This is a genomic window from Burkholderia sp. MSh2 (assembly GCF_000731655.1).
In the GTDB taxonomy this organism is placed as follows: domain Bacteria; phylum Pseudomonadota; class Gammaproteobacteria; order Burkholderiales; family Burkholderiaceae; genus Burkholderia; species Burkholderia paludis.
The window spans coordinates 1-85,528 of the sequence record NZ_JPGM01000044.1 but is presented as its reverse complement, the minus strand read 5'-3'; the positions used below and the strand labels follow the sequence as shown (position 1 = coordinate 85,528).

General features: G+C 67.0%; 75 protein-coding genes and 2 other RNA genes. 38 read left to right on the top strand and 39 right to left on the bottom strand.

Features of this window, described 5'->3' with window-relative positions; translation table 11 throughout:
- From GQ57_RS44165 to GQ57_RS26305, 3 genes are all read right to left on the bottom strand, one after another.
- Window positions 1-93: helix-turn-helix domain-containing protein (locus GQ57_RS44165; protein WP_152603355.1), on the bottom strand; the 93-nt coding region annotated here is incomplete at its 3' end.
- Window positions 94-317: 224 nt separating this feature from the next.
- On the bottom strand, window positions 318-1,157 hold the full coding sequence (gene pgeF / locus GQ57_RS26310) for a peptidoglycan editing factor PgeF (RefSeq protein ID WP_034199442.1): 840 nt from the start codon (window positions 1,155-1,157) through the stop codon (window positions 318-320).
- A 6-nt stretch (window positions 1,158-1,163) separates the two neighbouring features.
- Window positions 1,164-2,375, bottom strand: a complete 1,212-nt coding sequence (locus tag GQ57_RS26305; RefSeq protein ID WP_034199430.1) for an RluA family pseudouridine synthase — start codon at window positions 2,373-2,375, stop codon at window positions 1,164-1,166.
- Between the two features lie 41 nt (window positions 2,376-2,416).
- Here GQ57_RS26305 and GQ57_RS26300 point away from each other — a divergent pair, with 41 nt between their 5' ends.
- Window positions 2,417-3,241, top strand: coding sequence for an outer membrane protein assembly factor BamD (locus tag GQ57_RS26300; RefSeq protein ID WP_031402950.1), 825 nt, complete (start codon window positions 2,417-2,419; stop codon window positions 3,239-3,241).
- Window positions 3,242-3,359: 118 nt separating this feature from the next.
- On the opposite strand, the gene GQ57_RS26295 is transcribed toward GQ57_RS26300, so the two are convergent.
- From GQ57_RS26295 to GQ57_RS26285, 3 genes are all read right to left on the bottom strand, one after another.
- The gene (locus tag GQ57_RS26295; protein ID WP_034199431.1) at window positions 3,360-5,606 is read right to left on the bottom strand and encodes an ATP-dependent DNA helicase; all 2,247 of its coding nucleotides are present in this window, start codon (window positions 5,604-5,606) and stop codon (window positions 3,360-3,362) included.
- A gap of 55 nt (window positions 5,607-5,661) precedes the next feature.
- Window positions 5,662-5,877, bottom strand: a complete 216-nt coding sequence (locus tag GQ57_RS26290) for a YdcH family protein (RefSeq protein ID WP_006478692.1) — start codon at window positions 5,875-5,877, stop codon at window positions 5,662-5,664.
- Window positions 5,878-5,953: 76 nt separating this feature from the next.
- Window positions 5,954-6,706: a hypothetical protein gene (locus GQ57_RS26285; RefSeq protein WP_034199432.1), complete on the bottom strand. Its 753-nt coding sequence runs from the start codon at window positions 6,704-6,706 to the stop codon at window positions 5,954-5,956.
- A gap of 160 nt (window positions 6,707-6,866) precedes the next feature.
- Here GQ57_RS26285 and GQ57_RS26280 point away from each other — a divergent pair, with 160 nt between their 5' ends.
- Window positions 6,867-9,191, top strand: a complete 2,325-nt coding sequence (locus GQ57_RS26280; RefSeq protein ID WP_034199433.1) for a Tex family protein — start codon at window positions 6,867-6,869, stop codon at window positions 9,189-9,191.
- A 423-nt stretch (window positions 9,192-9,614) separates the two neighbouring features.
- The gene (locus tag GQ57_RS26275) at window positions 9,615-10,637 is read left to right on the top strand and encodes a terpene synthase family protein (RefSeq protein ID WP_034199434.1); all 1,023 of its coding nucleotides are present in this window, start codon (window positions 9,615-9,617) and stop codon (window positions 10,635-10,637) included.
- A 24-nt stretch (window positions 10,638-10,661) separates the two neighbouring features.
- Here the strand turns inward: GQ57_RS26275 and GQ57_RS26270 are convergent, their stop codons facing one another.
- The 17 genes from GQ57_RS26270 to ndk (GQ57_RS26190) form a co-directional block, all read right to left on the bottom strand.
- The gene (locus GQ57_RS26270) at window positions 10,662-12,578 is read right to left on the bottom strand and encodes a potassium transporter Kup (RefSeq protein WP_031402955.1); all 1,917 of its coding nucleotides are present in this window, start codon (window positions 12,576-12,578) and stop codon (window positions 10,662-10,664) included.
- A 252-nt stretch (window positions 12,579-12,830) separates the two neighbouring features.
- Window positions 12,831-13,427, bottom strand: coding sequence for a phosphoribosyltransferase (locus tag GQ57_RS26265; protein WP_031402956.1), 597 nt, complete (start codon window positions 13,425-13,427; stop codon window positions 12,831-12,833).
- Window positions 13,428-13,433: 6 nt separating this feature from the next.
- Window positions 13,434-14,780, bottom strand: coding sequence for an adenylosuccinate synthase (locus GQ57_RS26260; protein ID WP_031402957.1), 1,347 nt, complete (start codon window positions 14,778-14,780; stop codon window positions 13,434-13,436).
- 113 nt (window positions 14,781-14,893) lie between these two features.
- Entirely contained in the window at window positions 14,894-16,042 is a 1,149-nt protein-coding gene (locus tag GQ57_RS26255; protein WP_031402958.1) for an ATP phosphoribosyltransferase regulatory subunit, read from the bottom strand.
- A gap of 112 nt (window positions 16,043-16,154) precedes the next feature.
- Window positions 16,155-16,346: a DUF2065 domain-containing protein gene (locus GQ57_RS26250; RefSeq protein WP_006478685.1), complete on the bottom strand. Its 192-nt coding sequence runs from the start codon at window positions 16,344-16,346 to the stop codon at window positions 16,155-16,157.
- Window positions 16,347-16,382: 36 nt separating this feature from the next.
- Window positions 16,383-17,282, bottom strand: a complete 900-nt coding sequence (gene hflC / locus GQ57_RS26245; protein ID WP_031402959.1) for a protease modulator HflC — start codon at window positions 17,280-17,282, stop codon at window positions 16,383-16,385.
- A 15-nt stretch (window positions 17,283-17,297) separates the two neighbouring features.
- Complete coding sequence (hflK, locus tag GQ57_RS26240; protein WP_031402960.1) at window positions 17,298-18,638, bottom strand: FtsH protease activity modulator HflK; 1,341 nt, start codon at window positions 18,636-18,638, stop codon at window positions 17,298-17,300.
- Between the two features lie 47 nt (window positions 18,639-18,685).
- Window positions 18,686-19,864 carry a GTPase HflX gene (gene hflX, locus GQ57_RS26235; protein WP_031402961.1) on the bottom strand — a complete coding sequence of 393 codons (1,179 nt, stop codon included), beginning with the start codon at window positions 19,862-19,864 and terminating at the stop codon, window positions 18,686-18,688.
- Window positions 19,865-19,936: 72 nt separating this feature from the next.
- Window positions 19,937-20,176, bottom strand: coding sequence for an RNA chaperone Hfq (hfq, locus tag GQ57_RS26230; protein WP_006399927.1), 240 nt, complete (start codon window positions 20,174-20,176; stop codon window positions 19,937-19,939).
- A gap of 153 nt (window positions 20,177-20,329) precedes the next feature.
- Window positions 20,330-21,667, bottom strand: coding sequence for a ribosome biogenesis GTPase Der (gene der / locus GQ57_RS26225; protein ID WP_031402962.1), 1,338 nt, complete (start codon window positions 21,665-21,667; stop codon window positions 20,330-20,332).
- Window positions 21,668-21,914: 247 nt separating this feature from the next.
- Window positions 21,915-23,060 (bottom strand): outer membrane protein assembly factor BamB, encoded by a 1,146-nt coding sequence (gene bamB, locus GQ57_RS26220; protein ID WP_034199436.1) that lies wholly within the window; start codon window positions 23,058-23,060, stop codon window positions 21,915-21,917.
- 41 nt (window positions 23,061-23,101) lie between these two features.
- Complete coding sequence (locus GQ57_RS26215; RefSeq protein WP_031402964.1) at window positions 23,102-23,731, bottom strand: tetratricopeptide repeat protein; 630 nt, start codon at window positions 23,729-23,731, stop codon at window positions 23,102-23,104.
- Between the two features lie 55 nt (window positions 23,732-23,786).
- On the bottom strand, window positions 23,787-25,127 hold the full coding sequence (hisS, locus tag GQ57_RS26210) for a histidine--tRNA ligase (protein WP_031402965.1): 1,341 nt from the start codon (window positions 25,125-25,127) through the stop codon (window positions 23,787-23,789).
- 16 nt (window positions 25,128-25,143) lie between these two features.
- The gene (gene ispG / locus GQ57_RS26205) at window positions 25,144-26,451 is read right to left on the bottom strand and encodes a flavodoxin-dependent (E)-4-hydroxy-3-methylbut-2-enyl-diphosphate synthase (protein WP_031402966.1); all 1,308 of its coding nucleotides are present in this window, start codon (window positions 26,449-26,451) and stop codon (window positions 25,144-25,146) included.
- Between the two features lie 112 nt (window positions 26,452-26,563).
- Complete coding sequence (locus GQ57_RS26200; protein WP_034199437.1) at window positions 26,564-27,589, bottom strand: helix-turn-helix domain-containing protein; 1,026 nt, start codon at window positions 27,587-27,589, stop codon at window positions 26,564-26,566.
- Window positions 27,590-27,775: 186 nt separating this feature from the next.
- Window positions 27,776-28,915, bottom strand: a complete 1,140-nt coding sequence (rlmN, locus tag GQ57_RS26195; protein WP_034199438.1) for a 23S rRNA (adenine(2503)-C(2))-methyltransferase RlmN — start codon at window positions 28,913-28,915, stop codon at window positions 27,776-27,778.
- A 55-nt stretch (window positions 28,916-28,970) separates the two neighbouring features.
- A complete protein-coding gene (gene ndk / locus GQ57_RS26190) occupies window positions 28,971-29,396 on the bottom strand; it encodes a nucleoside-diphosphate kinase (RefSeq protein WP_017332230.1) in 426 nt (141 codons plus the stop codon).
- Between the two features lie 250 nt (window positions 29,397-29,646).
- Here ndk (GQ57_RS26190) and GQ57_RS26185 point away from each other — a divergent pair, with 250 nt between their 5' ends.
- A complete protein-coding gene (locus GQ57_RS26185; protein ID WP_006761414.1) occupies window positions 29,647-30,345 on the top strand; it encodes a Bax inhibitor-1/YccA family protein in 699 nt (232 codons plus the stop codon).
- Between the two features lie 63 nt (window positions 30,346-30,408).
- Here GQ57_RS26185 and rlmD (GQ57_RS26180) read toward each other — a convergent pair whose 3' ends face one another.
- A complete protein-coding gene (gene rlmD, locus GQ57_RS26180) occupies window positions 30,409-31,806 on the bottom strand; it encodes a 23S rRNA (uracil(1939)-C(5))-methyltransferase RlmD (RefSeq protein ID WP_081895013.1) in 1,398 nt (465 codons plus the stop codon).
- A gap of 205 nt (window positions 31,807-32,011) precedes the next feature.
- Between rlmD (GQ57_RS26180) and GQ57_RS26175 the strand changes: the two genes are divergently transcribed.
- On the top strand, window positions 32,012-32,866 hold the full coding sequence (locus GQ57_RS26175) for an endonuclease/exonuclease/phosphatase family protein (RefSeq protein ID WP_034199439.1): 855 nt from the start codon (window positions 32,012-32,014) through the stop codon (window positions 32,864-32,866).
- 30 nt (window positions 32,867-32,896) lie between these two features.
- Here GQ57_RS26175 and GQ57_RS26170 read toward each other — a convergent pair whose 3' ends face one another.
- The 10 genes from GQ57_RS26170 to ffs (GQ57_RS38535) all read right to left on the bottom strand — a co-directional run bounded on the left by GQ57_RS26170 (window position 32,897) and on the right by ffs (GQ57_RS38535) (window position 42,480).
- On the bottom strand, window positions 32,897-33,673 hold the full coding sequence (locus GQ57_RS26170) for a 3'-5' exonuclease (protein ID WP_034199440.1): 777 nt from the start codon (window positions 33,671-33,673) through the stop codon (window positions 32,897-32,899).
- Window positions 33,674-33,676: 3 nt separating this feature from the next.
- A complete protein-coding gene (gene rpoS / locus GQ57_RS26165; RefSeq protein WP_031402973.1) occupies window positions 33,677-34,765 on the bottom strand; it encodes an RNA polymerase sigma factor RpoS in 1,089 nt (362 codons plus the stop codon).
- A gap of 11 nt (window positions 34,766-34,776) precedes the next feature.
- Window positions 34,777-35,664, bottom strand: coding sequence for a peptidoglycan DD-metalloendopeptidase family protein (locus tag GQ57_RS26160; protein WP_031402974.1), 888 nt, complete (start codon window positions 35,662-35,664; stop codon window positions 34,777-34,779).
- A gap of 5 nt (window positions 35,665-35,669) precedes the next feature.
- Entirely contained in the window at window positions 35,670-36,602 is a 933-nt protein-coding gene (locus tag GQ57_RS26155; RefSeq protein ID WP_034199443.1) for a protein-L-isoaspartate(D-aspartate) O-methyltransferase, read from the bottom strand.
- Window positions 36,599-37,360, bottom strand: coding sequence for a 5'/3'-nucleotidase SurE (surE, locus tag GQ57_RS26150; protein WP_031402976.1), 762 nt, complete (start codon window positions 37,358-37,360; stop codon window positions 36,599-36,601). Before surE (GQ57_RS26150) ends, GQ57_RS26155 begins: the two co-directional genes overlap by 4 nt.
- Window positions 37,361-37,581: 221 nt before the next feature.
- Window positions 37,582-38,787 carry a CaiB/BaiF CoA transferase family protein gene (locus GQ57_RS26145; RefSeq protein WP_031402977.1) on the bottom strand — a complete coding sequence of 402 codons (1,206 nt, stop codon included), beginning with the start codon at window positions 38,785-38,787 and terminating at the stop codon, window positions 37,582-37,584.
- 48 nt (window positions 38,788-38,835) lie between these two features.
- A complete protein-coding gene (gene recR / locus GQ57_RS26140; protein WP_031402978.1) occupies window positions 38,836-39,432 on the bottom strand; it encodes a recombination mediator RecR in 597 nt (198 codons plus the stop codon).
- Between the two features lie 31 nt (window positions 39,433-39,463).
- The gene (locus GQ57_RS26135; RefSeq protein ID WP_006482124.1) at window positions 39,464-39,790 is read right to left on the bottom strand and encodes a YbaB/EbfC family nucleoid-associated protein; all 327 of its coding nucleotides are present in this window, start codon (window positions 39,788-39,790) and stop codon (window positions 39,464-39,466) included.
- A 94-nt stretch (window positions 39,791-39,884) separates the two neighbouring features.
- Window positions 39,885-42,254: a DNA polymerase III subunit gamma/tau gene (locus GQ57_RS26130; RefSeq protein WP_034199441.1), complete on the bottom strand. Its 2,370-nt coding sequence runs from the start codon at window positions 42,252-42,254 to the stop codon at window positions 39,885-39,887.
- Between the two features lie 127 nt (window positions 42,255-42,381).
- An RNA gene (ffs, locus tag GQ57_RS38535) (signal recognition particle sRNA small type) lies at window positions 42,382-42,480 on the bottom strand.
- A gap of 634 nt (window positions 42,481-43,114) precedes the next feature.
- Between ffs (GQ57_RS38535) and ffs (GQ57_RS38530) the strand changes: the two genes are divergently transcribed.
- The 10 genes from ffs (GQ57_RS38530) to GQ57_RS26085 all read left to right on the top strand — a co-directional run bounded on the left by ffs (GQ57_RS38530) (window position 43,115) and on the right by GQ57_RS26085 (window position 52,698).
- Window positions 43,115-43,213, top strand: an RNA gene (gene ffs / locus GQ57_RS38530) — signal recognition particle sRNA small type.
- Window positions 43,214-43,340: 127 nt separating this feature from the next.
- Window positions 43,341-45,710 (top strand): DNA polymerase III subunit gamma/tau, encoded by a 2,370-nt coding sequence (locus GQ57_RS26125; protein WP_034199441.1) that lies wholly within the window; start codon window positions 43,341-43,343, stop codon window positions 45,708-45,710.
- A gap of 94 nt (window positions 45,711-45,804) precedes the next feature.
- Window positions 45,805-46,131, top strand: coding sequence for a YbaB/EbfC family nucleoid-associated protein (locus tag GQ57_RS26120; RefSeq protein ID WP_006482124.1), 327 nt, complete (start codon window positions 45,805-45,807; stop codon window positions 46,129-46,131).
- A 31-nt stretch (window positions 46,132-46,162) separates the two neighbouring features.
- Window positions 46,163-46,759, top strand: a complete 597-nt coding sequence (gene recR / locus GQ57_RS26115; RefSeq protein WP_031402978.1) for a recombination mediator RecR — start codon at window positions 46,163-46,165, stop codon at window positions 46,757-46,759.
- A gap of 48 nt (window positions 46,760-46,807) precedes the next feature.
- Window positions 46,808-48,013 carry a CaiB/BaiF CoA transferase family protein gene (locus GQ57_RS26110; RefSeq protein ID WP_031402977.1) on the top strand — a complete coding sequence of 402 codons (1,206 nt, stop codon included), beginning with the start codon at window positions 46,808-46,810 and terminating at the stop codon, window positions 48,011-48,013.
- A gap of 221 nt (window positions 48,014-48,234) precedes the next feature.
- Window positions 48,235-48,996 (top strand): 5'/3'-nucleotidase SurE, encoded by a 762-nt coding sequence (gene surE, locus GQ57_RS26105; protein ID WP_031402976.1) that lies wholly within the window; start codon window positions 48,235-48,237, stop codon window positions 48,994-48,996.
- The gene (locus tag GQ57_RS26100) at window positions 48,993-49,925 is read left to right on the top strand and encodes a protein-L-isoaspartate(D-aspartate) O-methyltransferase (RefSeq protein WP_034199443.1); all 933 of its coding nucleotides are present in this window, start codon (window positions 48,993-48,995) and stop codon (window positions 49,923-49,925) included. The genes surE (GQ57_RS26105) and GQ57_RS26100 overlap by 4 nt, the downstream gene beginning before the upstream one ends.
- 5 nt (window positions 49,926-49,930) lie before the next feature.
- The gene (locus tag GQ57_RS26095) at window positions 49,931-50,818 is read left to right on the top strand and encodes a peptidoglycan DD-metalloendopeptidase family protein (RefSeq protein ID WP_031402974.1); all 888 of its coding nucleotides are present in this window, start codon (window positions 49,931-49,933) and stop codon (window positions 50,816-50,818) included.
- 11 nt (window positions 50,819-50,829) lie between these two features.
- Window positions 50,830-51,918, top strand: coding sequence for an RNA polymerase sigma factor RpoS (gene rpoS, locus GQ57_RS26090; protein ID WP_031402973.1), 1,089 nt, complete (start codon window positions 50,830-50,832; stop codon window positions 51,916-51,918).
- A gap of 3 nt (window positions 51,919-51,921) precedes the next feature.
- Window positions 51,922-52,698 (top strand): 3'-5' exonuclease, encoded by a 777-nt coding sequence (locus GQ57_RS26085; protein WP_034199440.1) that lies wholly within the window; start codon window positions 51,922-51,924, stop codon window positions 52,696-52,698.
- A 30-nt stretch (window positions 52,699-52,728) separates the two neighbouring features.
- On the opposite strand, the gene GQ57_RS26080 is transcribed toward GQ57_RS26085, so the two are convergent.
- Window positions 52,729-53,583 (bottom strand): endonuclease/exonuclease/phosphatase family protein, encoded by an 855-nt coding sequence (locus tag GQ57_RS26080; protein ID WP_034199439.1) that lies wholly within the window; start codon window positions 53,581-53,583, stop codon window positions 52,729-52,731.
- A gap of 205 nt (window positions 53,584-53,788) precedes the next feature.
- Here GQ57_RS26080 and rlmD (GQ57_RS26075) point away from each other — a divergent pair, with 205 nt between their 5' ends.
- Window positions 53,789-55,186, top strand: a complete 1,398-nt coding sequence (rlmD, locus tag GQ57_RS26075) for a 23S rRNA (uracil(1939)-C(5))-methyltransferase RlmD (RefSeq protein WP_081895013.1) — start codon at window positions 53,789-53,791, stop codon at window positions 55,184-55,186.
- A 63-nt stretch (window positions 55,187-55,249) separates the two neighbouring features.
- On the opposite strand, the gene GQ57_RS26070 is transcribed toward rlmD (GQ57_RS26075), so the two are convergent.
- Window positions 55,250-55,948 (bottom strand): Bax inhibitor-1/YccA family protein, encoded by a 699-nt coding sequence (locus GQ57_RS26070; RefSeq protein ID WP_006761414.1) that lies wholly within the window; start codon window positions 55,946-55,948, stop codon window positions 55,250-55,252.
- A 250-nt stretch (window positions 55,949-56,198) separates the two neighbouring features.
- On the opposite strand from GQ57_RS26070, the gene ndk (GQ57_RS26065) reads away from it, so the two are divergent.
- From ndk (GQ57_RS26065) to GQ57_RS25985, 17 genes are all read left to right on the top strand, one after another.
- Window positions 56,199-56,624: a nucleoside-diphosphate kinase gene (gene ndk / locus GQ57_RS26065; protein WP_017332230.1), complete on the top strand. Its 426-nt coding sequence runs from the start codon at window positions 56,199-56,201 to the stop codon at window positions 56,622-56,624.
- Window positions 56,625-56,679: 55 nt separating this feature from the next.
- Window positions 56,680-57,819, top strand: coding sequence for a 23S rRNA (adenine(2503)-C(2))-methyltransferase RlmN (rlmN, locus tag GQ57_RS26060; protein ID WP_034199438.1), 1,140 nt, complete (start codon window positions 56,680-56,682; stop codon window positions 57,817-57,819).
- A 186-nt stretch (window positions 57,820-58,005) separates the two neighbouring features.
- On the top strand, window positions 58,006-59,031 hold the full coding sequence (locus tag GQ57_RS26055) for a helix-turn-helix domain-containing protein (RefSeq protein ID WP_034199437.1): 1,026 nt from the start codon (window positions 58,006-58,008) through the stop codon (window positions 59,029-59,031).
- Between the two features lie 112 nt (window positions 59,032-59,143).
- A complete protein-coding gene (gene ispG / locus GQ57_RS26050; RefSeq protein ID WP_031402966.1) occupies window positions 59,144-60,451 on the top strand; it encodes a flavodoxin-dependent (E)-4-hydroxy-3-methylbut-2-enyl-diphosphate synthase in 1,308 nt (435 codons plus the stop codon).
- 16 nt (window positions 60,452-60,467) lie between these two features.
- The gene (gene hisS, locus GQ57_RS26045; protein WP_031402965.1) at window positions 60,468-61,808 is read left to right on the top strand and encodes a histidine--tRNA ligase; all 1,341 of its coding nucleotides are present in this window, start codon (window positions 60,468-60,470) and stop codon (window positions 61,806-61,808) included.
- Window positions 61,809-61,863: 55 nt separating this feature from the next.
- Window positions 61,864-62,493 (top strand): tetratricopeptide repeat protein, encoded by a 630-nt coding sequence (locus GQ57_RS26040; RefSeq protein ID WP_031402964.1) that lies wholly within the window; start codon window positions 61,864-61,866, stop codon window positions 62,491-62,493.
- Window positions 62,494-62,534: 41 nt separating this feature from the next.
- Window positions 62,535-63,680: an outer membrane protein assembly factor BamB gene (gene bamB, locus GQ57_RS26035; protein ID WP_034199436.1), complete on the top strand. Its 1,146-nt coding sequence runs from the start codon at window positions 62,535-62,537 to the stop codon at window positions 63,678-63,680.
- 247 nt (window positions 63,681-63,927) lie between these two features.
- Window positions 63,928-65,265 (top strand): ribosome biogenesis GTPase Der, encoded by a 1,338-nt coding sequence (gene der, locus GQ57_RS26030; protein ID WP_031402962.1) that lies wholly within the window; start codon window positions 63,928-63,930, stop codon window positions 65,263-65,265.
- A 153-nt stretch (window positions 65,266-65,418) separates the two neighbouring features.
- Window positions 65,419-65,658, top strand: coding sequence for an RNA chaperone Hfq (gene hfq / locus GQ57_RS26025; RefSeq protein WP_006399927.1), 240 nt, complete (start codon window positions 65,419-65,421; stop codon window positions 65,656-65,658).
- A 72-nt stretch (window positions 65,659-65,730) separates the two neighbouring features.
- A complete protein-coding gene (gene hflX / locus GQ57_RS26020; RefSeq protein ID WP_031402961.1) occupies window positions 65,731-66,909 on the top strand; it encodes a GTPase HflX in 1,179 nt (392 codons plus the stop codon).
- A 47-nt stretch (window positions 66,910-66,956) separates the two neighbouring features.
- On the top strand, window positions 66,957-68,297 hold the full coding sequence (hflK, locus tag GQ57_RS26015) for an FtsH protease activity modulator HflK (RefSeq protein WP_031402960.1): 1,341 nt from the start codon (window positions 66,957-66,959) through the stop codon (window positions 68,295-68,297).
- Window positions 68,298-68,312: 15 nt separating this feature from the next.
- Window positions 68,313-69,212: a protease modulator HflC gene (gene hflC, locus GQ57_RS26010; protein ID WP_031402959.1), complete on the top strand. Its 900-nt coding sequence runs from the start codon at window positions 68,313-68,315 to the stop codon at window positions 69,210-69,212.
- Window positions 69,213-69,248: 36 nt separating this feature from the next.
- The gene (locus GQ57_RS26005) at window positions 69,249-69,440 is read left to right on the top strand and encodes a DUF2065 domain-containing protein (RefSeq protein WP_006478685.1); all 192 of its coding nucleotides are present in this window, start codon (window positions 69,249-69,251) and stop codon (window positions 69,438-69,440) included.
- Between the two features lie 112 nt (window positions 69,441-69,552).
- Complete coding sequence (locus GQ57_RS26000; protein WP_031402958.1) at window positions 69,553-70,701, top strand: ATP phosphoribosyltransferase regulatory subunit; 1,149 nt, start codon at window positions 69,553-69,555, stop codon at window positions 70,699-70,701.
- A gap of 113 nt (window positions 70,702-70,814) precedes the next feature.
- Window positions 70,815-72,161, top strand: coding sequence for an adenylosuccinate synthase (locus GQ57_RS25995; RefSeq protein WP_031402957.1), 1,347 nt, complete (start codon window positions 70,815-70,817; stop codon window positions 72,159-72,161).
- Window positions 72,162-72,167: 6 nt separating this feature from the next.
- A complete protein-coding gene (locus tag GQ57_RS25990) occupies window positions 72,168-72,764 on the top strand; it encodes a phosphoribosyltransferase (RefSeq protein ID WP_031402956.1) in 597 nt (198 codons plus the stop codon).
- 252 nt (window positions 72,765-73,016) lie between these two features.
- Window positions 73,017-74,933: a potassium transporter Kup gene (locus GQ57_RS25985; RefSeq protein WP_031402955.1), complete on the top strand. Its 1,917-nt coding sequence runs from the start codon at window positions 73,017-73,019 to the stop codon at window positions 74,931-74,933.
- A 24-nt stretch (window positions 74,934-74,957) separates the two neighbouring features.
- On the opposite strand, the gene GQ57_RS25980 is transcribed toward GQ57_RS25985, so the two are convergent.
- Both GQ57_RS25980 and GQ57_RS25975 read right to left on the bottom strand, forming a co-directional pair.
- On the bottom strand, window positions 74,958-75,980 hold the full coding sequence (locus GQ57_RS25980; RefSeq protein WP_034199434.1) for a terpene synthase family protein: 1,023 nt from the start codon (window positions 75,978-75,980) through the stop codon (window positions 74,958-74,960).
- A gap of 423 nt (window positions 75,981-76,403) precedes the next feature.
- Entirely contained in the window at window positions 76,404-78,728 is a 2,325-nt protein-coding gene (locus GQ57_RS25975) for a Tex family protein (protein ID WP_034199433.1), read from the bottom strand.
- A gap of 160 nt (window positions 78,729-78,888) precedes the next feature.
- Between GQ57_RS25975 and GQ57_RS25970 the strand changes: the two genes are divergently transcribed.
- The 3 genes from GQ57_RS25970 to GQ57_RS25960 all read left to right on the top strand — a co-directional run bounded on the left by GQ57_RS25970 (window position 78,889) and on the right by GQ57_RS25960 (window position 82,235).
- Entirely contained in the window at window positions 78,889-79,641 is a 753-nt protein-coding gene (locus GQ57_RS25970) for a hypothetical protein (RefSeq protein WP_034199432.1), read from the top strand.
- A 76-nt stretch (window positions 79,642-79,717) separates the two neighbouring features.
- Window positions 79,718-79,933, top strand: a complete 216-nt coding sequence (locus tag GQ57_RS25965; RefSeq protein ID WP_006478692.1) for a YdcH family protein — start codon at window positions 79,718-79,720, stop codon at window positions 79,931-79,933.
- A 55-nt stretch (window positions 79,934-79,988) separates the two neighbouring features.
- Complete coding sequence (locus GQ57_RS25960) at window positions 79,989-82,235, top strand: ATP-dependent DNA helicase (RefSeq protein ID WP_034199431.1); 2,247 nt, start codon at window positions 79,989-79,991, stop codon at window positions 82,233-82,235.
- Between the two features lie 118 nt (window positions 82,236-82,353).
- On the opposite strand, the gene GQ57_RS25955 is transcribed toward GQ57_RS25960, so the two are convergent.
- The gene (locus tag GQ57_RS25955; RefSeq protein WP_031402950.1) at window positions 82,354-83,178 is read right to left on the bottom strand and encodes an outer membrane protein assembly factor BamD; all 825 of its coding nucleotides are present in this window, start codon (window positions 83,176-83,178) and stop codon (window positions 82,354-82,356) included.
- A gap of 41 nt (window positions 83,179-83,219) precedes the next feature.
- Here GQ57_RS25955 and GQ57_RS25950 point away from each other — a divergent pair, with 41 nt between their 5' ends.
- Together GQ57_RS25950 and pgeF (GQ57_RS25945) are read left to right on the top strand one after the other, a co-directional pair.
- On the top strand, window positions 83,220-84,431 hold the full coding sequence (locus GQ57_RS25950; protein WP_034199430.1) for an RluA family pseudouridine synthase: 1,212 nt from the start codon (window positions 83,220-83,222) through the stop codon (window positions 84,429-84,431).
- Between the two features lie 6 nt (window positions 84,432-84,437).
- The gene (gene pgeF, locus GQ57_RS25945) at window positions 84,438-85,277 is read left to right on the top strand and encodes a peptidoglycan editing factor PgeF (protein WP_034199442.1); all 840 of its coding nucleotides are present in this window, start codon (window positions 84,438-84,440) and stop codon (window positions 85,275-85,277) included.
- Window positions 85,278-85,528 lie beyond the last annotated feature (251 nt).

Here is an 85,528-nt window from a genome sequence, read left to right as displayed (position 1 = left end):
CCGTCGTGCGATGGCTCTCGTGCTGCTACCGTTTCGATGTTCAATCATGATGACCGCGCGTTCTTCCGCGCTCAGATGCTTGTACTTCCTCATCGCAACACCTTACTCGATTCAAGGCGTTGCACTTGAAGCTAGAGACTATATAATCCTCGCGAAACAGACGGGACAAGGGTTCCGGCGAAACATAAAACATTTTGATTGACTTGACTTCGCGATTTTCCATTCAGTCGCGCATGCCGCGCGGCATGCGCGCCTCAATATCGAGATAAGGTGATTTTGCGACGCAATAAAACGTCGCGCGCATGCGCATCATCTCGTCAATCGGCCAGCCAGATCGCCGCCGCCATGCGGCCCGTCACGCGGTCGCGCCGGTACGAATAGAAGCGCGCCTGCCCGGCGACCGTGCAGGCCGTCCCGCCGCTCACGCGCACGACGCCCGCACGCGCGAGACGCAGGCGCGCGAGCGCGGGGAGATCCGCGAGAAACTTGCCCGGCGCGCCGTCGATCGCGACGAATGCAAGCCGGGTTTCATCATGCTCCGACTGCGGGGCCGTGTCGAGAAACGCGTCGCGCACGTCGGCGCCGACCTCGAACGCCTGCGGACCGATCGCCGGCCCGAGGTACGCGTGAAGCGCGTCCGGCGCGCCGCCCGCGAGCGCCGCGACACGCGCCGCGGCCTGCTCGACGATGCCGGCCGCGAGCCCGCGCCAGCCCGCATGCGCGGCGCCGACCGCCCGCCCCTGCGTGTCGCACAGCAGCACGGGCAGGCAATCCGCGACCATCACGACGCAGACGGCGCCCGCCCGGTCGGTGACGCTCGCATCGGCCTGCACCGGCGCCGCGGCGGCGGGCGCCGCCGCGATCACCTCGTCCGCGCGCACGATCCGCACGCCGTGCACCTGGTCGAGCCAGGCGGCGTTCGACTGGCCCGTCAGCGCGAGCAGGCGCGCGCGATTCTCGGCGACATGGGCGGGATCGTCACCGGTATGCAGGCCGAGATTCATCCCGCCCGGCTGCGCCCCGCCATCCTGCCAGCGCCCGTACGGGCCTTCGCTCACGCCGCCGTCGCGCGTCGTGATCAGCGCGCGCACGCGCGGCGACACCTGCCAGTCGGGCTGCACGCAGTCCTGCCACGCCAACGGCGTCAGGTTCGTCATCGGCACTCACTCCTCCTCATCGTCGTCCGGGTACGGCGCATCGTCGTGATACTCGCCGCCGAAATCGTCATCGTCGTAGACACCGTCGTCGTCGTCGAATTCCTCGTCGCCTTCTCCGAACCCGAGTGCCGCGATGAGCGCATTCATGTCGTCCGGCAGCGGGCAGCGCCATTGCATCGCCTTGCCCGTGACGGGGTGCACGAGACCGAGCCGCCATGCATGCAGCGCCTGCCGCGCGAAACCGTCCGGCAGCGGCGCGACCGAGCGCTTGCCGCGCGCGCGCCCGTACACGGGGTCGCCGAGCAGCGGATGCCCGGCGTGCGCGCAGTGCACCCGAATCTGGTGCGTGCGGCCGGTTTCGAGGTCGCACTGGATCGCCGAAACCGGCTGACGTTGCCACAGGCATGTGTCAACCGTACGGAAATGCGTGCGCGCGGGCTTGCCCGACGCGCCCGTGACGACGGCCATGCGCGTGCGTTCGCGCGGATCGCGGCCGATCGGCGCGTCGATCGTGCCCTCCTCGGGCATCGTGCCCCACACGAGCGCGAAATAACGGCGCTTCACCGTGCGGGCCTGCAACTGGCGCACGAGATCCGTCTGCGCGGCCAGCGTGCGCGCCACCACCATCAGGCCGGAGGTTTCCTTGTCGAGCCGGTGGACGATCCCCGCGCGCGGCAGGCCGGCCGCCGCGTCGCCGTAGCGATGCAGGAGCCCGTTGAGGATCGTGCCGCTCCAGTTGCCGGCGGCCGGATGCACCACGAGGCCGGCCGGCTTGTTGATGACGACCAGCGCGTCGTCCTCGTAGATCACGTCGAGCGGCACCGGCTCCGGCGTGAACGCGAGCTGCTCGGGGAGCAGATCGGGCACGAGCTCGATCTTCGCGCCGAGCGGCACCGGCTGGCGGATCTTCGCCGGCGCGCCGTCGACGAGCACGCGCTGCGCCTCGATCCAGCTTTGCAGGCGGCTGCGCGAGAATTCGGGGAACAGCTGGGCGAGCGCCTTGTCGAGGCGCTCGCCCGCGAGCGACAGCGGCACTTCGACGACGCGCGGCGCGTCATCGCCGGCCGCGGACGGCACGACGGGCGCCTGCATTGCGTCGCCGGTCAGATCATCATCGAGGGAATCCCCCGACGCAGCGTCGGCGGGCCGATCGCTTGGGCTATAATCTTCGCGATTTGGTGTGCCCGGCTGGGCATTCTGCGAACTTGAACGGGTCATTTAGACTGGGTCACCGAGACTTGAAGCTAGGACATGCGAGCATGATGAATTCGACCAAACGCACGGCCAGAACCGTCGCCGCCCGGGCTGCGGCGGTAGCGGCCGCGGCCCTCATCGCCGGCTGCCACGGCTTGCCGCAGAAGCAGGACGAGACGGCTACCTGGTCGAACAACAAATTATACTCAGAGGCCCAGGACGCACTGTCCGGCGGCGACTGGGGCAAGTGCGCGAAATACTTCGAATCGCTGCAAGGCCGCGATCCGTTCGGTCACTTCGCGCAACAGGCGCAGATCAACGTCGCGTACTGCAACTGGAAGGACAACGAAGCGGCCGCCGCCGACCAGGCCGTCGATCGCTTCATCCAGCTCCACCCGGATCATCCGGATATCCCGTACGCGTACTACCTGAAGGGGATGATCCACTTCAACGACGATCTCGGCCTGTTCGGGCGCTTCTCCGGCCAGGACATGAGCGAGCGCGATCCGCAGGCACTGCGCGAATCGTACGATGCGTTCAAGGTCGTCGTCGACCGCTTCCCGAAGAGCAAGTATGCGCCCGACGCCGCCGCACGGATGCGCTACATCGTCAACGCGCTCGCATCGCACGAAGTGCACGCGGCCGACTACTATTACCGGCGCGGCGCGTACGTCGCGGCCATCAACCGCGCGCAGCTGGCCATCAAGGATTACAAGGGCGCACCGGCGATCGAGGACGCGCTGCACATCATGATCCTGTCGTACGGGAAGCTGAACCAGCCGCAACTCGCCGAGGACACGAAGCGCGTGCTCGCGGGTACGTTCCCGGACAGCCCGTACGTCACGGGCCACTCGCGCCCCGGCACCAAGAAGTCGTGGTGGCAGTTCTGACGCAAGAACCGCGCGGCGCCCGCCGCACGAACGAAAAACCCGGCCATCGAGCCGGGTTTTTTGTTGGCGCCGCATTCGGGCGGCGCCGGTGCGATCGCGCGACGATTGCCGCGCGCCGTCACCCGCGCTTTGCCGATCGGTGCTCGTCGAAGAAATCCTGGACGACCGCGATTTCGCGGGTGCGCTTGAACGGCGGCAGGCTCTGCCAGATCCGGCGCCCATAGGGCTTGTCGACCAGCCGCGTGTCGCAGATCATCAGCACGCCGCGATCCGTCTCCGCGCGGATCAACCGGCCCGCGCCCTGCTTCAGCGTGATCACGGCCTGCGGCAACTGGTGCACGGCGAACGGGCTCAGCCCCTTCTTGGTCAGCGCATCGAGCCGCGCGGCCAGCACCGGATCGTCCGGCGGCGCGAACGGCAGCTTGTCGATCACGACGAGCGACAGCGCGTCACCGCGCACGTCGACGCCTTCCCAGAAACTCTGGCTGCCGACCAGGATCGCATTCCCGTATGCACGGAAGCGATCGAGCAGTTCGGTGCGGCTCGCATCGCCCTGCACGAGCAGCGGCGTGTTCCAGCCGCGCGACTCGATCACGTCGCGCAGCTTCGATGCGATCCGGTCGACCGCGCGCAGCGTCGTGCACAGCATGAACACGCCGCCGCCGGACGCCTCGATCGCCGGCAGCGCCGCCTCGAAGACGGCATCGGTAAACGCCGGCGAAGACGGTTGCGGCAGGTTGCGCGGCACGTACAGCAGCCCCTGCGACTGGTAGTCGAACGGGCTCGCGAGCGTCATCGAGCGACGCGAGCTGAGCCCCATCTGCGCGGCATAGTGCGTGAAATCGCCGCGCACCGACAACGTCGCCGACGTGAACACCCACGCACGCGGCACGCCCGCCCGCTGCTTGGCGAAGATCGGCGCGACCGACAGCGGCGTTTCGTGCAGCTGCACGGTATGCGCGAACACCTCGACCCAGCGCACCTTTTCATTCGGGTCGCCGTCGGTCGCGGCCTTGTCGCCGGCCGCCGCCGCATCGGCCTTGGCGGCCGCATCCGCCGCGCCGGGCGCGACCCAGCCGGCCAGCAGGTCCTGCAGCTCACGCGCGCGCCGCAGGCATGCGCCGAGCGATTCCGCCCGTTCGGCCTGGCTCGCGAGCGCCGATGCCAGCGCATCCAGCGCCACCTCGAGCGCATCGAGCGCGCCGAACATCGGGTGATCGTCGCCGAGCTGCGCGAGCGACATGCGGACGATCTGGTCGTTCGCGAACGCGAGGCGCAAGTCGCGCGCCGCGCGCTCGAGATCGCCGCCGAGCTTGACCCACTCGACCGCGTCGCGTGCTTGGCTCAGGCCTTCGGCCACCGTATCGCGCGCGAGTTCGAGAATCTGTGTCGTCGACAGCGTCTCGCCGAAGAACAGCGTCGCGGTTTCCGGCAACTGGTGCGCTTCGTCGAAGATGACCGTGTTCGCGTTCGGCAGCAGCTCGGCCATCCCGGTGTCGCGCAGCATGATGTCCGCGAAGAACAGGTGATGGTTGACGACGACGACGTCGGCCTGCTGCGCCTCGCGCCGCGCCTGCATCACGAAACAGTCCTTGTAGTGCGGGCATTCCTGGCCGAGACAGTTGTCGCGCGTCGACGTGACCATCGACCACACGGGCGCGGTTTCCGGCACGCTTGCGAGCTCGGCCTTGTCGCCGCTCTTCGTGATCTTCGCGAAGCGGACGATTTCCTGCAGATAGGCGGTGTCCTGCCGTGACGGCAGCCGGCCGTTGTCGGCCGTGCGTTGCAGATAGTAGTGGCACAGGTAGTTGGCGCGCCCCTTCAGCATCGCGACCGACACCGGCACCGCGAGCGCGTTGCGCACGGTCGGAATGTCGCGCTGGAACAACTGATCCTGCAGGTGCTTCGTGCCGGTCGACACGATCACCTTGCCGCCCCACAGCATCGCGGGCACGAGATACGCATAGGTCTTGCCGGTACCCGTGCCGGCCTCGACGATCAGCGTGTTGTCGCCCGCATCGCCGTCGGGCCCGGCCGCCGCGGCGTCCGCCGCCGGTTCGGCCGCCTTGTCGCCGTCGCCGAGGCGTCGCGCCGGCCGCTTGCGGGTTTCGAAGATCTCGGGTTCGGGCATCCGGCGGGCGGACGCCTCCATCGCGGACGCGACGGCACGCGCCATCTCGATCTGCGACGTACGCGGCCGATAGCCGTCGAGCGCACGCGCCAGCAATCCGCCTTCGCCGAAGATCGTGTCGAGTTCGTCGACGCGCTTGCGGCTCAGCTCGAAGGTGCCTTCGCGCGCACGAACGCGCCCGGCGGACGATTCGTCGCGCCGGGCATCGGGGGTGGCTTCAAGCGGTGAATTCAAGGCAAGCGTTCCTGTGTCCAGCGCCCGGGCGGCGCCGGCGCTTGCCAGGCCGCGCTCAGGCGCGCTTATCCGGTTCCAGCTGCGATTGCAGCAAAATGATTTTGTCCTTGGCCGCCAGCTTTTCCTTCTTCAGCCGGTGCAGCGTGATGTCGTCGATGTCGGAGTGTCCTTCCTTCAGCTCGATCTCCCGAGCGAGCTGCTGGTGCTGCTCCTGCAATGCAGCCAAACGGTTGTGCAATTCCTGCTGCTGTTCCGTGTGACGGTTTTGCATATTTGCCTCCTCATCGAAGCAGCGCGACGACTGGCGTGCCGACGCGCCCGGGACTGATCCCGATCAATCCAACACGTTACTGCCCCTGCTGTTGCTGCTGCTTGGCCTTCTCGGCCGCTTCCTGCTGACGCCGCTCGACATCGGCCTTGTGCTCCGCGGCCGCCTTCTGCTTCTGCTCGTAGCGCGTGGCGTTGTCCGCCCGCTCCTGCGCCTTCTGCGCCGCCTGCTGGTGCGCCTCGTCGAGCTTGTGCTGGAAATCGGCCTGCTTCTGGTCGTACGCCTGCTTGCTCGCTGCGCGCTGCGGCCCTTCCGCGCCGCGCTGCGCCTGCTTCAATGCATTCTGCTCCTGCTTGTCGCGGAACGCTGCCGCGTTTGCCGCCTCGTTCGCCGCGCGCTGCGGCGCATCCGCCGCATCCTGCGCCTGCTTCAGCGCCTGCTGCTGGTCGCGCTGCTGGGCGTGGATCGCCCGCTGCTCGTCGTTGAGCGCGAGCTGCTCCTGGCGGATGCTCGCCCGCTCGTCGCGCATCTGGTCGCGCGCCTTGTCGAGACAGTGATTGACGAAGAACTTGCTGTAGCAATCGTGCTCGGCCACCGCATAACGATAATCGTTTTCCGCGGAGCGTTGATTGAGCACTTTTTGACGGGCATCAAAATCCGGTGCAGCCGAGGCTGCCGCGGGCGCGGCTGAGACGGCGCCCGGCACGGCTGCGCCCGATGCCTGCGCGAACGCGTCGGACGGCCCGGTGGACAAAGCGGCGGCGAGCGCTGCGCCGAGCGCGACGAGAGAAAGGCGGGAAGTTGGCAACGTCGTAGGAAAGCTGCGGGACATGTGTCAAATTCTATCACCCCCGGCTGGACGCTCCGCCATTTATGGCAAAATGCCCCGCTTCACTCACCCGCGGCATCTGGCCCGTCGGGCCCGCCACGCAGCCCGCCGCTCCGGGCCTGCCGGCCCGCGCCGCGATTTCAGCAGGCAGATCATCCACGACATGACGGAAACCGTAGCACTCAAGATCGTACAGCGCATCGCCACCGAACTGTCCGTCCAGCCGCGCCAGGTCGCGGCGGCAGTGCAACTCCTCGACGAAGGCTCGACCGTTCCGTTCATTGCCCGGTACCGCAAGGAAGTGACCGGCAACCTGGACGACACGCAGTTGCGCCAGCTCGAGGAACGCCTCCTGTATCTGCGCGAACTCGAGGACCGCCGCGCGACGATCCTGTCGAGCATCGACGAACAGGGCAAGCTGACCGACGAACTGCGCGCCGCGATCGACGCGGCCGACAGCAAGCAGGTGCTCGAAGACCTTTATCTGCCGTACAAGCCGAAGCGCCGCACGCGGGCGCAGATCGCCCGCGAAGCCGGCCTCGAGCCGCTCGCGCAGGCGCTGCTCGCGAACCCGCTGCTCGATCCGCAGGCCGAGGCGGCCGCGTACGTCGACGCCGACAAGGGCGTCGCCGACGTGAAGGCCGCGCTCGACGGCGCACGCGACATCCTGTCCGAACAGTTCGGCGAGACGGCCGAGTTGCTCGGCAAGCTGCGCGACTACCTGCACGCTCAAGGCGTCGTGTCGTCGGCCGTCGTCGAAGGCAAGGAAAACGAGGAAGGCGAGAAATTCCGCGACTATTACGACTACGCGGAAACGATCAAGACCGTGCCGTCGCACCGCGCGCTCGCACTGTTCCGCGGCCGCAACGCGGGCGTGCTGACTATCAAGCTCGGCCTCGGCGAGGAACTGGACGCGCAGGTGCCGCATCCGGGCGAGGCGATGATCGCGCGCCATTTCGGCATCGCGAACCAGAACCGTCCGGCCGACAAGTGGCTGTCCGACGTCTGCCGCTGGTGCTGGCGCGTGAAGGTGCAGCCGCACATCGAGAACGAGTTGCTCACGCAATTGCGCGAAACGGCCGAAACGGAAGCGATCCGCGTGTTCGCGCGCAACCTGAACGACCTGCTGCTGGCGGCGCCGGCCGGCCCGAAGGCCGTGATCGGCCTCGATCCCGGCCTGCGCACGGGCGTGAAGGTCGCGGTTGTCGACCGCACCGGCAAGGTGCTCGCGACCGACACGATCTACCCGCACGAGCCGCGTCGCGACTGGGACGGCTCGATCGCGAAACTCGCGCGCATCGCCGCGCAGACGCAGGCCGAATTGATCAGTATCGGCAACGGCACCGCATCGCGCGAAACCGACAAGCTCGCGAGCGAACTGATCGCGAAGCATCCGGAGCTGCGCCTGCAGAAGATCGTCGTGTCGGAAGCCGGCGCATCGGTCTACTCGGCGTCCGAGCTCGCGGCGAAGGAATTCCCTGAACTCGACGTGTCGCTGCGCGGCGCCGTGTCGATCGCGCGCCGCCTGCAGGATCCGCTCGCCGAGCTCGTGAAGATCGAGCCGAAGGCGATCGGCGTCGGCCAGTACCAGCACGACGTGAACCAGCGCGAACTCGCCCGCTCGCTCGACGCCGTCGTCGAGGATTGCGTGAACGCGGTCGGCGTCGACGCGAACACCGCATCGGCCGCCTTGCTCGCGCGCGTGTCGGGCCTGAACGCGACGCTCGCACGCAACATCGTCGACTACCGCGACGCGAACGGCCCGTTCCCGTCGCGCGAACACCTGCGCAAGGTGCCGCGCCTCGGCGACAAGACCTTCGAACAGGCCGCCGGCTTCCTCCGCATCAACGGCGGCGAGAATCCGCTCGACCGCTCGTCGGTGCACCCGGAAGCCTATCCGGTCGTCGAGCGGATGCTCGCGAGGATCAGCAAGCGCATCGACGACGTGCTCGGCAACCGCGAAGCGCTGTCGGGCCTGTCGCCGACGGAATTTGTCGACGAACGTTTCGGCCTGCCGACCGTGCGCGACATCCTCGCCGAACTGGAGAAGCCGGGTCGCGATCCGCGCCCCGAATTCAAGACCGCGACGTTCCGCGAAGGCGTCGAGAAGGTATCGGACCTCGTGCCGGGCATGACCCTCGAAGGCGTCGTGACGAACGTGGCCGCGTTCGGTGCGTTCGTGGACATCGGCGTCCATCAGGATGGCCTCGTGCACGTGTCCGCGATGTCGACGAAATTCATCAAGGATCCGCACGAAGTCGTGAAGGCCGGCCAGGTCGTCAAGGTGAAGGTGCTCGACGTCGACGTGAAGCGCCAGCGCATTGCGCTGACGATGCGCCTCGACGACGAGGCCGCGGCGCCCGGCCTCTCGTCGCGCGGCGGCCAGGATCGCGGCAACGCGGGGCGCGGCGCCGCGCGCCCGCAGCGCACGCGCGAGCCGGAGCCGGCCGGCGCGATGGCCGCGGCATTCGCGAAGCTGAAGCGCTGAGCACGCGAAAGCCGCCGACAGACAGGAAAGCCCGCCGAAAGGCGGGCTTTTTCGTTGCGGCGACGCCTCCGCCCGGCGCCGGCCGCATGCTCGACGCCGGGTTGGCGGTGCCGCGGGTCAATCGCCGTCACTCCGATTGACTAAGCGAATAATCGCGATTTCGTCATTCCTTTTCTTGACGCGTTAAAACCGGCACATAAAATAAATTTTCGGGCGACCTTCCAAGCGTTTCGAATACGGACAGCAATCCTGCACATCATTGCAGTTCCGTAAAGGACCGCCCGGGTTGCCTGCGCGCCATCGAACCGCACAGGCATCCAGTCTTTCCGTTTCCTTATTTGCGATTTACTGCCGACCGCCGTCGTCCTGAAACCGGCCCACCCGCATTTCGAGCGCCGATAACGAAAGATCAATCGGGGAATCATGAAAACGGACGCCCTGAAAATCGAACTCGCCGCATTGCGTATCCCTGTTTTCGACGTGCCGTGGGCCGGTGCCTGTTCGCCGCACGCGCAACGGATCGAGACGCGCATGCTCGAATGGGCCGACGACCACGGCCTGCTCGTCAACGACATGTACCGCAAGCGCGTGATGCGGACACGCTACGGCTGGCTCGCCGCACGCTGCTACCCGAACGCCGACCCCGCGCTGCTGCAGGTGATCGCCGACTATTTCGTCTGGTATTTCCTCACCGACGACCTGTTCATCGACCGCGTCGAGACACTCGGCCCCGGCACGCTCACCCACCTCGTCGCGATCGTCGACGTACTCGACTACGACCAGACGGCGCGGCAACCGGTCTATGGCGAGCGCGCATGGCTCGACGTCTGCCGGCGCCTGCGGGCCCGGCTGTCGGCCGAGCACTTCGCGCGCTTCGCCCAGGGCATGCGCCTGTGGGCGACCACGGCCGGACTGCAGATTCTCAATCACATTCACGCGGAATCGGTCGGCATACCGCAGTACGAAACGATCCGGCGCCACACGAGCGGCATGAATCCGTGCCTCGCACTCGCGGACACCGCGAATTGCGGCGCGGTGCCGCCCGATACGTTTCATCGCCCGGACGTGCAGGAGCTGTGCCGGCATGCAAACCATATCGTCTGCTGGAGCAACGACATCCAGAGCCTCGGTATCGAGGCGCGCCAGCCGGGGCAATTCCGCAACATGGTGCTGATCCGCAGGCTGGAGGGCCATACGCTGCAGGAGGGCGTCGACTATACGGCCGCTCGCGTACGCGACGAGATCGGCGAATTCGTGCGCTGCGCGGATGCGCTGTCGCAACACGCCGACACGCGCGTACGCGGCCTCGTCGACGGCTGCCGGTACTGGATACGCGGTTATCTGGATTGGGTCGCGCGGGATACGCAGCGCTATGCGGCCGCGTACGCTGACGACGCGGACGATCGAGGACTGATCGCGCCGTCGGGGAGCGTGGCGCGCGACTGAGTCGCCCGCGCGCCACGCCCGGGATCAGATCTCGATCTTCGTGCCGAGTTCGACGACCCGGTTCGCCGGAATCGAGAAGAAATCGGTCGGCTTCGCAGCGTTCTGGTGCATCCATGCGAACACGCGCTCGCGCCAGATCGACATGCCGGGCAGGTGCGTCGGCACGACCGTTTCGCGCGCGAGGAAGAACGACGTATCCATCAGTTCGAACGTCATGTCGTGCGAGCGGCCGAATTCCTCAAGCACGGCCTTCACGTCCGGCGTCTCGTTGAAGCCGTATTCGGCCTTGACGATGTAAAGCCCGCCGCCCGCATCGCGCGAGGTCTGGCGCTTGTCGTCGCGCACATAGGGAATGTCGCGCGTGACGAACGTCAGGAAAATGGTCCGCTCGTGCAGCACCTTGTTGTGCTTCAGGTTGTGCAGCAGGCTCACCGGTACGAGCTTGTCGTTGCCGGTCAGATAGATCGCGGTGCCCGACACGCGATGTGGCGGATGCGCGAGCAGGCCCTGCAGGAACGGCTCGAGCGGAATCCCGTCGGCCGCCGTGCGTTCCTTGACGATGTGACGCCCCTTGTACCAGGTCATCAGCAGGAAGAACAGCAGCGCACCGATGCCGAGCGGCAGCCAGCCGCCCTGCGCGACCTTCAGCAGGTTCGCCCCGAAGAAGCCGAGATCGACCGCGAGGAACACGGCGATGATCGCGCCCACCAGCAGGCGGTTCCAGTTCCACACCTTCACCATCACGACCGCCGCCAGCACGGTCGTGATCACCATCGTCGCCGTCACCGCGATGCCGTACGCGGCCGCGAGGTTGTCCGAGCTCTTGAAGCCGACCACGATGCAGAGGATCACGAACAGCAGCAGCCAGTTCACGACCGGCACGTAGATCTGGCCGATCGCGAGCTCCGACGTATGCAGCACCTTCATGCGCGGCACATACCCGAGCTGGATGGCCTGCGACGTCAGCGAATACGCGCCCGAGATCACCGCCTGCGACGCGATCACGGTCGCGACCGTCGACAGCACGACGAGCGGCAGCAGCCCCCAGTCCGGCGCGAGCAGGAAGAACGGGTTCTCGATCGCCTTCGGATTCTGGATCAGCAGCGCGCCCTGGCCGAAGTAGTTCAGCACCAGCGACGGCATCACGAGCCCGTATGCGGCGAGCCGGATCGGCTTCGCGCCGAAGTGGCCCATGTCCGCATAGAGCGCTTCCGCGCCCGTCAGCACCAGCACGACCGAGCCGAGCACGACGTAGGCCTGCAGCACGTGCTCCGACATGAACGACGCGGCGTAATACGGGTTGATCGCGGCGATGATGCCCGGCACGCGCGCGATGTGGTACACGCCGAGCGCGGCGATCACGATGAACCACAGCACCATGATCGGGCCGAACAGCTTGCCGACCAGCGCGGTGCCGTGCCGCTGGATCCAGAACAGCGCGATCAGGATCACGATCGTGATCGGCATCACGAGGTGGGACAGGTGAGGCGTCGCGATCTCGAGGCCTTCGACGGCCGACATCACCGAGATCGCCGGCGTGATCACCGCGTCCCCGTAGAACATGCAGGCGCCGAAGATCCCGAGCGCCATCAGCGCCCCCGCGACGCGGCTCTTCGAGTCGAGCGGCCGCAACGACAGCGCCATCAGCGCGAGCACGCCGCCTTCGCCGTTGTTGTCCGCCCGCATCACGAACAGCAGGTACTTGATGCCGACCACCAGGATGATCGCCCAGAACAACAGCGAGATCACGCCGAGAATCGAACCTTCGGTGAGCGGAATGCCGTGTGAGGGGCTGAACGCCTCCTTCAGCGAATAGAGCGGGCTGGTGCCGATGTCGCCGAACACGACGCCGATGGCTGCTATCGCTAGCGCCCGCATCGAGTGCTGTTGCGTCGAATGCGGCGCGTGTGCGGCGTCGGTCGCTTGGATCGTGTCGTTCATAGAAGCGTAATAATCGGGTCCGGGTCGGACAAAACGAGCGCTATTCTACTCGCGCCCCCGTGAAACACCGTCCTGCGCTGTTGCCGTGGAACCACGCGATCCACGCTGCGCATGCAATCGGGCGCGAGCTGTGGCAGGGCTGCCATCATAGCCGGGGCGCCGCCGTCTGCCTATCGGATCCACGGCACTCCAAATGAAAAACGGCGCCGCAAGCGGCGCCGTTCCGGGCATGTCTTCGATCCGGCCGGACGCTTAAGCGCCCGAACCGTCGCGCTGCGCGCGACCGCGCTTGATCCATGCCTCCAGATTGTGCGGACGCACCGTGTCCCACTCCTCGAACGGCTGATGAATCCACGGATTCGTCGGCAGATACTGGGTGTGATAGTCGGGCTTGACCTTCGAGCACCCCTTGTACCAGAGCACCGCCGAACGCACGGCCGTCACGGCCGGATAGCGCTCCTTCAGATGCTCCTGCACACGCGCGAGCGTGACGCCCGAATCGACGAGATCGTCGACCAGCAGCACGTTGCCGCCCAGGTTGCCGCGCGTCATCGTGATGTACTGCGCGATGTCGAGATCGCCCTGCTCCGTGCCGGCCGCTTCGCGGTACGAACTCGTCGCGAGGATCGCCAGCGGCACGTCGTAGATACGCGACAGTTGATCGCCGACACGCAAGCCGCCGCGCGCGAGGCACAGGATCTGGTCGAACTTCCAGCCCGATGCATGCACCTGGAGCGCGAGCAGTTCGATCAGACGGTGATACTCGTCCCAGCCTACCCACAGATTCTTGTCGTCGTTGCGCGGATCGGTCATCAAGTCTGCCGCCGTCATCGTGATTTGCTGCGTCATCTGGGGTTACACCTTGAACGGATGGCGGAGCAGGATCGTCTCGTCGCGGTCCGGGCCCGTCGACACCATGTCGACCGGCACGCCAGCCACTTCCTGAACGCGGGTCAGGTAAGCCTGCGCGTTCGCGGGCAGTGCTTCCCACGTCTTGATGCCGACCGTGCTTTCCTTCCAGCCGACGAACGTTTCGTATACCGGCTCGCAACGGGCCACGTCGGCCGCACCGCGCGGCAGGATGTCCGCATCCTTGCCGTCGATCTTGTAGCCGACGCACAGCTTGACTTCATCGAGGCCGTCGAGCACGTCGAGCTTCGTCATGCACAGGCCCGACACGCCGTTGATCTGGATCGAGCGGCGCAGCGCGGCCGCGTCGAGCCAGCCGGTGCGGCGCGGACGGCCGGTGACCGAGCCGAATTCCTTGCCGACGTTGGCGAGCGTGACGCCGACCTGGTCCTGACGTTGCGGATTGTCCGCATCGTACAGTTCGCTCGGGAACGGGCCCGAGCCGACGCGCGTGCAATACGCCTTCGTGATCCCGAGGATGTAGTTGAGCTTCTGCGGACCGACGCCCGCGCCGGCCGACGCCGCGCCAGCAACGCAGTTGCTCGACGTGACGAACGGATAGGTGCCGTGATCGATGTCGAGCAGCGTGCCCTGCGCGCCTTCGAACAGCAGGTTCTGGCCCGCATTGTTCGCGTCGTACAGGCGGCGCGACACGTCGGCCACCATCGGCTTCAGGCGGTCGGCATAGCCGAGCATCGTGTCGAGCGTGGCCTGGAAATCGACGGCCGTGCCGCCCAGGTACTGGGTCAGCACGAAGTTGTGGAAATCGAGGTTTTCGCGCAGGCGGTCGGCGAAGGTCTTCGCGTCGAACAGGTCCTGCACGCGCAGCGCGCGGCGGCCAACCTTGTCTTCGTACGCGGGGCCGATGCCGCGGCCCGTCGTGCCGATCTTGCCCGCGCCCTTGCGCGCTTCGCGCGCCTGGTCGATCGCGATGTGATACGGCAGGATCAGCGTCGTCGCTTCGGAAATGAACAGGCGGTCGCGTACGTTCACGCCGGCCTCTTCCAGCTCGCCGATTTCCTTGAACAGTGCTTCGGGGGACAGGACGACGCCGTTGCCGATGTAGCAGGCGACGCCTTCACGCATGATGCCCGACGGAATGAGGCGCAAGATCGTTTTCTTGCCGCCGATGATGAGGGTGTGGCCGGCGTTGTGACCGCCCTGGAAACGCACGACGCCCTGAGCGTGGTCCGTCAGCCAGTCGACGATCTTGCCCTTGCCTTCATCACCCCATTGCGTTCCCACGACGACGACGTTGCGCCCGGGAGTCACGTTCACTGCGCTGGCAGACATGTTGATTCGTTAGCTGGTTAAAAACGTATTCTACCTATGTTCGCGGGCGATTCCGAATTTTTCCGTTTCGCTTCAACGATATGCACGCCGAAGCACACGCCGCGAACGCCTGTTTATCGGGGTTCGACCACCCATGTGCCCTGACGCTCGACGAGCGAACGGTCGCATGCGAATTCGTCGAGCACGTGGTCATGGCCGGGCAGCGCCTGAATCACGACTTCGCCCGCATCGCGCAGCGCCGCAACGGCCGCGCTCAGCGCGTCGTCCTGCGCCCACGGCGCGAGAATCGCCGTGCCGCGCGCCTCGACCGGCGAAATCCGCGCGAGTTCGCGCAGGTCGAGCGAGAAGCCCGTGGCCGGACGGGCCCGGCCGTAGGCCTGACCGACGTGGTCGTAACGGCCGCCGCGCGCGATCGCGTTCGGCACGCCGTCGATGTAGGCGCTGAACATCGCGCCGCTGTGATACGCGTAGCCGCGCAAATCGCCGAGATCGATCGCGACCTCGACACCCTTCGCCTGCGCGGCGAGTTGCGCCAGATCGTCGAGCGCCCGCGTGATTTCGGGCAGCACCGGCAACCGCGCACGCGCCTCGGCAAGCACGCTCGCGTCGCCGTAGAGATGCGGCAGCGCGCGCAGCGCGGCGCGCGTGTCGGCGCCGAGATCGTCGGTGAGTTCGTTCAGCAGCGGCACGTCCTTGCCTGACAGCGCGTCGTACAGCGACTCGCCGCGCTCGGCGGCCTGTGCGTCGCGCCCCAGCAGCGCCGCCAGCACGCCCGCATGCCCGAGGTCGAGACGGACGTTCGACAGGCCCGCGAGATGCAGCGCATCGAGCATCAGCTGCTGGATCTCGAGATCGGCTTCCAGCCCGGCATGCCCGTAGATTTCGGCGCCGATCTGGATCTGCTCGCGCGTCGCGTGCAGCCCGCGCGGGCGCGTATGCATCACGTGGCCCGCGTAGCAGAGCCGCGTCACGCCCTGGCGGTTCAACAGGTGCGCGTCGATTCGCGCGACCTGCGGCGTGATGTCCGCGCGCAGGCCCAGCGTACGCCCCGACAACTGGTCGACCAGCTTGAAGGTGCGCAGGCGCAGATCGGCGCCGCCGCTAGTCAGCAGCGACTCGAGATACTCGAGCAGCGGCGGCATCACCATTTCGTAGCCGTACGAACGGAAGCGGTCGAGCAGCCTGCGGCGCAGCTCCTCGATCTTGCGCGCTTCCGACGGCAGTACGTCGGCGATATTCTCGGGAAGTAACCAGGTCGACATCGGTACGGTCCTACGACGGGAAACGGCGCGCGACACGCGCGCCGCGATGTGAATCGGAAATTCTGGATCGGGCGGACAAACGGCGGGTGCGCCGTCTGGATCGAGCCCCAGGTCAGGTGGCGAGCAGCAGCAGCACGAGCCCGAGCACCATCACGATCAGCCCGCCGATCCGGATATGATGCGGCGGCCGCTCGGCTATTCTACGAAACGTGTCGCGCCAGGCGACGGGAAACACGAAGGGGAATGCACCCTCGATGATCAGCATCAGCGCTACTGCGAGCAACAACGAGCCAGCCAGGTCCATGCGAGCGACGGCGCCGCTCGACGCGGCGCCCCAAGGTCAATGTTTGCGGGGAGCAGGCGCCGCCGGTGCGGCACCGCCCGTCGGGCTGCGCATGAAGCGGAAGAACTCGCTGTCGGGGTCGACGACGATGATGTCGTTGCGCTTGAACGTGTTCCGGTAGGCCTGCAGGCTCGCGTAGAACTGATAGAACTGCGGATCGCGGCCGAACGCATCGGCGGCGATCGTCGCGGCCTTGGCGTCGCCCTCGCCCTTGATCGTCTGCGCGGACTTGTACGCGTTCGCGAGCACGGCCTGCTGTTCGCGCTCGGCGTCGGCCTTGATCTGCTCGACGTCGGCATCGCCTTGCGCACGCTCCTGCGCCGCCTGATCGCGCAGCGCGCCGATCATCCGCTGGTAGACGGCGTCCGTCTGCGCGGCCGGCAGATCGACCCGCGTCAGCTGGACGTCGACCACGTCGACGCCGAAACCGGACGCCTTCGCCTTCACGTCGTCGCGGGCCGCATCGGCGATCGCACGCTGGCCGCCGAGAGCGTCGTCGAGCGCGCGCGCGCCGAACGCATCGCCGAGCGCACTCTTCAGCGCGCCAGCCAGGCGATCGGTGGCAGCCGCCGGATCGCCGCCCGTCGCCGTGAAATACTTCACCGGATCGCTGATCCGGTACTTCACCGCGTAGGCAACGAGCAGGTCGTGCTTGTCCTGCGTGGCCAGTTGCAGCGGATCGGACGACTCGAGCGATTGCAGGCGCGTGTCGATCAGCGTGGCCGTCTGCAGCGGCGGCGGCAGTTTGAAATGAATGCCGGGGCCTGCCAGCTCGGGCTGCGCGCCGTCGCGCCCCGACAGCACGGCCGTATGGCGCGGATCGACGGTGATGATCGTCGAGGACGCCGCGAAAGCGACGATCACGATTGCGACGACGAGCGCAATGATTCGGTTCATGTTCTGCGCTCCCCGTTACTTCAGATCGTCTTCACGCGACCGGCTGCGAAACCCGTCGCGCGATCGCAGCATGTCATTGCCCGATGCCGCCGCGGCCGACGCCGCACTCGCGGGAGCGGCTGCGGCCGGCGCGACGGCCGCCGGTGCCGACGCCGCATCGGGCGCGGACGCGCCGGGAGACGCCGCGGCACTTTGTCGCCCCTGCTCGACGAGCTTGTCGAGCGGCAGATACACGACGCTGTTACCGCCCTTGTTGCCGACGAACACCTTCGTCGCGTTCGAATAGATTTCCTGCATCGTCTCGAGGTACATCCGCTCGCGGATCACCGCCGGCGCCTTCGAGTACTGCGCGTAGACCTGCTTGAAGCGGTCGGCATCGCCCTCGGCTTCCGTGACCACGCGATCGGCATAGGCCTTCGCTTCGTCGACGAGCTTCGCGGCATCGCCCTGCGCCTTCGGCAGCAGGTCGTTCGCGTACGCCTGCGCGGCGCGCTTCGCGGCCTCGCGCTCGTCGCGCGCCTTCGCAACCTCGCCGTAGGCGGCCTGGGTCTGCTCGGGCGCCGCCACGCTCTGCATCGTGACGGCCGTCACCTCGAGCCCCGACTGGTAGCGATCCAGATCGCGCTGGATCGCGGCGGAAAGCTGCCCGCGCAGTGCGTCGCGGTCCTGGTTCAGCACGTCGGCCGCGCTGCGCGTACCGACGATCGCACGCACCGCCGCCTGGGCGGCCTGCGAGACGCTGCGCTCGGGATCGACGCTACGGAACAGGTAGTCGGTCGCGGACCGGATCCGGTACTGGACGATGAAGCGCACATCCACGATATCCGCATCGCGCGTCAGCATCGCCGCTTCCTTCACGTTCGCGAGGCGCACGACATTGTTGCGGCCGATCTCGATCGAGCGGACCTGCGACGTGTCGACGATCTCGTGCGACGCGAACGGATACGGCGCGCGCCAGTGGACACCCTGGCCGACCGTGCCCGACAGCTTGCCGAGCTGCAGCACGACGCCGGTCTGGCCGTCCTGCACGACGAACAGCCCGCTGCCCGCGTAGACCGCGACCAGCACGCCGATCACGATGCCGACGCCGACCCGCGCCGCGCGCCCGTTGTCGGGACGGAAGCCGTTGCCGCCCTTGCCGCCGAAAAGGCCATTCAGGCGCCGGTTGAAATTGCGCCACATCTCGTCGAGATCGGGCGGACCATCGCCGTCGCCGCCTTGCGGACGTTTCGATTCGTTCGCACGGGGACGGGATCCGTCTTTGCCATTGCCTTCGCCGCGTCCCCAACGGGGATCATTGATCGACAGCAAGGCGCGCATCCGCCGCCAGGTACTCCGCTCGTTGTATTCGTTCACCAGAGTTTGTTCACCAGATTAGACGCCGGCGAACCGGCCGGGACCGGTTAGCGCCCGTGTTCGGAAATCGTGTGGTCTTCGTGTGGTTCAGCGGGTACGCCGTCGAGCGCGCCGTCGTCGGACGACGTCGCACCGGAAAGGTGTTCCGCGGAGGCGATTTCGGCGATGGCGGCACGCAACGCGTCAAGACCCTGACCGGTGCGCGCGCTCAAAAAGACGCGCGAAATATTACCATACTCGTCCCGCTCGACCGCGTCGCCGCGGGCCGCCAGTTCGGGCACGGCGTCGATCTTGTTGAATACCAGCACCTGCCGGATGGTGTCCGCGCCGATCTCGTGCAACACGCCGTTGACCTGCTCGATCTGCTCGAGCCTGACCGCGCTCGACGCATCGACCACGTGCAGCAGCAGATCCGCGTGGATCGTTTCCTCGAGGGTCGCGCGAAACGCGGCGACGAGCTGGTGAGGCAACTCGCGGATGAACCCCACGGTATCCGACACGACGATCTGGCCGACCTCGTCGCCGAGGTACACGCGCCGCGACGTCGTATCGAGCGTTGCGAACAGCTGGTCGGCCGCGTAGGCCTGCGCTTTCGTCAGCGCATTGAACAGCGTCGACTTGCCCGCGTTCGTATAGCCGACGAGCGACACCGACATCGTGCCGCTGCGCGCGCGCTGCCGGCGCTGCGTGCTGTGTTGCCGGCGCAGCCGGTCGAGCCGCGACTTCAGCATCTTGATGCGCTCGCCGATCAGCCGGCGGTCGGTTTCGAGCTGGGTTTCGCCGGGGCCGCGCAGGCCGATACCGCCCTTTTGCCGTTCGAGGTGGGTCCACGCGCGAATGAGCCGCGTCGACAGGTATTGCAGCTGCGCGAGCTCGACCTGCAGCTTGCCTTCGTGGCTGCGGGCGCGCTGCGCGAAGATGTCGAGGATGAGGCTCGTACGATCGATCACGCGCCTGTTAAGTGCCTGCTCCAGATTGCGTTGCTGGGCCGGCGCCAGTGCGTGGTTGAAAATGACGATTTCGACGTTGTGCGCGTCGCAGGCAAGCCGTAGTTCCTCGGCTTTGCCACTGCCGATGAACATCTTGGCATCGGGACTGGAGCGACGACCCGTGAGGGTGACGGCGGGACGGGCCCCCGCGCTGGAGGCGAGAAGACTGAGTTCTTCAAGACTGGCTTCGAAATCGGTCTTGCCGAAATCGATGCCGACGAGCGCTGCGTTGATCAAATTATCGGGTGTCAAGATAAGGCGGCTGGCATCGGTCGCTCGCGGCGACCGGATGCCGGCCGCTGCAATGGGTTAGGACGAGGCTTCCGCGTCCGGGTGGAAATTCACCGGGCGCGCCGGCACGACCGTCGAGATGGCGTGCTTGTAGACCATCTGGGTCACCGTATTACGGAGCAACACGACGTACTGGTCGAACGATTCAATGTTCCCTTGAAGCTTGATGCCGTTGACGAGGTAGATCGAAACGGGAACGTGCTCTTTGCGCAGTGCGTTCAAAAACGGGTCTTGTAACAATTGCCCTTTGTTGCTCATGGCGTACTCCATCTTTTTTTGCAGGTTGATCTGGATTGGCGGCGAAGAAAAAGAGATCCGGCGCCAATCGCTACACTATAGCCGATTTTGCCTGCCCCGCCCGGCACGCAGGCCTTGCGGCCTATACGTTGCGGGGCGCGTGCGGCAGGCGCGTCAGCCCTTGTCCGCGTACGGGTTGTTCGACGAACGGAACTCTATGCGCAATGGAGTCCCGGTCAGCGAGAAAGTTTCGCGGAACCGGTTTTCCAGGTAGCGCTTGTACGTTTCCGTCACGGCGTCGAGTGCGTTGCCGTGGATGACGATGATCGGCGGATTCTGGCCGCCCTGGTGCGCATAGCGCAGCTTCGGACGCACCGGGCCGCGACGGCGCGGCTGCTGGAACTCGACGGCCTCGATCAGCGCGCGCGTGAGCTTCGGCGTCGGCAGCTTCGTCATCGCCGCCGCGTAGGCGTCGTCGACCGAGCGCATCAGCGCGCCGATGCCCGTTTTCTTCGCGGCCGAGATGAAGTGCGATTTCGCGAAGTCGAGGAACTTCAGCTTGCGGGTCAAATCTGCTTTCGCGCGATCGCGCGCATGCTCGTCGAGCCCGTCCCACTTGTTGACGCCGATCACGAGCGCGCGGCCCTGCTCGACGACGAAGCCAGCGATGTGCGCGTCCTGGTCGGAAATATCCTGCTGCGCATCCAGCAGCAGAATGACGACGTTCGCGTCGGAGATCGACTGCAGCGTCTTCACGACCGAGAACTTCTCGATCGCCTCGAACACCTTGCCGCGACGCCGCAGGCCGGCCGTGTCGATCAGCGTGTATTTCTTGCCGTTACGCTCGAAGTCGACGTAGATCGAATCGCGCGTCGTGCCGGGCATGTCGAACGCGATCACGCGATCCTCGCCGATCAGCGCGTTCACGAGCGTCGACTTGCCGACGTTCGGGCGGCCGACGATCGCGATCTTGATGCCGCGCGACGGGTCGTTCTCGTCCTCTTCCTCGGGACGATCCGCGTAGGCCACCGCCAGCGCCTCGTTGATCATGTCGGTCACGCCGTCGCCGTGCGCGGCCGAGATCGCGCGCGGGTCGCCGAGGCCGAGCTCGTAGAAGTCGGCCGCGACCGACGTGTACTTCATCCCCTCGGCCTTGTTGACGACGAGGAAGATCGGCCGGCCGGTCTTGCGCAGGTAGTCGGCGATCGACTTGTCCTGCGGGGCGAGCCCGTTGCGGCCGTCGACGATGAACACGACGATGTCGGCTTCCTCGACCGCCTGTCGCGTCTGGCGCGCCATCTCGTGCAGGATGCCGTCCTTCGCGACGGGCTCGAAGCCGCCGGTATCGACGACCAGGTACGGGCGCTCGCCGACGCGCCCCTCGCCGTAATGGCGATCGCGCGTCAGGCCCGGCAAGTCGGCGACCAGCGCATCGCGCGAGCGCGTGAGCCGGTTGAACAGCGTGGATTTCCCCACATTGGGGCGCCCAACGAGGGCAATGACCGGTTTCATCTGTGTTTTCTACGGTGATGCGCAGCAGCGGGAGGCCCGCTGCTGCGGGCGGCTGCGCTGAATGAAAATATCACGAATTCGCGCCGCGCCGGATGCGCGCGCCGGGCGCGCGTTGCGCGCCGTCGTCTTTCGTCTCGAACTGCCTTTCAAATACCGAGCGGCCGGGGACACCGGCCGCCTTCATGTCGCACGGCCCGCACGCGCGGGACCCGCCCGCCGTGCCGCAGCCGCGCATGTTTCCTGCGCGTCAGCGCGGACGGAATCCGTACAGGCCGCCGTCCTTCGTCTGCACGACGAGCGTATTGCCCGCCAGGACCGGCGCCGCCGTGATCGCGCTGCCGTCGGTCGTCATCCGTGCGATGAAGCTGCCGTCTTCGCGCGACAGGAAGTGCACGAAGCCCTTGTAATCGCCCATCACGACCGCATGCCCGAGCAGGTACGGCACGCTGACGTCACGACTCTTCAGCTTGTCGTTGCGCCACAGCTGGTTGCCCGACGCGGCGTCGTACGCCGTGATGACCGACCAGTCGTCGCCGCCGGCGACCACCGAATCGTCCTGTGCGAGGCCGCTACGGCTCGAGAACGACTTTTCCCACAGCGGGCGGCCCGAATTCGCGTCGAAGCAGCCGAGTTGCCCCTGGAACGTCACCGCGCAGGTTTCCGCGCCCACGAGGGTCGGCGGGCCGCTGACGTCGTTGATGCGCTCGACCTCGGTCACGCCCTTCGGGAACGACACCGGCGTCTGCCAGAACGGCTCGCCCGTCTGCACGTTGATCGCGACGAGGCCGCCGCCCGGGAAGCCCGCCAGCACCGCCGCGTCGCCCGCGAACGTCATGCCGGCCGACACGCGCAGGTTCAACGGCACCGCGCGGTTGCGGTAGTTCCACTTCTGCTCGCCCGTCTGCGCATTGAACGCGATCACCTGGCCGTCGATCGTACGCACGACCACGAGGCCGTTGCCGACGAGCGGCGGCGAGAAGATCTCGCCCTGCACGCTGGTCTTCCAGAGCTGCTTGCCGTCCGGGCCCAGCACGAATACGCCACCCTTCAGCGCGCCGACCGCGGTGAGGTTGCCGTCGCTGCCGACACCGGCCGACAGGTCGGAATCGAGCTTCGAGCGCCAGACCGTCTGGCCCGTCTTCGCGTCGATCTTCTCGACCGAACCGTTTTCGCCCGCCGCATAGACGGCGTCGCCCACGGCCACCGGCGAGAACAGGTAGCGTCCGCCCTTGCCGACACTCGCCTTCCAGACCTGTTGCACGTCCATCACGGGCTTGAACTCGGTGAGCGGCGTCGGCACGCGGCGCGCATCCTTCGACGACGAGCAGGCCGCCAATACCAGGACAGCCGCCGCGCAGGCAACGGGCACAGCGTAACGTTTCAGCAAATTCATCGGTTAGCGAAGCAGAGTTAAGAGGTTGAGGGGGCCGGGATTCAGCCGCCGAGCGCGTCCAGCTTGAACTGCACGAGCTGGCGCGCGGACTGGTCGTCCTTCGACAGGCCGTCGAGCGCGAGCTTGTAAGCGGCGCGTGCATCGTCGGTCTTGCCTTGCGCGGCCAGCAGATCGCCGCGGCGATCGGCCACGAGGCCCTTGAATGCGTCGAGCGGCGTACCGGACAGCAGCGCGAGGCCCGCATCGTACGCCTTCTCGTCGAGCAGCAGCGACGCGAGACGCAGCTTCGCGATCTGCTTGTACTCGTCATCCTTGGCGTGATCGACGGCCCATTGCAGCTGCGCCTTCGCGCCGGCCGTGTCGCCGGCCGCGTACAGCGTCTTCGCGGCCGCGAGCGCGCTCATCTGCGCATACGGCGTGCTGCCGAACTTGTCTTCCATGTCGCCGGCCGCGCGAGCGATCGTGACCTTGTCGTTCGCGGCGGCGGCCTTCTGGACCTGCTCGTACAGCCCGGATGCCTCGGCGGCCTGACGGCGCTGCCAGTAGTTCCAGCCGTTGAAACCGGCCGCGACGACCAGCGCCGCGAGCACGATCCACGTGGTGAGGTTGCCCCAGCGGGCCCACCATGCCTTGAGACTTTCAATCGATTCTTGTTCGTCGTGATAACTCATCGGCGAGCGATTCCTTCCTGTTCAGGCGTTTCTTGTCGAGCGGATGTCAGCGCGATCAGTCGTCGCCGTCTTCGGCGGATGCAACCATCGCATTGATTAGGAATTCGGTCAAGCTTTCGACCGGTACGGTCTGCTGAACGTTCTTTTCCCCGTCGTCGCCCGTCCCGCGCAGCGCTTTCACGCCCACCGTGCCGTTCGCGATCTCTTCTTCGCCGAAGATCACCGCGAACGCGGCGCCGCTCGCATCGGCCCGCTTCATCTGCGACTTGAAGCTCGCCGTCGCGCCGTCGGCGCTGCAGTGGAAGATCACGTCGAGGCCCGTGTCGCGCAGGCGCTCGGCCGCGATGAACGCCTGCTCTCGCGCGGTCTCGCCCTGGTGCACGACGTATACGTCCACGCCTTCCTGCTCGGGCGCGAGATCCTCTTCCTTCAGGAGTTCGAGGATGCGCTCGATGCCCATCGCCCAGCCGCATGCGGCGGTCGGCTTGCCGCCGAGCTGCTCGATCAGCGGGTCGTAGCGGCCGCCGGCCGCGACCGTGCCTTGCGCGCCGAGCTTGTCGGTCACCCACTCGAACACGGTCAGGTTGTAATAGTCGAGGCCGCGCACGAGACGCGGGTTGATCTTGAACGGAATGTTGTTCGCGAGCAGCAGGCGTTGCAGCCCTTCGAAGTGCGCGCGCGATTCGTCGCCGAGGAAGTCGATCAGCTTCGGCGCGTTCTGCGCGATTTCCTGCAGCGCGGGATTCTTCGTGTCGAGCACGCGCAGCGGGTTCGTATACAGGCGGCGCTTCGCATCCTCGTCGAGCACGTCGGCGAACTGTTCGAGATACTTGATCAGTTCGACGCGGTGCGCGGCACGTTCCTCGGCAAGGCCGAGCGAATTGATCTCGAGCTTGATGCCGGTCAGGCCGAGGTCGTCCCACAGGCGCTGGCACATCATGATGATCTCGGCATCCGCATCGGGACCCGCGAAGCCGAGCGCCTCGACGCCGACCTGGTGGAACTGGCGGTAGCGGCCGCGCTGCGGACGCTCGTGACGGAACATCGGGCCGATGTACCACAGGCGCTTCGGGCCGTCGTACAGCATGTTGTGCTCGATCGACGCACGCACGACGGCCGCGGTGTTCTCCGGACGCATCGTCAGGTGCTCACCGTTCAGCGCGTCGGTGAAGCTGTACATCTCTTTCTCGACGATGTCGGTGACTTCGCCGATGCCGCGCGTGAAAAGCTGCGTGTGCTCGACGATCGGCGTACGGATGTTCTGGTAGCCATATGCGCGCAGCAGCGATTTCACGGTGGCTTCGAAGAACTCCCAGAGGCCGGCATCCTGCGGGAGGATGTCGTTCATGCCCTTGACGCCGGTGAGCTTCTCGATCTTGCGTTTCTGTTCAGTCATCGTGTGTGTGGACGAATTAGTTCGCAGCCGCTTCCGCGCGGCCATAGTTGCGTACGACGTAGTCGCTGACGATCTGCTGGAATTCCTCGGCGATCCGCTCGCCGCGCAGCGTCTTGACCTTCTCGCCGTCGATGAAGACGGGGGCGGCCGGGTTCTCGCCCGAGCCCGGCAGGCTGATGCCGATGTTCGCGTGCTTCGATTCGCCCGGGCCGTTGACGATACAGCCCATCACCGCGACGTTCATCGTCTCGACGCCCGGATATTCCTTGCGCCAGACCGGCATCTGCTCGCGCAGGTAGGTCTGGATCTGCATCGCCAGTTCCTGGAACAGCGTGCTCGTCGTACGGCCGCAGCCCGGGCACGCGATCACCATCGGCGCGAACGAGCGCAGGCCCATCGTCTGGAGGATTTCCTGGCCGACGATCACTTCGCCGGTGCGCGACGCGCCCGGTTCCGGCGTCAGCGAAATGCGGATCGTGTCGCCGATCCCTTCCTGCAGCAGCACGCCGAGCGCGGCCGTCGACGCGACGATGCCCTTCGAGCCCATGCCGGCCTCGGTCAGCCCGAGGTGCAGCGCGAAACCGCAGCGGCGGCTGAGTTCGCGGTACACGGCGATCAGGTCCTGCACGCCGCTGACCTTGCACGACAGCACGATGCGGTCACGGCCGAGACCCAGTTCGACCGCCCGTTCGGCCGAGCCGATCGCCGACTGGATCAGCGCCTCGTACATCACGCTCTGTGCGTCCCAGGGCTGCGCACGCGCGCCGTTCTCGTCCATCATGCGTGCGAGCAGGTCCTGGTCGAGGCTGCCCCAGTTCACGCCGATCCGCACCGGCTTGTCGTACCTGGCAGCGGCCTCGATCATCTGCGCGAACTGCGTGTCGCGCTTCGCGCCCTGGCCGACGTTGCCGGGATTGATCCGGTATTTCGACAGCGACTCCGCGCAACCCGGGTAGTCGCGCAGCAGCAGGTGGCCGTTGTAGTGGAAATCGCCGACGAGCGGCACGGTCACTCCCATCCGGTCGAGCTGCTCGCGGATCGCCGGCACGGCGGCCGCTGCCTCGGGCGTGTTCACCGTGATGCGCACCAGTTCGGAGCCCGCGTTCGCGAGTTCCTTGATCTGGATTGCCGTGCCGATCGCGTCGGCCGTATCGGTATTCGTCATCGACTGCACGCGCACCGGCGCGTCGCCGCCGATCGTCACGAGCTGCCCGCCCCAGCGGACATTCACCGCATGCGATACGCGGCGCGGCTGATGCCCGCCGAACACCGGCTCGGTTGAACAAATCTGACTGCTGCGTGGGGATTGAGCTTCGGATTGCATCGATAGATCCATTTACGCGGAATACGCCGCTACGCGGCGCATGAATTGAAAAAGCGCCGTGTCGTCGCGGCCTGCCGTTATCGACGACAGGCCTTCGCCATGGCGCTTGACGTCAGGGCAACGTGAACCGCGCCACGTTACCCCGCGCTGCCGAATATTTTGCCGGATCGACAGGTTTCCCGTCGAACGCAACCGCGTCGAGGCCTGCCTTGTTGCCGATCGTGACCTTGAACGGCCCTTCGCCGGCAACCTGCTTCGTCTCGCCGGCCTTCACCAGCGACGAGAACAGCTCCTTGCCGTTCTTGTCGCGCACGCTGAACCAGCAATCCTGCTTGACCTTCAGCTCGACCACCGACTGGCCCGCCGCCACCGCGACGCTCGCCGGCTCGGCCGGAGCGGCGGCACTCGCCGCCGTCGTTGCCACGACAGGCTGCGATGCAGCAGCCGGCGCGACCGGAGCCACCGGCGCCGGAACGGCCGATGCGACCACCGGAGCAGGCGCAGGCGCTACGGACGCAGCAACCGGGGCCGGAACCTCACTGGCAACCACGGCCGACGCGCCGTTCGAGGCTGCCTCGTCACCGGACGAAGCGGCCGCCGCCGGCGCGCTCGCGGCCGACGCATGTTCCGCGTCGCCGCCCCTGAAACGCGCGAGCAGGCCCGACGAATCGCCGCCAGTGTGCCACATCAGTACGGCAACCACCGCGACGACGACGATCGCCGTGCCCCACAGCCACGGATGGTGCCGCGACGAGCCGCCCAGCGGAATCGACACGCGGCCGCGCGGCAGATCCGTCCCCGACGACGCAGGCATCGACAGGTCGACCTCCGGCACCCCGCGCTCGCGGCGCAACGCCTGCGCGAACGGTTCCGGATCGACGCCGAGCATCTTCGCGTAGCTGCGCACCACGCCGAGCGCGAAGGTCACGCCGGGCAAATGGCTGATGTCGCCGGCCTCGAGCGCCCGAAGCTTCTGCGGTGCGACCTTGAGTCGCGCCGACACGTCGTCGACCGTCCAGCCCTTCGTCTCCCGAAGCTGCGCCAGCCGGCTGCCGACCGCCGCCAGCGATTCCAGTCCCGCCGGTGCCGGCTTCGCGGCATTCGTCTCTGCGCCGTTAGACGGCTGCGGCTCACTCATCCTTGTCCTCGCGTCGATTCTTCTTGCTGGCGGCCGCCGCCGGCTCCCGCCGGCCAGCACCCGCAACTGTCCATACCATGCGCGACGCCGAGGCGCCGCGACCGATCGCTATTCGCGTGTTGTACCGCCAAAAGGTTCGAACCTCCGAGGCCGGACGCACCCGGCGCGCCCCGGCCAAGCACCCCGTCAAACGGCTCGAACTTCGATGATTTTCCCTGCTGCGCCCGTCCGTTCCGCGAGGCGCGTGCGATCCTTCACCGCGCCGGCCAGCTGGCCGCACGCGGCATCGATATCGTCGCCGCGCGTCTTGCGCACGGTCGTGACGACACCCGCGTCGATGAGGACCTGTGCGAAGCGCTTGATCTGCTCCGGCTTCGAGCGGATGAGGCCCGACTCCGGAAACGGATTGAACGGGATCAGGTTGAACTTGCACGGCACGTCGCGCGTGACGGCCAGCAGTTCTCGCGCATGCGCTTCGGTGTCGTTGACGCCGTCCAGCATGCAGTATTCGAACGTAATGAAGTCGCGCGGCGCGACCGTCAGGTAACGCTGGCATGCCGCCATCAGCTCGCGCAGCGGATACTTCTTGTTGAGCGGCACCAGCTCGTCGCGCAGCGCATCGTTCGGCGCGTGCAGCGAAACGGCCAGCGCAACCGGCAACTCGGCGCCGAGGCGGTCCATCATCGGCACCACGCCCGACGTCGACAGCGTGACGCGGCGGCGCGACAGGCCGTATGCGTTGTCGTCCAGCATCAGCCGCATCGCGGGCACGACCGCGCTGTAATTCAGCAGCGGCTCGCCCATGCCCATCATCACCACGTTGGTGACGACCCGTTCGGCCTTGCCGTTGGGGCCGGGCGCGCGACCCAGCGACGCGCGCAACGCAAATTCGGCCATCCGCAGCTGGCCGATGATTTCGGCTGTCGACAGGTTGCGGGAAAAACCCTGCTTGCCCGTCGAACAGAAGCGGCAGTTGACCGCGCACCCCGCCTGCGACGACACGCACAGCGTGCCGCGCGTCTCTTCCGGGATGAACACGGTTTCGACCGCATTGCCGTTTCCGACGTCGATCAGCCACTTGCGCGTGCCGTCGGCGGAAACGTGATCGCTGGCGATCTGGGGCATTCCGATCGAGGCGCGGCCCTTGAGTTTTTCCCTCAAGGACTTCGCGAGATCGGTCATGCCGTCGAAATCGCCGGCGTTGTACTGGTGGATCCAGCGCTGCAACTGCTTGGCGCGGAACGGCTTCTCGCCGAGGCTGCCGCAGTACGCGACAAGACCCTCGGCATCGAAGTCGAGAAGATTGACGGAAGTTTCGCTCGTCATGATGTGCTGCCTTGCCGCTTGCGCTGAATCCTGCCTACCTGCTGTCAGCCAGGGCTTAACGCGAGTAAACGTTCATTTCCGGGAAGAAGAACGCGACTTCGACCGCCGCGGTTTCCGCTGCGTCCGAGCCGTGCACCGCGTTCGCGTCGATGCTGTCGGCGAAATCGGCACGGATCGTGCCCTTTTCCGCCTTCTTCGGATCCGTTGCGCCCATCAGGTCGCGGTTCTTCAGGATCGCGCCTTCGCCTTCCAGAACCTGGATCATCACCGGGCCGGAGATCATGAAATCGACGAGATCCTTGAAGAACGGACGTGCTGCGTGAACCGCGTAGAACTTCTCTGCGTCGGCACGCGACAGGTGCGCCATACGCGATGCGATGATCTTCAGGCCGGCGCCTTCGAAACGGCTGTAGATCTGGCCGATCACGTTCTTTGCCACCGCATCCGGCTTGATGATCGACAGGGTGCGCTCGATTGCCATAAAAACTCCAAAAAATTAAGAAGTTACAGGTTCAAATGAATCCGCTATTGTAGCACGATCCCGTGTATCATTGCGATTGAACCCTTACACGCATGAAAGGTTCAGAATCCATATGTTTTTGCGTCGTCCGGCCATTGAAACCTCCCGGCGCGGAACGTATCTTAGCCATAGCTGCTCCGGTTTGCTGCGCCGCACACCGCGTGTGCCGAACCGGCCCCGGACGCCCATGCGTTCAATGTTAGGAGAAACCATGAACGACTATCCGTACAATTTCGGCCGCGGCGGTTCCGTCAGCACCGCCGAGGTTCGCAACCGCGTGCTGCGGAACACGTACTGGCTGCTCGCGCTGTCGATGGTGCCGACCGTGCTGGGCGCCTGGGTCGGCGTCGCGACGGGCTTCTCGCTGTTCGCGGCCACCAGCCCGATGATGAGCCTGCTCGCGTTCTTCGCGATCGCATTCGGTTTCATGTTCGCCATCGAGCGGACCAAGAACAGCGCGGCCGGCGTGTTCGTGCTGCTCGGCTTCACGTTCTTCATGGGCCTGATGCTGTCGCGCCTGCTGAGCTTCATCCTCGGCTTCTCGAACGGCCCGTCGCTGATCATGCTCGCGTTCGGCGGCACCGGCATCATCTTCGCCGCGATGGCGACGATCGCCACCGTCAGCAAGCGCGACTTCTCGGGGCTCGGCAAATGGCTGTTCATGGGCGTGATCGTGATCCTGCTGGCCTCGGTCGCGAACATCTTCCTGCAGCTCCCGGCGCTGATGCTCACCGTCTCCGTGCTCGCGATCGCGATCTTCTCCGCGTACATGCTGTTCGACGTCCAGCGCGTCGTGAACGGCGGCGAGACGAACTACATCTCGGCGACGCTCGCGATCTACCTCGACCTGTACAACGTGTTCACGAACCTGCTCGCGCTGCTCGGCATCTTCGGCGGCAACCGCAACTGACGCGCACCCCGCCCCATGAAAAAACCGGCCCGAGGGCCGGTTTTTTTACATCCGCCGCATCGCTCAATCGCGCTCGAACAGTGCAATCGATTCGACATGCGATGTATTCGGGAACATGTTCACGACCCCGGCGCCCTTCAGGCGGTAGCCGGCCTCGTGCACGAGCAGGCCCGCGTCGCGCGCCAGCGTCGACGGGTTGCACGACACGTATACGATGCGCTTCGGCAACGGGCCCTCGCCGCTCTGCGCGATCTCGGCCAGCGCCTTCGATACCGCCAGCGCCCCCTCGCGCGGCGGGTCGATCAGGAACTTGTCGAATGCGCCCAGCGCACGGATGTCGTCGCCCGTCACTTCGAACAGGTTCCGGCACGCGAACGTCGTGTGGCCGTCGACGCCGTTCTCTCGCGCGTTCGCCAGCGCGCGCGTCGTCAGCGTCTCGCTGCCCTCGATGCCCATCACCTCGCGCGACAGCCGCGCGAGCGGCAGCGTGAAGTTGCCGATCCCGCAGAACAGGTCGAGCACGCGATCGTCGCGCGACGGCGCGAGCAGGCGCAGCGCCCGGCCCACCAGCACGCGATTGATCTGATGATTGACCTGCGTGAAGTCGGTTGGCTTGAACGGCATGCGGATGCCGAACTCCGGCAGCGTGTAGTCGAGCGCCACGTCGAGCGGATAGAACGGCGTCACCGTATCGGGGCCCTTCGGCTGCAGCCAGAATTGCACCTTGTGTTCGTCCGCGAACGCGCGCAGCAGCGCTTCGTCGTCCGCGTTGATCGGCTCCAGCACGCGAAGCACGAGCGCGGTGACCGCCGAGCCGACCGCGAGCTCGATCTGCGGCATCCGATCGCGGATCGACAGCCCCTCGACGAGCCGACGCAGCGGCACCAGCATCGCCGACACATGCGGCGGCAGCACTTCGCAGCTCGTCATGTCGGCCACGTAGCTGCTCTTCTTCTCGTGGAACCCGACCAGCACGCCGCCCTTCTTCGCCACGTTGCGCACGGTCAGCCGCGCACGATAACGATAGCCCCACGACGGGCCGTGGATCGGCGCGAACATCGTTTCCGCCCGCAGCTTCGCCAGATGCCACAGGTTGTCCTCAAGCACGCGCTGCTTGACCGCCACCTGAGCTCGCATGTCGAGATGCTGCATCGAGCAGCCGCCGCAGGTGCCGAAGAACGCGCATTTCGGCTTCGTGCGCATCACGCTCGGGCGCAGAATGTCGACAACCGTCGCCTGCTCGTAGCTCGGCTTGCGGCGGTAGCTCGAATAGGTCACGCGCTCGCCCGGCAGCGCGCCCTCGACGAAGATGACCTTGCCCGGCTCGCCGTCCTCGGTGATCGTGCGGCCGACACCGCGCGCTTCCATGTCGAGCGATTCGATCTCGAGAACCGGGGCGGGCCCGGGCGCGACGGGCGCGTTTTTCGATTTGCGCGCAGAAGTGGGGACGGCTTCGGACACCTGCTTTTCCTGACAAACGTTGAAGAAGGCGAGATTGTAGACGACGAAGGCCCGCATCGCCCGCTTTGCATGGCGCAAGCGTCGATACGCGAGCCCGCACGGCCCCGCAACGCGCCGGAACGGGCGAACCGGCGCCCCGCAACCGGGCGAACCGTGGAGCCGACCGCCTCCCCGGCCCGGCATGCGCCCGGCAGGAGATACGACCATGCAACTGATCGACTGGAATATCCAATGGGGCCGGAACGTGGACGGCGTCGTCGACCTTCCACGCACCGTCACGGCCATCCGCCGGCTCGGCGACTTCGACGTGCTGTGCCTGCAGGAGGTCACGCGCGGCTTCGGCTCGCTGCCCGGGCGGCCCGGCCCCGACCAGTTCGCCGAGCTGGCGGCGCTGCTGCCCGGCCATACGATCGTCGAAGCGATCGGCGCCGACCTGCCGCCCGTCGAAACGGGTGCGCCGCGCCGCCAGTTCGGCAATGCCATCGCGACCCGGCTGCCGGTCGGGCGCGTACTGCGCCAGTTGCTGCCGTGGCCGGCCGATGCCGGCGTGCCGTCGATGCCGCGCGTCGCGCTCGACGTCGAGTTGCAGGCGCCCTTCGGCGCGCTGCGCGTGGTCACTACCCACCTGGAATATTATTCGGCGCGCCAGCGGCTCGCACAGGTCGATGCACTGCGCAACCGGCATCGCGAGGCCTGCGCACACGCAGCCCGACCGGCGCCCGCCGAAACCGCCGAGGGGCCCTTCAGCGCGACCGGCCAGCCGCGCGACGCGATCGTCTGCGGCGACTTCAACAGCGCGTTCGGCAGCGAAGCCTACCGCCGCCTCCTGGAGCCGATCGCGGATGCGCCGAGTTTCGTCGACGCCTGGCTTGCGCGGCACCCCGGCCACCAGCCGCCGCCGACGGCCGGCGTCCACGACACGGCGCAATGGACGGAGGGGCCGCTCGCGTGCGACTTCGTGTTCGTCACCGAGACGCTGCTGCCGCGCGTGATGCGCTGCGAAATCGACGGCGACGTGCGCGCGTCGGATCACCAGCCGATACTGCTCGAACTCGCCTGATCGCGCCGATGCCGACGCGACCGGCCCGCGTTACGCGTCGAACGCGGCGAGGTACTCGGCCCAGTGCGGCGCGAGTTCCTGGGCAAGCGAGTTCTTCACCAGCAGGATCTCGTCCGCGTATTCGCTCGGGGTCAGGCCGCCGCGCATCAGCTGGAATCGGCAATACAGCAGGTAGGTATTGACGACGTCGGTTTCGCAATAGTTGCGGATTTCCTCGATCCGCCCGCCCTGGAACGCAGGCCACACCTGGCTGCCGTCCATCCCGAGCTTGCCGGGGAAGCCGCACATCTTCGCGAGCGCGTCGAGCGGCGCATTCGCGCGCGCCTGATACATCGCCAGCACGTCCATCAGGTCGGTATGCCGCGAGTGATAGCGCGAGATGTAGTTGTTCCACTTGAATTCGCGGTCGTCCTCGCCGAGATCCCAGTAGCGGGTCGCGGGAATGCCGTGCACGAGCGCGCGGTAATGGAGCACCGGCAGATCGAAACCGCCGCCGTTCCACGAGACGAGCTGCGGCGTGTATTTCTCGATCACGCGGTAGAACGACTGGATCAGCGTCGCTTCGTTGTCCTGCGGCGTGCCGAGCGAGCGCACGCGAAAACCGTTGTTGTCGCGGAACACGCACGAGATCGCCGCGATGCGCTGCAGGTGGTGCGGCAGGAAATCGCCGCCGGTCTTCTCGCGGCGCGCGGCAAACGCGTGCTCGGCTACTGCGGCGTCGTCGAGCGTCGCGGGCAGGTCTTCCAGACGGCGAATGCCGTCGACATCGGGGATCGTCTCGATGTCAAAAACAAGAATCGGAGTCATCGGTTACAGAACGGCGTCCTTGCGCACGCCGTTGGAGGCGAAGAACCGCTTGAGGCGCACCAGCGCTTCCTGCTGGATCTGGCGCACGCGCTCACGCGTGAGCCCCATCTCGTCGGCCAGCTCCTCGAGCGTCGCCGGTTCGATGTGGTTCAGGCCGAAGCGGCGCTCGATCACGTGCCGATGCTTGTCGGACAGCCGCGACAGCCATGCACGCGTCAGCGTCTCGAGCTCGCGGTGCTGGACCTCGGCGTCGGGCGACTGGCTCTGGTCGTCGGGCAGCAGGTCGAGCAGGCTGCTCGCGGGATCGAGGTCGAGCGGCGCATCGAGCGACGCCGTGTGCTCGTTGAGCGCGAGGATATCGGTGACTTCCTCGGCGGTCTTGCCGGTGAGATAGGCGATGTCGTCGATGCTGGCTTCGCGGCGTTCGGCCGCCTCGCCCGTCGACATCGAATTTTTTTCGAGATGGCGCTTCGCGCGCAGCACCTGGTTCAGTTCGCGGATCACGTGCACGGGCAGGCGCACCGTACGGGCCTGGTTCATGATCGCCCGCTCGATGCTCTGCCGGATCCACCACGTCGCGTAGGTCGAGAAACGGAAGCCGCGCGTCGGGTCGAATTTCTCGATCGCGTGCATCAGGCCGAGATTGCCCTCCTCGATCAGGTCGAGCAGCGGCACGCCGCGGTTCAGATACCCCTTGGCGATGCTGACGACGAGACGCAGGTTGCGCTCGATCATCACCTGCCGCGCCTCGAATTCGCCGGCCTTCGCGAGCCGGGAATAGCGCTGCTCTTCCTCGACGGTCAGCAGCGGCTTCACGCTGATGCGGTTCAGGTAATGCTGGATCGTGTCGGCCGTGAGTTCGGCCTGCAGCAGCGTGCGGAAATCGTCGACATCGGGCGCTGCTTCGGAGCGCCCTTCCCGCTCGTCGTCGCCGCCGTCCGCCTCGGCGTCGCGCGCCTCGATATCGCGTTCGTTTTCCGCGACGTCATCGTCGTCTTCCGTCGAAGCACCCTCTCGCCCCACCGATGCTTGCGTGGCACGACTGATCTTCTCAGATTCGGCTTGCGGCTCGTGGCGCTTCGATTTCGGCATGGTCGTCTCGGTTATTGAGGCGGCAAATACTTCAGCGGATCGACAGGTTTACCCTGCCGGCGAACCTCGAAATGCAGCATCACGCGGTCGGAATCGCTGTTCCCCATCTCGGCGATCTTCTGCCCCTTCGTTACCGCGTCCCCCTCTTTTACCATCAAAGCGCGATTGTGTGCATATGCCGTGAGGTAAGTTGCATCGTGCTTGATGATAATGAGGTTGCCGTAGCCGCGCAGCCCGTTGCCGGAGTAGACGACGCGGCCGTCGGCCGCCGCCTTCACGGCTTCGCCGGCCGTGCCGCCGATATTGACGCCCTTGTTTTTCGCATCGTCGAACCCGTTCAGCACGGGGCCGCGCGCGGGCCACGCGAACGTCACGGGGCCGCTCGGCGCGGCTGCCGTATCGCTCGAGGCGGCTGCCGCGGCAGGCGGCGTCACGGCTGCGGACGACGTGCCGGCGGCCGGCGTCGCCGGGCCGCTGCTGAGCGGCGCGGTGGCCACGGCGGCGGCGCCGATCGGTGCGGCGACCTGCGTGCCGGCAACCGCGGCGCCGGCTTGCGGCGAAACGCGCAGCAGCTGGTCGACTTCGATCTGGTTCGGGTTCGCCAGGTTGTTCCACGCGGCGATGTCGCGATAGTTCTGCCCGTTTTCGAGTGCGATCCGGTACAGCGTGTCGCCCGGCTTCACCCGGTAGTAACCCGGCGGCGCCGGCGGAAGCGGTGCCGCGGGTTGCGCGGCGGCGGTCGTGCCGAGCGAACCGGAGCGATCGACGACGGGCGCGTTGTCGAGCCGCGTCGCACAGGCGGCCAGTAGCGTGGAGAACGCGGCTACACAGATCGCGCGCTGGGCGAGCGTGAGCGGTTCCCTGGAACGGTTGTTTTGCATCGCGCGCAACATACTCATCGGTTTCAAATTACTCCGGATTTTAAAGGGACAAAGAAAACGCGATCAAGCCGCGACTCCCGCCATTGCGCGTGCGCGACGCGCTCGACGAGCGTGAGCACCTGGTGCTGCCCGCTCTGCGCGCCGACCGGCGCGACGAGCCGCCCGCCGATCGCGAGCTGCTCGAGCAGCGCCTGCGGCACGTCGAGCCCCGCCGCCGCGATCACGATCGCGTCGAACGGGGCGGCGGACGGCAGGCCGACACGCCCGTCGCCGTAGTGCAGACGGATGTTCGGCACGCGCAGCGGCCGCAGGTTCAGCTTCGCGCGCTCGTAGAGCGGCTTGATGCGTTCAATCGAATACACGTCGCGTGCCACGTGGCTCAGCACGGCGGCCTGATAGCCGCAACCCGTGCCGATCTCGAGCACGCGCTCGAGCGTACGGCCGGCCATCGCGAGCTCGATCATGCGCGCAACAACCGACGGTTTTGAAATGGTCTGCTGGTGGCCGATCGGCAACGCGGAATCCTCATAGGCCTGCGTTGCGAGCCCCGGATCCACGAACAGGTGGCGCGGCACCGCGGCCATCGCTTCCAGCACGCGCGCATCGGTCACGCCGTTCGCACGCAGCCGTTCGACCATCCGTTCGCGCACGCGTTCCGACGTGAGCGCGAACGCGCCGGCCTGCGCGACGTTCGGCGCAGCCGGCTTCGGCAATGCGGGCTTCAGCGCGGTCGGCTTCGGTGCGGTCGCGGGCTTCGCGCCGGCGGAACCGGGTGGCGCCGTTCGCACCGCGACGGGCTTCACCGCAACCGGTTTCAGCACGGCCGCGGGCTTGTCGGCGGCCTTAGGCGCCGCGACCGCCGCATGGCGCTCGCCGGCACGCCCCTCCGACTTCCGCGGCGCTCGCTTGAGATCTTCGAGCGCGAGCGGGAACCGCTTCGCGCGCTCGCCGCTCATGAAACCCGTCCTCCGGCGCGCGCCCATTCGCGTGTCGCGGGCAACATCTCCGTATGCGTGAGATCGAGCTGCAGCGGCGTGATCGACACGAAACCGTTTGCCACCGCGTGGAAATCGGTGCCGTCGCTCGCATCCAGCGCCGCCCCCGCCGCGCCGATCCAGTAGATCGGTTCGCCGCGCGGGTCGGTCTGGCGAATCACCGGCTGCGACGGATGACGCTTGCCGAGGCGCGTGACTTTCCAGCCTTTCAGCTCGCCGTAAGGCAGGTTCGGAATATTGACGTTCAGCAGCGGCTGGCCCGGCAGCGGATGCGCGAGGTAGTGCTCGACGATTTCCGCGGCGACGCGCGCGGCATCCGCCAGATGGGCCCAGCCCTTGTCGACCAGCGAGAACGCGACGGCCGGCACGCCGAACATGATGCCTTCGGTGGCGGCGGCGACCGTCCCCGAATAGAGCGTGTCTTCGCCCATGTTCTGGCCGTTGTTGATCCCGGAAACGACGAGGTCCGGCCTGGCATCGGCCATCCCCGTCAACGCGACGTGCACCGAATCGGTCGGCGTGCCGTTCACGTAGAAGAAACCCGTACCCGCCGCGCGCTGCACCGACAGCGGCCGCGACAAAGTGAGGGAATTCGACGCGCCGCTGCAGTTCTGCTCGGGCGCGATCACGGTGAGTTCGGCCAGCGGCCGCAGCGCTTCGCTGAGCGCGGCGAGACCGGGGGCGAGATAGCCGTCGTCGTTGCTGAGTAGGATTCGCATCCGGCGATTGTAACCGAGGAAAGATGGCGCGAGAGCGACAGTCCGGCGGCCGCGGGCGGCAGGTGCGCACCCGCATGCACGACGCGCCGCCGCATGCGTCGGCGGCGTACCGCGCGCTCAGGAAGGCGTCGGGCCGCCCCGGGTTTTCCGCTCCGCGGAGCGCCCTCTTTGAGGATGGCTCCGTCGGGCGCCCCGGCACGGCGCAACGCGCCCGCGGGCGCTCAGATCGCGCCCGAGTCGCGCAGCGCGGCGATCGCCTGCGTGTCGTAGCCGAGGCCGCGCAGCACCTCGTCCGTATGCTCGCCGAGTTCGGGCCCGAGCCAGCGCGTCTCGCCCGGCGTATCGGACAGCTTCGGCGTCACGTTCGGCAGCGGGATATCGGTGCCGTCGGCCAGCTTGAAGCGCTGGATCATCTGCCGCGCGACGAACTGCGGATCCGTGAACATGTCGGCGGCGCTGTAGATCCGCCCGGCCGGCACGTCGGCCGCATTGAGCACGGCGAGCGCTTCGTCGATCGTGCGCGGCGCGAGCCACGCGGCGATCGCGTCGTCGATCTCCCGGGTCCGCGGTACGCGCCCGTCGTTTTGCGCGAGCGCGGGATCGTCGGCGAGGTCGTCGCGTTCGATCGCCTTCATCAGCCGCTTGAAGATCGGGTCGCTGTTGCCGCCGATCACGACGCTGCCGTCGCGGCACGCGTAGGTATTCGACGGCACGATGCCCGGCAGCGACGCGCCGGTGCGCTCGCGCACCATCCCGTACACGCCGTACTCGGGCACCACGCTTTCCATCATGTTGAAGACGGCCTCGTACAGTGCGACGTCGACCACCTGGCCCGCCCCGCCGTTGACCTTGCGGTGATGGAGCGCCATCAGCGCGCCGATCACGCCGTGCAGCGCCGCGATCGAATCGCCGATCGAGATGCCGATGCGCGGCGGCGGCAAGTCGGGATAGCCGGTGATGTGGCGCAGCCCGCCCATCGATTCGGCGATCGCGCCGAAACCGGGCCGGTCGCGGTACGGGCCCGTCTGCCCGTAGCCGGACAGACGCACCATCACGAGGCCCGGATTCTCGGCCGACAGCACGTCGTAGCCGAGCCCGAGCTTCTCGAGCAGGCCCGGACGGAAATTCTCGATCACGATGTCGGCCTCGCGCGCAAGCTGCCGCGCGATCGCCTTGCCGGCGTCGGCTTTCAGGTTGAGGGTGACCGATTTCTTGTTGCGCGCCTGGACGGACCACCACAGCGACGTGCCGCCCTGCTCCGGATGGAGCTTGCGCCACTTGCGCAGCGGGTCGCCGCCGTTCGGATCCTCGATCTTGATCACTTCCGCGCCGAATTCGGCGAACAGCCGCGACGCGAACGGCCCCGCGATCAGCGTTCCGAATTCGAGCACTTTGACGCCCGCGAGCGGGCCCTGGCTGGTGCTCATGTGTCTCCCTGGCATGAGGAACGGCGCCGCCTGCCGGCGGCGCCCGGCTTACATCGTGCGGCGGTCGAGCATCGCGCGGGCGATGGTGCCCGCGTCGACGTATTCGAGCTCGCCGCCCACCGGCACGCCGCGCGCGAGGCGCGTGACGGCCAGCCCGCGCGCCTTCAGCGTCTGGCCGAGGTAATGCGCGGTTGCCTCGCCCTCGTTCGTGAAGTTGGTCGCGAGCACGACCTCCTTGACGACCCCGTCGGACGCGCGCCGCACGAGGCGGTCGAAATGGATTTCCTTCGGGCCGATGCCGTCGAGCGGGCTCAACCGCCCCATCAGCACGAAATACAGCCCGCGGTACGTCATCGTCTGCTCGAGCATGATCTGGTCGGCCGGCGTCTCGACGACGCACAGCAGCGTCGGATCACGCTCCTCGTCGCTGCAGACCTCGCAGATCTGCGCTTCGGTGAACGTGTTGCACTTTTCGCAGTGCTGCAGGTGCTCGGTCGCGAACAGCAGCGACCGGCCGAGCTTCTCCGCGCCCTCCCGGTCGTGCTGCATCAGGTGGACCGCCATGCGCTGGGCGGATTTCGGCCCGACGCCGGGCAGCACGCGCAGTGCTTCGACGAGAGCGGACAGGGCGGACGGCTGTTTCATACGGCAGCAAGGAGTGGCACGTGCGCCGCGCTCAGAACGGCAGCTTGAAGCCCGGGGGCAGCGGCAGGCCCGACGTCATGCCGCTCATCTTTTCCTGCGACGTCGCTTCGGCCTTGCGCACGGCGTCGTTGAACGCTGCCGCGACGAGATCCTCGAGCATGTCCTTGTCGTCCGCGAGCAGGCTCGGGTCGATCGACACGCGGCGCACTTCGTTACGGCACGTCATCGTCACCTTGACGAGGCCCGCCCCCGACTGCCCTTCTACCTCGATCAGCGCAAGCTGCTCCTGCATCTTCTTCATGTTTTCCTGCATTTGCTGCGCTTGCTTCATCAATCCGGCGAGGTTGCCTTTCAACATGGGAATACTCCTTCTTGATCGTGTGAAAACCGGCACGCGGCGCGTGCCGGCCAAAGTGTGCGGGCGTGATTGTGCCTGTCGCGGTGCGGTCGGTTCAATGCAGTGTCGGCGACGAACCGTCCGACGCCGGATCGGCGAGCGGGCGCACCGACCCCTCGACGATGCGCGCACCGAAGTCGCGCACGAGCTGCCGGACGAACGGATCGCCGTGAATCTCCTGCTCGGCCTCACGCTGGCGTGCCGCACGTGCCGCCGCATCGAGCGCCGCCGCCGTGCGCCGGGCAGGCCCGACCTCGACCGCCACCTCGATCGGCTTGCCGAGCGCATCGGCCAGCGCGGCCTTCAGCTTCGCCACCTGCGCGGCGTCCGCATACTGCGGCACCGGCACGGAAAGTTTCAGCGTCGTCGCATCGACGGCTGTCAGTTCGCTGTTGAATGCGAGCTGGTATGCGACGCCCTTGAGCGGCAGCCGCGCGGCCAGCGCGGGCCATTCGCCGTCGAAGCCGACCGGGTCGAGCGCGATCGCGGGCGGCAACGGACGCGTGTCGACCGGCGCGGCCGGGCGGGTTTCCGCCGGCATCGACGTCACGCGCCCGTCGTCGGGACCGCTGTCGAACACGGGCACGAAGCCGTCGTCGGGCGGCCCGCCGAACATCTCGTCGGCGCTGAGCGGCACGTAGTCGTCCGGCGGAATGTCTTCCCACGGCGGCGAGGCCTGACGTGAATCGGCCGCCTGCGGCGCACGGGCGGCCGCGCGCGGCGCGGGCACCGGTACCGCGGGGCGCGGCGCGACCGGCTTCTCGGCGGCCGGCTTCGCGGCGGCGCTAGCGCGCCCGCGGTCGGACGACACGCGCATCCCCGCATTGCGCAGCACGTCGAGCGCGGCGGCAGCGCCGCCGGAGCGTGCTGCGGGACGCGCGGCAGGCTCGGGCGACGCCGCGCGCGGCGCCGGATCGGACGGCGCGGCAGGTTCGTCGCTTCGCTGCTCGACGGCGACAGGCGGCTCGAGTTCAGCGTGGGCGGATTCTTCCTCGCGGGCGGATTCTTCACGGGCGGGTGCCGGCGGATCGCCGGCAGGCGTCGCCTGCACCGCCGCAACCACCTTCGGTTGCGGCGTTTCGATAACGTGCGCGTCCACCGGAGCCGGCGCGGATGCCTCGGCGACGACCGGCTTCACGGCCGGACGCCCCGTTTCATCGCTATCCGGCGTCGGCGCCGGGCGCGCCACCGGAGCAACGGGCGCCGCCGGGGCCGCAGCCTGCGGCCGCACCGCGTCGGCCGGCGCCGGTTTCGCCACGGCGGCCGGTGCCGCCGCAACGCGCGGGCCGGGCACCGCACGCGGCACGGACGGCTGGCCGACCGGCGCACCGCCGGCGGCAACGGCCGGCTCGAACGCGAGCATCCGCAGCAGCGTCATCGTGAAACCGGCGTACTCGTCCGGCGCCAGGCCGAGCTCTGCGCGCCCGACCGTCGCAATCTGATAGAACAACTGGACCTGCTCGGGGCTCAGCGTCTCCGCGAAGCGGCGCAGATCGGACGCTTCCGGCCATTCGTCGAGCACCGAACCCGGCGCGAACTGCGCCCACGCGATCCGGTGCAGCAGGCTGGCAAGATCCTGCAGCGCGGTCGAGAACGACAGGCTGCGCAGCGACATCTCGTCGGCGATCGCGAGGATTTCCGGGCCGCTGCCGGCCGCGAGCGCATCGAGCAGACGCACCATGTAAGTCTGGTCGAGCGCGCCGAGCATGCCGGACACGGCCGATTCGGTCACTTCGTTCGCCGAATAGGCGATCGCCTGGTCGGTCAGCGACAACGCGTCGCGCATGCTGCCCTGAGCGGCCCGGGCGAGCAGGCGCAGCGCCTGCGGCTCGAACGCGATCCGCTCTTCGCCCAGGATCCGTTCGAGATGCGACACGATGTGCCCGGCCGGCATCTGTTTCAGGTTGAACTGCAGGCAGCGCGACAGCACGGTGACGGGAATCTTCTGCGGATCGGTCGTCGCGAGAATGAACTTGACGTGCGGCGGCGGCTCTTCGAGCGTCTTCAGCATCGCGTTGAACGCATGATTCGTCAGCATGTGCACTTCGTCGATCATGTAGACCTTGAAGCGCGCATCGACGGGCGCATACACCGCGCGCTCGAGCAGCGCCGCCATTTCATCGACGCCGCGATTACTCGCGGCATCCATCTCGACGTAATCGACGAAGCGCCCTTCGTCGATCTCTCGACAGGCGCGACACACGCCGCAAGGCTGCGACGTGATGCCGGTTTCACAGTTGAGCGCCTTGGCGAAGATCCGCGACAGCGTCGTCTTGCCGACACCGCGGGTTCCGGTAAACAGATAGGCGTGATGGAGACGCCCGCCGTCGAGCGCGTGCGTGAGCGCCCTGACGACGTGCTCCTGGCCGACGAGCGAAGCGAAATCCTTCGGACGCCACTTGCGTGCGAGAACTTGATAGGTCATCGGGAAATTGTATCAGTAACGCTGCGTCGCGCCGACACGCGAAACGGTGCGGAATACGGGCAAGAGGCAGGCAAAACGGAGTGTGGCGCGGAAATAAAAAACGCCCGGCGAACGGGGCGAGAAGGAAGGTGACGAGCCCAACCCTCGGCACTGGCGGAAAACGATTGTGGCTGCTTCGTTCCCGACCTGACCAGGTTCACCGCCCCACCATGCGAGGAGGCCCGTCACGGCATATTCTATCACCGCTTCCGGATGAAAGCGACCAATTTGTTCGCACCAAAGCGAAACACGGGAGAAACCGGCGCGCGTCCGGCCGCGCGAATCGCATCGACACCCGCCCCCTTGTAAATTGCGCGCCGGCCACCATCTGCAGGGCACGGCGGTCGAACGCCGCGTCGTACCCCTACTCGCGAAGCGGCTACTATCGCCACCCGCAGCAGATAGCAATTTAGGCTAATATGACGCCCGAACGACCCGCAAGCCGCGGCATGCAGCGCCTGCGCCCCTCCTTTCCGGGGAGCGGAGTGACCTGCCGCGGCGGCCGGCCGCCGCGGCAGGTCACTCCGCTCCCCGGAAAGGAGGGGCGCAGGCGCTGCATGCCGCGGCTTGCGGGTCGTTCGGGCGTCATATTAGCCTAAATTGCTATCTGCTGCGGGTGGCGATAGTAGCCGCTTCGCGAGTAGGGGTACGACGCGGCGTTCGACCGCCGTGCCCTGCAGATGGTGGCCGGCGCGCAATTTACAAGGGGGCGGGTGTCGATGCGATTCGCGCGGCCGGACGCGCGCCGGTTTCTCCCGTGTTTCGCTTTGGTGCGAACAAATTGGTCGCTTTCATCCGGAAGCGGTGATAGAATATGCCGTGACGGGCCTCCTCGCATGGTGGGGCGGTGAACCTGGTCAGGTCGGGAACGAAGCAGCCACAATCGTTTTCCGCCAGTGCCGAGGGTTGGGCTCGTCACCTTCCTTCTCGCCCCGTTCGCCGGGCGTTTTTTATTTCCGCGCCACACTCCGTTTTGCCTGCCTCTTGCCCGTATTCCGCACCGTTTCGCGTGTCGGCGCGACGCAGCGTTACTGATACAATTTCCCGATGACCTATCAAGTTCTCGCACGCAAGTGGCGTCCGAAGGATTTCGCTTCGCTCGTCGGCCAGGAGCACGTCGTCAGGGCGCTCACGCACGCGCTCGACGGCGGGCGTCTCCATCACGCCTATCTGTTTACCGGAACCCGCGGTGTCGGCAAGACGACGCTGTCGCGGATCTTCGCCAAGGCGCTCAACTGTGAAACCGGCATCACGTCGCAGCCTTGCGGCGTGTGTCGCGCCTGTCGAGAGATCGACGAAGGGCGCTTCGTCGATTACGTCGAGATGGATGCCGCGAGTAATCGCGGCGTCGATGAAATGGCGGCGCTGCTCGAGCGCGCGGTGTATGCGCCCGTCGATGCGCGCTTCAAGGTCTACATGATCGACGAAGTGCACATGCTGACGAATCATGCGTTCAACGCGATGCTGAAGACGCTCGAAGAGCCGCCGCCGCACGTCAAGTTCATTCTCGCGACGACCGATCCGCAGAAGATTCCCGTCACCGTGCTGTCGCGCTGCCTGCAGTTCAACCTGAAACAGATGCCGGCCGGGCACATCGTGTCGCATCTCGAACGGATCCTGGGCGAAGAGCGGATCGCGTTCGAGCCGCAGGCGCTGCGCCTGCTCGCCCGGGCCGCTCAGGGCAGCATGCGCGACGCGTTGTCGCTGACCGACCAGGCGATCGCCTATTCGGCGAACGAAGTGACCGAATCGGCCGTGTCCGGCATGCTCGGCGCGCTCGACCAGACTTACATGGTGCGTCTGCTCGATGCGCTCGCGGCCGGCAGCGGCCCGGAAATCCTCGCGATCGCCGACGAGATGTCGCTGCGCAGCCTGTCGTTCTCGACCGCGCTGCAGGATCTTGCCAGCCTGCTGCACCGGATCGCGTGGGCGCAGTTCGCGCCGGGTTCGGTGCTCGACGAATGGCCGGAAGCGTCCGATCTGCGCCGCTTCGCGGAGACGCTGAGCCCCGAGCAGGTCCAGTTGTTCTATCAGATTGCGACGGTCGGGCGCGCAGAGCTCGGCCTGGCGCCGGACGAGTACGCCGGTTTCACGATGACGCTGCTGCGGATGCTCGCGTTCGAGCCGGCCGTTGCCGCCGGCGGTGCGCCGGTCGGCCAGCCGTCCGTGCCGCGTGCGGTGCCCGGCCCGCGCGTTGCGGCGGCACCGGCCGCCGTGGCGAAACCGGCGCCGGCCGACGCGGTGCGGCCGCAGGCTGCGGCCCCGGCGGCGCCCGTTGCTCCGGTGGCGCGCCCGGCGCCGACGCCGGATAGCGATGAAACGGGGCGTCCGGCCGTGAAGCCGGTCGTCGCCGAGGCATCCGCGCCGGCTCCGGTGGACGCGCACGTTATCGAAACGCCGCAACCGAAGGTGGTTGCGGCGGTGCAGGCGACGCCTGCCGGCGATCCGCCGGCACCCGCCCGTGAAGAATCCGCCCGCGAGGAAGAATCCGCCCACGCTGAACTCGAGCCGCCTGTCGCCGTCGAGCAGCGAAGCGACGAACCTGCCGCGCCGTCCGATCCGGCGCCGCGCGCGGCGTCGCCCGAGCCTGCCGCGCGTCCCGCAGCACGCTCCGGCGGCGCTGCCGCCGCGCTCGACGTGCTGCGCAATGCGGGGATGCGCGTGTCGTCCGACCGCGGGCGCGCTAGCGCCGCCGCGAAGCCGGCCGCCGAGAAGCCGGTCGCGCCGCGCCCCGCGGTACCGGTGCCCGCGCCGCGCGCGGCCGCCCGTGCGCCGCAGGCGGCCGATTCACGTCAGGCCTCGCCGCCGTGGGAAGACATTCCGCCGGACGACTACGTGCCGCTCAGCGCCGACGAGATGTTCGGCGGGCCGCCCGACGACGGCTTCGTGCCCGTGTTCGACAGCGGTCCCGACGACGGGCGCGTGACGTCGATGCCGGCGGAAACCCGCCCGGCCGCGCCGGTCGACACGCGTCCGTTGCCGCCCGCGATCGCGCTCGACCCGGTCGGCTTCGACGGCGAATGGCCCGCGCTGGCCGCGCGGCTGCCGCTCAAGGGCGTCGCATACCAGCTCGCATTCAACAGCGAACTGACAGCCGTCGATGCGACGACGCTGAAACTTTCCGTGCCGGTGCCGCAGTATGCGGACGCCGCGCAGGTGGCGAAGCTGAAGGCCGCGCTGGCCGATGCGCTCGGCAAGCCGATCGAGGTGGCGGTCGAGGTCGGGCCTGCCCGGCGCACGGCGGCGGCGCTCGATGCGGCGGCACGTGCGGCACGCCAGCGTGAGGCCGAGCAGGAGATTCACGGCGATCCGTTCGTCCGGCAGCTCGTGCGCGACTTCGGTGCGCGCATCGTCGAGGGGTCGGTGCGCCCGCTCGCCGATCCGGCGTCGGACGGTTCGTCGCCGACACTGCATTGAACCGACCGCACCGCGACAGGCACAATCACGCCCGCACACTTTGGCCGGCACGCGCCGCGTGCCGGTTTTCACACGATCAAGAAGGAGTATTCCCATGTTGAAAGGCAACCTCGCCGGATTGATGAAGCAAGCGCAGCAAATGCAGGAAAACATGAAGAAGATGCAGGAGCAGCTTGCGCTGATCGAGGTAGAAGGGCAGTCGGGGGCGGGCCTCGTCAAGGTGACGATGACGTGCCGTAACGAAGTGCGCCGCGTGTCGATCGACCCGAGCCTGCTCGCGGACGACAAGGACATGCTCGAGGATCTCGTCGCGGCAGCGTTCAACGACGCCGTGCGCAAGGCCGAAGCGACGTCGCAGGAAAAGATGAGCGGCATGACGTCGGGCCTGCCGCTGCCCCCGGGCTTCAAGCTGCCGTTCTGAGCGCGGCGCACGTGCCACTCCTTGCTGCCGTATGAAACAGCCGTCCGCCCTGTCCGCTCTCGTCGAAGCACTGCGCGTGCTGCCCGGCGTCGGGCCGAAATCCGCCCAGCGCATGGCGGTCCACCTGATGCAGCACGACCGGGAGGGCGCGGAGAAGCTCGGCCGGTCGCTGCTGTTCGCGACCGAGCACCTGCAGCACTGCGAAAAGTGCAACACGTTCACCGAAGCGCAGATCTGCGAGGTCTGCAGCGACGAGGAGCGTGATCCGACGCTGCTGTGCGTCGTCGAGACGCCGGCCGACCAGATCATGCTCGAGCAGACGATGACGTACCGCGGGCTGTATTTCGTGCTGATGGGGCGGTTGAGCCCGCTCGACGGCATCGGCCCGAAGGAAATCCATTTCGACCGCCTCGTGCGGCGCGCGTCCGACGGGGTCGTCAAGGAGGTCGTGCTCGCGACCAACTTCACGAACGAGGGCGAGGCAACCGCGCATTACCTCGGCCAGACGCTGAAGGCGCGCGGGCTGGCCGTCACGCGCCTCGCGCGCGGCGTGCCGGTGGGCGGCGAGCTCGAATACGTCGACGCGGGCACCATCGCCCGCGCGATGCTCGACCGCCGCACGATGTAAGCCGGGCGCCGCCGGCAGGCGGCGCCGTTCCTCATGCCAGGGAGACACATGAGCACCAGCCAGGGCCCGCTCGCGGGCGTCAAAGTGCTCGAATTCGGAACGCTGATCGCGGGGCCGTTCGCGTCGCGGCTGTTCGCCGAATTCGGCGCGGAAGTGATCAAGATCGAGGATCCGAACGGCGGCGACCCGCTGCGCAAGTGGCGCAAGCTCCATCCGGAGCAGGGCGGCACGTCGCTGTGGTGGTCCGTCCAGGCGCGCAACAAGAAATCGGTCACCCTCAACCTGAAAGCCGACGCCGGCAAGGCGATCGCGCGGCAGCTTGCGCGCGAGGCCGACATCGTGATCGAGAATTTCCGTCCGGGCCTGCTCGAGAAGCTCGGGCTCGGCTACGACGTGCTGTCGGCCGAGAATCCGGGCCTCGTGATGGTGCGTCTGTCCGGCTACGGGCAGACGGGCCCGTACCGCGACCGGCCCGGTTTCGGCGCGATCGCCGAATCGATGGGCGGGCTGCGCCACATCACCGGCTATCCCGACTTGCCGCCGCCGCGCATCGGCATCTCGATCGGCGATTCGATCGCGGCGCTGCACGGCGTGATCGGCGCGCTGATGGCGCTCCATCACCGCAAGGTCAACGGCGGGGCGGGCCAGGTGGTCGACGTCGCACTGTACGAGGCCGTCTTCAACATGATGGAAAGCGTGGTGCCCGAGTACGGCGTGTACGGGATGGTGCGCGAGCGCACCGGCGCGTCGCTGCCGGGCATCGTGCCGTCGAATACCTACGCGTGCCGCGACGGCAGCGTCGTGATCGGCGGCAACAGCGACCCGATCTTCAAGCGGCTGATGAAGGCGATCGAACGCGACGACCTCGCCGACGATCCCGCGCTCGCGCAAAACGACGGGCGCGTACCGCGGACCCGGGAGATCGACGACGCGATCGCCGCGTGGCTCGCGCCGCGCACGATCGACGAAGCGCTCGCCGTGCTCAATGCGGCCGACGTGCCGGCCGGGCGGATCTACAGCGCCGCCGACATGTTCACGGATCCGCAGTTCGTCGCGCGGCAGATGATCCAGCGCTTCAAGCTGGCCGACGGCACCGATATCCCGCTGCCGAACGTGACGCCGAAGCTGTCCGATACGCCGGGCGAGACGCGCTGGCTCGGGCCCGAACTCGGCGAGCATACGGACGAGGTGCTGCGCGGCCTCGGCTACGACACGCAGGCGATCGCCGCGCTGCGCGACTCGGGCGCGATCTGAGCGCCCGCGGGCGCGTTGCGCCGTGCCGGGGCGCCCGACGGAGCCATCCTCAAAGAGGGCGCTCCGCGGAGCGGAAAACCCGGGGCGGCCCGACGCCTTCCTGAGCGCGCGGTACGCCGCCGACGCATGCGGCGGCGCGTCGTGCATGCGGGTGCGCACCTGCCGCCCGCGGCCGCCGGACTGTCGCTCTCGCGCCATCTTTCCTCGGTTACAATCGCCGGATGCGAATCCTACTCAGCAACGACGACGGCTATCTCGCCCCCGGTCTCGCCGCGCTCAGCGAAGCGCTGCGGCCGCTGGCCGAACTCACCGTGATCGCGCCCGAGCAGAACTGCAGCGGCGCGTCGAATTCCCTCACTTTGTCGCGGCCGCTGTCGGTGCAGCGCGCGGCGGGTACGGGTTTCTTCTACGTGAACGGCACGCCGACCGATTCGGTGCACGTCGCGTTGACGGGGATGGCCGATGCCAGGCCGGACCTCGTCGTTTCCGGGATCAACAACGGCCAGAACATGGGCGAAGACACGCTCTATTCGGGGACGGTCGCCGCCGCCACCGAAGGCATCATGTTCGGCGTGCCGGCCGTCGCGTTCTCGCTGGTCGACAAGGGCTGGGCCCATCTGGCGGATGCCGCGCGCGTCGCCGCGGAAATCGTCGAGCACTACCTCGCGCATCCGCTGCCGGGCCAGCCGCTGCTGAACGTCAATATTCCGAACCTGCCTTACGGCGAGCTGAAAGGCTGGAAAGTCACGCGCCTCGGCAAGCGTCATCCGTCGCAGCCGGTGATTCGCCAGACCGACCCGCGCGGCGAACCGATCTACTGGATCGGCGCGGCGGGGGCGGCGCTGGATGCGAGCGACGGCACCGATTTCCACGCGGTGGCAAACGGTTTCGTGTCGATCACGCCGCTGCAGCTCGATCTCACGCATACGGAGATGTTGCCCGCGACACGCGAATGGGCGCGCGCCGGAGGACGGGTTTCATGAGCGGCGAGCGCGCGAAGCGGTTCCCGCTCGCGCTCGAAGATCTCAAGCGAGCGCCGCGGAAGTCGGAGGGGCGTGCCGGCGAGCGCCATGCGGCGGTCGCGGCGCCTAAGGCCGCCGACAAGCCCGCGGCCGTGCTGAAACCGGTTGCGGTGAAGCCCGTCGCGGTGCGAACGGCGCCACCCGGTTCCGCCGGCGCGAAGCCCGCGACCGCACCGAAGCCGACCGCGCTGAAGCCCGCATTGCCGAAGCCGGCTGCGCCGAACGTCGCGCAGGCCGGCGCGTTCGCGCTCACGTCGGAACGCGTGCGCGAACGGATGGTCGAACGGCTGCGTGCGAACGGCGTGACCGATGCGCGCGTGCTGGAAGCGATGGCCGCGGTGCCGCGCCACCTGTTCGTGGATCCGGGGCTCGCAACGCAGGCCTATGAGGATTCCGCGTTGCCGATCGGCCACCAGCAGACCATTTCAAAACCGTCGGTTGTTGCGCGCATGATCGAGCTCGCGATGGCCGGCCGTACGCTCGAGCGCGTGCTCGAGATCGGCACGGGTTGCGGCTATCAGGCCGCCGTGCTGAGCCACGTGGCACGCGACGTGTATTCGATTGAACGCATCAAGCCGCTCTACGAGCGCGCGAAGCTGAACCTGCGGCCGCTGCGCGTGCCGAACATCCGTCTGCACTACGGCGACGGGCGTGTCGGCCTGCCGTCCGCCGCCCCGTTCGACGCGATCGTGATCGCGGCGGCGGGGCTCGACGTGCCGCAGGCGCTGCTCGAGCAGCTCGCGATCGGCGGGCGGCTCGTCGCGCCGGTCGGCGCGCAGAGCGGGCAGCACCAGGTGCTCACGCTCGTCGAGCGCGTCGCGCACGCGCAATGGCGGGAGTCGCGGCTTGATCGCGTTTTCTTTGTCCCTTTAAAATCCGGAGTAATTTGAAACCGATGAGTATGTTGCGCGCGATGCAAAACAACCGTTCCAGGGAACCGCTCACGCTCGCCCAGCGCGCGATCTGTGTAGCCGCGTTCTCCACGCTACTGGCCGCCTGTGCGACGCGGCTCGACAACGCGCCCGTCGTCGATCGCTCCGGTTCGCTCGGCACGACCGCCGCCGCGCAACCCGCGGCACCGCTTCCGCCGGCGCCGCCGGGTTACTACCGGGTGAAGCCGGGCGACACGCTGTACCGGATCGCACTCGAAAACGGGCAGAACTATCGCGACATCGCCGCGTGGAACAACCTGGCGAACCCGAACCAGATCGAAGTCGACCAGCTGCTGCGCGTTTCGCCGCAAGCCGGCGCCGCGGTTGCCGGCACGCAGGTCGCCGCACCGATCGGCGCCGCCGCCGTGGCCACCGCGCCGCTCAGCAGCGGCCCGGCGACGCCGGCCGCCGGCACGTCGTCCGCAGCCGTGACGCCGCCTGCCGCGGCAGCCGCCTCGAGCGATACGGCAGCCGCGCCGAGCGGCCCCGTGACGTTCGCGTGGCCCGCGCGCGGCCCCGTGCTGAACGGGTTCGACGATGCGAAAAACAAGGGCGTCAATATCGGCGGCACGGCCGGCGAAGCCGTGAAGGCGGCGGCCGACGGCCGCGTCGTCTACTCCGGCAACGGGCTGCGCGGCTACGGCAACCTCATTATCATCAAGCACGATGCAACTTACCTCACGGCATATGCACACAATCGCGCTTTGATGGTAAAAGAGGGGGACGCGGTAACGAAGGGGCAGAAGATCGCCGAGATGGGGAACAGCGATTCCGACCGCGTGATGCTGCATTTCGAGGTTCGCCGGCAGGGTAAACCTGTCGATCCGCTGAAGTATTTGCCGCCTCAATAACCGAGACGACCATGCCGAAATCGAAGCGCCACGAGCCGCAAGCCGAATCTGAGAAGATCAGTCGTGCCACGCAAGCATCGGTGGGGCGAGAGGGTGCTTCGACGGAAGACGACGATGACGTCGCGGAAAACGAACGCGATATCGAGGCGCGCGACGCCGAGGCGGACGGCGGCGACGACGAGCGGGAAGGGCGCTCCGAAGCAGCGCCCGATGTCGACGATTTCCGCACGCTGCTGCAGGCCGAACTCACGGCCGACACGATCCAGCATTACCTGAACCGCATCAGCGTGAAGCCGCTGCTGACCGTCGAGGAAGAGCAGCGCTATTCCCGGCTCGCGAAGGCCGGCGAATTCGAGGCGCGGCAGGTGATGATCGAGCGCAACCTGCGTCTCGTCGTCAGCATCGCCAAGGGGTATCTGAACCGCGGCGTGCCGCTGCTCGACCTGATCGAGGAGGGCAATCTCGGCCTGATGCACGCGATCGAGAAATTCGACCCGACGCGCGGCTTCCGTTTCTCGACCTACGCGACGTGGTGGATCCGGCAGAGCATCGAGCGGGCGATCATGAACCAGGCCCGTACGGTGCGCCTGCCCGTGCACGTGATCCGCGAACTGAACCAGGTGCTGCGCGCGAAGCGCCATCTCGAAAAAAATTCGATGTCGACGGGCGAGGCGGCCGAACGCCGCGAAGCCAGCATCGACGACATCGCCTATCTCACCGGCAAGACCGCCGAGGAAGTCACCGATATCCTCGCGCTCAACGAGCACACGGCGTCGCTCGATGCGCCGCTCGACCTCGATCCCGCGAGCAGCCTGCTCGACCTGCTGCCCGACGACCAGAGCCAGTCGCCCGACGCCGAGGTCCAGCACCGCGAGCTCGAGACGCTGACGCGTGCATGGCTGTCGCGGCTGTCCGACAAGCATCGGCACGTGATCGAGCGCCGCTTCGGCCTGAACCACATCGAACCGGCGACGCTCGAGGAGCTGGCCGACGAGATGGGGCTCACGCGTGAGCGCGTGCGCCAGATCCAGCAGGAAGCGCTGGTGCGCCTCAAGCGGTTCTTCGCCTCCAACGGCGTGCGCAAGGACGCCGTTCTGTAACCGATGACTCCGATTCTTGTTTTTGACATCGAGACGATCCCCGATGTCGACGGCATTCGCCGTCTGGAAGACCTGCCCGCGACGCTCGACGACGCCGCAGTAGCCGAGCACGCGTTTGCCGCGCGCCGCGAGAAGACCGGCGGCGATTTCCTGCCGCACCACCTGCAGCGCATCGCGGCGATCTCGTGCGTGTTCCGCGACAACAACGGTTTTCGCGTGCGCTCGCTCGGCACGCCGCAGGACAACGAAGCGACGCTGATCCAGTCGTTCTACCGCGTGATCGAGAAATACACGCCGCAGCTCGTCTCGTGGAACGGCGGCGGTTTCGATCTGCCGGTGCTCCATTACCGCGCGCTCGTGCACGGCATTCCCGCGACCCGCTACTGGGATCTCGGCGAGGACGACCGCGAATTCAAGTGGAACAACTACATCTCGCGCTATCACTCGCGGCATACCGACCTGATGGACGTGCTGGCGATGTATCAGGCGCGCGCGAATGCGCCGCTCGACGCGCTCGCGAAGATGTGCGGCTTCCCCGGCAAGCTCGGGATGGACGGCAGCCAGGTGTGGCCTGCGTTCCAGGGCGGGCGGATCGAGGAAATCCGCAACTATTGCGAAACCGACGTCGTCAATACCTACCTGCTGTATTGCCGATTCCAGCTGATGCGCGGCGGCCTGACCCCGAGCGAATACGCGGACGAGATCCTGCTGGTGAAGAACTCGCTTGCCCAGGAACTCGCGCCGCACTGGGCCGAGTACCTCGCCGCGTTCGACGCGTAACGCGGGCCGGTCGCGTCGGCATCGGCGCGATCAGGCGAGTTCGAGCAGTATCGGCTGGTGATCCGACGCGCGCACGTCGCCGTCGATTTCGCAGCGCATCACGCGCGGCAGCAGCGTCTCGGTGACGAACACGAAGTCGCACGCGAGCGGCCCCTCCGTCCATTGCGCCGTGTCGTGGACGCCGGCCGTCGGCGGCGGCTGGTGGCCGGGGTGCCGCGCAAGCCAGGCGTCGACGAAACTCGGCGCATCCGCGATCGGCTCCAGGAGGCGGCGGTAGGCTTCGCTGCCGAACGCGCTGTTGAAGTCGCCGCAGACGATCGCGTCGCGCGGCTGGCCGGTCGCGCTGAAGGGCCCCTCGGCGGTTTCGGCGGGCGCCGGTCGGGCTGCGTGTGCGCAGGCCTCGCGATGCCGGTTGCGCAGTGCATCGACCTGTGCGAGCCGCTGGCGCGCCGAATAATATTCCAGGTGGGTAGTGACCACGCGCAGCGCGCCGAAGGGCGCCTGCAACTCGACGTCGAGCGCGACGCGCGGCATCGACGGCACGCCGGCATCGGCCGGCCACGGCAGCAACTGGCGCAGTACGCGCCCGACCGGCAGCCGGGTCGCGATGGCATTGCCGAACTGGCGGCGCGGCGCACCCGTTTCGACGGGCGGCAGGTCGGCGCCGATCGCTTCGACGATCGTATGGCCGGGCAGCAGCGCCGCCAGCTCGGCGAACTGGTCGGGGCCGGGCCGCCCGGGCAGCGAGCCGAAGCCGCGCGTGACCTCCTGCAGGCACAGCACGTCGAAGTCGCCGAGCCGGCGGATGGCCGTGACGGTGCGTGGAAGGTCGACGACGCCGTCCACGTTCCGGCCCCATTGGATATTCCAGTCGATCAGTTGCATGGTCGTATCTCCTGCCGGGCGCATGCCGGGCCGGGGAGGCGGTCGGCTCCACGGTTCGCCCGGTTGCGGGGCGCCGGTTCGCCCGTTCCGGCGCGTTGCGGGGCCGTGCGGGCTCGCGTATCGACGCTTGCGCCATGCAAAGCGGGCGATGCGGGCCTTCGTCGTCTACAATCTCGCCTTCTTCAACGTTTGTCAGGAAAAGCAGGTGTCCGAAGCCGTCCCCACTTCTGCGCGCAAATCGAAAAACGCGCCCGTCGCGCCCGGGCCCGCCCCGGTTCTCGAGATCGAATCGCTCGACATGGAAGCGCGCGGTGTCGGCCGCACGATCACCGAGGACGGCGAGCCGGGCAAGGTCATCTTCGTCGAGGGCGCGCTGCCGGGCGAGCGCGTGACCTATTCGAGCTACCGCCGCAAGCCGAGCTACGAGCAGGCGACGGTTGTCGACATTCTGCGCCCGAGCGTGATGCGCACGAAGCCGAAATGCGCGTTCTTCGGCACCTGCGGCGGCTGCTCGATGCAGCATCTCGACATGCGAGCTCAGGTGGCGGTCAAGCAGCGCGTGCTTGAGGACAACCTGTGGCATCTGGCGAAGCTGCGGGCGGAAACGATGTTCGCGCCGATCCACGGCCCGTCGTGGGGCTATCGTTATCGTGCGCGGCTGACCGTGCGCAACGTGGCGAAGAAGGGCGGCGTGCTGGTCGGGTTCCACGAGAAGAAGAGCAGCTACGTGGCCGACATGACGAGCTGCGAAGTGCTGCCGCCGCATGTGTCGGCGATGCTGGTGCCGCTGCGTCGGCTCGTCGAGGGGCTGTCGATCCGCGATCGGATGCCGCAGATCGAGCTCGCGGTCGGCTCGGCGGTCACCGCGCTCGTGCTTCGCGTGCTGGAGCCGATCAACGCGGACGACGAAGCGCTGCTGCGCGCGTTCGCGGACGAACACAAGGTGCAATTCTGGCTGCAGCCGAAGGGCCCCGATACGGTGACGCCGTTCTATCCGCTCGACGTGGCGCTCGACTACACGCTGCCGGAGTTCGGCATCCGCATGCCGTTCAAGCCAACCGACTTCACGCAGGTCAATCATCAGATCAATCGCGTGCTGGTGGGCCGGGCGCTGCGCCTGCTCGCGCCGTCGCGCGACGATCGCGTGCTCGACCTGTTCTGCGGGATCGGCAACTTCACGCTGCCGCTCGCGCGGCTGTCGCGCGAGGTGATGGGCATCGAGGGCAGCGAGACGCTGACGACGCGCGCGCTGGCGAACGCGCGAGAGAACGGCGTCGACGGCCACACGACGTTCGCGTGCCGGAACCTGTTCGAAGTGACGGGCGACGACATCCGTGCGCTGGGCGCATTCGACAAGTTCCTGATCGACCCGCCGCGCGAGGGGGCGCTGGCGGTATCGAAGGCGCTGGCCGAGATCGCGCAGAGCGGCGAGGGCCCGTTGCCGAAGCGCATCGTATACGTGTCGTGCAACCCGTCGACGCTGGCGCGCGACGCGGGCCTGCTCGTGCACGAGGCCGGCTACCGCCTGAAGGGCGCCGGGGTCGTGAACATGTTCCCGAATACATCGCATGTCGAATCGATTGCACTGTTCGAGCGCGATTGAGCGATGCGGCGGATGTAAAAAAACCGGCCCTCGGGCCGGTTTTTTCATGGGGCGGGGTGCGCGTCAGTTGCGGTTGCCGCCGAAGATGCCGAGCAGCGCGAGCAGGTTCGTGAACACGTTGTACAGGTCGAGGTAGATCGCGAGCGTCGCCGAGATGTAGTTCGTCTCGCCGCCGTTCACGACGCGCTGGACGTCGAACAGCATGTACGCGGAGAAGATCGCGATCGCGAGCACGGAGACGGTGAGCATCAGCGCCGGGAGCTGCAGGAAGATGTTCGCGACCGAGGCCAGCAGGATCACGATCACGCCCATGAACAGCCATTTGCCGAGCCCCGAGAAGTCGCGCTTGCTGACGGTGGCGATCGTCGCCATCGCGGCGAAGATGATGCCGGTGCCGCCGAACGCGAGCATGATCAGCGACGGGCCGTTCGAGAAGCCGAGGATGAAGCTCAGCAGGCGCGACAGCATCAGGCCCATGAAGAACGTGAAGCCGAGCAGCACGAACACGCCGGCCGCGCTGTTCTTGGTCCGCTCGATGGCGAACATGAAACCGAATGCGATCGCGAAGAACGCGAGCAGGCTCATCATCGGGCTGGTGGCCGCGAACAGCGAGAAGCCCGTCGCGACGCCGACCCAGGCGCCCAGCACGGTCGGCACCATCGACAGCGCGAGCAGCCAGTACGTGTTCCGCAGCACGCGGTTGCGAACCTCGGCGGTGCTGACGGAACCGCCGCGGCCGAAATTGTACGGATAGTCGTTCATGGTTTCTCCTAACATTGAACGCATGGGCGTCCGGGGCCGGTTCGGCACACGCGGTGTGCGGCGCAGCAAACCGGAGCAGCTATGGCTAAGATACGTTCCGCGCCGGGAGGTTTCAATGGCCGGACGACGCAAAAACATATGGATTCTGAACCTTTCATGCGTGTAAGGGTTCAATCGCAATGATACACGGGATCGTGCTACAATAGCGGATTCATTTGAACCTGTAACTTCTTAATTTTTTGGAGTTTTTATGGCAATCGAGCGCACCCTGTCGATCATCAAGCCGGATGCGGTGGCAAAGAACGTGATCGGCCAGATCTACAGCCGTTTCGAAGGCGCCGGCCTGAAGATCATCGCATCGCGTATGGCGCACCTGTCGCGTGCCGACGCAGAGAAGTTCTACGCGGTTCACGCAGCACGTCCGTTCTTCAAGGATCTCGTCGATTTCATGATCTCCGGCCCGGTGATGATCCAGGTTCTGGAAGGCGAAGGCGCGATCCTGAAGAACCGCGACCTGATGGGCGCAACGGATCCGAAGAAGGCGGAAAAGGGCACGATCCGTGCCGATTTCGCCGACAGCATCGACGCGAACGCGGTGCACGGCTCGGACGCAGCGGAAACCGCGGCGGTCGAAGTCGCGTTCTTCTTCCCGGAAATGAACGTTTACTCGCGTTAAGCCCTGGCTGACAGCAGGTAGGCAGGATTCAGCGCAAGCGGCAAGGCAGCACATCATGACGAGCGAAACTTCCGTCAATCTTCTCGACTTCGATGCCGAGGGTCTTGTCGCGTACTGCGGCAGCCTCGGCGAGAAGCCGTTCCGCGCCAAGCAGTTGCAGCGCTGGATCCACCAGTACAACGCCGGCGATTTCGACGGCATGACCGATCTCGCGAAGTCCTTGAGGGAAAAACTCAAGGGCCGCGCCTCGATCGGAATGCCCCAGATCGCCAGCGATCACGTTTCCGCCGACGGCACGCGCAAGTGGCTGATCGACGTCGGAAACGGCAATGCGGTCGAAACCGTGTTCATCCCGGAAGAGACGCGCGGCACGCTGTGCGTGTCGTCGCAGGCGGGGTGCGCGGTCAACTGCCGCTTCTGTTCGACGGGCAAGCAGGGTTTTTCCCGCAACCTGTCGACAGCCGAAATCATCGGCCAGCTGCGGATGGCCGAATTTGCGTTGCGCGCGTCGCTGGGTCGCGCGCCCGGCCCCAACGGCAAGGCCGAACGGGTCGTCACCAACGTGGTGATGATGGGCATGGGCGAGCCGCTGCTGAATTACAGCGCGGTCGTGCCCGCGATGCGGCTGATGCTGGACGACAACGCATACGGCCTGTCGCGCCGCCGCGTCACGCTGTCGACGTCGGGCGTGGTGCCGATGATGGACCGCCTCGGCGCCGAGTTGCCGGTTGCGCTGGCCGTTTCGCTGCACGCGCCGAACGATGCGCTGCGCGACGAGCTGGTGCCGCTCAACAAGAAGTATCCGCTGCGCGAGCTGATGGCGGCATGCCAGCGTTACCTGACGGTCGCGCCGCGCGACTTCATTACGTTCGAATACTGCATGCTGGACGGCGTCAACGACACCGAAGCGCATGCGCGAGAACTGCTGGCCGTCACGCGCGACGTGCCGTGCAAGTTCAACCTGATCCCGTTCAATCCGTTTCCGGAGTCGGGCCTCATCCGCTCGAAGCCGGAGCAGATCAAGCGCTTCGCACAGGTCCTCATCGACGCGGGTGTCGTCACGACCGTGCGCAAGACGCGCGGCGACGATATCGATGCCGCGTGCGGCCAGCTGGCCGGCGCGGTGAAGGATCGCACGCGCCTCGCGGAACGGACGGGCGCAGCAGGGAAAATCATCGAAGTTCGAGCCGTTTGACGGGGTGCTTGGCCGGGGCGCGCCGGGTGCGTCCGGCCTCGGAGGTTCGAACCTTTTGGCGGTACAACACGCGAATAGCGATCGGTCGCGGCGCCTCGGCGTCGCGCATGGTATGGACAGTTGCGGGTGCTGGCCGGCGGGAGCCGGCGGCGGCCGCCAGCAAGAAGAATCGACGCGAGGACAAGGATGAGTGAGCCGCAGCCGTCTAACGGCGCAGAGACGAATGCCGCGAAGCCGGCACCGGCGGGACTGGAATCGCTGGCGGCGGTCGGCAGCCGGCTGGCGCAGCTTCGGGAGACGAAGGGCTGGACGGTCGACGACGTGTCGGCGCGACTCAAGGTCGCACCGCAGAAGCTTCGGGCGCTCGAGGCCGGCGACATCAGCCATTTGCCCGGCGTGACCTTCGCGCTCGGCGTGGTGCGCAGCTACGCGAAGATGCTCGGCGTCGATCCGGAACCGTTCGCGCAGGCGTTGCGCCGCGAGCGCGGGGTGCCGGAGGTCGACCTGTCGATGCCTGCGTCGTCGGGGACGGATCTGCCGCGCGGCCGCGTGTCGATTCCGCTGGGCGGCTCGTCGCGGCACCATCCGTGGCTGTGGGGCACGGCGATCGTCGTCGTCGCGGTGGTTGCCGTACTGATGTGGCACACTGGCGGCGATTCGTCGGGCCTGCTCGCGCGTTTCAGGGGCGGCGACGCGGAACATGCGTCGGCCGCGAGCGCGCCGGCGGCGGCCGCTTCGTCCGGTGACGAGGCAGCCTCGAACGGCGCGTCGGCCGTGGTTGCCAGTGAGGTTCCGGCCCCGGTTGCTGCGTCCGTAGCGCCTGCGCCTGCTCCGGTGGTCGCATCGGCCGTTCCGGCGCCGGTGGCTCCGGTCGCGCCGGCTGCTGCATCGCAGCCTGTCGTGGCAACGACGGCGGCGAGTGCCGCCGCTCCGGCCGAGCCGGCGAGCGTCGCGGTGGCGGCGGGCCAGTCGGTGGTCGAGCTGAAGGTCAAGCAGGATTGCTGGTTCAGCGTGCGCGACAAGAACGGCAAGGAGCTGTTCTCGTCGCTGGTGAAGGCCGGCGAGACGAAGCAGGTTGCCGGCGAAGGGCCGTTCAAGGTCACGATCGGCAACAAGGCAGGCCTCGACGCGGTTGCGTTCGACGGGAAACCTGTCGATCCGGCAAAATATTCGGCAGCGCGGGGTAACGTGGCGCGGTTCACGTTGCCCTGACGTCAAGCGCCATGGCGAAGGCCTGTCGTCGATAACGGCAGGCCGCGACGACACGGCGCTTTTTCAATTCATGCGCCGCGTAGCGGCGTATTCCGCGTAAATGGATCTATCGATGCAATCCGAAGCTCAATCCCCACGCAGCAGTCAGATTTGTTCAACCGAGCCGGTGTTCGGCGGGCATCAGCCGCGCCGCGTATCGCATGCGGTGAATGTCCGCTGGGGCGGGCAGCTCGTGACGATCGGCGGCGACGCGCCGGTGCGCGTGCAGTCGATGACGAATACCGATACGGCCGACGCGATCGGCACGGCAATCCAGATCAAGGAACTCGCGAACGCGGGCTCCGAACTGGTGCGCATCACGGTGAACACGCCCGAGGCAGCGGCCGCCGTGCCGGCGATCCGCGAGCAGCTCGACCGGATGGGAGTGACCGTGCCGCTCGTCGGCGATTTCCACTACAACGGCCACCTGCTGCTGCGCGACTACCCGGGTTGCGCGGAGTCGCTGTCGAAATACCGGATCAATCCCGGCAACGTCGGCCAGGGCGCGAAGCGCGACACGCAGTTCGCGCAGATGATCGAGGCCGCTGCCAGGTACGACAAGCCGGTGCGGATCGGCGTGAACTGGGGCAGCCTCGACCAGGACCTGCTCGCACGCATGATGGACGAGAACGGCGCGCGTGCGCAGCCCTGGGACGCACAGAGCGTGATGTACGAGGCGCTGATCCAGTCGGCGATCGGCTCGGCCGAACGGGCGGTCGAACTGGGTCTCGGCCGTGACCGCATCGTGCTGTCGTGCAAGGTCAGCGGCGTGCAGGACCTGATCGCCGTGTACCGCGAACTCAGCCGCCGCTGCGGTTTCGCGCTGCACCTCGGGCTGACCGAGGCCGGCATGGGCTCGAAGGGCATCGTCGCGTCGACGGCCGCGCTCGGCGTGCTGCTGCAGGAAGGGATCGGCGACACGATCCGCATTTCGCTGACGCCGGAACCGGGCGCGTCGCGCACCGGCGAAGTGATCGTCGGCCAGGAAATCCTCCAGACGATGGGCCTGCGCTCGTTCGCGCCGATGGTGATCGCGTGCCCGGGCTGCGGCCGTACGACGAGCACGCTGTTCCAGGAACTGGCGATGCAGATCCAGACCTACCTGCGCGAGCAGATGCCGGTCTGGCGCAAGGAATATCCGGGCGTCGAGACGATGAACGTCGCGGTGATGGGCTGTATCGTCAACGGCCCGGGCGAATCGAAGCACGCGAACATCGGCATCAGCCTGCCGGGCTCGGGCGAGAACCCGGCCGCCCCCGTCTTCATCGACGGCGAGAAGGTCAAGACGCTGCGCGGCGAGCGGATCGCCGAGGAATTCCAGCAGATCGTCAGCGACTACGTCGTACGCAACTATGGCCGCGCGGAAGCGGCTGCGAACTAATTCGTCCACACACACGATGACTGAACAGAAACGCAAGATCGAGAAGCTCACCGGCGTCAAGGGCATGAACGACATCCTCCCGCAGGATGCCGGCCTCTGGGAGTTCTTCGAAGCCACCGTGAAATCGCTGCTGCGCGCATATGGCTACCAGAACATCCGTACGCCGATCGTCGAGCACACGCAGCTTTTCACGCGCGGCATCGGCGAAGTCACCGACATCGTCGAGAAAGAGATGTACAGCTTCACCGACGCGCTGAACGGTGAGCACCTGACGATGCGTCCGGAGAACACCGCGGCCGTCGTGCGTGCGTCGATCGAGCACAACATGCTGTACGACGGCCCGAAGCGCCTGTGGTACATCGGCCCGATGTTCCGTCACGAGCGTCCGCAGCGCGGCCGCTACCGCCAGTTCCACCAGGTCGGCGTCGAGGCGCTCGGCTTCGCGGGTCCCGATGCGGATGCCGAGATCATCATGATGTGCCAGCGCCTGTGGGACGACCTCGGCCTGACCGGCATCAAGCTCGAGATCAATTCGCTCGGCCTTGCCGAGGAACGTGCCGCGCACCGCGTCGAACTGATCAAGTATCTCGAACAGTTCGCCGACGTGCTCGACGAGGATGCGAAGCGCCGCCTGTATACGAACCCGCTGCGCGTGCTCGACACGAAGAATCCCGCGCTGCAGGAAATCGCGCAGAACGCGCCGAAGCTGATCGACTTCCTCGGCGACGAATCGCGCGCGCACTTCGAAGGGCTGCAACGCCTGCTGCTCGCGAACAACATTCCGTTCAAGATCAACCCGCGTCTCGTGCGCGGCCTCGACTATTACAACCTGACCGTGTTCGAGTGGGTGACCGACAAGCTCGGCGCGCAAGGCACGGTCGCGGCCGGCGGCCGCTACGACCCGCTGATCGAGCAGCTCGGCGGCAAGCCGACCGCCGCATGCGGCTGGGCGATGGGCATCGAGCGCATCCTCGAACTCCTGAAGGAAGAGGATCTCGCGCCCGAGCAGGAAGGCGTGGACGTATACGTCGTGCACCAGGGCGAGACCGCGCGAGAGCAGGCGTTCATCGCGGCCGAGCGCCTGCGCGACACGGGCCTCGACGTGATCTTCCACTGCAGCGCCGACGGCGCGACGGCGAGCTTCAAGTCGCAGATGAAGCGGGCCGATGCGAGCGGCGCCGCGTTCGCGGTGATCTTCGGCGAAGAAGAGATCGCGAACGGCACGGTGGGCGTGAAAGCGCTGCGCGGGACGGGCGACGACGGGGAAAAGAACGTTCAGCAGACCGTACCGGTCGAAAGCTTGACCGAATTCCTAATCAATGCGATGGTTGCATCCGCCGAAGACGGCGACGACTGATCGCGCTGACATCCGCTCGACAAGAAACGCCTGAACAGGAAGGAATCGCTCGCCGATGAGTTATCACGACGAACAAGAATCGATTGAAAGTCTCAAGGCATGGTGGGCCCGCTGGGGCAACCTCACCACGTGGATCGTGCTCGCGGCGCTGGTCGTCGCGGCCGGTTTCAACGGCTGGAACTACTGGCAGCGCCGTCAGGCCGCCGAGGCATCCGGGCTGTACGAGCAGGTCCAGAAGGCCGCCGCCGCGAACGACAAGGTCACGATCGCTCGCGCGGCCGGCGACATGGAAGACAAGTTCGGCAGCACGCCGTATGCGCAGATGAGCGCGCTCGCGGCCGCGAAGACGCTGTACGCGGCCGGCGACACGGCCGGCGCGAAGGCGCAGCTGCAATGGGCCGTCGATCACGCCAAGGATGACGAGTACAAGCAGATCGCGAAGCTGCGTCTCGCGTCGCTGCTGCTCGACGAGAAGGCGTACGATGCGGGCCTCGCGCTGCTGTCCGGTACGCCGCTCGACGCATTCAAGGGCCTCGTGGCCGATCGCCGCGGCGATCTGCTGGCCGCGCAAGGCAAGACCGACGATGCACGCGCCGCTTACAAGCTCGCGCTCGACGGCCTGTCGAAGGACGACCAGTCCGCGCGCCAGCTCGTGCAGTTCAAGCTGGACGCGCTCGGCGGCTGAATCCCGGCCCCCTCAACCTCTTAACTCTGCTTCGCTAACCGATGAATTTGCTGAAACGTTACGCTGTGCCCGTTGCCTGCGCGGCGGCTGTCCTGGTATTGGCGGCCTGCTCGTCGTCGAAGGATGCGCGCCGCGTGCCGACGCCGCTCACCGAGTTCAAGCCCGTGATGGACGTGCAACAGGTCTGGAAGGCGAGTGTCGGCAAGGGCGGACGCTACCTGTTCTCGCCGGTGGCCGTGGGCGACGCCGTCTATGCGGCGGGCGAAAACGGTTCGGTCGAGAAGATCGACGCGAAGACGGGCCAGACGGTCTGGCGCTCGAAGCTCGATTCCGACCTGTCGGCCGGTGTCGGCAGCGACGGCAACCTCACCGCGGTCGGCGCGCTGAAGGGTGGCGTATTCGTGCTGGGCCCGGACGGCAAGCAGCTCTGGAAGACCAGCGTGCAGGGCGAGATCTTCTCGCCGCCGCTCGTCGGCAACGGCCTCGTGGTCGTGCGTACGATCGACGGCCAGGTGATCGCGTTCAATGCGCAGACGGGCGAGCAGAAGTGGAACTACCGCAACCGCGCGGTGCCGTTGAACCTGCGCGTGTCGGCCGGCATGACGTTCGCGGGCGACGCGGCGGTGCTGGCGGGCTTCCCGGGCGGCGGCCTCGTCGCGATCAACGTGCAGACGGGCGAGCCGTTCTGGCAGACGCCGGTGTCGTTCCCGAAGGGCGTGACCGAGGTCGAGCGCATCAACGACGTCAGCGGCCCGCCGACCCTCGTGGGCGCGGAAACCTGCGCGGTGACGTTCCAGGGGCAACTCGGCTGCTTCGACGCGAATTCGGGCCGCCCGCTGTGGGAAAAGTCGTTCTCGAGCCGTAGCGGCCTCGCACAGGACGATTCGGTGGTCGCCGGCGGCGACGACTGGTCGGTCATCACGGCGTACGACGCCGCGTCGGGCAACCAGCTGTGGCGCAACGACAAGCTGAAGAGTCGTGACGTCAGCGTGCCGTACCTGCTCGGGCATGCGGTCGTGATGGGCGATTACAAGGGCTTCGTGCACTTCCTGTCGCGCGAAGACGGCAGCTTCATCGCACGGATGACGACCGACGGCAGCGCGATCACGGCGGCGCCGGTCCTGGCGGGCAATACGCTCGTCGTGCAGACGAAGGACGGCGGCCTGTACGGATTCCGTCCGCGCTGACGCGCAGGAAACATGCGCGGCTGCGGCACGGCGGGCGGGTCCCGCGCGTGCGGGCCGTGCGACATGAAGGCGGCCGGTGTCCCCGGCCGCTCGGTATTTGAAAGGCAGTTCGAGACGAAAGACGACGGCGCGCAACGCGCGCCCGGCGCGCGCATCCGGCGCGGCGCGAATTCGTGATATTTTCATTCAGCGCAGCCGCCCGCAGCAGCGGGCCTCCCGCTGCTGCGCATCACCGTAGAAAACACAGATGAAACCGGTCATTGCCCTCGTTGGGCGCCCCAATGTGGGGAAATCCACGCTGTTCAACCGGCTCACGCGCTCGCGCGATGCGCTGGTCGCCGACTTGCCGGGCCTGACGCGCGATCGCCATTACGGCGAGGGGCGCGTCGGCGAGCGCCCGTACCTGGTCGTCGATACCGGCGGCTTCGAGCCCGTCGCGAAGGACGGCATCCTGCACGAGATGGCGCGCCAGACGCGACAGGCGGTCGAGGAAGCCGACATCGTCGTGTTCATCGTCGACGGCCGCAACGGGCTCGCCCCGCAGGACAAGTCGATCGCCGACTACCTGCGCAAGACCGGCCGGCCGATCTTCCTCGTCGTCAACAAGGCCGAGGGGATGAAGTACACGTCGGTCGCGGCCGACTTCTACGAGCTCGGCCTCGGCGACCCGCGCGCGATCTCGGCCGCGCACGGCGACGGCGTGACCGACATGATCAACGAGGCGCTGGCGGTGGCCTACGCGGATCGTCCCGAGGAAGAGGACGAGAACGACCCGTCGCGCGGCATCAAGATCGCGATCGTCGGCCGCCCGAACGTCGGCAAGTCGACGCTCGTGAACGCGCTGATCGGCGAGGATCGCGTGATCGCGTTCGACATGCCCGGCACGACGCGCGATTCGATCTACGTCGACTTCGAGCGTAACGGCAAGAAATACACGCTGATCGACACGGCCGGCCTGCGGCGTCGCGGCAAGGTGTTCGAGGCGATCGAGAAGTTCTCGGTCGTGAAGACGCTGCAGTCGATCTCCGACGCGAACGTCGTCATTCTGCTGCTGGATGCGCAGCAGGATATTTCCGACCAGGACGCGCACATCGCTGGCTTCGTCGTCGAGCAGGGCCGCGCGCTCGTGATCGGCGTCAACAAGTGGGACGGGCTCGACGAGCATGCGCGCGATCGCGCGAAAGCAGATTTGACCCGCAAGCTGAAGTTCCTCGACTTCGCGAAATCGCACTTCATCTCGGCCGCGAAGAAAACGGGCATCGGCGCGCTGATGCGCTCGGTCGACGACGCCTACGCGGCGGCGATGACGAAGCTGCCGACGCCGAAGCTCACGCGCGCGCTGATCGAGGCCGTCGAGTTCCAGCAGCCGCGCCGTCGCGGCCCGGTGCGTCCGAAGCTGCGCTATGCGCACCAGGGCGGCCAGAATCCGCCGATCATCGTCATCCACGGCAACGCACTCGACGCCGTGACGGAAACGTACAAGCGCTACCTGGAAAACCGGTTCCGCGAAACTTTCTCGCTGACCGGGACTCCATTGCGCATAGAGTTCCGTTCGTCGAACAACCCGTACGCGGACAAGGGCTGACGCGCCTGCCGCACGCGCCCCGCAACGTATAGGCCGCAAGGCCTGCGTGCCGGGCGGGGCAGGCAAAATCGGCTATAGTGTAGCGATTGGCGCCGGATCTCTTTTTCTTCGCCGCCAATCCAGATCAACCTGCAAAAAAAGATGGAGTACGCCATGAGCAACAAAGGGCAATTGTTACAAGACCCGTTTTTGAACGCACTGCGCAAAGAGCACGTTCCCGTTTCGATCTACCTCGTCAACGGCATCAAGCTTCAAGGGAACATTGAATCGTTCGACCAGTACGTCGTGTTGCTCCGTAATACGGTGACCCAGATGGTCTACAAGCACGCCATCTCGACGGTCGTGCCGGCGCGCCCGGTGAATTTCCACCCGGACGCGGAAGCCTCGTCCTAACCCATTGCAGCGGCCGGCATCCGGTCGCCGCGAGCGACCGATGCCAGCCGCCTTATCTTGACACCCGATAATTTGATCAACGCAGCGCTCGTCGGCATCGATTTCGGCAAGACCGATTTCGAAGCCAGTCTTGAAGAACTCAGTCTTCTCGCCTCCAGCGCGGGGGCCCGTCCCGCCGTCACCCTCACGGGTCGTCGCTCCAGTCCCGATGCCAAGATGTTCATCGGCAGTGGCAAAGCCGAGGAACTACGGCTTGCCTGCGACGCGCACAACGTCGAAATCGTCATTTTCAACCACGCACTGGCGCCGGCCCAGCAACGCAATCTGGAGCAGGCACTTAACAGGCGCGTGATCGATCGTACGAGCCTCATCCTCGACATCTTCGCGCAGCGCGCCCGCAGCCACGAAGGCAAGCTGCAGGTCGAGCTCGCGCAGCTGCAATACCTGTCGACGCGGCTCATTCGCGCGTGGACCCACCTCGAACGGCAAAAGGGCGGTATCGGCCTGCGCGGCCCCGGCGAAACCCAGCTCGAAACCGACCGCCGGCTGATCGGCGAGCGCATCAAGATGCTGAAGTCGCGGCTCGACCGGCTGCGCCGGCAACACAGCACGCAGCGCCGGCAGCGCGCGCGCAGCGGCACGATGTCGGTGTCGCTCGTCGGCTATACGAACGCGGGCAAGTCGACGCTGTTCAATGCGCTGACGAAAGCGCAGGCCTACGCGGCCGACCAGCTGTTCGCAACGCTCGATACGACGTCGCGGCGCGTGTACCTCGGCGACGAGGTCGGCCAGATCGTCGTGTCGGATACCGTGGGGTTCATCCGCGAGTTGCCTCACCAGCTCGTCGCCGCGTTTCGCGCGACCCTCGAGGAAACGATCCACGCGGATCTGCTGCTGCACGTGGTCGATGCGTCGAGCGCGGTCAGGCTCGAGCAGATCGAGCAGGTCAACGGCGTGTTGCACGAGATCGGCGCGGACACCATCCGGCAGGTGCTGGTATTCAACAAGATCGACGCCGTGCCCGAACTGGCGGCCCGCGGCGACGCGGTCGAGCGGGACGAGTATGGTAATATTTCGCGCGTCTTTTTGAGCGCGCGCACCGGTCAGGGTCTTGACGCGTTGCGTGCCGCCATCGCCGAAATCGCCTCCGCGGAACACCTTTCCGGTGCGACGTCGTCCGACGACGGCGCGCTCGACGGCGTACCCGCTGAACCACACGAAGACCACACGATTTCCGAACACGGGCGCTAACCGGTCCCGGCCGGTTCGCCGGCGTCTAATCTGGTGAACAAACTCTGGTGAACGAATACAACGAGCGGAGTACCTGGCGGCGGATGCGCGCCTTGCTGTCGATCAATGATCCCCGTTGGGGACGCGGCGAAGGCAATGGCAAAGACGGATCCCGTCCCCGTGCGAACGAATCGAAACGTCCGCAAGGCGGCGACGGCGATGGTCCGCCCGATCTCGACGAGATGTGGCGCAATTTCAACCGGCGCCTGAATGGCCTTTTCGGCGGCAAGGGCGGCAACGGCTTCCGTCCCGACAACGGGCGCGCGGCGCGGGTCGGCGTCGGCATCGTGATCGGCGTGCTGGTCGCGGTCTACGCGGGCAGCGGGCTGTTCGTCGTGCAGGACGGCCAGACCGGCGTCGTGCTGCAGCTCGGCAAGCTGTCGGGCACGGTCGGCCAGGGTGTCCACTGGCGCGCGCCGTATCCGTTCGCGTCGCACGAGATCGTCGACACGTCGCAGGTCCGCTCGATCGAGATCGGCCGCAACAATGTCGTGCGCCTCGCGAACGTGAAGGAAGCGGCGATGCTGACGCGCGATGCGGATATCGTGGATGTGCGCTTCATCGTCCAGTACCGGATCCGGTCCGCGACCGACTACCTGTTCCGTAGCGTCGATCCCGAGCGCAGCGTCTCGCAGGCCGCCCAGGCGGCGGTGCGTGCGATCGTCGGTACGCGCAGCGCGGCCGACGTGCTGAACCAGGACCGCGACGCACTGCGCGGGCAGCTTTCCGCCGCGATCCAGCGCGATCTGGATCGCTACCAGTCGGGGCTCGAGGTGACGGCCGTCACGATGCAGAGCGTGGCGGCGCCCGAGCAGACCCAGGCCGCCTACGGCGAGGTTGCGAAGGCGCGCGACGAGCGCGAGGCCGCGAAGCGCGCCGCGCAGGCGTACGCGAACGACCTGCTGCCGAAGGCGCAGGGCGATGCCGCGAAGCTCGTCGACGAAGCGAAGGCCTATGCCGATCGCGTGGTCACGGAAGCCGAGGGCGATGCCGACCGCTTCAAGCAGGTCTACGCGCAGTACTCGAAGGCGCCGGCGGTGATCCGCGAGCGGATGTACCTCGAGACGATGCAGGAAATCTATTCGAACGCGACGAAGGTGTTCGTCGGCAACAAGGGCGGTAACAGCGTCGTGTATCTGCCGCTCGACAAGCTCGTCGAGCAGGGGCGACAAAGTGCCGCGGCGTCTCCCGGCGCGTCCGCGCCCGATGCGGCGTCGGCACCGGCGGCCGTCGCGCCGGCCGCAGCCGCTCCCGCGAGTGCGGCGTCGGCCGCGGCGGCATCGGGCAATGACATGCTGCGATCGCGCGACGGGTTTCGCAGCCGGTCGCGTGAAGACGATCTGAAGTAACGGGGAGCGCAGAACATGAACCGAATCATTGCGCTCGTCGTCGCAATCGTGATCGTCGCTTTCGCGGCGTCCTCGACGATCATCACCGTCGATCCGCGCCATACGGCCGTGCTGTCGGGGCGCGACGGCGCGCAGCCCGAGCTGGCAGGCCCCGGCATTCATTTCAAACTGCCGCCGCCGCTGCAGACGGCCACGCTGATCGACACGCGCCTGCAATCGCTCGAGTCGTCCGATCCGCTGCAACTGGCCACGCAGGACAAGCACGACCTGCTCGTTGCCTACGCGGTGAAGTACCGGATCAGCGATCCGGTGAAGTATTTCACGGCGACGGGCGGCGATCCGGCGGCTGCCACCGATCGCCTGGCTGGCGCGCTGAAGAGTGCGCTCGGCGATGCGTTCGGCGCGCGCGCGCTCGACGACGCTCTCGGCGGCCAGCGTGCGATCGCCGATGCGGCCCGCGACGACGTGAAGGCGAAGGCGTCCGGTTTCGGCGTCGACGTGGTCGACGTCCAGCTGACGCGGGTCGATCTGCCGGCCGCGCAGACGGACGCCGTCTACCAGCGGATGATCGGCGCGCTGCGCGATCAGGCGGCGCAGGAGCGTGCGCAAGGCGATGCCGACGTCGAGCAGATCAAGGCCGACGCCGAGCGCGAACAGCAGGCCGTGCTCGCGAACGCGTACAAGTCCGCGCAGACGATCAAGGGCGAGGGCGACGCCAAGGCCGCGACGATCGCCGCCGATGCGTTCGGCCGCGATCCGCAGTTCTATCAGTTCTACGCGAGCCTGCAGGCCTACCGGAACACGTTCAAGCGCAACGACATCATCGTCGTCGACCCCGACAGCGAGTTCTTCCGCTTCATGCGCAGCCCGACGGGCGGTGCCGCACCGGCGGCGCCTGCTCCCCGCAAACATTGACCTTGGGGCGCCGCGTCGAGCGGCGCCGTCGCTCGCATGGACCTGGCTGGCTCGTTGTTGCTCGCAGTAGCGCTGATGCTGATCATCGAGGGTGCATTCCCCTTCGTGTTTCCCGTCGCCTGGCGCGACACGTTTCGTAGAATAGCCGAGCGGCCGCCGCATCATATCCGGATCGGCGGGCTGATCGTGATGGTGCTCGGGCTCGTGCTGCTGCTGCTCGCCACCTGACCTGGGGCTCGATCCAGACGGCGCACCCGCCGTTTGTCCGCCCGATCCAGAATTTCCGATTCACATCGCGGCGCGCGTGTCGCGCGCCGTTTCCCGTCGTAGGACCGTACCGATGTCGACCTGGTTACTTCCCGAGAATATCGCCGACGTACTGCCGTCGGAAGCGCGCAAGATCGAGGAGCTGCGCCGCAGGCTGCTCGACCGCTTCCGTTCGTACGGCTACGAAATGGTGATGCCGCCGCTGCTCGAGTATCTCGAGTCGCTGCTGACTAGCGGCGGCGCCGATCTGCGCCTGCGCACCTTCAAGCTGGTCGACCAGTTGTCGGGGCGTACGCTGGGCCTGCGCGCGGACATCACGCCGCAGGTCGCGCGAATCGACGCGCACCTGTTGAACCGCCAGGGCGTGACGCGGCTCTGCTACGCGGGCCACGTGATGCATACGCGCCCGCGCGGGCTGCACGCGACGCGCGAGCAGATCCAGATCGGCGCCGAAATCTACGGGCATGCCGGGCTGGAAGCCGATCTCGAGATCCAGCAGCTGATGCTCGATGCGCTGCATCTCGCGGGCCTGTCGAACGTCCGTCTCGACCTCGGGCATGCGGGCGTGCTGGCGGCGCTGCTGGGGCGCGACGCACAGGCCGCCGAGCGCGGCGAGTCGCTGTACGACGCGCTGTCAGGCAAGGACGTGCCGCTGCTGAACGAACTCACCGACGATCTCGGCGCCGACACGCGCGCCGCGCTGCGCGCGCTGCCGCATCTCTACGGCGACGCGAGCGTGCTTGCCGAGGCGCGTGCGCGGTTGCCGGTGCTGCCCGAAATCACGCGGGCGCTCGACGATCTGGCGCAACTCGCCGCGCAGGCGAAGGGTGTCGAGGTCGCGATCGATCTCGGCGATTTGCGCGGCTACGCGTATCACAGCGGCGCGATGTTCAGCGCCTACATCGACGGCGTGCCGAACGCGATCGCGCGCGGCGGCCGTTACGACCACGTCGGTCAGGCCTACGGCCGGGCCCGTCCGGCCACGGGCTTCTCGCTCGACCTGCGCGAACTCGCGCGGATTTCGCCGGTCGAGGCGCGCGGCACGGCGATTCTCGCGCCGTGGGCGCAGGACGACGCGCTGAGCGCGGCCGTTGCGGCGCTGCGCGATGCGGGCGAAGTCGTGATTCAGGCGCTGCCCGGCCATGACCACGTGCTCGACGAATTCGCATGCGACCGTTCGCTCGTCGAGCGTCAGGGCACATGGGTGGTCGAACCCCGATAAACAGGCGTTCGCGGCGTGTGCTTCGGCGTGCATATCGTTGAAGCGAAACGGAAAAATTCGGAATCGCCCGCGAACATAGGTAGAATACGTTTTTAACCAGCTAACGAATCAACATGTCTGCCAGCGCAGTGAACGTGACTCCCGGGCGCAACGTCGTCGTCGTGGGAACGCAATGGGGTGATGAAGGCAAGGGCAAGATCGTCGACTGGCTGACGGACCACGCTCAGGGCGTCGTGCGTTTCCAGGGCGGTCACAACGCCGGCCACACCCTCATCATCGGCGGCAAGAAAACGATCTTGCGCCTCATTCCGTCGGGCATCATGCGTGAAGGCGTCGCCTGCTACATCGGCAACGGCGTCGTCCTGTCCCCCGAAGCACTGTTCAAGGAAATCGGCGAGCTGGAAGAGGCCGGCGTGAACGTACGCGACCGCCTGTTCATTTCCGAAGCGACGACGCTGATCCTGCCGTATCACATCGCGATCGACCAGGCGCGCGAAGCGCGCAAGGGCGCGGGCAAGATCGGCACGACGGGCCGCGGCATCGGCCCCGCGTACGAAGACAAGGTTGGCCGCCGCGCGCTGCGCGTGCAGGACCTGTTCGACGCGAAGACCTTCGCCGACCGCCTGCGCGAAAACCTCGATTTCCACAACTTCGTGCTGACCCAGTACCTGGGCGGCACGGCCGTCGATTTCCAGGCCACGCTCGACACGATGCTCGGCTATGCCGACCGCCTGAAGCCGATGGTGGCCGACGTGTCGCGCCGCCTGTACGACGCGAACAATGCGGGCCAGAACCTGCTGTTCGAAGGCGCGCAGGGCACGCTGCTCGACATCGATCACGGCACCTATCCGTTCGTCACGTCGAGCAACTGCGTTGCTGGCGCGGCGTCGGCCGGCGCGGGCGTCGGTCCGCAGAAGCTCAACTACATCCTCGGGATCACGAAGGCGTATTGCACGCGCGTCGGCTCGGGCCCGTTCCCGAGCGAACTGTACGATGCGGACAATCCGCAACGTCAGGACCAGGTCGGCGTCACGCTCGCCAACGTCGGCAAGGAATTCGGCTCGGTCACCGGCCGTCCGCGCCGCACCGGCTGGCTCGACGCGGCCGCGCTGCGCCGCTCGATCCAGATCAACGGCGTGTCGGGCCTGTGCATGACGAAGCTCGACGTGCTCGACGGCCTCGATGAAGTCAAGCTGTGCGTCGGCTACAAGATCGACGGCAAGGATGCGGACATCCTGCCGCGCGGTGCGGCCGACGTGGCCCGTTGCGAGCCGGTATACGAAACGTTCGTCGGCTGGAAGGAAAGCACGGTCGGCATCAAGACGTGGGAAGCACTGCCCGCGAACGCGCAGGCTTACCTGACCCGCGTTCAGGAAGTGGCTGGCGTGCCGGTCGACATGGTGTCGACGGGCCCGGACCGCGACGAGACGATCCTGCTCCGCCATCCGTTCAAGGTGTAACCCCAGATGACGCAGCAAATCACGATGACGGCGGCAGACTTGATGACCGATCCGCGCAACGACGACAAGAATCTGTGGGTAGGCTGGGACGAGTATCACCGTCTGATCGAACTGCTCGCGCTCCAGGTGCATGCATCGGGCTGGAAGTTCGACCAGATCCTGTGCCTCGCGCGCGGCGGCTTGCGTGTCGGCGATCAACTGTCGCGTATCTACGACGTGCCGCTGGCGATCCTCGCGACGAGTTCGTACCGCGAAGCGGCCGGCACGGAGCAGGGCGATCTCGACATCGCGCAGTACATCACGATGACGCGCGGCAACCTGGGCGGCAACGTGCTGCTGGTCGACGATCTCGTCGATTCGGGCGTCACGCTCGCGCGTGTGCAGGAGCATCTGAAGGAGCGCTATCCGGCCGTGACGGCCGTGCGTTCGGCGGTGCTCTGGTACAAGGGGTGCTCGAAGGTCAAGCCCGACTATCACACCCAGTATCTGCCGACGAATCCGTGGATTCATCAGCCGTTCGAGGAGTGGGACACGGTGCGTCCGCACAATCTGGAGGCATGGATCAAGCGCGGTCGCGCGCAGCGCGACGGTTCGGGCGCTTAAGCGTCCGGCCGGATCGAAGACATGCCCGGAACGGCGCCGCTTGCGGCGCCGTTTTTCATTTGGAGTGCCGTGGATCCGATAGGCAGACGGCGGCGCCCCGGCTATGATGGCAGCCCTGCCACAGCTCGCGCCCGATTGCATGCGCAGCGTGGATCGCGTGGTTCCACGGCAACAGCGCAGGACGGTGTTTCACGGGGGCGCGAGTAGAATAGCGCTCGTTTTGTCCGACCCGGACCCGATTATTACGCTTCTATGAACGACACGATCCAAGCGACCGACGCCGCACACGCGCCGCATTCGACGCAACAGCACTCGATGCGGGCGCTAGCGATAGCAGCCATCGGCGTCGTGTTCGGCGACATCGGCACCAGCCCGCTCTATTCGCTGAAGGAGGCGTTCAGCCCCTCACACGGCATTCCGCTCACCGAAGGTTCGATTCTCGGCGTGATCTCGCTGTTGTTCTGGGCGATCATCCTGGTGGTCGGCATCAAGTACCTGCTGTTCGTGATGCGGGCGGACAACAACGGCGAAGGCGGCGTGCTCGCGCTGATGGCGCTGTCGTTGCGGCCGCTCGACTCGAAGAGCCGCGTCGCGGGGGCGCTGATGGCGCTCGGGATCTTCGGCGCCTGCATGTTCTACGGGGACGCGGTGATCACGCCGGCGATCTCGGTGATGTCGGCCGTCGAAGGCCTCGAGATCGCGACGCCTCACCTGTCCCACCTCGTGATGCCGATCACGATCGTGATCCTGATCGCGCTGTTCTGGATCCAGCGGCACGGCACCGCGCTGGTCGGCAAGCTGTTCGGCCCGATCATGGTGCTGTGGTTCATCGTGATCGCCGCGCTCGGCGTGTACCACATCGCGCGCGTGCCGGGCATCATCGCCGCGATCAACCCGTATTACGCCGCGTCGTTCATGTCGGAGCACGTGCTGCAGGCCTACGTCGTGCTCGGCTCGGTCGTGCTGGTGCTGACGGGCGCGGAAGCGCTCTATGCGGACATGGGCCACTTCGGCGCGAAGCCGATCCGGCTCGCCGCATACGGGCTCGTGATGCCGTCGCTGGTGCTGAACTACTTCGGCCAGGGCGCGCTGCTGATCCAGAATCCGAAGGCGATCGAGAACCCGTTCTTCCTGCTCGCGCCGGACTGGGGGCTGCTGCCGCTCGTCGTGCTGTCGACGGTCGCGACCGTGATCGCGTCGCAGGCGGTGATCTCGGGCGCGTATTCGCTGACGTCGCAGGCCATCCAGCTCGGGTATGTGCCGCGCATGAAGGTGCTGCATACGTCGGAGCTCGCGATCGGCCAGATCTACGTGCCGGTCGTGAACTGGCTGCTGCTGTTCGTGATCCTCTGCATCGTGGTCGGCTTCAAGAGCTCGGACAACCTCGCGGCCGCGTACGGCATCGCGGTGACGGCGACGATGGTGATCACGACCGTGCTGGCGGCGGTCGTGATGGTGAAGGTGTGGAACTGGAACCGCCTGCTGGTGGGCGCGATCATCGCCGTGTTCCTCGCGGTCGATCTCGGCTTCTTCGGGGCGAACCTGCTGAAGGTCGCGCAGGGCGGCTGGCTGCCGCTCGGCATCGGTGCGCTGCTGTTCTTCCTGCTGATGACCTGGTACAAGGGGCGTCACATCGTCAAGGAACGCACGGCGGCCGACGGGATTCCGCTCGAGCCGTTCCTGCAGGGCCTGCTCGCGCATCCGCCACATCGCGTGTCGGGCACCGCGATCTATCTGACCGGCAACGACAAGCTCGTACCGGTGAGCCTGCTGCACAACCTGAAGCACAACAAGGTGCTGCACGAGCGGACCATTTTCCTGACGTTCGTCACGCGCGACATTCCCTATGTGCGCGACGACAAGCGCCAGACCTCGCGCGATGCGGGCGGCGGGCTTTACATCGTCAAGGCCGAATACGGCTTCAACGAGACGCCGGACGTGAAGGCCGTGCTTGAGGAATTCGGCCGCTCGCACGACATGACGTTCGAACTGATGGATACGTCGTTCTTCCTCGCGCGCGAAACGGTCGTGCCGACGCACCTGCCCGGCATGTCGATCTGGCGCGAGCGCGTGTTCGCATGGATGCACCAGAACGCTGCGAAGCCGACCGATTTCTTCTCGATTCCGGCGAACCGGGTCGTCGAACTCGGCACGAAGATCGAGATCTGATCCCGGGCGTGGCGCGCGGGCGACTCAGTCGCGCGCCACGCTCCCCGACGGCGCGATCAGTCCTCGATCGTCCGCGTCGTCAGCGTACGCGGCCGCATAGCGCTGCGTATCCCGCGCGACCCAATCCAGATAACCGCGTATCCAGTACCGGCAGCCGTCGACGAGGCCGCGTACGCGCGTGTCGGCGTGTTGCGACAGCGCATCCGCGCAGCGCACGAATTCGCCGATCTCGTCGCGTACGCGAGCGGCCGTATAGTCGACGCCCTCCTGCAGCGTATGGCCCTCCAGCCTGCGGATCAGCACCATGTTGCGGAATTGCCCCGGCTGGCGCGCCTCGATACCGAGGCTCTGGATGTCGTTGCTCCAGCAGACGATATGGTTTGCATGCCGGCACAGCTCCTGCACGTCCGGGCGATGAAACGTATCGGGCGGCACCGCGCCGCAATTCGCGGTGTCCGCGAGTGCGAGGCACGGATTCATGCCGCTCGTGTGGCGCCGGATCGTTTCGTACTGCGGTATGCCGACCGATTCCGCGTGAATGTGATTGAGAATCTGCAGTCCGGCCGTGGTCGCCCACAGGCGCATGCCCTGGGCGAAGCGCGCGAAGTGCTCGGCCGACAGCCGGGCCCGCAGGCGCCGGCAGACGTCGAGCCATGCGCGCTCGCCATAGACCGGTTGCCGCGCCGTCTGGTCGTAGTCGAGTACGTCGACGATCGCGACGAGGTGGGTGAGCGTGCCGGGGCCGAGTGTCTCGACGCGGTCGATGAACAGGTCGTCGGTGAGGAAATACCAGACGAAATAGTCGGCGATCACCTGCAGCAGCGCGGGGTCGGCGTTCGGGTAGCAGCGTGCGGCGAGCCAGCCGTAGCGTGTCCGCATCACGCGCTTGCGGTACATGTCGTTGACGAGCAGGCCGTGGTCGTCGGCCCATTCGAGCATGCGCGTCTCGATCCGTTGCGCGTGCGGCGAACAGGCACCGGCCCACGGCACGTCGAAAACAGGGATACGCAATGCGGCGAGTTCGATTTTCAGGGCGTCCGTTTTCATGATTCCCCGATTGATCTTTCGTTATCGGCGCTCGAAATGCGGGTGGGCCGGTTTCAGGACGACGGCGGTCGGCAGTAAATCGCAAATAAGGAAACGGAAAGACTGGATGCCTGTGCGGTTCGATGGCGCGCAGGCAACCCGGGCGGTCCTTTACGGAACTGCAATGATGTGCAGGATTGCTGTCCGTATTCGAAACGCTTGGAAGGTCGCCCGAAAATTTATTTTATGTGCCGGTTTTAACGCGTCAAGAAAAGGAATGACGAAATCGCGATTATTCGCTTAGTCAATCGGAGTGACGGCGATTGACCCGCGGCACCGCCAACCCGGCGTCGAGCATGCGGCCGGCGCCGGGCGGAGGCGTCGCCGCAACGAAAAAGCCCGCCTTTCGGCGGGCTTTCCTGTCTGTCGGCGGCTTTCGCGTGCTCAGCGCTTCAGCTTCGCGAATGCCGCGGCCATCGCGCCGGCCGGCTCCGGCTCGCGCGTGCGCTGCGGGCGCGCGGCGCCGCGCCCCGCGTTGCCGCGATCCTGGCCGCCGCGCGACGAGAGGCCGGGCGCCGCGGCCTCGTCGTCGAGGCGCATCGTCAGCGCAATGCGCTGGCGCTTCACGTCGACGTCGAGCACCTTCACCTTGACGACCTGGCCGGCCTTCACGACTTCGTGCGGATCCTTGATGAATTTCGTCGACATCGCGGACACGTGCACGAGGCCATCCTGATGGACGCCGATGTCCACGAACGCACCGAACGCGGCCACGTTCGTCACGACGCCTTCGAGGGTCATGCCCGGCACGAGGTCCGATACCTTCTCGACGCCTTCGCGGAACGTCGCGGTCTTGAATTCGGGGCGCGGATCGCGACCCGGCTTCTCCAGTTCGGCGAGGATGTCGCGCACGGTCGGCAGGCCGAAACGTTCGTCGACAAATTCCGTCGGCGACAGGCCCGACAGCGCTTCGCGGTTGCCGAGCACGTCGTCGATGCGCTTGCTGATCCTCGCGAGCATCCGCTCGACGACCGGATAGGCTTCCGGGTGCACCGACGAGCGGTCGAGCGGATTCTCGCCGCCGTTGATGCGGAGGAAGCCGGCGGCCTGTTCGAAGGTCTTGTCGCCGAGGCGCGGCACCTTGCGCAGGTGTTCGCGCGACGGGAACGGGCCGTTCGCGTCGCGGTAGTCGACGATGTTGCGTGCGAGCGTCGCGTTCAGGCCCGACACGCGCGCGAGCAAGGCGGCCGATGCGGTGTTCGCGTCGACGCCGACCGCGTTCACGCAATCCTCGACGACGGCGTCGAGCGAGCGGGCGAGTTCGCGCTGGTTCACGTCGTGCTGGTACTGGCCGACGCCGATCGCCTTCGGCTCGATCTTCACGAGCTCGGCGAGCGGATCCTGCAGGCGGCGCGCGATCGACACGGCGCCGCGCAGCGACACGTCGAGTTCAGGGAATTCCTTCGCCGCGAGCTCGGACGCCGAGTAGACCGATGCGCCGGCTTCCGACACGACGATCTTCTGCAGGCGCAGCTCCGGATGCTTCGCGATCAGTTCGCTCGCGAGCTTGTCGGTTTCGCGCGATGCGGTGCCGTTGCCGATACTGATCAATTCGGCCTGCGTCTGCGCGGCGATGCGCGCGAGTTTCGCGATCGAGCCGTCCCAGTCGCGACGCGGCTCGTGCGGGTAGATCGTGTCGGTCGCGAGCACCTTGCCGGTGCGGTCGACAACCGCGACCTTCACGCCCGTGCGCAGGCCGGGATCGAGGCCGATCACGGCCTTCGGGCCGGCCGGCGCCGCCAGCAGCAGGTCGTTCAGGTTGCGCGCGAACACGCGGATCGCTTCCGTTTCGGCCGTTTCGCGCAATTGCGTGAGCAACTCGTTCTCGATGTGCGGCTGCACCTTCACGCGCCAGCACCAGCGGCAGACGTCGGACAGCCACTTGTCGGCCGGACGGTTCTGGTTCGCGATGCCGAAATGGCGCGCGATCATCGCCTCGCCCGGATGCGGCACCTGCGCGTCCAGTTCCTCGCCGAGGCCGAGCTTGATAGTCAGCACGCCCGCGTTGCGGCCGCGGAACAGTGCGAGCGCGCGGTGCGACGGCACGGTCTTGATCGTTTCCGCGTAGTCGTAATAGTCGCGGAATTTCTCGCCTTCCTCGTTTTCCTTGCCTTCGACGACGGCCGACGACACGACGCCTTGAGCGTGCAGGTAGTCGCGCAGCTTGCCGAGCAACTCGGCCGTCTCGCCGAACTGTTCGGACAGGATGTCGCGTGCGCCGTCGAGCGCGGCCTTCACGTCGGCGACGCCCTTGTCGGCGTCGACGTACGCGGCCGCCTCGGCCTGCGGATCGAGCAGCGGGTTCGCGAGCAGCGCCTGCGCGAGCGGCTCGAGGCCGGCTTCGCGGGCGATCTGCGCCCGCGTGCGGCGCTTCGGCTTGTACGGCAGATAAAGGTCTTCGAGCACCTGCTTGCTGTCGGCCGCGTCGATCGCGGCGCGCAGTTCGTCGGTCAGCTTGCCCTGTTCGTCGATGCTCGACAGGATCGTCGCGCGGCGGTCCTCGAGTTCGCGCAGATACAGGAGGCGTTCCTCGAGCTGGCGCAACTGCGTGTCGTCCAGGTTGCCGGTCACTTCCTTGCGGTACCGGGCAATGAACGGAACGGTCGAGCCTTCGTCGAGGAGTTGCACTGCCGCCGCGACCTGGCGCGGCTGGACGGACAGTTCGGTGGCGATGCGCTGTACGATCTTGAGTGCTACGGTTTCCGTCATGTCGTGGATGATCTGCCTGCTGAAATCGCGGCGCGGGCCGGCAGGCCCGGAGCGGCGGGCTGCGTGGCGGGCCCGACGGGCCAGATGCCGCGGGTGAGTGAAGCGGGGCATTTTGCCATAAATGGCGGAGCGTCCAGCCGGGGGTGATAGAATTTGACACATGTCCCGCAGCTTTCCTACGACGTTGCCAACTTCCCGCCTTTCTCTCGTCGCGCTCGGCGCAGCGCTCGCCGCCGCTTTGTCCACCGGGCCGTCCGACGCGTTCGCGCAGGCATCGGGCGCAGCCGTGCCGGGCGCCGTCTCAGCCGCGCCCGCGGCAGCCTCGGCTGCACCGGATTTTGATGCCCGTCAAAAAGTGCTCAATCAACGCTCCGCGGAAAACGATTATCGTTATGCGGTGGCCGAGCACGATTGCTACAGCAAGTTCTTCGTCAATCACTGTCTCGACAAGGCGCGCGACCAGATGCGCGACGAGCGGGCGAGCATCCGCCAGGAGCAGCTCGCGCTCAACGACGAGCAGCGGGCGATCCACGCCCAGCAGCGCGACCAGCAGCAGGCGCTGAAGCAGGCGCAGGATGCGGCGGATGCGCCGCAGCGCGCGGCGAACGAGGCGGCAAACGCGGCAGCGTTCCGCGACAAGCAGGAGCAGAATGCATTGAAGCAGGCGCAGCGCGGCGCGGAAGGGCCGCAGCGCGCAGCGAGCAAGCAGGCGTACGACCAGAAGCAGGCCGATTTCCAGCACAAGCTCGACGAGGCGCACCAGCAGGCGGCGCAGAAGGCGCAGGAGCGGGCGGACAACGCCACGCGCTACGAGCAGAAGCAGAAGGCGGCCGCGGAGCACAAGGCCGATGTCGAGCGGCGTCAGCAGGAAGCGGCCGAGAAGGCCAAGCAGCAGCAACAGCAGGGGCAGTAACGTGTTGGATTGATCGGGATCAGTCCCGGGCGCGTCGGCACGCCAGTCGTCGCGCTGCTTCGATGAGGAGGCAAATATGCAAAACCGTCACACGGAACAGCAGCAGGAATTGCACAACCGTTTGGCTGCATTGCAGGAGCAGCACCAGCAGCTCGCTCGGGAGATCGAGCTGAAGGAAGGACACTCCGACATCGACGACATCACGCTGCACCGGCTGAAGAAGGAAAAGCTGGCGGCCAAGGACAAAATCATTTTGCTGCAATCGCAGCTGGAACCGGATAAGCGCGCCTGAGCGCGGCCTGGCAAGCGCCGGCGCCGCCCGGGCGCTGGACACAGGAACGCTTGCCTTGAATTCACCGCTTGAAGCCACCCCCGATGCCCGGCGCGACGAATCGTCCGCCGGGCGCGTTCGTGCGCGCGAAGGCACCTTCGAGCTGAGCCGCAAGCGCGTCGACGAACTCGACACGATCTTCGGCGAAGGCGGATTGCTGGCGCGTGCGCTCGACGGCTATCGGCCGCGTACGTCGCAGATCGAGATGGCGCGTGCCGTCGCGTCCGCGATGGAGGCGTCCGCCCGCCGGATGCCCGAACCCGAGATCTTCGAAACCCGCAAGCGGCCGGCGCGACGCCTCGGCGACGGCGACAAGGCGGCCGAACCGGCGGCGGACGCCGCGGCGGCCGGGCCCGACGGCGATGCGGGCGACAACACGCTGATCGTCGAGGCCGGCACGGGTACCGGCAAGACCTATGCGTATCTCGTGCCCGCGATGCTGTGGGGCGGCAAGGTGATCGTGTCGACCGGCACGAAGCACCTGCAGGATCAGTTGTTCCAGCGCGACATTCCGACCGTGCGCAACGCGCTCGCGGTGCCGGTGTCGGTCGCGATGCTGAAGGGGCGCGCCAACTACCTGTGCCACTACTATCTGCAACGCACGGCCGACAACGGCCGGCTGCCGTCACGGCAGGACACCGCCTATCTGCAGGAAATCGTCCGCTTCGCGAAGATCACGAAGAGCGGCGACAAGGCCGAGCTCGCAAGCGTGCCGGAAACCGCGCCCGTGTGGTCGATGGTCACGTCGACGCGCGACAACTGTCTCGGCCAGGAATGCCCGCACTACAAGGACTGTTTCGTGATGCAGGCGCGGCGCGAGGCGCAGCAGGCCGACGTCGTCGTCGTCAACCATCACCTGTTCTTCGCGGACATCATGCTGCGCGACACCGGGATGGCCGAGCTGCTGCCGAACGCGAACACGGTCATCTTCGACGAAGCGCACCAGTTGCCGGAAACCGCGACGCTGTTCTTCGGCGAGACGCTGTCGACGACACAGATTCTCGAACTCGCGCGCGATACGGTGGCCGAAGGCCTGAGCCAAGCACGCGACGCGGTCGAGTGGGTCAAGCTCGGCGGCGATCTCGAGCGCGCGGCGCGCGACTTGCGCCTCGCGTTCGCGAACGACCAGATCGTCCGCATGTCGCTCGCGCAGCTCGGCGACGATCACCCGATGTTCGGCGCGCTCGATGCGCTCGAGGTGGCGCTGGATGCGCTGGCATCGGCGCTCGCGAGCCAGGCCGAACGGGCGGAATCGCTCGGCGCATGCCTGCGGCGCGCGCGTGAGCTGCAGGACCTGCTGGCCGGCTGGGTCGCGCCCGGCGCGGCGGATGCGGCCGCCAAGGCCGATGCGGCGGCGGCCGGCGACAAGGCCGCGACCGACGGCGACCCGAATGAAAAGGTGCGCTGGGTCGAGGTGTTCGCGCATACCGTGCAGCTGCACGAAACGCCGCTGTCGGTCGCGCCGATCTTCGCCAAGCAGCGGGCGGGCGTGCCGCGTGCGTGGGTGTTCACGTCGGCGACGTTGTCGGTGCGCGGCGATTTCACGCACTATGCCGCGCAGATGGGGCTCAGCTCGCGTCGCTCGATGACGCTCGCGAGCCCGTTCGACTACCAGTCGCAGGGGCTGCTGTACGTGCCGCGCAACCTGCCGCAACCGTCTTCGCCGGCGTTTACCGATGCCGTCTTCGAGGCGGCGCTGCCGGCGATCGAGGCGTCCGGCGGCGGCGTGTTCATGCTGTGCACGACGCTGCGCGCGGTCGACCGGATCGCATCGAAGCTGCGCGACGTGATCGAGTCGCGCGGCTGGAACACGCCGCTGCTCGTGCAGGGCGATGCGAGCCGCACCGAACTGCTCGATCGCTTCCGTGCATACGGGAATGCGATCCTGGTCGGCAGCCAGAGTTTCTGGGAAGGCGTCGACGTGCGCGGTGACGCGCTGTCGCTCGTCGTGATCGACAAGCTGCCGTTCGCGCCGCCGGACGATCCGGTGCTGGCCGCGCGGCTCGATGCGCTGACCAAGAAGGGGCTGAGCCCGTTCGCCGTGCACCAGTTGCCGCAGGCCGTGATCACGCTGAAGCAGGGCGCGGGCCGGTTGATCCGCGCGGAGACGGATCGCGGCGTGCTGATGATCTGCGACACGCGGCTGGTCGACAAGCCCTATGGGCGCCGGATCTGGCAGAGCCTGCCGCCGTTCAAGCGCACCCGCGAAATCGCGGTCGTCCAGGATTTCTTCGACGAGCACCGATCGGCAAAGCGCGGGTGACGGCGCGCGGCAATCGTCGCGCGATCGCACCGGCGCCGCCCGAATGCGGCGCCAACAAAAAACCCGGCTCGATGGCCGGGTTTTTCGTTCGTGCGGCGGGCGCCGCGCGGTTCTTGCGTCAGAACTGCCACCACGACTTCTTGGTGCCGGGGCGCGAGTGGCCCGTGACGTACGGGCTGTCCGGGAACGTACCCGCGAGCACGCGCTTCGTGTCCTCGGCGAGTTGCGGCTGGTTCAGCTTCCCGTACGACAGGATCATGATGTGCAGCGCGTCCTCGATCGCCGGTGCGCCCTTGTAATCCTTGATGGCCAGCTGCGCGCGGTTGATGGCCGCGACGTACGCGCCGCGCCGGTAATAGTAGTCGGCCGCGTGCACTTCGTGCGATGCGAGCGCGTTGACGATGTAGCGCATCCGTGCGGCGGCGTCGGGCGCATACTTGCTCTTCGGGAAGCGGTCGACGACGACCTTGAACGCATCGTACGATTCGCGCAGTGCCTGCGGATCGCGCTCGCTCATGTCCTGGCCGGAGAAGCGCCCGAACAGGCCGAGATCGTCGTTGAAGTGGATCATCCCCTTCAGGTAGTACGCGTACGGGATATCCGGATGATCCGGGTGGAGCTGGATGAAGCGATCGACGGCCTGGTCGGCGGCGGCCGCTTCGTTGTCCTTCCAGTTGCAGTACGCGACGTTGATCTGCGCCTGTTGCGCGAAGTGACCGAACGGATCGCGGCCTTGCAGCGATTCGAAGTATTTCGCGCACTTGCCCCAGTCGCCGCCGGACAGTGCGTCCTGGGCCTCTGAGTATAATTTGTTGTTCGACCAGGTAGCCGTCTCGTCCTGCTTCTGCGGCAAGCCGTGGCAGCCGGCGATGAGGGCCGCGGCCGCTACCGCCGCAGCCCGGGCGGCGACGGTTCTGGCCGTGCGTTTGGTCGAATTCATCATGCTCGCATGTCCTAGCTTCAAGTCTCGGTGACCCAGTCTAAATGACCCGTTCAAGTTCGCAGAATGCCCAGCCGGGCACACCAAATCGCGAAGATTATAGCCCAAGCGATCGGCCCGCCGACGCTGCGTCGGGGGATTCCCTCGATGATGATCTGACCGGCGACGCAATGCAGGCGCCCGTCGTGCCGTCCGCGGCCGGCGATGACGCGCCGCGCGTCGTCGAAGTGCCGCTGTCGCTCGCGGGCGAGCGCCTCGACAAGGCGCTCGCCCAGCTGTTCCCCGAATTCTCGCGCAGCCGCCTGCAAAGCTGGATCGAGGCGCAGCGCGTGCTCGTCGACGGCGCGCCGGCGAAGATCCGCCAGCCGGTGCCGCTCGGCGCGAAGATCGAGCTCGTGCCCGATCTGCTCCCCGAGCAGCTCGCGTTCACGCCGGAGCCGGTGCCGCTCGACGTGATCTACGAGGACGACGCGCTGGTCGTCATCAACAAGCCGGCCGGCCTCGTGGTGCATCCGGCCGCCGGCAACTGGAGCGGCACGATCCTCAACGGGCTCCTGCATCGCTACGGCGACGCGGCGGCCGGCCTGCCGCGCGCGGGGATCGTCCACCGGCTCGACAAGGAAACCTCCGGCCTGATGGTGGTGGCGCGCACGCTGGCCGCGCAGACGGATCTCGTGCGCCAGTTGCAGGCCCGCACGGTGAAGCGCCGTTATTTCGCGCTCGTGTGGGGCACGATGCCCGAGGAGGGCACGATCGACGCGCCGATCGGCCGCGATCCGCGCGAACGCACGCGCATGGCCGTCGTCACGGGCGCGTCGGGCAAGCCCGCGCGCACGCATTTCCGTACGGTTGACACATGCCTGTGGCAACGTCAGCCGGTTTCGGCGATCCAGTGCGACCTCGAAACCGGCCGCACGCACCAGATTCGGGTGCACTGCGCGCACGCCGGGCATCCGCTGCTCGGCGACCCCGTGTACGGGCGCGCGCGCGGCAAGCGCTCGGTCGCGCCGCTGCCGGACGGTTTCGCGCGGCAGGCGCTGCATGCATGGCGGCTCGGTCTCGTGCACCCCGTCACGGGCAAGGCGATGCAATGGCGCTGCCCGCTGCCGGACGACATGAATGCGCTCATCGCGGCACTCGGGTTCGGAGAAGGCGACGAGGAATTCGACGACGACGACGGTGTCTACGACGATGACGATTTCGGCGGCGAGTATCACGACGATGCGCCGTACCCGGACGACGATGAGGAGGAGTGAGTGCCGATGACGAACCTGACGCCGTTGGCGTGGCAGGACTGCGTGCAGCCCGACTGGCAGGTGTCGCCGCGCGTGCGCGCGCTGATCACGACGCGCGACGGCGGCGTGAGCGAAGGCCCGTACGGGCGCTGGCAGGATGGCGGGGCGCAGCCGGGCGGGATGAATCTCGGCCTGCATACCGGTGACGATCCCGCCCATGTCGCCGAGAATCGCGCGCGCCTGCTCGCGCTGACGGGCCAGTCGAACGCCGCCTGGCTCGACCAGGTGCACGGCGTGCGGATCGTGCGCGCGGACGAGGTGATCGCGGCGGCGCCCGCCGCCGCGGCGCCGGTGCAGGCCGATGCGAGCGTCACCGACCGGGCGGGCGCCGTCTGCGTCGTGATGGTCGCGGATTGCCTGCCCGTGCTGCTGTGCGACACGCAGGGGCGGGCGGTCGGCGCCGCGCATGCGGGCTGGCGCGGGCTCGCGGCCGGCATCGTCGAGCAGGCCGCGGCGCGTGTCGCGGCGCTCGCGGGCGGCGCGCCGGACGCGCTTCACGCGTACCTCGGGCCGGCGATCGGTCCGCAGGCGTTCGAGGTCGGCGCCGACGTGCGCGACGCGTTTCTCGACACGGCCCCGCAGTCGGAGCATGATGAAACCCGGCTTGCATTCGTCGCGATCGACGGCGCGCCGGGCAAGTTTCTCGCGGATCTCCCCGCGCTCGCGCGCCTGCGTCTCGCGCGTGCGGGCGTCGTGCGCGTGAGCGGCGGGACGGCCTGCACGGTCGCCGGGCAGGCGCGCTTCTATTCGTACCGGCGCGACCGCGTGACGGGCCGCATGGCGGCGGCGATCTGGCTGGCCGATTGACGAGATGATGCGCATGCGCGCGACGTTTTATTGCGTCGCAAAATCACCTTATCTCGATATTGAGGCGCGCATGCCGCGCGGCATGCGCGACTGAATGGAAAATCGCGAAGTCAAGTCAATCAAAATGTTTTATGTTTCGCCGGAACCCTTGTCCCGTCTGTTTCGCGAGGATTATATAGTCTCTAGCTTCAAGTGCAACGCCTTGAATCGAGTAAGGTGTTGCGATGAGGAAGTACAAGCATCTGAGCGCG

Excerpts from the sequence above, each read along its gene's own strand:
- pgeF (WP_034199442.1), bottom strand. The coding sequence starts at position 1,157 with ATGACGAACCTGACGCCGTTGGCGTGGCAGGACTGCGTGCAGCCCGAC.
- GQ57_RS26305 (WP_034199430.1), bottom strand. The coding sequence starts at position 2,375 with ATGACCCGTTCAAGTTCGCAGAATGCCCAGCCGGGCACACCAAATCGC.
- GQ57_RS26300 (WP_031402950.1), top strand. The coding sequence starts at position 2,417 with ATGATGAATTCGACCAAACGCACGGCCAGAACCGTCGCCGCCCGGGCT.
- GQ57_RS26290 (WP_006478692.1), bottom strand. The coding sequence starts at position 5,877 with ATGCAAAACCGTCACACGGAACAGCAGCAGGAATTGCACAACCGTTTG.
- GQ57_RS26285 (WP_034199432.1), bottom strand. The coding sequence starts at position 6,706 with ATGTCCCGCAGCTTTCCTACGACGTTGCCAACTTCCCGCCTTTCTCTC.
- GQ57_RS26280 (WP_034199433.1), top strand. The coding sequence starts at position 6,867 with ATGACGGAAACCGTAGCACTCAAGATCGTACAGCGCATCGCCACCGAA.
- GQ57_RS26275 (WP_034199434.1), top strand. The coding sequence starts at position 9,615 with ATGAAAACGGACGCCCTGAAAATCGAACTCGCCGCATTGCGTATCCCT.
- GQ57_RS26270 (WP_031402955.1), bottom strand. The coding sequence starts at position 12,578 with ATGAACGACACGATCCAAGCGACCGACGCCGCACACGCGCCGCATTCG.
- GQ57_RS26265 (WP_031402956.1), bottom strand. The coding sequence starts at position 13,427 with ATGACGCAGCAAATCACGATGACGGCGGCAGACTTGATGACCGATCCG.
- GQ57_RS26260 (WP_031402957.1), bottom strand. The coding sequence starts at position 14,780 with ATGTCTGCCAGCGCAGTGAACGTGACTCCCGGGCGCAACGTCGTCGTC.
- GQ57_RS26255 (WP_031402958.1), bottom strand. The coding sequence starts at position 16,042 with ATGTCGACCTGGTTACTTCCCGAGAATATCGCCGACGTACTGCCGTCG.
- GQ57_RS26250 (WP_006478685.1), bottom strand. The coding sequence starts at position 16,346 with ATGGACCTGGCTGGCTCGTTGTTGCTCGCAGTAGCGCTGATGCTGATC.
- hflC (WP_031402959.1), bottom strand. The coding sequence starts at position 17,282 with ATGAACCGAATCATTGCGCTCGTCGTCGCAATCGTGATCGTCGCTTTC.
- hfq (WP_006399927.1), bottom strand. The coding sequence starts at position 20,176 with ATGAGCAACAAAGGGCAATTGTTACAAGACCCGTTTTTGAACGCACTG.
- der (WP_031402962.1), bottom strand. The coding sequence starts at position 21,667 with ATGAAACCGGTCATTGCCCTCGTTGGGCGCCCCAATGTGGGGAAATCC.
- bamB (WP_034199436.1), bottom strand. The coding sequence starts at position 23,060 with ATGAATTTGCTGAAACGTTACGCTGTGCCCGTTGCCTGCGCGGCGGCT.
- GQ57_RS26215 (WP_031402964.1), bottom strand. The coding sequence starts at position 23,731 with ATGAGTTATCACGACGAACAAGAATCGATTGAAAGTCTCAAGGCATGG.
- hisS (WP_031402965.1), bottom strand. The coding sequence starts at position 25,127 with ATGACTGAACAGAAACGCAAGATCGAGAAGCTCACCGGCGTCAAGGGC.
- ispG (WP_031402966.1), bottom strand. The coding sequence starts at position 26,451 with ATGCAATCCGAAGCTCAATCCCCACGCAGCAGTCAGATTTGTTCAACC.
- GQ57_RS26200 (WP_034199437.1), bottom strand. The coding sequence starts at position 27,589 with ATGAGTGAGCCGCAGCCGTCTAACGGCGCAGAGACGAATGCCGCGAAG.
- rlmN (WP_034199438.1), bottom strand. The coding sequence starts at position 28,915 with ATGACGAGCGAAACTTCCGTCAATCTTCTCGACTTCGATGCCGAGGGT.
- ndk (WP_017332230.1), bottom strand. The coding sequence starts at position 29,396 with ATGGCAATCGAGCGCACCCTGTCGATCATCAAGCCGGATGCGGTGGCA.
- GQ57_RS26185 (WP_006761414.1), top strand. The coding sequence starts at position 29,647 with ATGAACGACTATCCGTACAATTTCGGCCGCGGCGGTTCCGTCAGCACC.
- GQ57_RS26175 (WP_034199439.1), top strand. The coding sequence starts at position 32,012 with ATGCAACTGATCGACTGGAATATCCAATGGGGCCGGAACGTGGACGGC.
- GQ57_RS26170 (WP_034199440.1), bottom strand. The coding sequence starts at position 33,673 with ATGACTCCGATTCTTGTTTTTGACATCGAGACGATCCCCGATGTCGAC.
- rpoS (WP_031402973.1), bottom strand. The coding sequence starts at position 34,765 with ATGCCGAAATCGAAGCGCCACGAGCCGCAAGCCGAATCTGAGAAGATC.
- GQ57_RS26160 (WP_031402974.1), bottom strand. The coding sequence starts at position 35,664 with ATGAGTATGTTGCGCGCGATGCAAAACAACCGTTCCAGGGAACCGCTC.
- GQ57_RS26155 (WP_034199443.1), bottom strand. The coding sequence starts at position 36,602 with ATGAGCGGCGAGCGCGCGAAGCGGTTCCCGCTCGCGCTCGAAGATCTC.
- surE (WP_031402976.1), bottom strand. The coding sequence starts at position 37,360 with ATGCGAATCCTACTCAGCAACGACGACGGCTATCTCGCCCCCGGTCTC.
- GQ57_RS26145 (WP_031402977.1), bottom strand. The coding sequence starts at position 38,787 with ATGAGCACCAGCCAGGGCCCGCTCGCGGGCGTCAAAGTGCTCGAATTC.
- recR (WP_031402978.1), bottom strand. The coding sequence starts at position 39,432 with ATGAAACAGCCGTCCGCCCTGTCCGCTCTCGTCGAAGCACTGCGCGTG.
- GQ57_RS26135 (WP_006482124.1), bottom strand. The coding sequence starts at position 39,790 with ATGTTGAAAGGCAACCTCGCCGGATTGATGAAGCAAGCGCAGCAAATG.
- GQ57_RS26130 (WP_034199441.1), bottom strand. The coding sequence starts at position 42,254 with ATGACCTATCAAGTTCTCGCACGCAAGTGGCGTCCGAAGGATTTCGCT.
- GQ57_RS26125 (WP_034199441.1), top strand. The coding sequence starts at position 43,341 with ATGACCTATCAAGTTCTCGCACGCAAGTGGCGTCCGAAGGATTTCGCT.
- GQ57_RS26120 (WP_006482124.1), top strand. The coding sequence starts at position 45,805 with ATGTTGAAAGGCAACCTCGCCGGATTGATGAAGCAAGCGCAGCAAATG.
- recR (WP_031402978.1), top strand. The coding sequence starts at position 46,163 with ATGAAACAGCCGTCCGCCCTGTCCGCTCTCGTCGAAGCACTGCGCGTG.
- GQ57_RS26110 (WP_031402977.1), top strand. The coding sequence starts at position 46,808 with ATGAGCACCAGCCAGGGCCCGCTCGCGGGCGTCAAAGTGCTCGAATTC.
- surE (WP_031402976.1), top strand. The coding sequence starts at position 48,235 with ATGCGAATCCTACTCAGCAACGACGACGGCTATCTCGCCCCCGGTCTC.
- GQ57_RS26100 (WP_034199443.1), top strand. The coding sequence starts at position 48,993 with ATGAGCGGCGAGCGCGCGAAGCGGTTCCCGCTCGCGCTCGAAGATCTC.
- GQ57_RS26095 (WP_031402974.1), top strand. The coding sequence starts at position 49,931 with ATGAGTATGTTGCGCGCGATGCAAAACAACCGTTCCAGGGAACCGCTC.
- rpoS (WP_031402973.1), top strand. The coding sequence starts at position 50,830 with ATGCCGAAATCGAAGCGCCACGAGCCGCAAGCCGAATCTGAGAAGATC.
- GQ57_RS26085 (WP_034199440.1), top strand. The coding sequence starts at position 51,922 with ATGACTCCGATTCTTGTTTTTGACATCGAGACGATCCCCGATGTCGAC.
- GQ57_RS26080 (WP_034199439.1), bottom strand. The coding sequence starts at position 53,583 with ATGCAACTGATCGACTGGAATATCCAATGGGGCCGGAACGTGGACGGC.
- GQ57_RS26070 (WP_006761414.1), bottom strand. The coding sequence starts at position 55,948 with ATGAACGACTATCCGTACAATTTCGGCCGCGGCGGTTCCGTCAGCACC.
- ndk (WP_017332230.1), top strand. The coding sequence starts at position 56,199 with ATGGCAATCGAGCGCACCCTGTCGATCATCAAGCCGGATGCGGTGGCA.
- rlmN (WP_034199438.1), top strand. The coding sequence starts at position 56,680 with ATGACGAGCGAAACTTCCGTCAATCTTCTCGACTTCGATGCCGAGGGT.
- GQ57_RS26055 (WP_034199437.1), top strand. The coding sequence starts at position 58,006 with ATGAGTGAGCCGCAGCCGTCTAACGGCGCAGAGACGAATGCCGCGAAG.
- ispG (WP_031402966.1), top strand. The coding sequence starts at position 59,144 with ATGCAATCCGAAGCTCAATCCCCACGCAGCAGTCAGATTTGTTCAACC.
- hisS (WP_031402965.1), top strand. The coding sequence starts at position 60,468 with ATGACTGAACAGAAACGCAAGATCGAGAAGCTCACCGGCGTCAAGGGC.
- GQ57_RS26040 (WP_031402964.1), top strand. The coding sequence starts at position 61,864 with ATGAGTTATCACGACGAACAAGAATCGATTGAAAGTCTCAAGGCATGG.
- bamB (WP_034199436.1), top strand. The coding sequence starts at position 62,535 with ATGAATTTGCTGAAACGTTACGCTGTGCCCGTTGCCTGCGCGGCGGCT.
- der (WP_031402962.1), top strand. The coding sequence starts at position 63,928 with ATGAAACCGGTCATTGCCCTCGTTGGGCGCCCCAATGTGGGGAAATCC.
- hfq (WP_006399927.1), top strand. The coding sequence starts at position 65,419 with ATGAGCAACAAAGGGCAATTGTTACAAGACCCGTTTTTGAACGCACTG.
- hflC (WP_031402959.1), top strand. The coding sequence starts at position 68,313 with ATGAACCGAATCATTGCGCTCGTCGTCGCAATCGTGATCGTCGCTTTC.
- GQ57_RS26005 (WP_006478685.1), top strand. The coding sequence starts at position 69,249 with ATGGACCTGGCTGGCTCGTTGTTGCTCGCAGTAGCGCTGATGCTGATC.
- GQ57_RS26000 (WP_031402958.1), top strand. The coding sequence starts at position 69,553 with ATGTCGACCTGGTTACTTCCCGAGAATATCGCCGACGTACTGCCGTCG.
- GQ57_RS25995 (WP_031402957.1), top strand. The coding sequence starts at position 70,815 with ATGTCTGCCAGCGCAGTGAACGTGACTCCCGGGCGCAACGTCGTCGTC.
- GQ57_RS25990 (WP_031402956.1), top strand. The coding sequence starts at position 72,168 with ATGACGCAGCAAATCACGATGACGGCGGCAGACTTGATGACCGATCCG.
- GQ57_RS25985 (WP_031402955.1), top strand. The coding sequence starts at position 73,017 with ATGAACGACACGATCCAAGCGACCGACGCCGCACACGCGCCGCATTCG.
- GQ57_RS25980 (WP_034199434.1), bottom strand. The coding sequence starts at position 75,980 with ATGAAAACGGACGCCCTGAAAATCGAACTCGCCGCATTGCGTATCCCT.
- GQ57_RS25975 (WP_034199433.1), bottom strand. The coding sequence starts at position 78,728 with ATGACGGAAACCGTAGCACTCAAGATCGTACAGCGCATCGCCACCGAA.
- GQ57_RS25970 (WP_034199432.1), top strand. The coding sequence starts at position 78,889 with ATGTCCCGCAGCTTTCCTACGACGTTGCCAACTTCCCGCCTTTCTCTC.
- GQ57_RS25965 (WP_006478692.1), top strand. The coding sequence starts at position 79,718 with ATGCAAAACCGTCACACGGAACAGCAGCAGGAATTGCACAACCGTTTG.
- GQ57_RS25955 (WP_031402950.1), bottom strand. The coding sequence starts at position 83,178 with ATGATGAATTCGACCAAACGCACGGCCAGAACCGTCGCCGCCCGGGCT.
- GQ57_RS25950 (WP_034199430.1), top strand. The coding sequence starts at position 83,220 with ATGACCCGTTCAAGTTCGCAGAATGCCCAGCCGGGCACACCAAATCGC.
- pgeF (WP_034199442.1), top strand. The coding sequence starts at position 84,438 with ATGACGAACCTGACGCCGTTGGCGTGGCAGGACTGCGTGCAGCCCGAC.